Annotated in this window: 106 protein-coding genes and 1 pseudogene (2 of these 107 running past the window's edge); 49 read left to right on the forward strand and 58 right to left on the reverse strand. The window is 71.6% G+C overall.

Features of this window, described 5'->3' with window-relative positions; translation table 11 throughout:
- Positions 1–149, reverse strand: the beginning of a protein-coding gene (locus tag ACZ42A_RS08105) for an NAD(P)-dependent alcohol dehydrogenase (RefSeq protein ID WP_468526347.1). It extends 895 nt beyond the left edge of the window; only the first 149 of its 1044 coding nucleotides appear in the window; its start codon is at positions 147–149; its stop codon lies off the left edge, out of view.
- A gap of 191 nt (positions 150–340) precedes the next feature.
- Between ACZ42A_RS08105 and ACZ42A_RS08110 the strand changes: the two genes are divergently transcribed.
- Positions 341–1261 carry an MmyB family transcriptional regulator gene (locus tag ACZ42A_RS08110; RefSeq protein WP_468526348.1) on the forward strand — a complete coding sequence of 307 codons (921 nt, stop codon included), beginning with the start codon at positions 341–343 and terminating at the stop codon, positions 1259–1261.
- A 34-nt stretch (positions 1262–1295) separates the two neighbouring features.
- On the opposite strand, the gene ACZ42A_RS08115 is transcribed toward ACZ42A_RS08110, so the two are convergent.
- From ACZ42A_RS08115 to ACZ42A_RS08135, 5 genes are all read right to left on the reverse strand, one after another.
- Positions 1296–4598: a S8 family peptidase gene (locus ACZ42A_RS08115; protein WP_468526349.1), complete on the reverse strand. Its 3303-nt coding sequence runs from the start codon at positions 4596–4598 to the stop codon at positions 1296–1298.
- A gap of 210 nt (positions 4599–4808) precedes the next feature.
- Positions 4809–5489, reverse strand: a complete 681-nt coding sequence (locus ACZ42A_RS08120) for an ABC transporter ATP-binding protein (RefSeq protein WP_468526350.1) — start codon at positions 5487–5489, stop codon at positions 4809–4811.
- A gap of 53 nt (positions 5490–5542) precedes the next feature.
- The gene (locus ACZ42A_RS08125; protein ID WP_468526351.1) at positions 5543–7000 is read right to left on the reverse strand and encodes an ABC transporter permease; all 1458 of its coding nucleotides are present in this window, start codon (positions 6998–7000) and stop codon (positions 5543–5545) included.
- Between the two features lie 142 nt (positions 7001–7142).
- Positions 7143–8390 (reverse strand): L,D-transpeptidase, encoded by a 1248-nt coding sequence (locus tag ACZ42A_RS08130; RefSeq protein ID WP_468526352.1) that lies wholly within the window; start codon positions 8388–8390, stop codon positions 7143–7145.
- Between the two features lie 225 nt (positions 8391–8615).
- The gene (locus tag ACZ42A_RS08135; protein WP_468526353.1) at positions 8616–9026 is read right to left on the reverse strand and encodes a hypothetical protein; all 411 of its coding nucleotides are present in this window, start codon (positions 9024–9026) and stop codon (positions 8616–8618) included.
- 109 nt (positions 9027–9135) lie between these two features.
- Between ACZ42A_RS08135 and ACZ42A_RS08140 the strand changes: the two genes are divergently transcribed.
- Together ACZ42A_RS08140 and ACZ42A_RS08145 are read left to right on the forward strand one after the other, a co-directional pair.
- The gene (locus tag ACZ42A_RS08140) at positions 9136–9444 is read left to right on the forward strand and encodes a hypothetical protein (RefSeq protein WP_468526354.1); all 309 of its coding nucleotides are present in this window, start codon (positions 9136–9138) and stop codon (positions 9442–9444) included.
- 56 nt (positions 9445–9500) lie between these two features.
- Positions 9501–10301 carry a hypothetical protein gene (locus tag ACZ42A_RS08145; RefSeq protein WP_468526355.1) on the forward strand — a complete coding sequence of 267 codons (801 nt, stop codon included), beginning with the start codon at positions 9501–9503 and terminating at the stop codon, positions 10299–10301.
- 54 nt (positions 10302–10355) lie between these two features.
- Here the strand turns inward: ACZ42A_RS08145 and hutH are convergent, their stop codons facing one another.
- Complete coding sequence (gene hutH, locus ACZ42A_RS08150; RefSeq protein WP_468526762.1) at positions 10356–11894, reverse strand: histidine ammonia-lyase; 1539 nt, start codon at positions 11892–11894, stop codon at positions 10356–10358.
- A gap of 94 nt (positions 11895–11988) precedes the next feature.
- Positions 11989–13131 (reverse strand): GGDEF domain-containing protein, encoded by a 1143-nt coding sequence (locus ACZ42A_RS08155; protein WP_468526356.1) that lies wholly within the window; start codon positions 13129–13131, stop codon positions 11989–11991.
- Between the two features lie 413 nt (positions 13132–13544).
- Here ACZ42A_RS08155 and ACZ42A_RS08160 point away from each other — a divergent pair, with 413 nt between their 5' ends.
- On the forward strand, positions 13545–13706 hold the full coding sequence (locus ACZ42A_RS08160) for a hypothetical protein (RefSeq protein WP_468526357.1): 162 nt from the start codon (positions 13545–13547) through the stop codon (positions 13704–13706).
- On the opposite strand, the gene ACZ42A_RS08165 is transcribed toward ACZ42A_RS08160, so the two are convergent.
- Complete coding sequence (locus ACZ42A_RS08165) at positions 13669–14469, reverse strand: enoyl-CoA hydratase/isomerase family protein (RefSeq protein ID WP_468526763.1); 801 nt, start codon at positions 14467–14469, stop codon at positions 13669–13671. The two genes, ACZ42A_RS08160 and ACZ42A_RS08165, sit on opposite strands and share 38 nt — an antisense overlap.
- Before the next feature lie 262 nt (positions 14470–14731).
- Here ACZ42A_RS08165 and ACZ42A_RS08170 point away from each other — a divergent pair, with 262 nt between their 5' ends.
- Complete coding sequence (locus ACZ42A_RS08170) at positions 14732–15370, forward strand: hypothetical protein (RefSeq protein ID WP_468526358.1); 639 nt, start codon at positions 14732–14734, stop codon at positions 15368–15370.
- Between the two features lie 114 nt (positions 15371–15484).
- On the opposite strand, the gene ACZ42A_RS08175 is transcribed toward ACZ42A_RS08170, so the two are convergent.
- Both ACZ42A_RS08175 and ACZ42A_RS08180 read right to left on the reverse strand, forming a co-directional pair.
- Positions 15485–16603, reverse strand: coding sequence for an adenylate/guanylate cyclase domain-containing protein (locus ACZ42A_RS08175; protein WP_468526359.1), 1119 nt, complete (start codon positions 16601–16603; stop codon positions 15485–15487).
- Positions 16604–16945: 342 nt separating this feature from the next.
- On the reverse strand, positions 16946–17806 hold the full coding sequence (locus tag ACZ42A_RS08180) for a biotin--[acetyl-CoA-carboxylase] ligase (protein ID WP_468526360.1): 861 nt from the start codon (positions 17804–17806) through the stop codon (positions 16946–16948).
- Positions 17807–17916: 110 nt separating this feature from the next.
- Here ACZ42A_RS08180 and ACZ42A_RS08185 point away from each other — a divergent pair, with 110 nt between their 5' ends.
- The 4 genes from ACZ42A_RS08185 (at position 17917) to ACZ42A_RS08200 (ending at position 20667) form a co-directional block, all read left to right on the forward strand.
- The gene (locus ACZ42A_RS08185) at positions 17917–19500 is read left to right on the forward strand and encodes an acyl-CoA carboxylase subunit beta (protein ID WP_468526361.1); all 1584 of its coding nucleotides are present in this window, start codon (positions 17917–17919) and stop codon (positions 19498–19500) included.
- A gap of 23 nt (positions 19501–19523) precedes the next feature.
- A complete protein-coding gene (locus ACZ42A_RS08190) occupies positions 19524–19733 on the forward strand; it encodes an acyl-CoA carboxylase epsilon subunit (RefSeq protein ID WP_468526362.1) in 210 nt (69 codons plus the stop codon).
- A 136-nt stretch (positions 19734–19869) separates the two neighbouring features.
- Positions 19870–19998: a morphogenic membrane protein MmpB gene (gene mmpB / locus ACZ42A_RS08195; RefSeq protein WP_468526363.1), complete on the forward strand. Its 129-nt coding sequence runs from the start codon at positions 19870–19872 to the stop codon at positions 19996–19998.
- Between the two features lie 60 nt (positions 19999–20058).
- The gene (locus tag ACZ42A_RS08200) at positions 20059–20667 is read left to right on the forward strand and encodes a Maf family protein (RefSeq protein WP_468526364.1); all 609 of its coding nucleotides are present in this window, start codon (positions 20059–20061) and stop codon (positions 20665–20667) included.
- A gap of 36 nt (positions 20668–20703) precedes the next feature.
- Here the strand turns inward: ACZ42A_RS08200 and ACZ42A_RS08205 are convergent, their stop codons facing one another.
- Positions 20704–21165 (reverse strand): hypothetical protein, encoded by a 462-nt coding sequence (locus ACZ42A_RS08205; protein WP_468526365.1) that lies wholly within the window; start codon positions 21163–21165, stop codon positions 20704–20706.
- Between the two features lie 372 nt (positions 21166–21537).
- Here ACZ42A_RS08205 and ACZ42A_RS08210 point away from each other — a divergent pair, with 372 nt between their 5' ends.
- The gene (locus ACZ42A_RS08210; RefSeq protein WP_468526366.1) at positions 21538–23313 is read left to right on the forward strand and encodes an acetyl/propionyl/methylcrotonyl-CoA carboxylase subunit alpha; all 1776 of its coding nucleotides are present in this window, start codon (positions 21538–21540) and stop codon (positions 23311–23313) included.
- A 127-nt stretch (positions 23314–23440) separates the two neighbouring features.
- Here the strand turns inward: ACZ42A_RS08210 and ACZ42A_RS08215 are convergent, their stop codons facing one another.
- Both ACZ42A_RS08215 and ACZ42A_RS08220 read right to left on the reverse strand, forming a co-directional pair.
- The gene (locus tag ACZ42A_RS08215) at positions 23441–24427 is read right to left on the reverse strand and encodes a DeoR/GlpR family DNA-binding transcription regulator (protein WP_468526367.1); all 987 of its coding nucleotides are present in this window, start codon (positions 24425–24427) and stop codon (positions 23441–23443) included.
- Positions 24428–24594: 167 nt separating this feature from the next.
- A complete protein-coding gene (locus tag ACZ42A_RS08220; protein WP_468526368.1) occupies positions 24595–26043 on the reverse strand; it encodes an NAD(P)H-quinone dehydrogenase in 1449 nt (482 codons plus the stop codon).
- Between the two features lie 106 nt (positions 26044–26149).
- Between ACZ42A_RS08220 and ACZ42A_RS08225 the strand changes: the two genes are divergently transcribed.
- The 4 genes from ACZ42A_RS08225 to ACZ42A_RS08240 all read left to right on the forward strand — a co-directional run bounded on the left by ACZ42A_RS08225 (position 26150) and on the right by ACZ42A_RS08240 (position 29956).
- Complete coding sequence (locus tag ACZ42A_RS08225) at positions 26150–26587, forward strand: gamma-glutamylcyclotransferase family protein (RefSeq protein WP_468526369.1); 438 nt, start codon at positions 26150–26152, stop codon at positions 26585–26587.
- A gap of 48 nt (positions 26588–26635) precedes the next feature.
- Positions 26636–26914, forward strand: coding sequence for a type II toxin-antitoxin system RelE family toxin (locus ACZ42A_RS08230; RefSeq protein ID WP_468526370.1), 279 nt, complete (start codon positions 26636–26638; stop codon positions 26912–26914).
- Between the two features lie 103 nt (positions 26915–27017).
- Positions 27018–27842, forward strand: coding sequence for a purine-nucleoside phosphorylase (locus ACZ42A_RS08235; RefSeq protein WP_468526371.1), 825 nt, complete (start codon positions 27018–27020; stop codon positions 27840–27842).
- A gap of 479 nt (positions 27843–28321) precedes the next feature.
- Positions 28322–29956 carry a phospho-sugar mutase gene (locus tag ACZ42A_RS08240; RefSeq protein ID WP_468526372.1) on the forward strand — a complete coding sequence of 545 codons (1635 nt, stop codon included), beginning with the start codon at positions 28322–28324 and terminating at the stop codon, positions 29954–29956.
- Positions 29957–30166: 210 nt separating this feature from the next.
- Here the strand turns inward: ACZ42A_RS08240 and ACZ42A_RS08245 are convergent, their stop codons facing one another.
- On the reverse strand, positions 30167–30802 hold the full coding sequence (locus ACZ42A_RS08245) for a PH domain-containing protein (RefSeq protein WP_468526373.1): 636 nt from the start codon (positions 30800–30802) through the stop codon (positions 30167–30169).
- 123 nt (positions 30803–30925) lie between these two features.
- Here ACZ42A_RS08245 and deoC point away from each other — a divergent pair, with 123 nt between their 5' ends.
- Genes deoC through ACZ42A_RS08260 form a run of 3 tightly spaced genes read left to right on the forward strand, consistent with a single transcriptional unit; the run spans position 30926 to position 34231 of the window.
- Positions 30926–31882: a deoxyribose-phosphate aldolase gene (gene deoC, locus ACZ42A_RS08250; RefSeq protein WP_468526764.1), complete on the forward strand. Its 957-nt coding sequence runs from the start codon at positions 30926–30928 to the stop codon at positions 31880–31882.
- 5 nt (positions 31883–31887) lie between these two features.
- Entirely contained in the window at positions 31888–33324 is a 1437-nt protein-coding gene (locus ACZ42A_RS08255; protein ID WP_468526374.1) for an aldehyde dehydrogenase family protein, read from the forward strand.
- A complete protein-coding gene (locus ACZ42A_RS08260; protein WP_468526375.1) occupies positions 33317–34231 on the forward strand; it encodes an aldehyde dehydrogenase family protein in 915 nt (304 codons plus the stop codon). Before ACZ42A_RS08255 ends, ACZ42A_RS08260 begins: the two co-directional genes overlap by 8 nt.
- 78 nt (positions 34232–34309) lie before the next feature.
- Here the strand turns inward: ACZ42A_RS08260 and ACZ42A_RS08265 are convergent, their stop codons facing one another.
- On the reverse strand, positions 34310–34726 hold the full coding sequence (locus tag ACZ42A_RS08265; protein WP_468526376.1) for a hypothetical protein: 417 nt from the start codon (positions 34724–34726) through the stop codon (positions 34310–34312).
- A 59-nt stretch (positions 34727–34785) separates the two neighbouring features.
- On the opposite strand from ACZ42A_RS08265, the gene ACZ42A_RS08270 reads away from it, so the two are divergent.
- A complete protein-coding gene (locus ACZ42A_RS08270) occupies positions 34786–35490 on the forward strand; it encodes a uridine kinase (protein ID WP_468526377.1) in 705 nt (234 codons plus the stop codon).
- A 155-nt stretch (positions 35491–35645) separates the two neighbouring features.
- Here ACZ42A_RS08270 and ACZ42A_RS08275 read toward each other — a convergent pair whose 3' ends face one another.
- Complete coding sequence (locus ACZ42A_RS08275; protein ID WP_468526378.1) at positions 35646–36404, reverse strand: SigE family RNA polymerase sigma factor; 759 nt, start codon at positions 36402–36404, stop codon at positions 35646–35648.
- A 192-nt stretch (positions 36405–36596) separates the two neighbouring features.
- Here ACZ42A_RS08275 and afsQ1 point away from each other — a divergent pair, with 192 nt between their 5' ends.
- The 5 genes from afsQ1 (at position 36597) to ACZ42A_RS08300 (ending at position 40399) form a co-directional block, all read left to right on the forward strand.
- Complete coding sequence (gene afsQ1 / locus ACZ42A_RS08280; RefSeq protein WP_166001883.1) at positions 36597–37274, forward strand: two-component system response regulator AfsQ1; 678 nt, start codon at positions 36597–36599, stop codon at positions 37272–37274.
- Positions 37271–38842 (forward strand): ATP-binding protein, encoded by a 1572-nt coding sequence (locus ACZ42A_RS08285; protein ID WP_468526379.1) that lies wholly within the window; start codon positions 37271–37273, stop codon positions 38840–38842. The genes afsQ1 and ACZ42A_RS08285 overlap by 4 nt, the downstream gene beginning before the upstream one ends.
- Positions 38842–39456 carry a hypothetical protein gene (locus ACZ42A_RS08290; RefSeq protein ID WP_468526380.1) on the forward strand — a complete coding sequence of 205 codons (615 nt, stop codon included), beginning with the start codon at positions 38842–38844 and terminating at the stop codon, positions 39454–39456. Before ACZ42A_RS08285 ends, ACZ42A_RS08290 begins: the two co-directional genes overlap by 1 nt.
- Positions 39457–39548: 92 nt before the next feature.
- On the forward strand, positions 39549–40124 hold the full coding sequence (locus ACZ42A_RS08295) for a VanZ family protein (protein WP_468526381.1): 576 nt from the start codon (positions 39549–39551) through the stop codon (positions 40122–40124).
- A 71-nt stretch (positions 40125–40195) separates the two neighbouring features.
- Positions 40196–40399, forward strand: coding sequence for a PspC domain-containing protein (locus ACZ42A_RS08300; protein ID WP_468526382.1), 204 nt, complete (start codon positions 40196–40198; stop codon positions 40397–40399).
- Between the two features lie 77 nt (positions 40400–40476).
- On the opposite strand, the gene ACZ42A_RS08305 is transcribed toward ACZ42A_RS08300, so the two are convergent.
- Together ACZ42A_RS08305 and ACZ42A_RS08310 are read right to left on the reverse strand one after the other, a co-directional pair.
- Positions 40477–40833 (reverse strand): ATP-binding protein, encoded by a 357-nt coding sequence (locus ACZ42A_RS08305; RefSeq protein WP_468526383.1) that lies wholly within the window; start codon positions 40831–40833, stop codon positions 40477–40479.
- Between the two features lie 157 nt (positions 40834–40990).
- The gene (locus tag ACZ42A_RS08310) at positions 40991–42154 is read right to left on the reverse strand and encodes an adenosine deaminase (RefSeq protein WP_468526384.1); all 1164 of its coding nucleotides are present in this window, start codon (positions 42152–42154) and stop codon (positions 40991–40993) included.
- A 113-nt stretch (positions 42155–42267) separates the two neighbouring features.
- Between ACZ42A_RS08310 and ACZ42A_RS08315 the strand changes: the two genes are divergently transcribed.
- A complete protein-coding gene (locus tag ACZ42A_RS08315) occupies positions 42268–43029 on the forward strand; it encodes an alpha/beta hydrolase (protein WP_468526385.1) in 762 nt (253 codons plus the stop codon).
- 89 nt (positions 43030–43118) lie between these two features.
- Here the strand turns inward: ACZ42A_RS08315 and ACZ42A_RS08320 are convergent, their stop codons facing one another.
- A complete protein-coding gene (locus ACZ42A_RS08320; protein ID WP_468526386.1) occupies positions 43119–44069 on the reverse strand; it encodes a LysR family transcriptional regulator in 951 nt (316 codons plus the stop codon).
- A gap of 63 nt (positions 44070–44132) precedes the next feature.
- Here ACZ42A_RS08320 and ACZ42A_RS08325 point away from each other — a divergent pair, with 63 nt between their 5' ends.
- Together ACZ42A_RS08325 and ACZ42A_RS08330 are read left to right on the forward strand one after the other, a co-directional pair.
- Positions 44133–45428: an MFS transporter gene (locus ACZ42A_RS08325; protein ID WP_468526387.1), complete on the forward strand. Its 1296-nt coding sequence runs from the start codon at positions 44133–44135 to the stop codon at positions 45426–45428.
- A gap of 144 nt (positions 45429–45572) precedes the next feature.
- Complete coding sequence (locus ACZ42A_RS08330) at positions 45573–46586, forward strand: sigma-70 family RNA polymerase sigma factor (RefSeq protein ID WP_468526388.1); 1014 nt, start codon at positions 45573–45575, stop codon at positions 46584–46586.
- Here the strand turns inward: ACZ42A_RS08330 and ACZ42A_RS08335 are convergent.
- Complete coding sequence (locus ACZ42A_RS08335; RefSeq protein WP_468526389.1) at positions 46470–46856, reverse strand: STAS domain-containing protein; 387 nt, start codon at positions 46854–46856, stop codon at positions 46470–46472. The genes ACZ42A_RS08330 and ACZ42A_RS08335 overlap by 117 nt on opposite strands.
- 119 nt (positions 46857–46975) lie before the next feature.
- On the opposite strand from ACZ42A_RS08335, the gene ACZ42A_RS08340 reads away from it, so the two are divergent.
- On the forward strand, positions 46976–47896 hold the full coding sequence (locus ACZ42A_RS08340) for an AEC family transporter (protein ID WP_468526390.1): 921 nt from the start codon (positions 46976–46978) through the stop codon (positions 47894–47896).
- A gap of 78 nt (positions 47897–47974) precedes the next feature.
- Here the strand turns inward: ACZ42A_RS08340 and ACZ42A_RS08345 are convergent, their stop codons facing one another.
- The 12 genes from ACZ42A_RS08345 to ACZ42A_RS08400 all read right to left on the reverse strand — a co-directional run bounded on the left by ACZ42A_RS08345 (position 47975) and on the right by ACZ42A_RS08400 (position 63604).
- The gene (locus ACZ42A_RS08345) at positions 47975–49258 is read right to left on the reverse strand and encodes a thymidine phosphorylase (protein WP_468526391.1); all 1284 of its coding nucleotides are present in this window, start codon (positions 49256–49258) and stop codon (positions 47975–47977) included.
- 75 nt (positions 49259–49333) lie between these two features.
- Entirely contained in the window at positions 49334–49723 is a 390-nt protein-coding gene (locus ACZ42A_RS08350; RefSeq protein ID WP_468526392.1) for a cytidine deaminase, read from the reverse strand.
- Complete coding sequence (locus tag ACZ42A_RS08355; protein ID WP_468526393.1) at positions 49720–50985, reverse strand: ABC transporter permease; 1266 nt, start codon at positions 50983–50985, stop codon at positions 49720–49722. The genes ACZ42A_RS08350 and ACZ42A_RS08355 overlap by 4 nt, the downstream gene beginning before the upstream one ends.
- Positions 50982–52103 (reverse strand): ABC transporter permease, encoded by a 1122-nt coding sequence (locus ACZ42A_RS08360; protein WP_468526394.1) that lies wholly within the window; start codon positions 52101–52103, stop codon positions 50982–50984. The genes ACZ42A_RS08355 and ACZ42A_RS08360 overlap by 4 nt, the downstream gene beginning before the upstream one ends.
- Positions 52103–53734 carry an ABC transporter ATP-binding protein gene (locus tag ACZ42A_RS08365; protein ID WP_468526765.1) on the reverse strand — a complete coding sequence of 544 codons (1632 nt, stop codon included), beginning with the start codon at positions 53732–53734 and terminating at the stop codon, positions 52103–52105. The genes ACZ42A_RS08360 and ACZ42A_RS08365 overlap by 1 nt, the downstream gene beginning before the upstream one ends.
- 164 nt (positions 53735–53898) lie before the next feature.
- Positions 53899–54945 carry a BMP family lipoprotein gene (locus tag ACZ42A_RS08370; protein ID WP_468526395.1) on the reverse strand — a complete coding sequence of 349 codons (1047 nt, stop codon included), beginning with the start codon at positions 54943–54945 and terminating at the stop codon, positions 53899–53901.
- Positions 54946–55248: 303 nt separating this feature from the next.
- On the reverse strand, positions 55249–56301 hold the full coding sequence (locus tag ACZ42A_RS08375; RefSeq protein ID WP_468526396.1) for a BMP family lipoprotein: 1053 nt from the start codon (positions 56299–56301) through the stop codon (positions 55249–55251).
- Positions 56302–57371: 1070 nt separating this feature from the next.
- A complete protein-coding gene (locus ACZ42A_RS08380) occupies positions 57372–58607 on the reverse strand; it encodes an amidohydrolase (protein ID WP_468526766.1) in 1236 nt (411 codons plus the stop codon).
- 265 nt (positions 58608–58872) lie between these two features.
- Complete coding sequence (locus ACZ42A_RS08385; protein WP_468526397.1) at positions 58873–59958, reverse strand: hypothetical protein; 1086 nt, start codon at positions 59956–59958, stop codon at positions 58873–58875.
- Positions 59959–60007: 49 nt separating this feature from the next.
- Entirely contained in the window at positions 60008–60946 is a 939-nt protein-coding gene (locus tag ACZ42A_RS08390) for an N-acetylneuraminate synthase family protein (protein WP_468526398.1), read from the reverse strand.
- A 13-nt stretch (positions 60947–60959) separates the two neighbouring features.
- On the reverse strand, positions 60960–62204 hold the full coding sequence (locus ACZ42A_RS08395) for a cytidylyltransferase domain-containing protein (RefSeq protein ID WP_468526399.1): 1245 nt from the start codon (positions 62202–62204) through the stop codon (positions 60960–60962).
- Positions 62205–62260: 56 nt separating this feature from the next.
- Positions 62261–63604, reverse strand: coding sequence for a DUF6716 putative glycosyltransferase (locus ACZ42A_RS08400; protein ID WP_468526400.1), 1344 nt, complete (start codon positions 63602–63604; stop codon positions 62261–62263).
- Positions 63605–63802: 198 nt separating this feature from the next.
- On the opposite strand from ACZ42A_RS08400, the gene ACZ42A_RS08405 reads away from it, so the two are divergent.
- From ACZ42A_RS08405 to ACZ42A_RS08415, 3 genes are all read left to right on the forward strand, one after another.
- Positions 63803–64789, forward strand: a complete 987-nt coding sequence (locus tag ACZ42A_RS08405; RefSeq protein WP_468526401.1) for a glycosyltransferase family 2 protein — start codon at positions 63803–63805, stop codon at positions 64787–64789.
- The gene (locus ACZ42A_RS08410; protein ID WP_468526402.1) at positions 64789–66114 is read left to right on the forward strand and encodes an alpha-2,8-polysialyltransferase family protein; all 1326 of its coding nucleotides are present in this window, start codon (positions 64789–64791) and stop codon (positions 66112–66114) included. The genes ACZ42A_RS08405 and ACZ42A_RS08410 overlap by 1 nt, the downstream gene beginning before the upstream one ends.
- A 137-nt stretch (positions 66115–66251) precedes the next feature.
- A complete protein-coding gene (locus ACZ42A_RS08415) occupies positions 66252–67220 on the forward strand; it encodes an O-methyltransferase (RefSeq protein WP_468526403.1) in 969 nt (322 codons plus the stop codon).
- 36 nt (positions 67221–67256) lie between these two features.
- Here ACZ42A_RS08415 and ACZ42A_RS08420 read toward each other — a convergent pair whose 3' ends face one another.
- Positions 67257–69599: a glycosyltransferase gene (locus ACZ42A_RS08420; RefSeq protein WP_468526404.1), complete on the reverse strand. Its 2343-nt coding sequence runs from the start codon at positions 69597–69599 to the stop codon at positions 67257–67259.
- Positions 69596–71104 (reverse strand): tetratricopeptide repeat protein, encoded by a 1509-nt coding sequence (locus ACZ42A_RS08425; protein ID WP_468526405.1) that lies wholly within the window; start codon positions 71102–71104, stop codon positions 69596–69598. The genes ACZ42A_RS08420 and ACZ42A_RS08425 overlap by 4 nt, the downstream gene beginning before the upstream one ends.
- 167 nt (positions 71105–71271) lie before the next feature.
- On the opposite strand from ACZ42A_RS08425, the gene ACZ42A_RS08430 reads away from it, so the two are divergent.
- Entirely contained in the window at positions 71272–72384 is a 1113-nt protein-coding gene (locus ACZ42A_RS08430; protein ID WP_468526406.1) for an acyltransferase family protein, read from the forward strand.
- A gap of 41 nt (positions 72385–72425) precedes the next feature.
- Here the strand turns inward: ACZ42A_RS08430 and ACZ42A_RS08435 are convergent, their stop codons facing one another.
- Positions 72426–73082, reverse strand: coding sequence for a TetR/AcrR family transcriptional regulator C-terminal domain-containing protein (locus tag ACZ42A_RS08435; RefSeq protein WP_468526407.1), 657 nt, complete (start codon positions 73080–73082; stop codon positions 72426–72428).
- Positions 73083–73186: 104 nt separating this feature from the next.
- Here ACZ42A_RS08435 and ACZ42A_RS08440 point away from each other — a divergent pair, with 104 nt between their 5' ends.
- Positions 73187–74605, forward strand: a complete 1419-nt coding sequence (locus ACZ42A_RS08440; RefSeq protein WP_468526408.1) for an FAD-dependent oxidoreductase — start codon at positions 73187–73189, stop codon at positions 74603–74605.
- A gap of 21 nt (positions 74606–74626) precedes the next feature.
- Here ACZ42A_RS08440 and ACZ42A_RS08445 read toward each other — a convergent pair whose 3' ends face one another.
- Positions 74627–75208: a Uma2 family endonuclease gene (locus tag ACZ42A_RS08445; protein WP_468526409.1), complete on the reverse strand. Its 582-nt coding sequence runs from the start codon at positions 75206–75208 to the stop codon at positions 74627–74629.
- 90 nt (positions 75209–75298) lie between these two features.
- Positions 75299–76879 (reverse strand): acyl-CoA mutase large subunit family protein, encoded by a 1581-nt coding sequence (locus ACZ42A_RS08450; RefSeq protein WP_468526410.1) that lies wholly within the window; start codon positions 76877–76879, stop codon positions 75299–75301.
- Positions 76880–77122: 243 nt separating this feature from the next.
- On the opposite strand from ACZ42A_RS08450, the gene ACZ42A_RS08455 reads away from it, so the two are divergent.
- Complete coding sequence (locus tag ACZ42A_RS08455) at positions 77123–77989, forward strand: L,D-transpeptidase family protein (RefSeq protein WP_468526411.1); 867 nt, start codon at positions 77123–77125, stop codon at positions 77987–77989.
- Positions 77990–78230: 241 nt separating this feature from the next.
- Here ACZ42A_RS08455 and ACZ42A_RS08460 read toward each other — a convergent pair whose 3' ends face one another.
- The 5 genes from ACZ42A_RS08460 to ACZ42A_RS08480 all read right to left on the reverse strand — a co-directional run bounded on the left by ACZ42A_RS08460 (position 78231) and on the right by ACZ42A_RS08480 (position 82795).
- Complete coding sequence (locus ACZ42A_RS08460) at positions 78231–79331, reverse strand: hypothetical protein (RefSeq protein WP_468526412.1); 1101 nt, start codon at positions 79329–79331, stop codon at positions 78231–78233.
- A complete protein-coding gene (locus ACZ42A_RS08465) occupies positions 79331–80002 on the reverse strand; it encodes an RNA polymerase sigma factor (protein WP_468526413.1) in 672 nt (223 codons plus the stop codon). Before ACZ42A_RS08465 ends, ACZ42A_RS08460 begins: the two co-directional genes overlap by 1 nt.
- Before the next feature lie 393 nt (positions 80003–80395).
- Complete coding sequence (locus ACZ42A_RS08470; protein ID WP_468526414.1) at positions 80396–81484, reverse strand: DNA polymerase III subunit gamma/tau domain-containing protein; 1089 nt, start codon at positions 81482–81484, stop codon at positions 80396–80398.
- A gap of 124 nt (positions 81485–81608) precedes the next feature.
- A complete protein-coding gene (locus ACZ42A_RS08475) occupies positions 81609–82226 on the reverse strand; it encodes an RNA polymerase sigma factor (protein ID WP_468526415.1) in 618 nt (205 codons plus the stop codon).
- Between the two features lie 134 nt (positions 82227–82360).
- Positions 82361–82795, reverse strand: a complete 435-nt coding sequence (locus ACZ42A_RS08480) for a hypothetical protein (RefSeq protein WP_468526416.1) — start codon at positions 82793–82795, stop codon at positions 82361–82363.
- Positions 82796–83069: 274 nt separating this feature from the next.
- Between ACZ42A_RS08480 and ACZ42A_RS08485 the strand changes: the two genes are divergently transcribed.
- Positions 83070–85736, forward strand: coding sequence for an FG-GAP-like repeat-containing protein (locus ACZ42A_RS08485; RefSeq protein ID WP_468526417.1), 2667 nt, complete (start codon positions 83070–83072; stop codon positions 85734–85736).
- A gap of 69 nt (positions 85737–85805) precedes the next feature.
- On the opposite strand, the gene ACZ42A_RS08490 is transcribed toward ACZ42A_RS08485, so the two are convergent.
- From ACZ42A_RS08490 to ACZ42A_RS08505, 4 genes are all read right to left on the reverse strand, one after another.
- Positions 85806–86276, reverse strand: a complete 471-nt coding sequence (locus ACZ42A_RS08490) for a hypothetical protein (RefSeq protein WP_468526418.1) — start codon at positions 86274–86276, stop codon at positions 85806–85808.
- A gap of 42 nt (positions 86277–86318) precedes the next feature.
- A complete protein-coding gene (locus ACZ42A_RS08495; protein WP_468526419.1) occupies positions 86319–86885 on the reverse strand; it encodes a hypothetical protein in 567 nt (188 codons plus the stop codon).
- Positions 86886–86993: 108 nt separating this feature from the next.
- The gene (locus ACZ42A_RS08500) at positions 86994–87497 is read right to left on the reverse strand and encodes a hypothetical protein (RefSeq protein ID WP_468526420.1); all 504 of its coding nucleotides are present in this window, start codon (positions 87495–87497) and stop codon (positions 86994–86996) included.
- 23 nt (positions 87498–87520) lie between these two features.
- A complete protein-coding gene (locus ACZ42A_RS08505) occupies positions 87521–89134 on the reverse strand; it encodes a beta-N-acetylhexosaminidase (RefSeq protein ID WP_468526767.1) in 1614 nt (537 codons plus the stop codon).
- A 212-nt stretch (positions 89135–89346) separates the two neighbouring features.
- Between ACZ42A_RS08505 and ACZ42A_RS08510 the strand changes: the two genes are divergently transcribed.
- From ACZ42A_RS08510 to ACZ42A_RS08530, 5 genes are all read left to right on the forward strand, one after another.
- Positions 89347–89892, forward strand: a complete 546-nt coding sequence (locus ACZ42A_RS08510) for a 2-oxo-4-hydroxy-4-carboxy-5-ureidoimidazoline decarboxylase (RefSeq protein ID WP_468526768.1) — start codon at positions 89347–89349, stop codon at positions 89890–89892.
- A gap of 188 nt (positions 89893–90080) precedes the next feature.
- Positions 90081–90461 carry a succinate dehydrogenase, cytochrome b556 subunit gene (gene sdhC / locus ACZ42A_RS08515; RefSeq protein ID WP_468526421.1) on the forward strand — a complete coding sequence of 127 codons (381 nt, stop codon included), beginning with the start codon at positions 90081–90083 and terminating at the stop codon, positions 90459–90461.
- A 5-nt stretch (positions 90462–90466) separates the two neighbouring features.
- On the forward strand, positions 90467–90949 hold the full coding sequence (locus ACZ42A_RS08520; protein ID WP_468526422.1) for a succinate dehydrogenase hydrophobic membrane anchor subunit: 483 nt from the start codon (positions 90467–90469) through the stop codon (positions 90947–90949).
- 19 nt (positions 90950–90968) lie between these two features.
- A complete protein-coding gene (gene sdhA, locus ACZ42A_RS08525; protein ID WP_468526423.1) occupies positions 90969–92723 on the forward strand; it encodes a succinate dehydrogenase flavoprotein subunit in 1755 nt (584 codons plus the stop codon).
- Complete coding sequence (locus tag ACZ42A_RS08530) at positions 92723–93490, forward strand: succinate dehydrogenase iron-sulfur subunit (protein WP_468526424.1); 768 nt, start codon at positions 92723–92725, stop codon at positions 93488–93490. Before sdhA ends, ACZ42A_RS08530 begins: the two co-directional genes overlap by 1 nt.
- Positions 93491–93563: 73 nt before the next feature.
- Here the strand turns inward: ACZ42A_RS08530 and ACZ42A_RS08535 are convergent, their stop codons facing one another.
- Positions 93564–96044 carry a DUF4132 domain-containing protein gene (locus ACZ42A_RS08535; protein ID WP_468526425.1) on the reverse strand — a complete coding sequence of 827 codons (2481 nt, stop codon included), beginning with the start codon at positions 96042–96044 and terminating at the stop codon, positions 93564–93566.
- Positions 96044–96373, reverse strand: a complete 330-nt coding sequence (locus tag ACZ42A_RS08540; protein WP_468526426.1) for a hypothetical protein — start codon at positions 96371–96373, stop codon at positions 96044–96046. The genes ACZ42A_RS08535 and ACZ42A_RS08540 overlap by 1 nt, the downstream gene beginning before the upstream one ends.
- Before the next feature lie 68 nt (positions 96374–96441).
- Between ACZ42A_RS08540 and ACZ42A_RS08545 the strand changes: the two genes are divergently transcribed.
- The 4 genes from ACZ42A_RS08545 (at position 96442) to ACZ42A_RS08560 (ending at position 98665) form a co-directional block, all read left to right on the forward strand.
- The gene (locus tag ACZ42A_RS08545) at positions 96442–96852 is read left to right on the forward strand and encodes a VOC family protein (protein ID WP_468526427.1); all 411 of its coding nucleotides are present in this window, start codon (positions 96442–96444) and stop codon (positions 96850–96852) included.
- Between the two features lie 108 nt (positions 96853–96960).
- Positions 96961–97350 carry a hypothetical protein gene (locus ACZ42A_RS08550; protein ID WP_468526428.1) on the forward strand — a complete coding sequence of 130 codons (390 nt, stop codon included), beginning with the start codon at positions 96961–96963 and terminating at the stop codon, positions 97348–97350.
- Positions 97347–97910: a thiol-disulfide oxidoreductase DCC family protein gene (locus ACZ42A_RS08555; protein WP_468526429.1), complete on the forward strand. Its 564-nt coding sequence runs from the start codon at positions 97347–97349 to the stop codon at positions 97908–97910. The genes ACZ42A_RS08550 and ACZ42A_RS08555 overlap by 4 nt, the downstream gene beginning before the upstream one ends.
- An 11-nt stretch (positions 97911–97921) precedes the next feature.
- Positions 97922–98665, forward strand: coding sequence for a TetR/AcrR family transcriptional regulator (locus ACZ42A_RS08560; protein ID WP_468526430.1), 744 nt, complete (start codon positions 97922–97924; stop codon positions 98663–98665).
- Position 98666: 1 nt separating this feature from the next.
- On the opposite strand, the pseudogene ACZ42A_RS08565 reads toward ACZ42A_RS08560, so the two are convergent.
- From ACZ42A_RS08565 to ACZ42A_RS08575, 3 genes and pseudogenes are all read right to left on the reverse strand, one after another.
- Positions 98667–99069, reverse strand: a pseudogene (locus tag ACZ42A_RS08565) (ATP-binding protein).
- Positions 99070–99212: 143 nt separating this feature from the next.
- A complete protein-coding gene (locus ACZ42A_RS08570; RefSeq protein WP_468526431.1) occupies positions 99213–100535 on the reverse strand; it encodes a metallophosphoesterase in 1323 nt (440 codons plus the stop codon).
- Between the two features lie 73 nt (positions 100536–100608).
- Positions 100609–100848 carry an SCO4848 family membrane protein gene (locus ACZ42A_RS08575; RefSeq protein WP_059252216.1) on the reverse strand — a complete coding sequence of 80 codons (240 nt, stop codon included), beginning with the start codon at positions 100846–100848 and terminating at the stop codon, positions 100609–100611.
- Between the two features lie 91 nt (positions 100849–100939).
- Here ACZ42A_RS08575 and ACZ42A_RS08580 point away from each other — a divergent pair, with 91 nt between their 5' ends.
- Complete coding sequence (locus ACZ42A_RS08580; protein WP_468526432.1) at positions 100940–102253, forward strand: D-alanyl-D-alanine carboxypeptidase family protein; 1314 nt, start codon at positions 100940–100942, stop codon at positions 102251–102253.
- On the opposite strand, the gene ACZ42A_RS08585 is transcribed toward ACZ42A_RS08580, so the two are convergent.
- Genes ACZ42A_RS08585 through ACZ42A_RS08600 form a run of 4 tightly spaced genes read right to left on the reverse strand, consistent with a single transcriptional unit; the run spans position 102207 to position 105151 of the window.
- Positions 102207–103112 (reverse strand): YihY/virulence factor BrkB family protein, encoded by a 906-nt coding sequence (locus ACZ42A_RS08585; protein ID WP_468526433.1) that lies wholly within the window; start codon positions 103110–103112, stop codon positions 102207–102209. The genes ACZ42A_RS08580 and ACZ42A_RS08585 overlap by 47 nt on opposite strands.
- Entirely contained in the window at positions 103100–103555 is a 456-nt protein-coding gene (locus tag ACZ42A_RS08590) for a GtrA family protein (protein ID WP_468526434.1), read from the reverse strand. The genes ACZ42A_RS08585 and ACZ42A_RS08590 overlap by 13 nt, the downstream gene beginning before the upstream one ends.
- On the reverse strand, positions 103552–104607 hold the full coding sequence (locus tag ACZ42A_RS08595) for a decaprenyl-phosphate phosphoribosyltransferase (protein ID WP_468526435.1): 1056 nt from the start codon (positions 104605–104607) through the stop codon (positions 103552–103554). Before ACZ42A_RS08595 ends, ACZ42A_RS08590 begins: the two co-directional genes overlap by 4 nt.
- Entirely contained in the window at positions 104600–105151 is a 552-nt protein-coding gene (locus ACZ42A_RS08600) for a phosphatase PAP2 family protein (RefSeq protein ID WP_468526436.1), read from the reverse strand. Before ACZ42A_RS08600 ends, ACZ42A_RS08595 begins: the two co-directional genes overlap by 8 nt.
- Before the next feature lie 133 nt (positions 105152–105284).
- On the opposite strand from ACZ42A_RS08600, the gene ACZ42A_RS08605 reads away from it, so the two are divergent.
- A complete protein-coding gene (locus tag ACZ42A_RS08605; protein WP_468526437.1) occupies positions 105285–106640 on the forward strand; it encodes an FAD-binding oxidoreductase in 1356 nt (451 codons plus the stop codon).
- Positions 106641–106648: 8 nt separating this feature from the next.
- Positions 106649–107404, forward strand: coding sequence for a decaprenylphospho-beta-D-erythro-pentofuranosid-2-ulose 2-reductase (locus ACZ42A_RS08610; RefSeq protein ID WP_468526438.1), 756 nt, complete (start codon positions 106649–106651; stop codon positions 107402–107404).
- 53 nt (positions 107405–107457) lie between these two features.
- Here the strand turns inward: ACZ42A_RS08610 and ACZ42A_RS08615 are convergent, their stop codons facing one another.
- Both ACZ42A_RS08615 and trpS read right to left on the reverse strand, forming a co-directional pair.
- Positions 107458–108039, reverse strand: a complete 582-nt coding sequence (locus ACZ42A_RS08615) for a 2'-5' RNA ligase family protein (RefSeq protein ID WP_468526439.1) — start codon at positions 108037–108039, stop codon at positions 107458–107460.
- A 255-nt stretch (positions 108040–108294) separates the two neighbouring features.
- Positions 108295–109308, reverse strand: a complete 1014-nt coding sequence (gene trpS / locus ACZ42A_RS08620; RefSeq protein ID WP_468526440.1) for a tryptophan--tRNA ligase — start codon at positions 109306–109308, stop codon at positions 108295–108297.
- 131 nt (positions 109309–109439) lie between these two features.
- Here trpS and ACZ42A_RS08625 point away from each other — a divergent pair, with 131 nt between their 5' ends.
- From ACZ42A_RS08625 to ACZ42A_RS08635, 3 genes are all read left to right on the forward strand, one after another.
- The gene (locus ACZ42A_RS08625; protein WP_468526441.1) at positions 109440–110000 is read left to right on the forward strand and encodes an RNA polymerase sigma factor; all 561 of its coding nucleotides are present in this window, start codon (positions 109440–109442) and stop codon (positions 109998–110000) included.
- Positions 109993–110853: a hypothetical protein gene (locus ACZ42A_RS08630; RefSeq protein ID WP_468526442.1), complete on the forward strand. Its 861-nt coding sequence runs from the start codon at positions 109993–109995 to the stop codon at positions 110851–110853. Before ACZ42A_RS08625 ends, ACZ42A_RS08630 begins: the two co-directional genes overlap by 8 nt.
- A 130-nt stretch (positions 110854–110983) precedes the next feature.
- Positions 110984–111254 carry the 5' portion of a hypothetical protein gene (locus ACZ42A_RS08635; protein WP_468526443.1) on the forward strand. 470 nt of this gene lie beyond the right edge of the window, so the window shows 271 of its 741 coding nt (coding positions 1–271); the start codon lies at positions 110984–110986; its stop codon lies beyond the right edge, outside the window.

Genomic DNA, 111254 nt, shown 5'->3' on the forward strand with positions numbered 1-111254 from the left:
TCGCGGGCCTGGTGGATGTCGGAGTGACAGATGCCGGCGAACTTGATGTCGATCAGGACGTCGAACTCGCCGACCTCCCGCCGCTCGATGAGGGTGCGCTCCAGCGGAGCCTTGGCGGAGGGGGCGGCGTATGCGGCGACAGTGGTCATGCCGGTGGTTCTCCTCGGGGGTTGCCGTGCCCGGCTGCCTTCCGGCCGGCTTTCGTCCGGCTCTGTCCGGGCACGGCAACCAGCCTCTCCGATCGCGCGAGGCTCACCCAGACCACGCTTTTGCGTACGTTCGCCGTGCGTACCACTGGCGGGGTCAGGCTCACGGGCATACGACTGTGAATACTGGACGTATGGACGAACAGCTCGACACCGCCGTACCGGAGCCCGCCGACGACCTGGGGTCCGGCCTCGACCGACGGGCGGAGCTGAGCGAGTTTCTGCGCACCCGGCGGGCCCGGCTGAAGCCGGAGGACGTGGGACTGCCCGCCTTCGGACGGCACCGCAGGGTGCCGGGGCTGCGGCGCGAGGAGCTGGCACAGCTCGCCGGTGTCTCGGTGGCGTACTACACCCGGCTGGAACAGGGCAACGGGCGCAATGTCTCCGCGGAGATCCTGGACTCGATCGCGCGTGCGCTGCGGCTGACCGACGCCGAGCACGCCCATCTGACGGATCTGGCGAAGCCGAAGCAGAACAAGAAGCGGTCGGCCGCGCGCACCCAGCAGGTACGGGGGGCGCTGCGGCAGCTGCTGGACACGATGGACGGCATCCCGGCGTACGTCGTGGGGCGGCGCTCGGACGTCCTGGCGTGGAACCGGATGGCCGCGGCGGTGTTCGGCGACTGGTCGGAGCTGCCGGAGCGGGAGCGGAACTGGGCCCGGATGGTGTTCCTGAAGCCGGAGTACCGCGATCTGTTCCCGCACTGGGAGGAGAAGGCGTCGGACGTGGTCGGCTATCTGCGGCTGGACGCGGGCCGTCATCCGGACGATCCGCGGCTGTCCGCGCTGGTCGGGGAGCTGTCCGTGAAGAGCGAGGACTTCCGGCGGCTGTGGGCCCGGCACGATGTCAAGGAGAAGACGTACGGCGTGAAGCTGCTGCGGCATCCGCTGGTCGGCGAGCTGACGCTGTCCTTCGAGACGTTCCCTCTCGCCGACGACACCGAGCAGTCCCTGGTCACGTATCACGCCGAGCCGGGATCGCCGTCGGCGGACGCCCTGCGGCTGCTGGCCAGCTGGGGCGCGGACGCGACGACCTCGGCGCCGTCGTCGTTCTGACGACGGCGCCGAGGCCTAGAGGGTCACGTTCCGACTACTTGCCGTAGTAGGCGTTGTAGATCGAGATCGTGGACTTGTTGCCCTTCTTGTCCGTGATCTTGGCGTGGAAGGAGATGGCCTTCCCCTTCGCCGGGTTCTTCACGGTGATCTTGCCGTCCTTGACCGTGAGCTTCTTCCAGGTCTGGCCGTAGTCGTACGACACGTAGACGTACAGCGACTTGAGGTTGGAGCCCTTGGCGGCGCCCTCCACGGTGACCGGGAAGGTGACCGTCTTGCCGGCGGTGGCCTTGCCGTCCAGGCCGACGCTCGCGTTGAAGCGGGCGGTGGAGGCCGGGAGCTTGGCCAGGTCGGCGGGCTTCTGGGAGCGGAAGGTCCAGCTCGCGTCGATCCGCGTGGAAGCGGCGGCGACCTTGGTGGTCCGCTTGACCGAGGTGGTCAGCTTGTACGCGGCGTCACCGGACGGGACCTTGAAGGACTTCTCGCCGAACAGCGGGTCGTCGTGCGTGCCGACCTTGGTGCCGTTGCGGTACAGGGTCGTGTTCACCGAGGTGAACAGGGACGAGCCGGGGTTCTTCTTCGAGTCGGCGAACAGCGGCAGGTAGCCGTAGATCTCGTTGCCGTCCCGGTAGAGACCGAACTCGCTGTTCAGGGTCGGGCCGAACACGGCCTTCTGGACCGTCTTGGAGTAGTCCTGGCCGCCCTTGAAGGTCTGGCCCGAGCCGAGCGAGTAGAACGCCTCGGAGATCGGCCAGCCGTCGGCGTCGACCCCGCCCTGCTGCTCGAACTCCAGGTCCCACTTCACGCCGCTCTGCGTGGACAGGTGGAGCGTGCGGGTGCCGGGGAGCTTCTGCGGAATGGCGATGGAGGAGGCGACGGAGCTGCCGGGCAGCCACCCGACGGCGGAGATCGCGCCCTTCTTGCCCGGGGTCGAGGCGCCCATGGCGATCTTGACGTTCGCCAGGTCGGCGGGCTTGTAGTGCTTGGTGTAGCCGGTGGCGAGCTGCTTCACCTTGGCGCCGACGACGGTGTCGTACTGCTCGTCATTGCCCTTGGTCCAGTGCCCGGCCCACTGCTGGCTCAGCGAGCCGTCGGTGATCTGCGGGCCGAGGTGGGCGCTGCGGAAGTTGGTGTACGAGTCCATCCACCAGCCGAACGTGTACGAGCTGTTGCTCGTCTCGATCGTGTAGTCCGGGGAGGCGAACTCCGACTTCGCGCCGGCGGCCGGCACGGTGATGTCCACCGGCTTGGCCTTGCGCGCGTCGACCGTGACCGTGGTGTTCTTGGTGATGCTCAGCTTCGGCTGGGCCAGCCAGTCGGCGCCCTTGGTGAAGTCCTCCGGGTCCTGGAAGAGACCGGAGTCGAGCACGTAAGAGCCCTTGGGGACGCGGATCTTGACGGTGCCGGAGGCGTCGTAGATCGGGTACCACTTGTCCGCGGCGAGGCCGGAGAGGCCGGAGAGGCTGGTGCCGTAGTTCTTCGCCGCGTTGCCGTCACGGTCGATGTGCTTGACGGTGAGGTCGTACGACTCCACCTCACGCTGCACGGCCGCCGCGGTACGGACCGTCTGGCCGCCGCCGCTCGCCGTCACGTACGCCGAGTAGGCGCCGTCGACGGTGCCGCCCAGCTTGGTGTTGACGGTGAAGTCGACGGAGGCCTTGCCGCCGGCCGGGACCGTCACCTTGGTCGCGCCGAGCGTGAAGAAGCCCGCCGGGGCGGCCTGGCCCTTGGGGTTGGTGGCCTTGGCGGACAGGGTCAGGGTGACGTCCGTCTTGCCGACGTTGCGGTAGGTCAGCTGCTTGGTGACCGGCTTGTCGTCGGTGTGCGGCCACTGCTGCACACCGAAGCTCACCGACACCGGCTCGGCGAACACGGTCTGCTTGATCGCCTTGTCGACCTGGACACGGCCCGAGCCCTGCTCGAACGGCGTGTACGCGCCGCCCTTGGTGGAGGCGGTCAGCGCGGCCTTGATCTCGGCGCCGGTCCAGTCCGGGTGCTGCTGCTTGAGGATGGCGGCGGCGCCCGCGACGTGCGGGGTGGCCATCGACGTACCGGAGATGGTGAGGTAGCCGGCCGGCTTCTCGCCGACCTCCTGCTCGATGACGCTGCCCTTGGCCGAGGCCGCGGTGATGTCCACGCCGGGCGCGGTGACGTCCGGCTTGATGGCGCCGTCGCCGAGGCGCGGGCCGGTGCTGGAGAAGTCCGCCAGCTGGTCCTTGTCGTCGACGGCGCCGACGGTGAGGGCCGCGTCCGCGGTGCCGGGCGAACCGACCGTCTCCGGGCCGGAGTTGCCCGCCGCGATCGCGAACAGGACGCCCTTCTCGGCGGACAGCTTGTTGACCGCCGCCTCCAGCGGGTCGATCTCCGGGCTGTCCGGGCCGCCGAGGCTCATGTTGATGACGTCGGCGCCCTGCTCGGTCGCCCACTCCATGCCGGCGAGGATGCCGGAGTCGTCACCGGAGCCGGAGTCGTCGAGGACCTTGCCGTTGAGGATGTCGGCGCCGGGCGCGACACCCTTGTACTTGCCGCCCGACTTGGCGCCGGTGCCGGCCGCGATGGACGCGACGTGCGTGCCGTGGCCGAACTTGTCGGTGGCGTCGGGGGCCTTGGTGAAGTTCTTCTCCGCGACGACCTGGTCCTTCAGGTCCGCGTGCGTGGCGTCGACACCGGTGTCCAGGACGGCGATCTTGACGCCCTTGCCGTCGTAGCCGGCCTCCCAGGCCTTGGGGGCGCCGATCTGCGCGACGGACTTGTCGAGGGTGACCCGGCGGACGCCGTCGAGCCAGACGTGCGCGATGCCGGAGGCGGTGCGGTCGCCGTTGGTGACCGCGTCCCACAGCTCGTGCGTGTCCGCGTACGGGGTCTGCACGGCGTCCGCGTTCAGGGACTTCAGGGTCCGGCGGAGCGTGCCCGCGTCCCGGACGTCGGCCTTCGTGGCACCGGCGGCGCCCTGGTAGCCGACGATGACCTTCAGGCCCTTCTGCTGGGCCTTGCGGGTGGCGGACTTGTTCAGCTCGGTGATGTCGAACAGCCGCTGGTCGAGCTTGCCGGTGGCGACCAGACGGGCCGCGTCGGCGGGTATGACGAGCGTGTGCCCGTCGGCCTTGCGGATCTGTACGGGTATCTTCTCGCGTCCCTTCGCCGGCTCGATGCCGACGACGCGTCCCTTGGCGTCCACGGTGACCCGGTCACCGGTGATCAGGGTGATGTGCTGCTGGGACGTCAGTGCGGCGCTGTCGTGCGCCGGTTGGACGGGCTTCGCCGAAGCCGGGGTGGTCAGTCCCGCGGCGAGAGCCACGGCGGCCGCGGCGGCGACCGCGGCGGCGCCCGTTCTCTTCACTTGTCTGCGCAAAACTCCCCCTGGAGTTGAGGTACCGGGCGAATTCCCCGTTCACCCGGCCGGGGGTGGTCCCGCACATACGCTCGTGCACCCCCCGGAACTTGGAAGTATGCCGGGGGGTGATCAACCCGCTCAAGAGAGGTTCGTGTCACGAGTTCGCTATAGAAACGGTGCGCACGCGGGCCGTTTTGACGGCTTCGGCGGGGTTTCTCAGGAGTTGTTCTCCTTGACCGTGATGGCTCCCTTGCGGATCGTCGCCAGCCGCGGGGCCTTCTTCGCGAGCGCGGAGTCGTGGGTGACCATGACAAAGGTCAGCCCCAGCTCCTTCCACATGCGTTCGAGCACGTCCATGATCTCGTCGCGCGTCGACTCGTCCAGGTTTCCGGTGGGTTCGTCGGCAAGCAGCACCTTCGGCTGCTTCACCAGCGCCCGGGCGATCGCCACCCGCTGCTGCTGACCGCCGGACATCTCGCCGGGCAGATGCCCGAGCCGCTCCCCGAGACCGACCGAGGTCAGCGCCTCGGCGGCCCGCTCCCGCCGCTCCTTCGGCTTCAGCCCGAGCGGTACGAGGGCGGTCTCGACGTTCTCCTGGGCGGTGAGCGTGGGGATGAGGTTGAAGCTCTGGAAGACGAAGCCGATGTTCTCGCTGCGCACCTGGGTGAGCCTGGCCTCGGGCAGCCCGGCCAGGTCGGTCCCGTCGAGCACGACCTCTCCGGAGCTGGGCCGGTCGAGGCCGCCCAGCATCTGAAGGAGCGTCGACTTGCCGCCGCCGGTGGGTCCCTGGATGACCAGCCGGTCGCCGTCGGGGATGGTCAGATCGACACCGGCGAGGGCCTCGACGGTTTCCCTGCCGCGGGTGTAGCGCTTGGTGACGGCCTTGAGTTCGTACATGAGTCAGCTCCTGGAAGGGCGGGAGGGGATGGAGGGCGCGTGGCCGTCGTCCGCTACTCGACGCGCCGAAGCGCGTCGGCCGGCCGCAGGCGGGACGCGCGCCAGCCGCCGAACGCACCGGCGACCAGTCCCCCGGTCACCGCGAGGCCCACCGCGAGTGCGATGGTCGTCAGGCTGACCGGCGCGGTGAGGGCGACGTCGAGCGTGCGGGACGCCGCCTGCTGTCCGGGCCCGACGAGCATGCGGCCGCCGCCCGGCTCGCCGCCGCTGCTGCCGCCGCCGAGCTGCGCCTGGAGGGTCGGGCTCACCGCAGTGACCGCGTAGGCCCCGGCCAGGCCGAGCGCGATGCCGAGCGCGCCGCCGACCAGTCCGTTGACGATCGCCTCGCCGACCACCTGCCGGGTCACCCGGCCGGACCGCCAGCCCAGCGCCTTCAGCGTGCCGAACTCCCGCACCCGCCGGGACACCGCCGAGGAGGTGAGCAGCCCGGCCACCAGGAACGCGGCGACGAGCACCGTGAGGGACAGCCATGTGCCGACCTTGGTGGCGAGGTCGGAGGCCGTGGAGAGGGAGCCGGAGACGGTCTCCGCGAGATCGACGGAGGTGGTGACCGTCGTACCGGAGATGTTCTTCCGGATGGCCGACTTGACGGTGTCGATCCGCTGGGAGTCGGTCGCCTTGACGTAGATCGTCGTGACCTTGTCCGCCGAGTCGCCGAGGGTCTGGGCCTGCTTCAGCGGGATGTAGAGGTCGGCCGCGGCGTCCCCGCTCTCCGGGGTGGCGATGCCGATGACCTCGTACGTGACGCTCTTGACGGTGACGGTGTCGCCGACGGCGAGCTTCTTCTCCTTGGCGTAGGAGGCGTCGGCGACGGCGACCTTCGCATTGCTCTCGGAGTTCTTGAAGGTCCGCCCGCTGGTGATCTTCGAGGTGGTCAGCGGGCCGAGGGCGGGCTCGGTGACGTCGGTGCCGTAGACCGAGTAGCTGTTGACGTCGAAGTCGGCGCCGCCGCCCTGCACCCGGCCCTCCGGCTCGGCGGTGCCGCCGCCCGGTCCGCCCTGCCCGCCGCCGCTGCCCGGCTGCTGCTGGAACTGACCCCGCGTGAACTCGCCGCTCACCTTGACGACCTGGAGGCTCAGCCCGCCCACCGCGTCCGCGACCCCGTCCTGCGCGGCCACCTTCGCCACGGTGGAGCTCGACAGCGTCTGGAAGCCCTGCACCATCACCCGGTCGCTGCTCTGCTCCTCGCCGGACTCCTCGTCCTGGGCGTCGAACCGGAACCGCGGGCGCTCGCCCTGCCCCTCCGCGGCGGGGTCGGCCGCCTTGGTGACGGTCATGTCGGTGCCCAGCCCGTACAGCGACTGCAGGACCTTGTCCTGCGCCTTCCCCATGCCGGAGGAGACGGAGTCGACCACGATGACCAGCGCGATGCCCAGCGCGAGGCCGGAGGCGACGACGAGGGCCGCCTTTCTGCGGCGGCGCAGTTCGCGCCTCAGGTAGGTGAAGAACATGCGCCGCAAGCTAGGGACGGCGCGTGATGAAGGGATAAGGCCGGGATAAGAGGAGGATGAGAAGGCCCCGGACAAGGCGAATGCCGCCTCCCCGGGAAGGGGAAGCGGCATTCATACGGCCGTACCGTGTGGTGAGCCCGCGTCAGATCGCGGAGCCCGCCTTCCACTGCGCCCAGTCCATGTTCCAGCCGTTGAGGCCGTTGTCCGGGGCGATGGTCTTGTCGCCGGTGTTCTTCACGACGACGACGTCACCGACGATCGAGTTGTTGTAGAACCAGGCACCCGGGGTGTTCGGGTCGTTGGCGCCCTTGGTGTCGGACAGACCCACACAGCCGTGGCTGGTGTTCACGCTGCCGAAGATGGACTTCGCGCCCCAGTAGTTGCCGTGGATGAAGGTGCCGGACGTCGACAGACGCATGGCGTGCGGCACGTCCTTGATGTCGTACTCGCCCTTGCCGTCGTCGTCGGTGAAGCCGACCGTCGCGCCGTTCATCCGGGTCTCCTTGAACTTCTCGGAGATCACCATCTGGCCCTCGTACGTCTTGTTCTCGGGCGAGCCGGCGGAGATCGGGATGGTGCGGATGACCTTCCCGTCCTGCATGACCTTCATCTGCTTGGTCTGCGCGTCCACGACGGAGACCTGGTTGCGGCCGATGGTGAAGGAGACCGTCTTCTGCTGGACGCCGTAGACACCCTCGGCACCCTGGACGCCGTCGAGCGCCAGCTTCAGGGTGACCTTGGAGCCCTCCTGCCAGTAGTCCTCCGGGCGGCAGTCCATGCGGTTGGCGTTGAACCAGTGGCAGGCGACCTCCTGGCCGCTGCTGGAGGTGACGGTGATGCCCTTCTGGACGTCCGCCTTGTTGGTGATCGCCTTGTCGAAGTTGATCGACACCGGCATGCCCACGCCGACCGTGGAGCCGTCCTCCGGCGTGAAGGAGCCTATGAAGCTGTTGTCCGGGGAGACCGTGGTGAAGGAGGCGTTCTCGTGGGCCTCCCGGCCGTCGGCGTCGTTCGCGGTCACGGCGACCTTGTAGGTGGTCGCGCGCTCCAGCTGGGCGCTCGGCTTCCAGCTGGTCTTGTCGGCGGATATCTCACCGGCGACGGCGGTGCCGTCCGCGGTGGTCATCGTCACCTCGGTGAGCGTGCCCTTGCTCACGGTGACGGCCGCCGAGTTGTTGATGGAGGCGTTGTTCGAGCCGTCCCTGGGCGTGATCTTGATCTGGGCCTCGGAGGTCTTCTGCGCCGCCGCCTCGTCGACCTTGGCCTGCGAGGTGTCGTTGCCCTCGTTGCCCGAGGCCTCCTCGCCGCCGGAGCAGGCCGAGAGCACCAGCACACCGCCGAGCAGTGCGGACGCGACCGTCAGGCCCTTGCGCCGCTTACTGTTCGTCATCACACGCTTCTCCATCGTTGCCGATTCCCCAAAAACCCCGAGAGTCCCCGTTAAGAGGTTTCAACGCTACGACCGGTTCGTCCCGTTCCACATTCCTCGTATGTGTGGGGCACACCACGTCCGCCGCCGGGCGGAAGGGTGCGGGTGTCGGTCAGTGCGCCCCTTGAGACGAGAAAACCCCGGGGCGCGGTTGCCGCCCCGGGGCCACTATTTTCCCCGCCGCGCTCAGCCGCTCGACGCCCTGGCGCCGTCCTCGTCGTCGTACGCCTCGGTCTCGTCGTCCTCGTAGACCTCGTCGTCTTCGTCATCTTCGTCGTCCCCCGCGACATCATCCTCGTCGAGGTCCCAGTCCGGCGAATCCGGGTCGTACTCGACCTGCTCGCTGCTCCAGGAGGCCTGCTGGAGCTCGACCCCGGGCACCTCGCCGACCAGGTCGAACGGGTCCACGAGATAGGCCAGGGCCTCCGCGGTGTCCTCCGTCACAGCGCTCTCCGCGTGTACCCGCTCCTCGGCCGGCATATCCGACTCGCTCGCGATCCGGCGCAGCGCCGCCTTGGTGACCGCGTCGGCGTTCGCGACCTCGAGAACGAGTTCCACCCGAAGCCGTACAAAACGTGATGTCTCTGGAGTGCTCATGCCGGGAGCGTACGGCCCGGGGCGCCCGTGACTTTCCCGTGACCCGCGCCTTTCACTAACATCGCCCCACACGGCCAATTCGCCAGCGCCACAAGGGGATCGATATTCCGTGTCATCCGCTCGCCGTCCGTTGCTGACCGCCACCGCCGCGGGCACCCTGCTGGGCGCCCTGTGGTTCGTTCCCTCCGCGAACGCGACGGCGGACGATCCGGCCAGACAGCAGCCTTCGGCCCCGCAGGTCACGCAGACGACGCAGGCCAGGGCGGCATCGCTGACGACCACCTCCGAGGACGGGGCCCGGCTCGCCGACACCGGCAGCTTCGACAGCACGCCGTACGTCGTCGGCGGCACGCTCTGCCTGACGCTGGGCGCCGGATTCGTGGTGTATTCGGTGCGCAGGGAGCGTCTTGGGCTGTAAGTCCCGTTAATTAATGTGGCTTGACGTGCTCTTGACTGGACCCTCATAGTCCGCTCATGAAGAGATCATCGGGCGCGCGGCTGGGCGCCACGGCTGCTGTGAGCGTGCTGTCGCTCGCCCTCATCACGGGCTGCTCCGAGAGCGGATCGGGTTCCGACGACAAGAAGGGCTCCGGTTCGGGCTCGCAGGCCGAGGCCGCGAAGGCGCTCACCGCGGCGGAGTTGCAGAAGCTGATCATCGCCCAGGGCGATGTCGAGGGGTACAAGGTCGGGCCGCTGGAGAAGTCGGCCAAGGTCACGAAGAGCGACCTCGCGTCCACGGACGAGCAGTGCAAGCCGCTCGCCTACGCGATGAGCGGTCTCGCTCCGGGCGACGCGGCGGCCGAGACCAACCGTATGGCCACGGAAGAGAAGAAGCCGACGGACAACGCCTCGAAGTCCCTGGAGGACATGGGCGAGGGCGAGTTCGAGGACGCCTTCACCGACGCGCTGAGCATGAACGTGAGCGTCGTCTCGCTGTCCTCCTACGACGCCGACGGGGCCGAGACGACGTTCAAGTCGGTCTCCGACGCAGTCAAGGGGTGCGCGGGCGGCTTCACCACCGGGGCCGGCAGCGATCAGATGAAGATCACCAAGGTCGCCTCCGAGGACGCCTCGGGCACCGGTGACGAGTCGGTGGCCTTCGTGGCCACGGGCGACATGGAGGACGGCGAGACGGGCGACCTGCACGTCGAGGTGGTGCGGCACGGCAACACCATCGCCTCCTACTACACCGTGAACCTCGGCGCGATGATGTCGGGCGACAAGTACGACGTCCCCGCCGTCGTGATCGACGCCCAGGCGGCCAAGCTCAAGTAACCGCCGCTCGCCGAGTTCGGGGCCCTGTCGTGCGTACGACAGGGCCCTTCGTCGTCAGCGCAGCGGACCGGTGACCGTCTCCACCGCCGCGATCAGCCGCCCGTCACGCACGAAGGCGTCGGCCGCCGCGAGATCGGGGGCGAGGAAGCGGTCGGGGCCGGGGCCCTCGACGCCCGCCGCGCGGACCGCGTCCAGGACGGCCCGGGTCGCCGGGGCCGGGGTCAGGCCCTCGCGCAGCTCGACGGCGCGGGTGGCGGCGTACAGCTCGATGGCGATGACGCGGGTGAGGTTGTCCACGGCCGTGCGCAGCTTGCGCGCCGCCGACCAGCCCATGGAGACGTGGTCCTCCTGCATCGCGGAGGACGGGATGGAGTCCGCGGACGCCGGTACGGCCAGCCGCTTCAGCTCGCTGACCAGCGCGGCCTGGGTGTACTGGGCGATCATCAGGCCGCTGTCCACGCCCGCGTCGTCGGCGAGGAACGGGGGCAGGCCGTGGCTGCGGTTCTTGTCCAGCAGCCGGTCGGTGCGGCGCTCGGCGATGGAGGCGAGGTCGGCGGCGGCGATGGCCAGGAAGTCGAGGACGTAGGCCACCGGGGCGCCGTGGAAGTTGCCGTTGGACTCCACCCGGCCGTCGGGGAGGACGACGGGGTTGTCGACGGCGGACGCCAGCTCGCGCTCGGCGACCAGGCGGGCGTGGGCCATGGTGTCCCGCCCGGCGCCGGCGACCTGCGGGGCGCAGCGCACCGAGTAGGCGTCCTGGACGCGGGGCGCGTCGTCCTGGTGATGGCCGGTCAGGCCCGAGCCCTTCAGCACGGCCAGCATGTTGGCGGCGGCGTCACCCTGCCCCGGGTGCGGGCGGATGGCGTGCAGCTCGGGGGCGAGGACCTTGTCGGTGCCGAGCAGCGCCTCGAGGCTGAGGGCGGCGGTGACGTCGGCGGACTTGTAGAGGGTGTCCAGGTCGGCCAGGGCCATGATCAGCATGCCGAGCATGCCGTCGGTGCCGTTGAGGAGGGCGAGGCCCTCCTTCTCGCGCAGCTCGACCGGGGCGATGCCGTGCTCGGCGAGCAGCTCGCCGGCGGGCCGCACGGTGCCGTCGGGGCCTTCGGCCTCCCCTTCGCCCATGAGGGTGAGGGCGCAGTGGGAGAGCGGGGCGAGGTCGCCGGAGCAGCCGAGGGAGCCGTACTCGTGCACGACCGGGGTGATCCCGGCGTTGAGGACGTCCGCCATGGTCTGCGCGACCTCGGGCCGCACGCCGGTGTGCCCGGAGCAGACGGTCTTCAGCCGCAGGAACATCAGGGCCCGTACGACCTCCCGCTCGACGCGCGGGCCCATGCCGGCGGCGTGCGAGCGGACGATGTTGCGCTGGAGCTGGGTGCGCAGCTCCTGGCCGATGTGCCGGGTCGCGAGGGCGCCGAAGCCGGTGGAGACGCCGTAGACGGGGTCCGGCTTGGCCGCCAGGGCGTCCACGATCTCGCGGGCCGCGGTGAGGGCGGCCACCGCCTCGGCGGAGAGCTCGACACGGGCGCCGCCGCGGGCCACGGCGAGGACGTCGGACGCGGTGACGCCGGACGTCCCCACCACCACAGTGTGCATATCCATATTCAGGAGCGTACGCAGTGAATTCGAAAATGTCACCAGTGGGGGCGGGGTTCACTCCTTACTCACACCTCGCACGACGGCACCACACCTACGACCGCCCCCGGAAGCGGCGGCGCTCCGGGCTGGGCTCCCGGGAGGGCGCGTCGGCCAGGCGCACCACCGGGTCGTCCGGCCCTTCCCGGCCCGCGACCACCGGTCGGGCCGCGCGGACGGCCTTGGCCCGGTACTGGGCGGCGTCGGCCAGCCGGAACAGCCGGCGGGCGGAGCGGACGGTCCCGATCGGCTCCTCGGTGGAGGCCACCCCGCAGGCGACACCCTCGCCCAGCTCCAGCTCGGCCGCCCGGCGGCACAGTTCGTCGGCCACCTTCACCACGTCATCGACGGGCGGCCCGACCGCGAGCAGACAGAACTCGTCCCCGCCGAGCCGGGCGGCGAGCGTGCCCGGCAGCATCGCCCCGCACAGCGACAGCACCGAGCCGAACCGCTCCAGCAGCCGGTCGCCGACGGCGTGCCCGAGGGTGTCGTTGACCCGCTTGAGCCCATTGAGGTCGCAGACGACGAGACTGACGACCACACCCTCCCGGCGATGCCGCTCCACCGCCTCGTCCAGGCGCATGTCGACGGCGCGGCGGTTGGCGAGGCCGGTCAGGGAGTCGGTGAAGGCGAGCCTGCGGGCCTCCTCCAGCCGTTCCGTCTGCGCGATGCCCGCGGCCACCACGGCGGCCAGGACGGTCGCGAAGTCGGCGTCGTCCCGCCCGAACACCGGCGCCTCGGCCGGGCGGGCGACATACAGCTCGCCCCAGGCCCGCCCGTGCAGCACGATCGGTGCGACGACACACGAGCCGCGCCCGCGGCGGCGCAGGGCCGCGACCCGCTCGTGCACGAACCCCGCGCGCCCCTCGGTCGGCCCGTCGGCGGTCTCCACCCAGGCGTCCGGCTCGCCCCCGGCGGCCCACTGCTCGTGCAGGAACTCGGTGATCTCGGCGAACTGGTGCACCGGATAGGCCTCGTCCTCCGGGAACTCCACCTCGTCCGGCGCCCGGTCCCCGACGTTCACCAGCACCCGCAGCCGCCCCAGCTCCCGCTCCCACACCGAGAGCGCGGCAAAGCTCCCGTCCAGCGCCCGGCACGCCCCGACCGCCGCGGCCCGCCACGACTCCCGCGGGGTGCGTGCCGCGGCCATCCCCTGCGCCAGCGCGACGACGTCCGCGAGCCGGTTGTCCTCACCCATTGCTCCAGGCTAGGGAGGTTTCGGGGGATGTGGGACGTTGAGGGGGGCGCTTGGGGTGATCACATCGGCTCGGGGGGCTTCCGCCCTCGACGCCGCCGGGCGGATTCCGTCCGCTGACGCCGGGCGATTCCGGCCGCCGACGCCGACGAGCGGATTCGGTCCGCCGACGCCGCCGGGCAGATTCGGTCCGCCGACGCCGCCGGGCGGACTCCGTCCGCTGACGCCGCCGGGCGATTCCGGCCGCTGACGCCGACGAGCGGATTCCAGCCTCCGGGCCCGGCGGCCGACGCGCCCCGGCGAGGCGGCCCGGCTACGGGCCGCCTCGCACAGAGGAGCCGCACACACCCGCCGCGCAGGCTGCACCGCGCGGACAGCGCCACACGGCCTCGCGCAGGCCGCGCCGCGTCGGCCACATGGGCGACACCAGCGACACCGATTACACCGCGGACACCGACGACACCGGCGACATCGACGGCACGGGCGACACCGGCGACACCGGCGACACCGGCCGAACGACCCTCACCGCACCACCGCTCCTCACTCCCCCGGCCACTGCGGCTTCCGCTTCTCGTTGAACGCCGCCACCCCCTCCGCACGGTCGCCGGAGAACGCCACCGAGCGCCAGGCCGCGTCCTCGACCTCCAGGCCGGCGCGTAGGTCGAGACCGTGGCCCAGGCGCAGGGCGCGCTTGGCCGCGCGGAGACCGACCGGGGAATTCGCGGCGATACGGGAGGCCAGGGACAGGGCCTCCTCGCGGTCGCGGCCCTCGTCCACCAGGACGTCGACCAGCCCCAGGTCCCGCGCCTCGGGCGCCTCCACCCGGCGCGCCGTGAAGATCAGCTCAGCCGCGCGGGCCGCACCCACTCTGCGGGGCAGCAGCTGCGTCCCGCCGCCGCCGGGGATCACCCCGACCGAGACCTCCGGCAGGCCCACCACCGCCGTACGGTCCGCCACGATCACATCGCAGGACAGCGCCAGCTCGAAGCCACCGCCCAGGGCGAAGCCGTGCACCGCCGCGATCGTCGGCACCGGCAGCTCCAGCACGCCGGTGTACGCCCCGCGCGCGACCGGGCGCTGGCGGACGAGTTCGGCGTCGGTGAAGGAGTTCCGCTCTTTCAGGTCCGCGCCGACACAGAACGCCCGCTCGTGCGTCGACGTCAGCACGACCACCCGGACGTCCCGGTCGGCGCCCAGCGCCGCGCACGCCCCCGCCACGGACCGCGCCATCTCGGTCGACACCGCGTTCATGGCCTTGGGCCGGTCGAGCGCCAGCTCCGCGACATGCCCGTCCTCGTGCCGCCGTACCAGCACGAACTCCCCGAACCGCTCCTCGCTCACAACGCCCTCGCTCACGACACCCTCCGGTTAACGCGGGTTAACTGCACTGCCACGATCATCGCAGCCGCGCCCCGCCGGGAAAAGGCCCGTCCTCCCTGATCCGCCCCCGGCCCGCCCCTGACTCCCCCCTGACCCCTCCCTCACGCCGACACCCCGTTCGAGTGACATCCCGCCCGACTCCCGGCCTCGTGCCCCCGGGAGCGCATAGCGTGCTCCGCCACGGCGCACTGGGGGGCGCACGCATCGGGGAGGGATCGATCGCATGACGCGCGAACCGAAGACCGACACGACCGACACGGCCGGCAGCACGGTCGGCCGGGTCCGTCCGGTCCGCCCGGCCCGCGGCCGGCACCGGCGCCCCCGGCCCCGCAAACTGCTGCTCGCGGCGGGCGGGCTTGCCGTGGCCGCCGGGGTGCTGAGCCTCGTACGGCTCACACCGGACCCGGGCGTCGTCGGCGGTCTCGGCACCACGCGGACCGGCCCCAGCCCGGACCCGGCGACGACCGGCGGCAGCGGGGACCGGGCGACGACCACGGCGGCGACCCGCGCCGCCGCACCGGAGGGCAGTCCTTCCGCGCCGTCCGCGCTGGGCGGGGCGGCGACCCGGGCGACCACGGTGCCCGTCCCCACCGCGACCGCCTCCCCCACACACACCGGCATCGGCGTACCCGACACCACGACCATCCCGAGCGCCCCGAATCCCCCCTCGGCCCCAGGGACCACGGCCGCGCCACCGGCGCCTCCCGGCACGGCCCCGCAGCCGGACACCAGGCCGAAGCCGAAACCGACCCCCACGCCCGACCCGACCACCGGCAACCCGGCACCGGGACACCCGGATGACCCGAGGCTGTGCGTACCGGTCGTCGGCCTGTGCGTGGACCCGCTGGATGAGCGCCGCTGACCCGGCGAGGCGGATGACCCACCGCGCGGTCCCGTCACCGAGCGAGCGCCGGCGCCCCGCGGCGGTCCCCTGCCGCAAAGCCGAGGCCCATGCCTCTCCGGCGGTGTCCCCGCGCTACGCCGTCCCGTCCCGCCGGTTGAGCAGCCACGGCTCGACCACGCCCAGGCCGCGCACCGGCCGCTGCCACATCGGCTGGAGGGCGAAGCGGTACGTCGGCGGCTGCTCGCCCTCCTTCTCCGCGGCGGCCGCGGCCTCTGCCGCCTCCGCCTCGGAGGCCGGGGCCTCCCCCGTACGGATCAGCTCCTCGGCGAAGGCGCTGTCGACGAGCACGGCGTCCCGGGGCGCTATCGACGTCAGCCGGGAGGCGAGGTTCACCGTCGTACCGAAGACATCACCCATACGGGTCGTCACCGTGCCGAAGGCGATGCCGACGCGCAGCTCGGGCATGGTCTCGTCGTTCGCCATGGTCTCGATCAGCCGCAGCGCGATCTCCGCGGCGACGCCCGCGTCGTCGGCGCTGTAGAGCACCTCGTCACCGAGCGTCTTGATCAGCCGGCCGCCGCGCGCGGCGACCAGGTCGGCGGCGGTCGTCTCGAAGGCCTCGACCAGCTCGCCCAGCTCCTCCTCCTCCAGGCGGCGGGTCAGCCGGGTGAAGCCGACGAGGTCGGCGAAGCCCACGGCCAGCCGGCGGTCGACCATCTCCTCGTCGTCGGCGGCCTGCACGACACGGCCGGTCGCGGCGGCGAGCTGCCGCCGCCAGACGTAGACCAGGAACTCCTCCAGCTCCGGCAGCAGCAGCTCGACCAGGGGATACGTAACCTCTGTGCGGGTCATACCGGGCTCGGGCGGCTCCGTCAGACCCTCCAGGAAGGAATCGATCTGCCACTCGGCCAGACGGGCGGTGGTCTGACCCGTCGACCGGGCCACCTGCACCGCCATCGCCTCGCTCAGCAGCCCCGCCTCCACCAGACCGGCAAGGCGGCGCAGGGCGAGGACGTCCGCCTCGGTGAGCGCCTTGGCCTGCCCGATGTCGGCGAAGCCCATCGCCCGCCAGAAGCGGGACGCCAGCTCCATGGAGACACCGGCGCTGCGGGCCGCCTGAAAGGGGGTGTAGCGGCGTTCGGCGCCGAGGATGAGCTGTTCGAGGCGGAGTGCGAGGGGGTCCTCGCCCGGGTCGGTGCCGTCGGGCTCTGGGTTGCGACCCATGCCGGAGCCCGTGTCGTCGACGGTCACGCCTGTTGCCCTTCCGATCTGCCACGGTCAGGTATCGACCGGCCTCAACTCTACGGCAGATGTGCGCCAGCTCACTCCGTTGGGTTGACCGGGGCGGCGCAGCAGGTGGTGGGTTCCTCTCGTCTGCCGGGTGCGGGTCGTTTGTGGCTGGTCGCGCAGTTCCCGCGCCCCTTACGGGGCGCCGGCTGCCGGGTTCCCCCGTCTGCCGGGTGCGGGTCGTGCGTGGCTGGTCGCGCCCACGCGGCGGAGCCGCATATCGACACAGCCCCGCGCCCCTTACGGGGCGCTCCCCTCACGCTGGTTTCAAGTGCACGATGGCCGCGCCCCTCAGGTCACTCCCGCTCACGCCGGTCGCAAGTGGACGATGTCTCCCGCGCCCACCGGCTCCTGTACGCCCTCCTTCGTGGCGATCACCAGCCTGCCGTCGCCGTCCACGGCGACCGCCTCTCCCACCACCGACCGGTCGCCCGGCAGCTCCGCCCGGACCACCCGGCCCAGGGTCGCGCAGCCCGCCGCGTAGGTCTCCTGGAGGCCGCAGGCCGCCGGGTCGCCGGTGGCGGCGCGCCAGCGGCCGTACCAGTCCTCCAGGGACCGGAGGATCCCCCGCAGCAGCGGGTCCCGGTCCGTGCCGGCGGCTCCGGCCAGGGCCAGCGAACCCGCCTGGGGGACCGGCAGCTCGTCCGCGCGGAGGGTGACGTTGATGCCGACGCCGACGACGACCCCGTCCGCTCCGGCCCGCTCGGCGAGGATGCCGCCCGCCTTGCGCTCCTCGCCGCCCACGGTCACCAGCAGGTCGTTCGGCCACTTGAGGGCCGTGTCGACGCCCGCCGTGCGCGACAACCCGGTGGCCACGGCCACGCCGGTGAGCAGCGGGAGCCAGCCCCAGCGGGCCACCGGCACATCGCTCGGCCGCAGCAGTACGGAGAAGAAGAGGCCGGAGCGGGGTGGCGCCGTCCACTGGCGGTCCAGGCGGCCCCGGCCGGAGGTCTGCTCCTCGGCCACGAGGATCACGCCCTCGGGCGTGTCACCGGCGGCGGCGCGGGCCACCAGGTCGCTGTTGGTGGAGCCGGTGCGCTGTACGACCTCCACGTCCGACCACAGACCGCCCTCGCGGACCAGTGCCCGGCGCAGTGCGGCGGCGTTGAGGGGCGGCCGGTCGAGGTCCGACCAGCGGCTGTCTCCTGATGCATCTCGCGGCGTCATGCAAGCCACCCTAGGTGTGGGAAAGACCGCACTGCCGATGGGTAGGCCCCCCACTAGTCTACGGATGAGTAACCGTCCCCCCTTTTGAGCAGGCAGGGAGCCGCATCCCGATGTCCGAGCCGGAAGAGATCGACATTCACACCACCGCGGGCAAGCTCGCGGATCTCCAGCGCCGCATCGAGGAGGCGACGCACGCCGGCTCCGCCCGCGCCGTGGAAAAGCAGCACTCCAAGGGCAAGCTGACGGCCCGTGAGCGGATCGATCTGCTGCTGGACGAGGGCTCGTTCGTCGAGCTGGACGAGTTCGCCCGGCACCGCTCCACCAACTTCGGCCTCGACGCCAACCGCCCGTACGGGGACGGCGTCGTCACCGGCTACGGCACCGTGGACGGCCGTCCGGTCGCCGTGTTCTCGCAGGACTTCACCGTCTTCGGCGGCGCCCTCGGCGAGGTCTACGGCCAGAAGATCGTCAAGGTCATGGACTTCGCGCTGAAGACCGGCTGCCCGGTCATCGGCATCAACGACTCCGGCGGGGCCCGCATCCAGGAGGGCGTGGCCTCCCTGGGCGCCTACGGTGAGATCTTCCGCCGGAACACGCACGCCTCCGGCGTCATCCCGCAGATCAGCCTCGTCGTGGGCCCCTGCGCGGGCGGCGCGGTCTACTCGCCCGCCATCACCGACTTCACGGTCATGGTCGACCAGACCTCGCACATGTTCATCACCGGCCCGGACGTGATCAAGACCGTCACCGGCGAGGACGTCGGCTTCGAGGAGCTGGGCGGGGCCAGGACCCACAACACGGCCTCCGGAGTCGCCCACCACATGGCGGGCGACGAGAAGGACGCCATCGAGTACGTCAAGCAGCTGCTGAGCTACCTGCCGTCCAACAACCTCAGCGAGCCCCCGGCCTTCCCGGAGGAGGCGGACCTGTCCGTCACGGACGAGGACCGCGAGCTGGACACGATCGTCCCGGACAGCGCGAACCAGCCGTACGACATGCACACCGTCATCGAGCACGTCCTCGACGACGCCGAGTTCTTCGAGACCCAGCCGCTGTTCGCGCCGAACATCCTCACCGGCTTCGGGCGGGTCGAGGGCCGTCCGGTCGGCATCGTCGCCAACCAGCCGATGCAGTTCGCGGGCTGCCTGGACATCGACGCGTCCGAGAAGGCCGCGCGGTTCGTGCGGACGTGCGACGCCTTCAACGTGCCCGTGCTCACCTTCGTGGACGTCCCCGGCTTCCTGCCCGGCGTCGACCAGGAGCACACCGGCATCATCCGGCGCGGCGCCAAGCTGATCTACGCCTACGCCGAGGCGACCGTCCCGCTGATCACGGTCATCACCCGCAAGGCCTTCGGCGGCGCCTACGACGTCATGGGCTCCAAGCACCTGGGCGCCGACCTCAACCTGGCGTGGCCCACCGCCCAGATCGCCGTGATGGGCGCGCAGGGCGCGGTCAACATCCTGCACCGGCGCACCATCGCCGAGGCGGAGGACCCCGAGGCGACCCGGGCGCGGCTGATGCGGGAGTACGAGGACGCCCTGCTCAACCCGTACGTCGCGGCCGAGCGCGGTTACGTCGACGCGGTGATCATGCCGTCGGAGACCCGCCGGCACATCGTGCGCGGCCTGCGTCAGCTGCGCACGAAGCGGGAATCCCTGCCTCCGAAGAAGCACGGCAACATCCCCCTCTAGACCCGCGGACCCTGGGAGCGGTCATGAACATCAAGGTCGTACGGGGAAACCCGACCCCGGAGGAGCTGGCCGCCGCACTGGCGGTGGTCCGCGTCCGCGCCGCGGCGGCGGCCGTCGCCCCGCCCGGCGCGACCACCGCCCGCGACTCCTGGTCCGACCCGTCCCGCATCGCCGCCCGCCGGCTCCCCCAGCCGGGCCCGGCGACCTGGGAGCGCACGTACTGGCCCGGCTGAGCCGGCCCGGTACGCGCGCGACGGCTGTGTAGGCGGCGGTGCTCATCACGCCGCTTAACGGAACCGTCGATCCTTTTAGGGAAGTTGAGTACGCGTACTCAGGCGCGGCTCGGATCGCCGCCGGACGATGGCAGGCATGCTGTGGTCCGACCCGGAGAACGAGCCGCCCAAGGAACTGCGCGACATGCAGGCGATGCTGCGGCGGCTCGGCGTTCTCATGGCGCTGGCCATGGTGCTCGCGATGATCGTCATCGGGCTGGGATGAGCCCGGCGGGTACGCGGCCGACCTGGTGAGCCGAGGCGTGCACGCCGCTAACCTGACGGCATGACTGATCAGCCGCGCCGCCGCCTCGTGCTCGCCTCCCAGTCCCCCGCCCGGCTGGGCCTGCTCCGCCAGGCCGGGCTCGACCCCGAGGTGATCGTGAGCGGCGTCGACGAGGACGCCGTCACCGCCCCCACCCCCGCCGAGCTGGCCCTCGCCCTCGCCGAGGCCAAGGCCTCCGTCGTGGCCGCGAAGCCCGAGGTCATGGGCGCGATCGTGATCGGCTGCGACTCGGTCCTCGACCTGGACGGCCAGGCCCTGGGCAAGCCGGGCGACGCCGAGGAGGCCACGGCCCGCTGGAAGTCGATGCGCGGCCGCGCCGGCACCCTCCAGACCGGCCACTGCGTCTACGACACCGCGACCGGCCGCTACGCCTCCGCCACCGCCTCCACCGTCGTCCGTTTCGGCGACCCCAGCGACGAGGAGATCGCCGCCTACGTCGCCTCCGGCGAGCCCCTCCACGTCGCCGGCGCCTTCACCCTCGACGGCCGCTCGGCCCCCTTCATCGAGGGCATCGACGGCGACCACGGCAATGTGATCGGCATCAGCCTGCCGCTCATCCGGAAGCTGCTGGCCCAGCTGGGGATCAACATCACCGACCTGTGGACGTGACGGGCGCCTTCCCGCGGGCGGCGACGCGGGGCGGCCTCAGGCCGGCGCGGCCCCGCCCTCCGGCATCGCGTCCGTAGGGTCCTCGGGCGCGGCGGACCGGGCGGGCTCCGCGGGGCCGTACGTCATCAGCAGCAGCACGATCAGCCCGAGCACCAGCACCATGAACAGGAACGCGGGCCACCCCACCAGCCCCCACACGAACGCCCCCAGCAGCCCGTGCACCACCGCCGCGCTGATCAGCAGGATGCGTCCGAGGCCGGCCGCCGGGCGGTCGCGCAGGGCGACCAGCAGGGCCACCAGGCCGCACAGGGCGAAGTAGAGCCCGAAGACGACACCACCGATCTTCGAGGACGTCGCCATCATGTCCGGGTCGAGCCCCGCGAGGGACATGTCCTGACGGTCGACCACGACCCCGAGGAACCAGTTCAGCCCCGCGATGCCCAGCGCCTCGGCGAAGAGCACGACCGCCACGACCCATGCCACCGGCCTGCGCACCACGGTTCCACCCACCTTCGACCCTCGCCGGAGCAAGGCTGCTGTTACCCCAAGTACGTTCGAGACGTCACGCACGCTACTAACGGGTAAACCACGGGACAAGGGTCCTGCGAAGGGCAAAGAACCATTGGGCCATTCGTAGGGACTCCACAAAGAAACAGAGTGGCCCGCAGCACCTGATGACAGAGACCTTGACCACAGGAGGCGGCTAGGGTTTCCCGAAGGAATCCTGCGTATCAAGGTGGGACAAGGGATTTCGCGGGTCGAGCGAGCCTCGAATCACGCTCCGTGTGGGCAAGCTCACCATTGGGGACGGGTCGAAGTGCCGTGTCGGCAGTCCCTAAACTCGGCTTGTTTCAAGGAGGGAGCCTCATCGTGCGCAAGGTGCTCATCGCCAACCGTGGCGAAATCGCTGTCCGCGTTGCCCGGGCCTGCCGGGACGCCGGTATCGCGAGCGTGGCCGTCTACGCCGACCCGGACCGGGACGCTCTGCATGTCCGCGCCGCGGATGAGGCGTTCGCTCTGGGCGGTGACACCCCGGCCACCAGCTATCTCGACATCCAGAAGGTGCTGAAGGCCGCCAAGGAGTCCGGAGCCGACGCGATCCACCCCGGATACGGCTTTCTCTCGGAGAACGCGGAGTTCGCCCAGGCCGTCCTGGACGCGGGCCTGATCTGGATCGGCCCGCCCCCGCAGGCCATCCGCGACCTCGGCGACAAGGTCGCCGCCCGCCACATCGCCCAGCGCGCCGGCGCGCCGCTGGTCGCCGGTACGCCGGACCCGGTGAGCGGTGCCGAGGAGGTCGTGGAGTTCGCGAAGGAGCACGGCCTGCCCATCGCGATCAAGGCCGCCTTCGGCGGCGGCGGCCGCGGCCTGAAGGTCGCCCGCACCCTGGAAGAGGTCCCGGAGCTCTACGACTCCGCGGTCCGCGAGGCGGTCGCCGCCTTCGGCCGCGGCGAGTGCTTCGTCGAGCGCTACCTCGACAAGCCCCGCCACGTCGAGACCCAGTGCCTCGCCGACCAGCACGGCAACGTCGTCGTGGTCTCCACGCGTGACTGCTCGCTGCAGCGCCGCCACCAGAAGCTGGTCGAGGAGGCCCCCGCGCCGTTCCTGTCCGACGAGCAGGTCGCCGAGCTGTACTCGTCGTCCAAGGCCATCCTCAAGGAGGCCGGCTACGTCGGTGCCGGCACCGTCGAGTTCCTCGTCGGCAACGACGGCACGATCTCCTTCCTCGAGGTCAACACCCGCCTCCAGGTCGAGCACCCGGTCACCGAAGAGGTCGCCGGCATCGACCTGGTTCGCGAGATGTTCCGCATCGCCGACGGCGAGGAGCTGGGCTACGACGACCCGCCGCTGCGCGGCCACTCCTTCGAGTTCCGCATCAACGGCGAGGACCCGGGCCGCAACTTCCTCCCGGCCCCCGGCACGGTCACCACCTTCAACCCGCCGTCCGGCCCCGGCGTCCGCCTGGACGCGGGCGTGGAGTCCGGCTCGGTCATCGGCCCGGCGTGGGACTCGCTGCTGGCCAAGCTCATCGTCACCGGCGCCACCCGTGAGCAGGCCCTCCAGCGCGCCGCCCGCGCCCTGGAGGAGTTCCAGGTCGAAGGCATGGCCACCGCGATCCCGTTCCACCGCGCGGTCGTCAAGGACCCGGCCTTCGCGCCCGAACTCACCGGCTCCACCGACCCGTTCACGGTCCACACCCGCTGGATCGAGACCGAGTTCGTCAACGACATCAAGCCCTTCGCCGCCCCCACCGACACCACCGAAGCCGACGAGGAAGCCGGCCGCGAGACGGTCGTCGTCGAGGTCGGCGGCAAGCGCCTCGAGGTCTCCCTCCCCTCCTCGCTCGGCATGTCCCTGGCCCGCACCGGCCTCGCCGCCGGCGCCAAGCCCAAGCGACGCGCCGCGAAGAAGTCCGGCCCCGTCGCCTCCGGCGACACCCTCGCCTCCCCGATGCAGGGCACCATCGTCAAGATCGCCGTCGAGGAAGGCCAGGAAGTCCAGGAAGGCGACCTCGTCGTCGTCCTGGAGGCCATGAAGATGGAACAGCCCCTCAACGCCCACAAGTCCGGCACCATCAAGGGCCTGACCGCCGAAGTCGGCGCCTCCATCACCTCCGGCGCCGCCATCTGCGAGATCAAGGACTGACCCGGACGGCAACGAAGAGGTTCGTCTACGCGCCCGGCGGGGATCTTCTCCGCCGGGCGCGCGGCGTTGGCCGTCGTACGACCGTTCCCGCGAGGCCGGTGTACGGGCCGCCGCCGCGCCTTAGGCCCTAGCGGCGTCGAAGGTCGGCGACCCGTGCCCCTCGCTCCGCCCCGGGCGGCTGTTCCCCGCCCATGACCGCGGCGGCGCGCAGACCCTGGGCGCCGGGGACCTGGCCACGGCGCGGGCCCGGGAGAGGGACGTCCCGGCGCTGCTGGCGGGCCGGGCCGGAGTCACCCCCCGTGCTGCCGTGGCCCCCGGCGTTTCCCGAGGCACCGGTGCCCGCGACCGCGATCTGGACGCCCTGGTCGGCCAGGGCCTGGAGCTCGGTGGCCGCGCGGTCGTCGTGCGGCGGGGGCTCGTCGGTGACGAGGCGGGTGATGACGTCCGTCGGCACGGTCTGGAACATGGTGTCCGTGCCCAGCTTGGTGTGGTCGGCGAGGACCACGACCTCCGCGGCGGCCTGCACGAGGGCGCGGTCGACGGAGGCGGAGAGCATGTTGGACGTGGACAGCCCGCGCTCGGCGGTGAGCCCGCTCCCGGAGAGGAAGGCCCGGGAGACGCGCAGCCCCTGGAGGGACTGTTCGGCGCCGGAGCCGACGAGGGCGTAGTTGGACCCGCGCAGCGTACCGCCGGTCATCACGACCTCCACCCGGTTGGCGTGGGCCAGGGCCTGCGCGACCAGGAGGGAGTTGGTGACGACGGTCAGCCCGGGGATCCGGGCGAGCCGGCGGGCCAGCTCCTGGGTCGTGGTGCCCGCCCCGACGACGATGGCCTCGCCCTCTTCCACGAAGTTGGCGGCGAGGTCGGCGATGGCCGTCTTCTCGGCGGTCGCGAGATGAGACTTCTGCGGAAAGCCGGACTCTCGCGTGAACCCGCCCGGCAGTACCGCACCGCCGTGCCGGCGGTCGAGGAGTCCTTCTGCCTCCAGCGCGCGCACGTCCCGTCGTACGGTCACTTCGGAGGTCTGGACGACGCGGGCGAGCTCACGGAGCGACACGGCCCCGTTCGCTCGCACCATTTCGAGGATCAATTGGCGACGTTCTGCAGCGAACACGAAACTGACAGTAACCCCAACGACCGTCTGGTTTCAGCAGTTTGCGCCGAATAACAGAAGTTGTTCGCACAGCAGGGGCGGAAGTGGTATAGGAGCCCACTCCCGCCGCCTATGCCGTACGCACTCTCGACAACTCGCTGTGACCAGCGGGGAGTCGGTTTCGGCCGTCAGCCGCCGTCGCCGGCCTTGCGGGTGTGCAGCTGCCGGGCGACCTCGGCGATCGAGCCCGAAAGGGAGGGGTACACGGTGAAGGCGTTCGCGATCTGTTCGACCGTCAGATTGTTGTCGACGGCGATCGAGATGGGATGGATCAGTTCCGAAGCGCGCGGCGCCACGACGACACCACCGACCACGATCCCCGTCCCCGGTCGGCAGAAAATCTTGACGAAACCGTCCCGGATGCCCTGCATCTTCGCGCGCGGGTTGCGCAGCAGCGGCAGCTTCACGACCCGGGCGTCGATCTTCCCGGCGTCCACGTCGGCCTGGGTGTAGCCGACGGTCGCGATCTCCGGGTCCGTAAAGACGTTCGACGACACGGTCTTCAGGTTCAGCGGCGCCACCGCGTCACCGAGGAAGTGGTACATGGCGATCCGCCCCTGCATGGCGGCCACCGAGGCGAGCGCGAAGACACCCGTCACGTCACCGGCGGCGTACACGCCGGGCGCGGTGGTCCTCGACACCTTGTCGGTCCAGATGTGCCCGGAGTCCCGCAGCTTGACCCCGGCCTCCTCCAGGCCCATGCCGTCGGTGTTCGGAATGGCACCCACGGCCATCAGACAGTGCGTACCCGTGATGACCCGCCCGTCGGCGAGCGTGACCTCGACCCGGTCCCCCACCCGCTTGGCGGACTGCGCCCGCGACCGCGCCATGACGTTCATGCCACGCCGCCGGAAGACGTCCTCCAGCACAGCCGCCGCGTCCGGATCCTCGCCGGGCAGCACGCGATCCCGCGACGAAACCAGCGTGACCTTCGACCCGAGCGCCTGGTAGGCGCCGGCGAACTCGGCACCGGTGACACCGGACCCGACCACGATCAGCTCCTCGGGGAGCTCGGTCAGGTCGTACACCTGCGTCCAGTTCAGAATCCGCTCGCCGTCGGGCTTGGCGTCGGCCAGCTCACGAGGATGCCCACCGGTGGCGATGAGCACGGCATCGGCGACGAGCGTCTCCTCGCTCCCGTCAGCGGCCCGCACCACGACCTTCCGCGACCCGTCCAGGGCCTGCTGCCCCTCCAGCCGCCCGCGCCCGCGCACGACCCGGGCACCGGCACGCGTCACGGACGCGGTGATGTCGTGCGACTGGGCCAGGGCCAGCCGCTTCACCCGCCGGTTGACCTTGCCGAGATCGACGCCCACCACCCGGGCGGGCGTGTCGACGTACGGGGTGTCGTCCGCGACGATGATCCCCAGCTCCTCGTACGACGAGTCGAAGGTGGTCATCACCTCGGCCGTCGCGATGAGCGTCTTCGACGGCACGCAGTCGGTCAGGACCGACGCACCGCCCAGACCGTCGCAGTCGACGACGGTCACCTCCGCACCGAGCTGCGCGGCGACCAGCGCCGCTTCGTATCCGCCGGGTCCGCCACCGATGATCACGATCCGAGTCACGTACTCCATTGTCCCGCACGCTTCAAGGTGCGACTGCCCCGGGGGCCCGGCCGGGCGACCCCTGACACCCGTGCGACGAAAGTGACGGCGGAGCCGCCTGCCGTACCCTCTCCCCATGTCGCTCTACGCCGCGTACGCCGGCAATCTCGACGCGCGGCTGATGAACCGCCGCGCTCCCCACTCGCCGCTCCGCGCCACGGGCTGGCTGAACGGCTGGCGACTGACCTTCGGCGGCGAGCAGCTCGGCTGGGAGGGTGCCCTGGCCACGATCGTCGAGGAACCCGGCTCCCAGGTCTTCGTCGCCCTGTACGACATCGCCCCGATGGACGAGGAGTCCCTGGACCGCTGGGTCGGCGTGGGCCTCGACGTCTACCGCCGCCTCCGCGTCCGGGTCCACACCCTCGAGGGCGAGGAGCAGGCCTGGGCCTACGTCCTCAACGGCTACGAGGGCGGCCTGCCCTCCGCCCGCTACCTGGGCGAAATCGCCGACGCGGCGGAATCCGCCGGAGCCCCACACGATTACGTGATGGAACTACGCAAGCGCCCCTGCTGAGAGAAGCGAGTCCTACACTGGCCGGACCGACGCATCACGGGAGAACGCATGGCGCCGATGACGTATGACGTCTACTACACGGTGCAGGCCGCCGAGGCACGGGACCGGCTCGACGACCGCCAGCGCTCGGCGTTCGACAAGGGCATCGCCCTGCTGGCCCGCGACCCCTTTCTCCCCGTGTCGCGGCCCATAGGCTCCACGGGCGACGACCGTACGATCCGGCTCACCCAGAACATCCTGGTGGAATACACGGTGAGCCGGGGCCGTCTGCTGATCTTCATCGTCGAGGTCTTCAACGACAAGGACGTCCTCATCACGGACGAATGACCGTGCTCCGCGACCTTCTCGTCGGAAACGACAAGACAACGATCGCAATCCCGTGAGCTCTGTCATCTACGCGCGTAGGCGATGCTCGGCTACCCTCGACCACGTGAACGCATCTCTTCTTCCGGACGACATCCAGGGCGACCCCTACGCCGCCGCCGACGCCGCCGCCGCGCGCCTGCGCGAACTCACCGGCGCCGAGACCCACGACGTCGCCCTCGTGATGGGCTCCGGCTGGGCGCCGGCCGTGGACGCGCTGGGCGCTCCCGACGCCGAGTTCCCGGTCACCGAGCTGCCCGGCTTCCCGCCGCCGGCGGTCGAAGGGCACGGCGGCAAGATCCGCACGTACAAGATCGGTGACAAGCGCGCCCTGGTCTTCCTGGGCCGCACGCACTACTACGAGGGCCGCGGCGTCGCCGCCGTCGCGCACGGCGTACGCACCGCCGTCGCCGCCGGCGCCAAGACCATCGTGCTCACCAACGGCTGCGGCGGCCTGCGCGAGGGCATGCGCCCCGGCCAGCCGGTCCTGATCAGCGACCACATCAACCTCACCGCGACCTCCCCCATCGTCGGCGCCAACTTCGTCGACCTCACCGACCTCTACTCCCCGCGCCTGCGCGCCCTGTGCAAGGAGATCGACCCCACCCTCGAGGAGGGCGTCTACGCACAGTTCCCCGGCCCGCACTACGAGACCCCGGCCGAGATCCGCATGGCCCGCGTCATCGGCGCGGACCTCGTGGGCATGTCGACGGTCCTCGAGGCGATCGCCGCCCGCGAGGCCGGCGCGGAGGTCCTGGGCATCTCCCTGGTCACCAACCTCGCCGCGGGCATGACCGGCGAGCCCCTGAACCACGAAGAGGTCCTCCAGGCGGGCCGCGACTCGGCCGCCCGCATGGGCTCGCTGCTGGGGCAGGTGCTGGGTCGGCTGTAACGGCGCCCTCGGAGCGCGGGCCGGGCGTGAGCTGCGCAACGGGATGCCGCTTGGCGACGCCGGTCGTGCAGCTGACCGGCGTCGCGGGGCCGGGGGTGGGAGCCGCAGCCCGGCGGTACGGGGTGCCGCCCGCGCCCACCCGTGCCGCCCCAGGCGGCACGCATGCCCGCGGCTTGGGCGGACGAAGGCGCCCGCGGCTTGGGCGGACAAGGCTGCCCGCGGCCCCCACAGGGCTGCACCCGCCCACGGCGAGGAGGGGACGTGGCGGGGGTGTCCGCCCGCAGCGGCTGGCGCGTCCGGCACCGGGCACTGCCGTAGATACGGCAACCGCGCCAGACCGAGGACGGATACCCCCGGCGCGGCCCCGCCCCGAAACGCACCGTAGGCGCTACAACAACCCCCACCGGACCCGCGCAGGCTGCCGCAGGCACCCGGCAGCCCACGACGACGAAGCAACACGAACGAGAGGCTGACCCGACGTGACGACCGACGACCTCATCGCCCGGGCCAAGGCGTGGCTGGCCGAGGACCCCGACGCGGAAACCCGCGAAGAACTCGCCCAGCTCATCGACGCCCACAACGTCCAGGAGCTGACCGCCCGCTTCAGCGGCACCCTCCAGTTCGGCACCGCCGGCCTCCGAGGCGAACTCGGCGCCGGCCCCATGCGCATGAACCGCTCGGTCGTCATCCGCGCCGCCGCCGGCCTCGCCGCGTACCTGAAGAAGAACGGCCAGGAGAACGGCCTCGTCGTCATCGGCTACGACGCCCGCCACAAGTCGGAGGACTTCGCCCGCGACACCGCCGCCGTCATGACCGGCGCCGGCCTCCGCGCGGCGATCCTCCCCCGCCCCCTCCCCACCCCCGTCCTCGCCTTCGCCATAAGGCACCTCGGCGCGGCCGCCGGCGTGGAGGTCACCGCCAGCCACAACCCGCCCCGCGACAACGGCTACAAGGTCTACCTCGGCGACGGCTCCCAGATCGTCCCGCCCGCAGACGCCGACATCGCCGCGGAGATCGCCGCGATCCCCTCCCTCACCACGGTCTTCCGACCCACCGAGGGCTGGGAAATCCTCGACGACAGCGTCCTCGACGCCTACCTGGCCCGCACGGACGCGGTCCTCGCCGAGGACTCTCCCCGCACGGCCCGCACGGTCTACACCGCCATGCACGGCGTCGGCAAGGACACCCTCCTCGCCGCCTTCGCCCGCGCCGGCTTCCCCACCCCGGACCTCGTCACCGAACAGGCCGACCCGGACCCGGACTTCCCCACCGTCGCCTTCCCCAACCCGGAAGAGCCCGGCGCGATGGACCTGGCCTTCGCGAAGGCCCGCGAAACAAACCCGGACCTGGTGATCGCCAACGACCCGGACGCGGACCGCTGCGCCGTGGCCGTCAAGGACGACAACGACTGGCGCATGCTCCGCGGCGACGAGGTCGGCGCCCTCCTCGCCGCCCACCTGGTGAACCGCGGAGCGCGCGGCACCTTCGCGGAGTCGATCGTCTCCTCCTCCCTTCTCGGCCGCATCGCCGAGAAGGCGAACCTCCCCTACGAGGAGACCCTGACCGGCTTCAAGTGGATCGCCCGCGTCGACGGCCTGCGCTACGGCTACGAGGAGGCCCTCGGCTACTGCGTCGACCCGGAGGGCGTCCGCGACAAGGACGGCATCACGGCAGCGCTCCTGATCACGGAACTCGCGTCCGCTCTCAAGGCCGAGGGCCGCACGCTCCTCGACCTCCTCGACGACCTCGCCGTGGAGCACGGCCTGCACGCCACCGACCAGCTCTCGGTGCGCGTGAAGGACCTCTCCCTCATCGCGGACGCGATGCGCCGCCTGCGCGAGCAGCCCCCGACCCAGCTCGCGGGCCTGCCCATCACGAACGCCGAGGATCTGACGCGGGGCACGGACAAACTGCCGCCCACCGACGGCCTGCGCTACACCCTCGAGGGCGCCCGGGTCATCGTCCGCCCGAGCGGCACGGAGCCCAAGCTGAAGTGCTACCTGGAGGTCGTCGTCCCGGTGGCGACACACGCCGACCTCCCGGCCGCCCGGGCCAGGGCGACGAACCTGCTGACGGCGATCAAGCGGGACCTCTCCACGGCGGCGGGCATCTGACACCCGAGCGGGGTGCCCCTCCCCGAGGGGCACCCACCGGCGTGCACGCGGCGACAGAACCCCAGGACAACGCACCCACCGACGTGAGCGCGACGGCAAAACACCAGGACAACGCACCCACCGACGCGGGCACGGCAGCGGAACCCCAAGACAACGCACCCACCAGCGCGGGCACGACGGCAGAACCCCAGGCCGCCGCACCCACCAGCCTCACCCCACGCCGAGCAGCACCGCAAACAAAACGGCCCCGGCCACCGCAGGCCCGGCGATCTCGTACGCCCAGCGCACGCTGACCTCGCCCTGCGCCGTCTCGGCCTTCTCCCGGGACTCCAGCAGCTCCCGCAGCTCGTCCATGATCTGGTCGGACTGCGCCCGCACCGGCCCGTCCGGCACGGCCCCACCGCCGAAACCGCCCCCGAAACCGCCGCGGCCCCGGCCACCCGACGGCTCCCCCGCCCGCCGGGCCTCCCGCCGCGCCGCCTTCTTCCGGGCCCGCAGAGACACCGGTATCGCCCACAGCTGGTACTTCGCCCCCGACTTGGCGACCACCTCGTTCGAATACCCGGACCGCAGCGAGGCGACCTCGCCCCACGGCAGCACGATCACCCGGAACGGGTTGCGGATCCGCAGCCGGTCCTCGTCCGCGGAGACCGCGGGCCGCAGGGTGAAAGCGACGACGAGCGGCACCACCACCAACAACAACGCCAGCGCCAGCCACGGCGTACGCCCGTCGCCGGCGACGATCGCGTCGATGCCGAGCCACCCGGCGAGGCCGAGCAGCAGCACACCGCCGGCGATACCCGCGGGCGACCGGTAGATCCGATCCTTGGACTCGGTGGAGGTCATGGCCCCGATTCTGCCCGACGCCACCGACAACGCTCATCCGTGGTCCCAAGCCCCCGATCGAGCACCGATCAGCGGCGAGGGGTGTACAGCCGCTACGCGCGTAGATATGCTCGTCTGGTGACCATGCCCACCACTGCACCTGCCGCACACGCTCTCAGTGACGTCACCGCGTCCGACAGCACGCTGCGCCGTTTCCTCCACGGGCTGCCCGGCGTCGACGCGGTCGGCCTGGAGGCGCGCGCCGCGTCTCTCGGCACCCGTTCCATCAAGACGACCGCCAAGGCGTACGCCATCGACCTGGCCATCTCCATGGTCGACCTGACGACGCTGGAAGGCGCGGACACCCCGGGCAAGGTCCGGGCGCTCGGCGCCAAGGCGGTCCACCCGGACCCGACCGACCGCACGACCCCCGCGACCGCGGCCGTCTGCGTCTATCCCGACATGGTGGCCGCCGCGAAGGAGGCCGTCGCCGGCTCCCCGGTGAAGGTCGCCTCGGTCGCCACCGCCTTCCCGGCGGGCCGCGCCCCGATCGCCATCAAGCTGGCGGACGTGCGCGAGGCGGTCGCCGCGGGCGCCGACGAGATCGACATGGTCATCGACCGCGGGGCGTTCCTCGCGGGGCACTACCTGAAGGTGTACGACGAGATCGTCGCCGTGAAGGAGGCCTGCGGGGCTGCCCGCCTGAAGGTCATCTTCGAGACCGGCGAGCTGTCGACGTACGACAACATCCGCCGCGCCAGCTGGCTCGGCATGCTGGCGGGCGCGGACTTCATCAAGACGTCCACGGGCAAGGTCGCGGTGAACGCCACCCCCGCCAACACGCTCCTGATGCTGGAGGCGGTCCGGGACTTCCGCGCCCAGACCGGCGTCCAGGTCGGCGTGAAGCCGGCCGGCGGCATCCGCACCACCAAGGACGCCATCAAGTTCCTGGTCCTGGTCAACGAGACCGTCGGCGAGGACTGGCTGGACAACCACTGGTTCCGGTTCGGCGCCTCCTCGCTCCTGAACGACCTGCTGATGCAGCGTCAGAAGCTCGCCACCGGCCGCTACTCCGGCCCCGACTACGTGACGGTGGACTGATCACCATGGCATCGGCATTCGCATACGCACCGGCCCCCGAGTCCCGCTCGGTCGTCGACATCGCGCCCTCGTACGGCCTGTTCATCGACGGCGAGTTCACCGAGGCGGCCGACGGCAAGGTCTTCAAGACGATCAGCCCGTCGACCGAGGAGGTCCTCTCCGAGGTCGCCCAGGCCGACGAGGCGGACATCGACCGCGCGGTCAAGGCGGCCCGCAGGGCCTTCGAGAAGTGGTCGGCCCTGCCCGGCTCGGAGCGCGCCAAGTACCTCTTCCGCATCGCCCGCATCATCCAGGAACGCAGCCGTGAGCTGGCGGTCCTCGAAACCCTGGACAACGGCAAGCCCATCAAGGAGACGCGCGACGCCGACCTCCCCCTGGTCGCGGCGCACTTCTTCTACTACGCGGGCTGGGCGGACAAGCTCGACCACGCGGGCTTCGGCCCGAACCCGCGCCCGCTCGGCGTGGCAGGCCAGGTCATCCCCTGGAACTTCCCCCTCCTCATGCTGGCGTGGAAGATCGCCCCGGCGCTGGCGACCGGCAACACGGTCGTCCTCAAGCCCGCCGAGACGACCCCGCTCTCCGCCCTGTTCTTCGCGGACATCTGCCGCCAGGCGGGCCTGCCGAAGGGCGTCGTCAACATCGTGACCGGTGACGGCCGCACCGGCGCCGCGCTGGTCGCCCACCCGGACGTGAACAAGGTGGCCTTCACCGGCTCCACCGCGGTCGGCAAGGAGATCGCCCGCACGGTCGCGGGCACCCGCAAGAAGCTCACCCTGGAGCTGGGCGGCAAGGGCGCCAACATCGTCTTCGACGACGCCCCGATCGACCAGGCCGTCGAGGGCATCGTGAACGGCATCTTCTTCAACCAGGGCCAGGTCTGCTGCGCGGGCAGCCGCCTGCTGGTGCAGGAGTCGATCCAGGAGGAGCTCCTGGACTCCCTCAAGCGCCGCCTCTCCACCCTCCGCCTCGGCGACCCGCTCGACAAGAACACGGACATCGGCGCGATCAACTCCGCCGAGCAGCTGGCCCGGATCACCGCGCTCGCCGACCAGGGCGAGGCGGAGGGCGCCGAGCGCTGGTCGCCGTCCTGCGAGCTGCCGGAGAGCGGCTACTGGTTCGCCCCGACGCTGTTCACGAACGTCACCCAGGCCCACACCATCGCCCGAGACGAGATCTTCGGCCCGGTCCTTTCCGTCCTCACCTTCCGCACCCCGGACGAGGCGGTCGCCAAGGCCAACAACACCCAGTACGGCCTGTCGGCGGGCATCTGGACGGAGAAGGGCTCCCGCATCCTGGCCGTCGCGAACAAGCTCCGCGCGGGCGTGATCTGGTCCAACACGTTCAACAAGTTCGACCCGACCTCGCCGTTCGGCGGTTACAAGGAGTCGGGCTTCGGCCGCGAGGGCGGCCGCCACGGCCTGGAGGCGTACCTCGATGTCTGAGAAGACGGAAAAGACCGAACAGCGACTTTCGGTCCTCAAGACCTACAAGCTGTACGTGGGCGGGAAGTTCCCGCGTTCCGAGAGCGGCCGGGTGTACGAGGTGACGGACTCGAAGGGCAACTGGCTGGCCAACGCGCCGCAGTCGAGCCGTAAGGACGCCCGGGACGCGGTCGTCGCGGCCCGCAAGGCGTTCGGCGCCTGGTCCGGCGCGACGGCGTACAACCGGGGCCAGGTCCTCTACCGCGTCGCGGAGATGCTGGAGGGCCGCAAGGACCAGTTCACGCGCGAGGTCGCGGACGCGGAGGGCCTGTCGAAGTCGAAGGCCGCCCTCCAGGTGGACGCGACGATCGACCGCTGGGTCTGGTACGCGGGCTGGACCGACAAGATCGCCCAGGTGGTGGGCGGCGGCAACCCGGTCGCGGGGCCGTTCTTCAACCTGTCCTCCCCCGAGCCGACCGGCGTGGTGGCCGTGCTGGCCCCGCAGGAGTCGTCCTTCCTGGGCCTGGTCTCGGTGGTCGCCCCGGTGATCGCCACGGGCAACACGGCGGTCGTGATCGCGTCGGAGAAGTCCCCGCTGCCCGCCCTGTCCCTGGGCGAGGTCCTGGCCACGTCCGACGTCCCCGGCGGCGTGGTCAACGTCCTGTCCGGGCGTACGGCGGAGATCGCGGCACCGCTGGCCGCGCACCAGGACGTCAACGCGATCGACCTCGCGGGCGCCGACGACGTCCTGGCGAAGGAGCTGGAGATCGCGGCGGCGGACAACCTCAAGCGCGTCCTGCGTCCACAGCCTGTGGACGAGGTCGACTGGTTCGCCACACCGGGCATCGACCGCATGACGGCCTTCCTGGAGACCAAGACGGTCTGGCACCCGACGGGTTCGCTGGGCGCGTCCGGCTCGTCGTACTGACGCGGGAGCCTCACAGCCCAGAGGGCCGCGCCTCCCCTCCGTCCAGGGGAGCCGCGGCCCTCTGTTCCGTACGCGGGTTCAGCCCGCCTGGACGCCGCCCAGCAGCCGCGTCGCCTCCCCCAGCACCGGCACGCTCCCGAGAGACTGCGCCTGGGCGACCGGCTGGGTCAGCATCTGGGAGGTCAGCGGCTGGAAGTCGGCGAGCTGGGTGCCGACGCCGTTGTCGAGCGGGTCGACGCCGGTGCCGGCGAGCGGGTTGGGCTTGAGGCCCGCGACCGGGCCGGCGACGTAGCCAACCGTGCCGGTCAGCGCCTGGAGTCCGGCATGCGGGTCGATATTGCCGAGCGAGGTCGGCCGCGTGTGCAGCACACCGGCGACCGTCTCGGTGTCCGCGGAGGCCGTCCCCGCGCCGGCTCCCAGCGCCACGCCCGCGGTCGCGAGGGCGACCAGGGCACGGCGGCCGGTCGGAGTCTTGGAGGAGTCGTGTCGGACCATCGCTGCCGCCACCTTCTACTGCTCAGGGTAATCGATGAGACACGAAGCGTAGTTGAGATGTGACGCGCGCTTCAAAGCCGACCCGCGGGGTCGTACGCGGGCCGCTGGATGCCTCACACTGGTGTCCCGTGAGTTCCCATCCGCCCATACCGACCCGAGTCGTGCTGCTCTGCGGCCCTTCCGGCTCCGGCAAGTCCCTCCTCGCGGCCCGCTCCGGCCTCCCGGTGCTGCGGCTCGACGACTTCTACAAGGAGGGCACCGACCCCACGCTGCCGCTGGTGGCGGGGAGCTCCGACATCGACTGGGACCACCCCGGCTCGTGGGACGCGGACGCCGCGGTCGCGGCGATCGTGGACCTGTGCCGCACGGGCCGTACGCAGGTGCCCGTCTACGACATCGGGCTCAGCGCCCGCACCGGCGAGGACGCGATCGACATCGGGCGGACCCCGCTGTTCATCGCGGAGGGCATCTTCGCCGCCGAGATCGTCGCCCGCTGCCGGGAGCTGGGCGTGCTGGCCGACGCGCTCTGTCTGAGCCGCGGCGCGGTGACGACGTTCCGCCGGCGTTTCCTGCGGGACCTCAAGGAGGGCCGCAAGTCGGTGCCGTTCCTGCTGCGCCGCGGCTGGCGGCTGATGCGCGACGAGCGGTCCATCGTGGCCCGTCAGACGGCGCTGGGCGCCCACGCCTGCGACAAGGACGAGGCGATGGGCCGGCTGGCCGCCGCGGCGGCCGGGCGGTGCGCGACGGCCCGTACGGCGGCGTAACACCGGATCCGCCCCTCGCACAGCAGAACGGGACTGGACGGACCCCCCGGCCCTCCAGCCCCGCTCCTGTGCTCCCCCGTGGATCCCCCCGAGGGTCCCCCGTGATCCCCCGTGGTTCCCCTCCCGTTGTTGCTCCCCCGTGTCCCCCCGGACCTTCAGGCGACGAGCTCCCCGAAGGCGTCCTCCTCGTCACGGCCGAAGCTGAGGACCTCGTCCTCGCGCAGCCGGCGCAGCGAGCGCCAGATGCTGGACTTCACCGTGCCGACACTGATGTCGAGGATCTCCGCGATCTCCGGGTCCGTGCGGCCCTCGTAGTAGCGCAGGACCAGCATGGTGCGCTGGAGCTCGGGCAGCCGGGCCAGCGCCTGCCACAGGACCGCGCGCAGCTCGGTGCCGCGCATCGCGTCCGTGTCGCCGGGCGTCTCCGGCAGTTCCTCGGTCGGGTACTCGTTGAGCTTGCGGCGCCGCCAGGCGCTGATGTGCAGGTTGGTCATGGTGCGGCGGAGGTATCCGCCGACCGCGGCCTTGTCGCTGATCCGGTCCCACGCCCGGTACGTCGAGAACAGCGCGCTCTGCAGCAGGTCCTCGGCCTCGAAGCGATCGCCGGTGAGGTGGTAGGCGGTGGCGTACAGGGAGGCGCGGCGTTCCTGGACGTAGGCCGTAAACGCCGCTTCGGCATCCACAGTCTCCGACAGCGAGCGGCGCTCCCCCGATTCCTCCCTGTACGCGGTTCCCCCGTGCGTCTCCCCCGTGTAACCGTCAACCACCGTCATGTAGGCGGTGTGCTGACGCCCGGCGCCGCGAGCGCACCCCCGCCCGCTCACGGCACCGGACTTCTCGGAACCCCGGTGGGTGTTCACGTCGTGCAGACGCGTGATCACTGCGCTGGTGCTGGTGCCGTGCAGCGTGTTCATCTCGCGCCCCCCGTCGTGGACTTCCGGTGTTCTGTCTTGCTTCCGTGCTTGTGTCGAAAAGCTTGCCCGGGCGACTTCATGGCCGTGTCCGCCGACTGTCACAGAGCTGTCACAGGGCTCCGCCGGAGAGTGGCACGGCCCCGCGGCCGCCCGAGTGTCGAATCCGGCACTGCCATGGGCCAGAATGAGCCCGTGCCTTCCCTGTTGCTGATCGAGGACGACGACGCCATCCGTACGGCCCTGGAGCTCTCACTGACGCGCCAGGGACACCGCGTGGCGACCGCTGCCAGCGGTGAGGACGGTCTGAAGCTGCTGCGCGAGCAGCGGCCGGATCTGATCGTGCTGGACGTGATGCTGCCCGGCATCGACGGGTTCGAGGTGTGCCGGCGCATCCGGCGCACGGACCAGTTGCCGATCATTCTGCTGACCGCGCGCAGCGATGACATCGATGTGGTGGTGGGCCTGGAGTCCGGCGCCGACGACTACGTGGTGAAACCGGTGCAGGGCAGGGTGCTCGACGCCCGGATCCGGGCGGTGCTGCGGCGCGGGGAGCGGGAGTCGAACGACTCGGCGACCTTCGGCAGCCTGGTGATCGACCGTGCCGCGATGACGGTGACGAAGAACGGGGAGGATCTTCAGCTCACGCCGACCGAGCTGAGGCTGCTCCTGGAGCTGAGCCGCCGCCCCGGTCAGGCGCTGTCCCGCCAGCAGCTGCTGCGGCTGGTGTGGGAACACGACTACCTCGGTGACTCGCGGCTGGTGGACGCGTGCGTCCAGCGGCTGCGCGCGAAGGTCGAGGACGTCCCGTCGTCCCCGACGCTGATCCGTACCGTCCGTGGGGTGGGCTACCGACTGGATCCGCCTCAGTGACACACAGGCAACGAGGTTTCCGCGGCTGGGCCGCGGCGCGCAAGGGAGTTCTGTCCGGGCTGCGCTTCACGAGTCTGCGGCTGCGGCTGGTGGTGGTGTTCGGCCTGGTGGCGCTGACGGCCGCGGTGTCGGCGTCGGCGATCGCGTACTGGCTCAACCGGGAGGCGGTGCTCACCCGGACCCAGGACGCGGTGCTGCGGGACTTCGAGCAGGAGATGCAGAACCGCGCGGGGGCGCTGCCCGAGCATCCGGGGCAGGACGAGCTGCAGCACACCGCGGGCCAGATGGCGGCGGGCGGCCAGCAGTTCACCGTGCTGCTCGTCGCCGAGGACCAGGACGGCCGGACGGTGTACGGCAGTTCGGGCGGGCTGAACGGCTTCTCGATCGAGGACGTGCCCGTCTCGCTGCGCGAGGCGGTGAACAAGAGGCAGCCGCTGACCTCGAACAACAAGTCGCCGTACCACCTGTACTGGCAGCGGACCGTCGATGACGGCACCCCGTATCTGGTGGCCGGCACCCGGGTGATCGGCGGGGGGCCGACCGGGTACATGCTCAAGTCGCTGGAGCCGGAGGCCAAGGACCTCAACTCGCTGGCCTGGTCGCTGGGGATCGCCACCGGCCTGGCGCTGATCGGCTCGGCGCTGCTGGCGCAGGCCGCCGCCACGACCGTGCTGAAGCCGGTGCACCGGCTCGGGGTCGCCGCCCGGCGGCTCGGCGAGGGCAAGCTGGACACCCGGCTCAGGGTGTCGGGGACCGACGAACTGGCCGATCTGTCGCGGACGTTCAACAACGCGGCCGAGGCGCTGGAGAAGCGGGTCGCCGACATGGCGGCGCGGGACGAGGCGTCCCGGCGGTTCGTCGCGGACATGAGCCATGAGCTGCGCACGCCGCTGACCGCGATCACCGCCGTGACGGAGGTGCTGGAGGAGGAGCTGGACTCCGAGAGCGGTGGCCTCGACCCGATGATCGAGCCCGCCGTACGGCTGGTGGTCAGCGAGACGCGGCGGCTGAACGACCTGGTCGAGAACCTGATGGAGGTCACCCGGTTCGACGCGGGCACCGCCCGCCTCGTCCTCGACGACGTCGACATCGCCGACCAGATCACCGCCTGTATCGACGCCCGCGCCTGGCTGGACGCGGTGGAGCTGGACGCCGAGCGCGGCATCCACGCCCGCCTCGACCCGCGCCGCCTGGACGTGATCCTCGCCAACCTGATCGGCAACGCGCTCAAGCACGGCGGGTCGCCGGTGCGGGTGTCGGTCCGGGAGGCGGACGACGCGGTCGTGATCGCCGTCCGCGACCACGGGCCCGGCATCCCCGAGGACGTGCTGCCGCATGTCTTCGACCGGTTCTACAAGGCCAGCGCGTCCCGGCCGCGCTCCGACGGCAGCGGTCTCGGCCTGTCCATCGCGCTGGAGAACGCGCACATCCACGGCGGTGAGATCACCGCCGCCAACTCCCCGGAGGGCGGCGCGGTGTTCACGCTGCGGCTGCCGAAGGACGCCTCGGAGGCCGCCCGGCGGGACGCCGAGGAGAAGGCGGGCGAGCAGAACGGGGAGGGTTCCTGATGAACGTACGCCGGCTGCTGTCGGTTCCCCTGCTCGCGGGCGTGCTCGGCGGGCTGCTCACCGGGTGCGGGATCCGGCCCACCGAGGTGCCGACCGACTTCGGCCCCGCGCCCTCGCGCGCGCACTGCTCGCTCACCGCGCCGGACGTGACCACGCAGACCTCGCGCGGGATGCCGGTCCAGGTGTTCCTGCTGTGCGGGTCGTCGCTGGTGACCGTCGACCGGACGGTCAGGGTCGCGGAGGGCGCGACGGACGCCGAGCGGCGGGTGCTGGTGGCGCAGGGGCTGCTGGACGAACTGTCCGGGCGGCCGTCGCCGGCCGAGACGGAGGCCGGGTACAAGACGGAGGTGCCCGGCGGTACGACGGTCGCCGGGCCGCGCCCCGGCGACCCCGAGGACACGCTCCGGCTCAGCACGCCGCCGTCCTCCCTCCCCGGCTCCGCCCTGGCCCAGATCGTCTGTACGTTCTCCGACTCGGCGGCGGCCGAGGGCGACGGCTCGGTGATCCTGGGCGGCCCGGACGACCAGGCGCCCCGCCGCTACGAGTGCACGGACGAGGTCCGCGCCCACCCGGGAGCGGTGAAGCCTCCGTCGTCGGGCGTCTCGGGCGACTGACGCCCGCCCGCGCGGGGGTGTGGCGGACGCCTCACCCGTACGCGCGGCGGCAACCCGGAACCGATCCTGCCGCAGGCCGCGTCTAGGGGGGCGTGCAGCGTCAAGGCTCCAGGGGCGGCAGCGCCGCGATCCGCATCCGGGTGACGGGGGGTGTCCTCCTCGTCGCGCACCTCGCGTTCGTCGCCTGGCTGACGCTGCGTCCGCTGGACGTGCCCTGGGTGATGCCCGCCAATCTGCGTCCGCTGGACGGCATCCGTGCCGATCTGGCGCTGGGCTGGCAGGAGGCGGCCCGGGAGATCGGGCAAGGGCTGGCGCTGCTGGCGCCGCTCGGGGTACTGCTGCCGATGGCGGGCGGGCGGCTGTGTGTCTCGCCGCTGGTCTCCTTCGTCCGGACGACCGCCGCCGGGGTGCTGATCTCGCTGGCCATCGAGCTGTTGCAGAGCGGGGTGCCGGGGCGGGTGGTGGACGTCGACTCGCTGCTGCTGAACACCGCCGGGGTGGCCCTCGCGCATCTCCTGGTCGTCCCGGCCGGGCGGGTGTGGCTGCGCCGCCGGACGGAGCACCGGCCGAAGGCCCCTCAGGAGGAGCCGTCTCAGGGTCGGACCCCGACGATTCCCAGGGTCGGGATCGCCCCGTGGAGCGACGCTTTGCCCCCTTCGTCTCCGTAACGTGGAGGGCAGATGAGGCGGCCGGCCGGGCCGCCCCGCCCGAAGCTCACGCGAGCTGAGAAGGAGTCGCCATGTCCCGCCTTGCCCGCCCCACCAGTGGCCGGATGATCGGCGGAGTGTGCGCAGCGCTGGCACGGCGCTTCGGCATCTCCGCGACGACGATGCGGGTGATCTTCCTGGTCTCCTGCCTGCTGCCGGGGCCGCAGTTCCTGCTCTACCTGGCGCTGTGGATCCTGCTGCCGTCGGAGGACAAGGCGCCGAGCGCGGCCTGGTGACCTTCCGGCACACGCGCCGATGGGGCGCGCCCCTGGTCCGGGGTGCGCCCCATCGGGCGGTGGTCAGCCCGCGGCGGTCAGCCCAGCGGGACGCCGTTCACCGGCAGGCCGTGCGTGGGCAGGCCCTGCACCGGCAGACCGCCGAGCAGGTGGGCGGCCGGTCCGGTCGGGCCCTCGGCGAGCACCTGCTCGGCGGCGGGCTGCGCGGCCCTCAGGCCCGCCACCAGCGCGGTCTCCCCCTGGGCCACCGCCTCGCTCGCGCCCGGCATCGTCTGGTTGAGGTTCTCCGCCGGGAGGGTGCGGTTCACGGTGTCCAGGACCTGGCCGGTGGTGTCCGCGAGGTCCGGGGCGGCGTTCGCGGCACCCGCACCGGCGGCGGCGAAGGCGGCGCCGAGGGCGGCGACGCCGAGGGTCTTGGCAGCAGACTGCTTCATAGTGAATTGCGTCCTTGACTGATACTCGAAATGGGATGACGGTGGGATGGGAGAGGCGTCCAAGAACGTAAACACGCCGGACCGTCCGCCGCAAACATCGAAATGCGGACGGATGGTGAACACTCCTTCACGACCCCGGTCCGCCGGCCATCCCGACTCAGCCCTCAGGAGGTGTAAAACCCCTGGTGGAGGCGGTCTGCTGAAACAGCCATTCGGATTTCAGCTCGGCATATCCGGGTTTGATGACGTCATTGATCATGGCCAGTCGTTCATCGAAAGGAATGAACGCTGATTTCATCGCATTGACGGAGAACCACTGCATGTCGTCGAGCGTGTAACCGAATGCCTCGACAAGGTGCTCGAATTCCCGGCTCATACTTGTTCCCGACATCAGCCGGTTGTCGGTGTTGACCGTGACCCGGAAGTGGAGGCGGCGCAGCAGGCCGATGGGGTGCTCGGAGTACGAGCGGGCGGCGCCGGTCTGCAGATTGGAGCTGGGGCACAGCTCCAGCGGGATGCGCTTGTCGCGGACGTAGGAGGCGAGCCGGCCGAGGCGGACGGTGCCGTCGTCGGCGACCTCGATGTCGTCGACGATCCGCACCCCGTGCCCGAGCCGGTCGGCGCCGCACCACTGCAGGGCCTGCCAGATGGACGGCAGCCCGAAGGCTTCACCGGCGTGGATGGTGAAGTGGTTGTTCTCCCGCTTCAGGAACTCGAAGGCGTCGAGGTGCCGGGTGGGCGGGTGTCCGGCCTCGGCGCCCGCGATGTCGAAGCCGACGACGCCCTGGTCGCGGTAGCGGTTGGCCAGCTCGGCGATCTCCAGGGAGCGGGCGGCGTGCCGCATGGCGGTGAGCAGCGCGCCGACGCGGATGCGGTGCCCGGCCTCCCGGGCCCGCCGCTCGCCCTGTCTGAAGCCGTCGTTGACGGCCTCGACGACCTCTTCCAGGGTGAGCCCGCCGTCGAGGTGCTGTTCGGGGGCGTAGCGGACCTCGGCGTAGACGACTCCGTCCTCGGCGAGGTCCTCGACGCACTCGGCGGCGACCCGGACCAGCGCGTCGCGGGTCTGCATGACGCCGACGGTGTGCGAGAAGGTCTCCAGATACCGCTCCAGGGATCCGGAGTCGGCGGCCTCGCGGAACCAGAGGCCGAGCTTGTCGGGGTCGGACTGGGGAAGATGGGTGTAGCCCGTCTGGCGGGCCAGGTCGACGATCGTGCCCGGGCGCAGGCCGCCGTCGAGGTGGTCATGGAGCAGAACCTTGGGCGCCCGGCGGATCTGGTCCGAGCTCGGGGTGGTCCCCATCCGGTCAGTCTGGCTCGTCATTTTCGCACCATAACGCCTACGCGCGTAGAGCACGTTCTGTACACCGCCGTCGATATGTAACGGTGACCGCACGGACGGATGGCGTACACCGCGTCTTCTGACACTGTTCTGTCATGGCACAGCAAGCGACGGCGGTTCGCAGGGCCCGGCTGGGGCGGGCGTTCGGTCCGGAGCCGACGGCGGTGAGCGGTGTGGTACTGCTGCTCCCCGGCGGCGAGGAGACCTCCGACCGCAGGCCGTCCCCCCTCCTGGCGGCCGCGTCCGTACGGGCGTTGGGGCGACGGCTGACGCGGGCGGGCGGCGCGGACGGTCTCGCCGTCCATGTCGTGCACTACCGCTACCGCGGCTGGAACGGCGGCGAGGCACGGCTCGCGAGCGACGCGACGTGGGCCGCGGACGAGATCGTACGGCGGTACGGGGACGTGCCCGTCTGCCTCGCCGGGGTCGACATGGGCGGGCGGGCGGCGCTGCACGCGGGCGGGCACGAGGCCGTCAACTCGGTGGTGGCGATCGCCCCCTGGCTGCCGGAGGAGGACGTCGCGGCGCCACCCGAACCGGTGAAGCAGCTGGCGGGGCGGCGGGTGCTGATCGTGCACGGCACCAATGACGAGCGGACCGATCCAGAGTTGTCGTTCCGGCTGGCGGCGCGGGCGAAGAAGGTGAACCGGGAGGTGTGCCGGTTCGAAGTGCACTCCGACCGGCATCGGTTGCGGCAGCACCGCGAGGAAGTCTGGTCGCTCGTCGAGGACTTCGTGATGGGGGCGATGTTCGGGCGGCCGCTGTCGCGGCCGGTGGAGGACGCGCTTGCGGCTCCGCCGCCCCTGGGGTTGCGGATGCCGTTGGCTTCCGGGTTCGGGAAGTCGTTGCGGCGGTAGCGCCGTTGGGGTGCGTGTCCGTCGCCGGGTGCGGGTCGTATGTGGCTGGTCGCGCAGTTCCCCGCGCCCCTAAGGGAGGACAGCGGCCCTCAGTTCAAGAGGTTGCCCTTTCTTGAGAGGAGGAACTTCTTGAAGGCCGCGACCGGGGGTGTGTCCACCCCACCCGCCATCCAGGCCACGCCGATCTCTCGTACGGCCCTCGGGGCCGTGACCGTCAGTTCCGCGACTCCGGGGCGGGGGACGGCGGGTGGGGGCAGGAGGGCTACGCCCAGGCCCGCGGCCACCAGGCCCCTCAGGGTCTCGGCCTCCTCTCCCTCGAAGGCGACCTTCGGGCGGAAGCCCGCCTCCTCGCAGAGCGCGTCCGTGATGCGGCGCAGGCCGTAACCCGGCTCCAGGGTGACGAAGGACTCGTCGGCGGCCTCGGCGAGGCGGATGCGTTTGCGGGTGGCCAGGCGGTGGTCGGCGGGGACGACCAGGCGGAGCTTCTGTTCGTCCAGGCGGCGGGCGACCAGGTCGGGGGCGTCGGGGACGGGGGAGGTCAGGCAGAGGTCGAGTTCGCCGGCGCGCATGCGTTCGATCATGGCCTCGCCGTAGTTCTGGACGAGGGTGAAGCGGACGCGCGGGTGGTCGGCGCGGAAGGCGCGGATGAGGCCGGGGACGGTCTCCGTGCCCATGGTGTGCAGGAAGCCGAAGGCGACCTTGCCGGTGGTCGGGTCGGCGTCGGCGCGGACCTCCTCGGCGGCGCGCTCGATCTCCGCGAGGGCGCGTTCGACGGAGGTGAGGAAGGTGCGGCCGGCGGGGGTGAGGGCGACGGTCCGGCCGCGGCGGGCGAACAGTTCGACGCCCAGGTCCGCTTCGAGGCGGACCATCGCCCGGGAGAGCGTCGACTGCGGGACGTTCATCTCCTGGGCGGCGCGGGTGACGTGCTCGGTGCGGGCGACGCCCGCGAAGTACGCGAGACGGGGAGCAAGCGTCATCGCCATGTCTTCTGTGTCACCGGACTGTGACAGGTGGGGCTGTGACCTCTGTTGATGCAGCATGGGAACGATTATGGCGAATCCATGCATTGGACGGATGAGTGTCGGGGTCCGTACGTTCGAGGCATGTCTCCCGCCAGTACCGGGGCGTCCACCACCGTGGGCGCCGTACCGACCGTTTCCGCCTCCGACGTCTCCACCACCGACTCGCGCATGGCCCCGGGCGGGCCCGGCTACCGCCGGATGAGCCTCGCCCTCTTCCTCGCGGGCGTCGCGACCTTCGCGCTGCTCTACTCCACGCAGGCCCTGCTGCCGCTGATCTCGGGTGACTTCGGGGTGACGGCGAGCGAGGCCAGCTGGACCGTGGCGGCCTCCACCGGCGGGCTGGCCCTGTTCGTCATCCCGATGAGCGCGCTGTCCGAGCGGTTCGGACGGCGTACGGTCATGACGGCGTCCCTCGCGGTGGCGGTGACCGTCGCGCTGCTGGTGCCCTTCGCGCCCTCGCTGACCGCGCTGGTCGTGCTGCGGGCGGTGCAGGGCGCGGCGCTGGCCGGGGTGCCGGCGTCGGCGACGGCGTATCTGGCGGAGGAGGTCAGGCCCAAGGCGCTGATCACCGCGATCGGCCTGTTCGTCGCGGGCAACAGCGTCGGCGGGATGAGCGGCCGGGTCATCACCGGCTGGGTGGCGCAGGAATGGGGCTGGCGGGTCGCGCTGGGCGTGCTCGGACTGGTCGCGGTGGGCTGCGCGGTCGCCTTCCGGCTGCTGCTGCCGGCGCCGAGGCACTTCACGCCGGGCTCGCTGCGGCCGCGGGTGCTCGCCCGTACGGTCCGCGGCCACCTCGCCAACCCGCTGCTGCGCCGGCTGTACGCGATCGGCGCGCTGTTCATGACCGTCTTCGGCGGGGTCTACACGGTGATCGGCTACCGCCTGACGGACGCGCCGTTCTCGCTCCCGCAGGGCGTCGTCGGCTCGGTCTTCCTGGTGTACCTGGTCGGCACAGTGTCCGCGTCGGCGGCGGGGCGGCTGGTCGGCCGGCTGGGCCGCCGGGGCGCGCTCTACCTGGGCGGCGGCACCACCACAGCGGGGCTGCTGCTGTCGCTGGCGGAATCGCTGCCGCTGGTGCTGCTGGGCCTGGTGCTCATCACGGCGGGCTTCTTCGCCGGGCATGCGGTGGCCTCCTCGGCGGTCAGCAAGACGGCGACCCACGGGCGGGCGCAGGCCGCGGCGCTGTACCAGTCGGCGTACTACGTCGGCTCCAGCGTGGGCAGCACGGCGGGCGCCGTGGCCTTCCACGCGGGCGGCTGGGCCGGGACGGTCGGGGTCGGGCTGCTGGCGGTGGCCGGGGTCGTCGGCATCACGGTGCTCGGGACGCTGGCGGCGGCGCGGGGCCGGTCCCGGACGGTCACGCCGCGGACCGCCTGAGCGTCGACCCTGAGCGCGCGCTCGTCCACGTCCCTCATCTGCGGGTTCTCCCACTCCGGGGGCCATTGTCAGTGGGCTGCGGTAGCTTCCGAAGTGCTGGGGCGCACAAGCGCGGCACGGGACGGCCACAGGGGTGGGTGGACGATGGGCAACACCACGGCGACGGCGGACCTCGACGTCGAACTGGAGAAATACCGGGTCGAACTGACCGGCTACTGCTACCGCATGCTCGGCTCCTCCTTCGAGGCCGAGGACGCGGTGCAGGACACCATGGTCCGCGCCTGGCGGAGCTACGAGAAGTTCGAAGGCCGCTCCAGCCTCCGCTCCTGGCTCTACCGGATCGCGACCAACGTCTGCCTGGACATGCTGACGGCCGGCAACAAGCGGGCGCGGCCGATGGACCTCTCCGAGGCGACTCCGCTCGCCCAGGCGGCCCTCGCCCCCCGCCCGGACCACACCTGGCTGGAGCCGATGCCGGACTCCCGGGTGCTGCCGACCACCGACGACCCGGCGGAGGCCGCGGTCGCCAAGGAGTCGGTGCGGCTGGCCTTCATGGCGGCGCTGCAGCAGCTGCCGGCCAAGCAGCGGGCGGTGCTGATCCTGCGGGAGGTGCTGGCCTGGAAGGCGAGCGAGGTCGCCGAACTGCTCGACACCTCGGTCGCCTCCGTCAACAGCGCCCTCCAGCGGGCCCGCGCGACCCTCGCCGAGCGGGCCGACTCGGGCGCCGAGGCGGCGGTGTCCGACCCGCTGGACGAGGAGCAGCAGAAGCTCCTGGAGCGCTATGTGGCGGCCTTCGAGGGGTACGACATGACGGCGCTGACGGCGTTGCTGCACGAGGACGCCATCATGACGATGCCGCCGTTCGACCTGTGGCTGCGCGGCCCGGCCGACATCACCGGCTTCATGACCACCCTCGGCTCCGCGTGCGCGGGCTCGAAGCTGCGGCCCGTCGAGGTCAACGGCCTGCCCGGCTTCGCGCACTACAAGCCGGATCCGGAGGCCGGCGGCTTCGCCCCGTGGGCGGTGCAGGTGCTGGAGATCTCAGACGGCCGGATCACCGGGTTCCACTGCTTCCTGGACACCAAGCGGTGGTTCCCGCTGTTCGGGCTGCCCCTCCACCTCGAAGCGGAGACCGACCAGGTCGAGAAGGGCGTGTAGCGCGGGGTCGGGGTCCCGCAGCCGGATCCGCCCCCCGGCGCGCCGGGCCGCCAGCTGAAGCCGCGCGAGCAGATCGACGACGGCGAGCCCCGGTGGCCCGAGCGCACCGACGTCACACACCACGACGGACGCCCCGCCGCCCTCCAGCAGCACACGCACGTCCTCGCACAGCCCCCTCACCTCGTCCCGGGTGACGGGGCCGGCCAGCACGAGTTCCGCGGGTGTCATGGCGTCCACGTGCGGTAGACCGGGCGGACCGGCGGAACTCATCGCGAGGCCGAGGTCACCGGCGTCACATTGACCGGGACGGGGCCTGTGATGAGGGTTGCTTGCATGCCACATCGATCATCGCAGCCCGGGTCCCGGTTCCGCCTCGCCGAGGAGGCGCCGTGCAGGGGGTGCTGAGCGGCTTCGCGGTGATCGCGGTGGTGATCGGCGTGGGCTACGCGATCGGCCGACGCGGCTACCTCGGGGACCAGGGCCGGGACGTCCTGACCAAGCTCGCCTTCCACGTCGCCTCGCCCGCCCTGCTGTTCACGACACTCGCGCAGGCCGACCTGTCGGTGATCTTCTCGACACGGCTGCTGGTCACCGCGCTGAGCACGGCGGCGGTGGCGGGGGCGTTCGTGGCGGTGGGAGTCGTACGCCGGTGGGGAGTGGGCCGTACGACGATCGGCGCGCTGTGCGCCGGATACGTCAACTCCGGCAACCTCGGCATCCCGATCGCGGTGTACGTGCTGGGGGACGCCTCGCTGGTGGCGCCCGTGCTGCTCTTCCAGCTGGTCGGGGTGACACCGATCGCGCTGACGGTGCTGGACCTGACGACGGGCGGAGCGAAACGCCCGCTGTGGCAGCGGCTGCTGACGCCGTTGCGGAACCCGATCGCGTTGGGCTCGCTGGCGGGCGTGGCGGTCTCGGCGGCGGGGATCTCGGTGCCCGGCCCGGTCATGGACCCGCTGACTCTGATCGGCAACATGTCCGTCCCGGCGGTGCTGCTCGCCTTCGGTATCTCCCTGCGGGGCAGCACGTTGCCGCTGCGGGGCGCGGAGAAGGGGCCGGTGCTGCTGGCGGTGGGGCTCAAGACCGTCGCCCAGCCGCTGATCGCCTGGGTGCTGGCCGCGGGGGTCTTCGGCCTGCGGGGTGCGGCGCTGCTCGACGTGGTGGTGACGTCGGCGCTGCCCGCCGCGCAGAACCTGTTCACGTACGCGAGCAGCTACCGGGTGGGCGAGGTGCTGGCGCGGGAGGCGATTCTGCTGTCGACGGTGGTGTCGGTGCCGGGGCTTGTGGTGGTGGCGGCGTTGCTGGGCTGAGGGAAGCCGCCGCCGTGAAGCCGAACGGGACCGGTGGTGGTCCACCGGTCCCGTTCACGCGGAAGAAGAAACCCCAGGTCAGGCGATACGTTCCAGCACCACCGGCGACGGCGTGAAGTCCGTCCCCGGCGCGGCGATGTCGTAGGAACCCTCCACCGCCTGGAGCGCGTACTCGAAGCGTTCCGGGGTGTCCGTGTGGAGGGTCAGCAGGGGCTGGCCCTCGGTCACGGTGTCGCCGGGCTTGGCGTGCATCTCGATGCCCGCCGCCGCCTGCACCGGGTCCTCCTTGCGGGCGCGGCCCGCGCCGAGGCGCCAGGCGGCGATGCCGATGTCGTAGGCGTCGAGGCGAGTCAGGACACCCGACGAGGACGCCTTGATCACGTGCTGCTCACGGGAGGTCGGGAGCGGAGCGTCGGGGTCGCCGCCCTGGGCCGCGATCATGCGGCGCCACACGTCCATCGCCGAGCCGTCGGCCAGCGCCTTCGCCGGGTCGGCGTCCTTCACGCCCGCCGCGTCGAGCATTTCGCGGGCGAGGGCGACGGTCAGTTCCACGACGTCCGCGGGGCCGCCGCCGGCCAGGACCTCGACCGACTCGCGGACCTCCAGGGCGTTGCCCGCCGTCAGGCCCAGCGGAGTCGACATGTCCGTCAGGAGGGCCACCGTCTTCACGCCGTGGTCCGTGCCCAGGCCGACCATCGTCGTCGCCAGCTCGCGCGCGTCCTCGATCGTCTTCATGAAGGCGCCCGACCCGACCTTCACGTCCAGGACCAGGGAGCCCGTGCCCTCCGCGATCTTCTTCGACATGATCGACGAGGCGATCAGGGGGATCGCCTCCACCGTGCCGGTCACGTCCCGCAGCGCGTACAGCTTCTTGTCCGCCGGGGCCAGGCCGTCGCCCGCCGCGCAGATCACCGCGCCGACGCCGTCCAGGACGGAGAGCATCTCCTCGTTGGAGAGCAGGGCGCGCCAGCCGGGGATCGACTCGAGCTTGTCCAGCGTGCCGCCGGTGTGGCCGAGGCCGCGGCCCGAGAGCTGGGGCACCGCCGCGCCGCAGGCGGCGACCAGGGGGGCGAGCGGGAGGGTGATCTTGTCGCCCACGCCGCCCGTCGAGTGCTTGTCCGCCGTCGGGCGGGACAGGGACGAGAAGTCCATGCGCTCGCCGGACGCGATCATCGCGGCCGTCCAGCGGGCGATCTCGCGGCGGTTCATGCCGTTGAGCAGGATCGCCATGGCGAGCGCGGACATCTGCTCGTCGGCGACCTCCCCGCGGGTGTACGCGTCGATGACCCAGTCGATCTGCTCATCGCTGAGTTCACCACGGTCCCGCTTGGTACGGATGACGGAGATGGCGTCCATGGCCATGGCTTTCCTTCCGAGGTTCCGGGAAGTGCGCGGCCCCTCTGATCAGTGTCGGGTCAGAGGGGCCGCGGCGGGGAGTTACTTGGTGAGATGGCCCGGGCCGAAGGCCTGGGGCAGCATCTCCGAGAGCGGGAGGATCCCCGCGGGGGTCTCCAGGAGGAGCTCCGGGCCGCCGAACTCGTACAGCAGCTGCCGGCACCGGCCGCACGGGACGAGGATGTCGCCGTTGCCGTCGACGCAGGTGAAGTGCGTCAGCCGGCCGCCGCCGGTGCGCTGGAGCTCGGAGACCAGGCCGCACTCGGCGCACAGGCCGAGGCCGTAGGAGGCGTTCTCCACATTGCAGCCGGAGATCGTGCGGCCGTCGTCGACCAGGGCGGCGACGCCGACGGGGTAGCCCGAGTAGGGGGCGTAGGCGTGGGACATGGCGTCCCGCGCCACCGCCCGCAGGGCCTCCCAGTCGACGGTCACTTGCCCTGTCCCTTCCGGTACGGCAGACCGTCCGCCTTCGGCATCCGCAGGCGCTGCGCCGAGAGGGCGAGGACGACCAGCGTGATGACGTACGGCGTGGCGGAGACGACCTGGTTGGGGACCTCGCTGGTGCCGGCGTACCAGGCGAAGACGAGGGCGCCGACGACCAGGGTGATCACGGCGTTCACGTACTTCTTGCGGATCGCCAGCCAGATGGCCCCGACGACCAGCAGGATCGCGCCGAGCAGCAGCAGGGCGTGGACGTTCTCGGAGCCGCCGCGCAGGTTGAGGCTGTCGGTGTAGCCGAACAGCCCGGCGCCGATGGCGAGGCCGCCCGGCATCCAGTTGCCGAAGATCATCGCCGCGAGGCCGATGAAGCCGCGGCCGGAGACCTGGCCCTCCAGGTAGAAGGGGTTGGCCACGATGGACAGGAAGGCGCCGCCGAGGCCGGCCATGCCGCCGGAGATGATCACGGCCAGGTACTTGTACTTGTAGACGTTGACGCCGAGGGACTCGGCGGCGACCGGGTTCTCACCGCAGGAGCGCAGGCGCAGACCGAACGCGGTGCGCCACAGGATCCACCAGGTGGCGGGGATCAGGGCGACGGCGATCAGGGTCAGCCACGAGACGTTGGTGACCAGGCCGCCGAGCAGGCCGGCGACGTCGGAGATCAGGAACCAGCCCTTGTCGTTGAGGTCCCGCAGGCCGTCGGAGAGGCCCGGCACGGTGAAGTGGCCGAGGGGCTCGACCGCCGGGGACTGCTTGGCGGAGCCGCCCGGGTGGCCCTCGAAGGCGAGGGGGGCCAGGTAGCGGGTGGCGCCGAGGGCGAGGATGTTGATCGCCACACCGGAGACGATGTGGTTGACGTTGAAGGTGACGGTGACGAAGGCGTGCAGCAGGCCGCCGAGGCAGCCGCCGATGATGCCGACGAGGACACCGCTCCACGGGCCCCACTGGAAGCCGGCCCAGGCGCCGAACCAGGTGCCGAGGATCATCATGCCTTCGAGGCCGATGTTGACGACGCCCGCGCGCTCGGCCCACAGGCCGCCGAGACCGGCGAGGCCGATCGGCACGGCGAGCTGGAGCGCGGTGGACATCTGGCTGACGTTGGTGATGCCGTCGGCGCCAGTGATGATGCGGACGAGCGAGGTCAGCGCCAGGGCTCCGGCGATGACCAGCAGCAGCACGGGCCACGACATCCGGCGGCCGGTCGGCGCCGTGGGCTGGAGGGTGGGCTGGTTGACGTCGGTCGCGGTGGTCATCGGCCTGCCGCCTCCTTCGTGTTGTTGTCGGCGCCGAGGACGTGACCGGCGGCCAGTTCCGCGCCGACCCGGCGCTGCTGGCGGCGCAGGCCCCACTCGCGGACGGCCTCGTAGGAGACGACGACCGAGAGCACGATCAGGCCCTGCATGATGACCGCGATCTCCTTGTCGTAGCCGTGGAAGTCCAGCTCGGGCGAGGCCTTGTCGAGCCAGGCCCACAGCAGGGCGGCGAAGGCGATGCCGACCGGGCTGTTGCGGCCGAGCAGGGCGATGCCGATGCCGAGGAAGCCGATGCCGGTGGGGAAGTTCAGGCTGTAGGTGTGGGTGTCGCCCATCAGGATGGGCAGGCCCGCCAGGCCCGCGATGGCGCCGGAGATCAGCATCGCGGTGAGGACCATGCGCTTGGGGTCGACGCCGCTGGCCGCGGCCGCGGTCTCGGAGGCGCCGGAGGCGCGCAGGTCGAAGCCGAAGCGGGTGCGGTTGAGGACGACCCAGTAGCCGATGCCGAGCAGTACGGCGAGGACGACCAGGCCGTAGATCTCACCGGCCGCGCCCAGGTCGATGCCCGGGATCCAGCCGGAGGAGTGCATCTCGCCGGTGGTGTTGTTGTTGCCGACCTTGACGCCGAAGACGTCCGGCAGCCACAGGTAGGCGATCACGGAGGTGGCGATCGCGTTGAGCATGATCGTCGCGACGACCTCGCTGACGCCCCGGGTGACCTTGAGGACACCGGCGATGCCGGACCAGAAGGCGCCGACGAACATCGCGGTGAGCAGCAGCAGCGGGACCTGGAGGAAGGCCGGCAGGTTGGCGTGGGCGCCGACGATGGCGGCCAGCATGGCGCCGAGCTGGTACTGGCCGTCGACGCCGATGTTGAACAGGTTCATCCGGAAGCCGATGGCCACCGCGAGGGCCGCGATGTAGTACAGCGTGGCCTGGTTGATGATCCGGACCTGGATGTCGGAGAAGGAGGCCTGCTCGAACATCACGGCGAACGGCTCGACCGGGTTCTTGCCGGAGGCGATCAGCACGATGGCGCTGAGCGCGAAGGCCACGGCGAGCGCGATGACCGGCCCGGCCACCGCGAGGAGCACGCGCTCCTTGTCGAACTTCTTCATCAGCGGGCCTCGTCTTCCGGAGACTCAGGAGACTTGCGGATCTCGGGAGACGTACCGGTCTCGGGGGTCTCTTCGTGTTCCAGGTGGCCGGTGGCGGCACCCGTCATGGCGGAGCCCAGCTCCTCGGGGGTGATGGTGGCCGGGTCGGCGTCCGCGACCAGCTTGCCGTTGTAGATCACCCGCAGGGTGTCGGACAGGCCGATCAGCTCGTCCAGGTCGGCGGAGATCAGCAGCACGGCCAGGCCCTCGCGGCGGGCCTCGCGGATGTGGTCCCAGATGGCGGCCTGCGCGCCGACGTCCACACCGCGGGTGGGGTGGGCGGCGATCAGGAACTTCGGGTTGTGGCTCATCTCGCGGCCGACGATCAGCTTCTGCTGGTTGCCGCCGGAGAGGGAGGCCGCGGTGACGTCGATGCCGGGGGTGCGGACGTCGTAGTCCGTGACGATCCGGCGGGTGTCCTCCTGGGCCGCCTTCGGGTCCAGCCAGACGCCCTTGGCGTTGGGCTTCTCGGTGACATGGCCGAGGATGCGGTTCTCCCAGAGGGGGGACTCCAGGAGCAGGCCGTGGCGGTGGCGGTCCTCGGGGATGTAGCCGATGCCCTGCTCGCGGCGCTTGCGGGTGGCCCAGGCGGTGATCTCCTCGCCCTCCAGGGCGATGGTGCCGGAGTCGGCGTGGCGCAGGCCGATCAGCGCGTCGACCAGCTCGGTCTGGCCGTTGCCCTCGACGCCGGCGATGCCCAGGACCTCGCCCGCGTGGATGGTGAAGCTGATGTCGTCGAGGATCGCCTTGCCGCCGGGCGCCTCCAGGCGCAGCTTGTCGACGGTGAGCACCGGGCGGTCGGTGACCGTGGACTCGGCGGTCTCGGGGGTGGGCAGCTCGCTGCCGACCATCATCTCGGCGAGCTGGCGCGGGGTGATCTCGGAGGGGACGGCCGTGCCGACCGTCGTACCGCGCCGGATGACGGTGATGTCGTCGGCGACGGACAGGACCTCGCCCAGCTTGTGGGAGATGAAGATGACCGACAGGCCCTCGGCCTTCAGTTCGCGCAGGTTGTCGAAGAGCGCGTCGACCTCCTGCGGCACGAGCACGGCGGTCGGCTCGTCCAGGATCAGGGTGCGGGCGCCGCGGTAGAGGACCTTGAGGATCTCCACGCGCTGGCGGGCGGCGACGCCGAGCTCCTCGACCAGGAGGTCGGGGCGTACGTCGAGGCCGTACCGCTCGGAGATCTCCTTGATCTTGCGGCGGGCCTTGCCGCCGATGCCGTACAGCTTCTCGCTGCCCAGCACCACGTTCTCCAGCACGGTCAGGTTGTCGGCCAGCATGAAGTGCTGGTGGACCATGCCGATGCCGCGGGCGATGGCGTCGGCCGGGCTGTGCAGGGTGACCTGCTCGCCGTCGATGGTGATGGTGCCCTCGTCCGGCTTCTGCATGCCGTAGAGGATCTTCATCAGCGTCGACTTGCCGGCGCCGTTCTCGCCGACGAGGGCGTGGACGGTGCCCTTGCGGACGGTGAGGTGGATGTCGTGGTTGGCCACGACTCCGGGGAATCGCTTGGTGATCCCGGCGAGTTCGACGGCGGTCGCCTGACCGTTGACCGCCGCTCCGGCCGGAGGGCTGCTGGACGCGTTGATGGCGCACTCTCCTGGGGACGGGGGTCGTCTACGCGCGTAGCGCCCCTACGGCATACAAAGGGGCCGACGCACCGCGACAACGGGGTACGGGGAGACAGCCTCCCCGTACCCCGTTGAGCGGACGTAACCCCGTGGTTACACGCTGCTCAGGGTGTTGCGGATGATCAGCTGCTCTTGACCTTGATCTCGCCGCTGATGATCTTCTCCTTGGCGGTCTCGACGGCTTCCTGGACCTCGGCGTCGTCCGCGAACTTGGGGTTGGAGTTCGACAGGCTCACCTCGCCGGACTTCAGATCGCCACGAACGATACCGGTCTGGGGCTTGCCGTCCTCGACCGACTTCGCCAGGTTGTAGACCGCCTTGGCGACGTCCTTCATCGCCGAGGTGAGGATCCAGTCCTTGTACTTGGCGAGGGCTTCCTGCTTGTACTGGTCGGAGTCGACGCCGATCGCCCACACCTTGTTGGCGGCGGCGGCCTCGATCACGCCCTGGCCGGACAGACCGGCGGCCGCGTAGACGACGTCGGCCTTCTTCTCGATCTGGCCCTCTGCGGCCGTCTTGCCCTTGTCCGGGCTGGAGAAGCCACCCTCCTCGGCCGTCTGGGTGAGGTACTGGGAGAGCACCTTGGCCTTGGGGTTGGTGTCCTTGACGCCCTGCTCGAAGCCCGCCTGGAACTTGTGGATCAGCGGGATGTCCACACCGCCGACGAAGCCGACGACGTTGCTCTTGGTGCTCTTGGCGGCGGCGACGCCGGCCAGGTACGAGGCCTCCTCCTCGGAGAAGACCAGGTCGGCGACGTTCTTCGCCTGGACCGTGGAGTCGTCCACGATGCCGAAGGTGGTGTTCGGGTACTTCTCGGCGGCGCCCTTGACGGCGGCGGCGTACGCGTAGCCGACACCGACGACCGGGTTGTAGCCCTGCTTGGCCAGCGACTCCAGGCGCTGCTGCTTGTCGGCGTCGGTCTCGCCCTCGGTGGGCTCGATGTCGGCCGTCTCGTAGCCGAACTCCTTCTTCGCCTGCTCCAGGCCCGCGTACGCGGCGTCGTTGAAGGACTGGTCACCCTTGCCGCCGACGTCGTACGCGATGGCGAGGCCCTTGTCGCTGTCGGTGGACGAGCCGCTCTCGGTCGAGGTGCCGCCGCAGGCGGACAGAGCGAGGGCGAGGGAGGCGGTCGCTGCGCCTGCGACCGCGATGCGGGAAACCCGGCGCATGTGTGGTGCTCCTGTCGTACAACGCGCCGCACGGTTCAGCATCGGCGCTGGCTTCGCCGCAGATTAACGCGCGTAGACCTGCCTGAAAACCCCTTCTGTCCACCTTGTTATCCGCCCGTGGCCAACGCCACCCGGGGGCCCGGGTGAAGGCTTGCCGACCGCAAACAAGGGGTGGCGGTGGGTGACCTGGATGGAAAAGCAGAAGCGGGCGGGGCCCGTGGGGCGCCCGCCCGCTTCGAGTTGCTACGACCGGGTTCGCCCGTTCAGGGGGGCGGTGCGGTCGCGAGGTGCGCCGTCACCCGGTCACTCGGTGTTGACCTTGATCTCGCCGCTGATGATGCCTTCCTTGGCCTTCTCCACGGCGTCCTTCAGGCCCGCGATCTTCCCGTACTCGGGGTTGCTCTCGGACAGGCCCACGCCGTTCACCTTCAGGTCGAAGGTCTGGGTGCCGGTCAGCGGCTTTCCGTCCTCGACGGACTTGGCGAGGGCGTAGACCGCGCCGCCGACGTCCTTCAGGGCGGAGGTGAGGATGTACTGCTTGTACGCCGCGAGGGCTTCCTGCTGGTACTGGTCGGAGTCGACACCGATGGCCCAGACCTTGGCCTTGGCAGCGGCCTCGATGACACCCTGCCCGGAGAGGCCGGCCGCCTGGTAGACGACGTCCGCCTTCTTCTCGATCTGGCCCTCGGCGGCGGCCTTGCCCTTGTCCGGGCTGGAGAAGCCGCCCTCCTCGGCGGTCTGGGTCAGGTACTGGGAGAGGACCTTGACCTTGCCGCCGCTGGTGTCCTCGACGCCCTGCTTGTAGCCGGCCTCGAACTTGTGGATCAGCGGGATGTCCACACCGCCGATGAAGCCGACCGTGTTCGACTTGGTGGCCTTGGCGGCGGCGACACCGGCGAGGTAGGAGGCCTGCTCCTCGGCGAAGACGAGGGAGGCGACGTTGTCGCCCTCGACGACGGAGTCGACGATGCCGAAGGTGGTGTCGGGGTAGTCCTTGGCGACGGCCTCCATCGCGGGGCCGTACGCGAAGCCGACGCCGATCACGGGGTTGTAGCCCTGCTTGGCGAGCGACGCCAGGCGCTGCTCCTTGTCGGCGTCGGTCTCGCCCTCGGTGGGCTCGATGTCGGCGGTCTTGTACCCGAACTCGTCCTTGGCCTTGGTCAGGCCGGCGTAGGCGGCGTCGTTGAACGACTGGTCGCCCTTGCCGCCGATGTCGTAGGCGATGGCGAGGCCGAGGTTCTCCTTCTCGCCGTCGCCGCCAGCGCTCTCACCGCTGGTGCCACCACAGGCCGAGGCGGCGAGCGCGAGCGACGCGACCCCCACCGCGACGCGGGTCAGTTTGGATATCCGACGCATCTGAAGTTCCCCATTCTCCAAAGCCCCGCAGTGGGTGCTCGGTTCGGCGCACATTAACGCGCGTAGACACTCCAGGGAACGGGGTTCCGCGTGGCTGTTATCCATTCGTGCCGGTGGCTGGTTACGCGTGGGTGAACCACCGGATCGAAAGGTGTGCTTGGGACATATCAAGGCTGCAACGGCGCTGCGCTGGGCACAAGCGGGGCGGGTGCGGTGGGGTGAGGTGGTTGCTCGACGGCTCGGCTTCGCCATCGCCCGGTCGGGTTCCCACCCGCACCACCCGTGCGGCAATCGCGGTCGGGTGCGGGTGGCCCCCGTGGGGCTCGTTCGCCGTCGGCGGCCGCGGCGAATCCGCACGGGCTGGGCGGTGGGGGCAGAGCGATGGCGCGGCCGAGACCGGCGGGCCGGGCACGGCGGGCCGGGCACGGCGGCTGGGTGCGGAGGGGAAGCCGCCGACGGCGGCACGCCGCGCGGGGGCCACCCGGGCCTGGCGACGATTGCCGCGTGGGCGGTGCGGGTGGGGAACCACCGCGCGCGGGCGGAAAGCCGCCGACGGCGAGGACCGCCCGCGGGGGCTACCCGCACCCGACCACGATGGCCGCACGGGCGGTGCGGGTGGGAAACCACCGCGCACGGGCGGAAAGCCGCCGACGGCGAGGACCGCCCGTGGGGGCCACCCGCACCCGGCCACGATGGCCGCACGGGCGATGCGGGCGGGAAACCACCGCGCACGGGCGGAAAGCCGCCGACGGCGAGGACCGCCCGCGGGGGCTACCCGCACCCGACCACGATGGCCGCACGGGCGATGCGGGTGGGAAACCACCGCGCACGGGCGGAAAGCCGCCGACGGCGAGGACCGCCCGCGGGGGCTACCCGCACCCGACCACGATGGCCGCACGGGCGGTGCGGGTGGGAAACCACCGCGCACGGGCGGAAAGCCGCCGACGGCGAGGACCGCCCGTGGGGGCCACCCGCACCGGGCCACGATTGCCGCACGGGTGGTGCGGTTGGGAGACGAATGCGGCCGACGGCGAAGCCGAGGCCGTTGAGCCGCACCGCCCCCGGAGGGCTCAGTGGCCGCCGTCGAGCAGCGCCGCCGCCGTGAAGAGTTCCACGCCTACCGTGATCGCGTGTTCGTCGACGTCGAAGTCGCCCTGGTGGAGGTCGCGGACGGTGCGTTCGCCGGGGGTGCGGACGCCGAGGCGGGCCATGGCGCCGGGAACGTGCTCCAGGTACCAGGAGAAGTCCTCGCCGCCGAGGCTCTGCTCGGTGCCCTCGACGGAGTCGAGACCGCGGCGGATGGTCATGGCGTCGCGGAGCAGCTCCGTGACCCCCGGGTCGTTGACGACCGGCGGGACGCCCCGGACGTAGTTGATCTCGGACTTCGCCCGGTGCAGCCCCGCGACCTCGTCGATCGCGGCGTGCACCAGGTCCGGCGCCTGCCGCCAGGCCTCCAGGTCGAGGCAGCGGACCGTACCGGACAGCTCGGCGTGCTGCGGGATGACGTTCGGGGCGTGGCCCGATTCGATACGGCCCCAGGTGACCGACAGGCCGCTGCGGGCGTCGACCCGGCGTGCGACGATCGCCGGCACGTCGGTGACCACCCGGGCCGCCGCCGTGACCAGGTCGGTCGTCAGATGCGGCCGGGCGGTGTGCCCGCCGGGGCCGTCGAGGGTGACCTCGAGCCGGTCGCAGGCCGAGGTGACCGCGCCGTGCCGCAGCCCGATGCGCCCGGCGTCGACGCGCGGATCGCAGTGGACGGCGATGATCCGGGCCACCCCGTCCAGCACCCCGCCGTGCTCGATGGCGTCGGCGGCGCCGCCGGGCAGGACCTCCTCGGCGGGCTGGAAGAGCAGCCGGACCGGGTGCGGCAGGAGACCCTGCCGGTGCAGGTCGGCGAGGACCAGTCCGGCGCCGAGGACCACCGTGGTGTGGACGTCGTGGCCGCAGGCGTGGCAGCGGTCGGGCACGGTGGAGCGGTAGGCGCACTCCGTCTTGGCGTCCGGGATGGGCAGCGCGTCGATGTCGGCGCGCATCGCCAGCATCTCGGGGCCGCCGCTCCACTGGCCGCCGTCGGCGCCGATGTCACAGACGAGTCCGGTGCCGCCCGGGAGCACCCGCGGCTTGAGCCCGGCCTGCTCCAGCCGGGCCTTGATCGCCTTGGTGGTGCGGAACTCCTGGTTGCCCAGCTCGGGGTGCATGTGCAAGTCACGTCGGAACGCGACGAGTTCCGCACGCAGCGACTCCGGCAGGGTGCCGGGCAGCATCGCTTCCCCGGAGAGATCGGCCTCGGACTCCAGTGACATCAATTGCTTCACCCTCTGAAGGGTAGGACGCCCGGATGGCCAACTGTCCCGAGATCAACAAAAGTTCAGCCCGTTAGGGGAAGAAAACCTGGCCGCCGAGCGCATAGGCGTCGGGTGGGGTGGGTAAACTCGCGCGACTCGGCCGACCGCGACGCCGTCCGGGCCGGTACAAGACCCACCCACTTCTCCACGGATACCACGCCCTGCCCCACCCACGCTCAACTGTTCACCCACCGGAACGGGCCCCGGCGCCCGCGCCCGACGCCTACACCGCCTGTACCGCCTGTACCGCCGAGAGCCGGTGCACGTCGCGGGCCGTTCCCGTCACGCCGTCCAGGAAGCCCTGGGCCCGCGGGGAGGCGGTGCGGGTGAGCCAGGCGGGGTCGATGTCGCAGACGGCGACCCGGACCTCGGTGCCGGCGAGGGCGAGCGGCAGGGTGTGGACGACCGTCGAGGGGAAGCTGAGGATCGTACGGCCGATCGGGCCCCGGCGGGCGATCAGCTCCAGCGGGAGGTCGGGGCGGACGACCTCCAGGCCGGTCTCCACGGCCAGCCGGTGGAGTTTCTCGGCGCTCTCCCGGCGGTGGGCGAAGTAGCGCAGGGCGCCATGGGTGTGCGCCAGGGAGCGTACGGCGGTCAGGTAGCGGTCGCCGTCCACCACCCCGGTCTCCACCAGCGACGTACCGACCATGTCGGCGCCCTTGGTGATGCGGGGCGGGCCGAAGCGGGCCCGGGTCCAGGAGAAGTCGTTGGCCCGGACGGTCACCCCGCCCGGGGTCTCCTCGATGGGCATCGAGGAGAAGACCTCGACCCGGCGGTCCTCGGCCGGGGTGAGGCGGCGCCGGGCGGAGGAGGAAACGGGGGCGAAGGCCAGGTCGCGCGGGCCGGGGCGGGTGCCCTTGCGGTGCCAGCGGACCAGGCGTTCGCCGCGGGCCAGCTGGGTGACGAACTCCATCGTGGCCGTGCCGTCGTCCACGACGACCAGGTCACGCGCCCGGGTGATGGTCAGCAGCAGCTGGACGTAGCGGGAGAAGGGGTCCCCCATGACGATCCGCCGGGCGCGGCGCAGCGGTCCGGTCAGCCCGCCGACCGTCTGGAAGGGTGCCAGCGCGCCGCCGCGCGCCTCCTCCCAGCGGACCTCGTGGCCCTCCTGCCGGGCCAGCTCGGCCATCCGGCGCAGCTGACCGCGGGTCATCGGGTCGATGGGCGACAGGACCACCAGGGTGAGCCCCGCGCCGGGCGCGTGGGCGTGCGCCCACTCCAGCACGTTCAGCAGCTGTACCGGACTCTCGACGAAGGCGAGGGTGTCAGGTCCGGCGTTCTGGCCGGCTTTCCCGGCGCGGGGGCTCATCGGCGTACGACCGTCCCGTCGTATGGGGGGTTGTAGGGGTTCGGCTGGTTCAGACGGTGACCGGCTCGCCCGCCGCCGCGGCGATCTCCGCCTCGGCGACCACGCCGGCGACGCGGCGCAGCTTCTTCATCGGGCCCAGCTCGGACTCGTAGACCTTCTTCACGCCGTCGCCGAGGGAGGCCTCGATGGTGCGGATGTCGCGGACGAGGCGCGTGAGGCCCTGCGGCTCGACGGAGGCGGCCTGGTCGGAGCCCCACATGGCGCGGTCGAGGGTGATGTGGCGCTCGACGAAGACGGCGCCCAGCGCGACCGCGGCGAGCGTGGTCTGGAGCCCGGTCTCGTGGCCGGAGTAGCCGATCGGGACGTTCGGGTACTCCTTCTCCAGCGTGTTGATCACGCGGAGGTTCAGCTCCTCGGCCTTCGCCGGGTAGGTCGAGGTGGCGTGGCACATGAGGATGTTGTCGGAGCCGAGGACCTCAACCGCGTGGCGGATCTGCTTCGGGGTCGACATGCCGGTGGAGAGGATGACCGTACGGCCCGTCGCGCGCAGGGCGCGCAGCAGCTCGTCGTCCGTCAGGGAGGCCGAGGCGACCTTGTGCGCCGGGAGGTCGAACTTCTCCAGGAAGGCGACGGCCTCGGTGTCCCACGGGGACGCGAACCAGTCGATCCCCTTCTCCTTGCAGTACTCGTCGATCTGGCGGTACTCGTCCTCACCGAACTCCACGCGGTGGCGGTAGTCGATGTAGGTCATCCGGCCCCAGGGGGTGTCGCGCTCGATGTCCCACTGGTCGCGCGGGGTGCAGATCTCCGGCGTGCGCTTCTGGAACTTCACGGCGTCACAGCCGGCCTCGGCGGCCACGTCGATGAGCTTGAAGGCGTTCTCCAGCTCACCGTTGTGGTTGATGCCGATCTCGCCGCAGATGTAGACGGGGCGGCCCGGGCCGACCTCGCGCGAACCGAAGCTGCGGATGCGGGAGTTGGTGCTCATGGCAGAGATGTCCTTACTTGGTGAGGGAATCGAGAGAGGGTCCGAGAATCCAGCCGGCGATCTCTCGGATCGCGCCGTCGCCACCGGGCACGGTGGTGACCGCGCGTGCGGCGCCGCGCACGACGTCGTGGGCGCTCGCGACCGCCACGGGCCAGCCGACGAGGGCGAAGCACGGGAGGTCGTTGACGTCGTTGCCGACGTAGAGCACGCGCTCAGGCGCGATGCCCTGCTCCTCGCACCACTGCTTCAGCGCGAGGTCCTTACGGTCGATGCCGTGCAGCACGGGAATCTGCAGCTTCCGTGCGCGGGCGGCGACGACCGGGTTCTGCTCCGTGGACAGGATCAGCATCTTCAGGCCCGACTTGCGCAGGGCCGCGATGCCGAGTCCGTCGCCGCGGTGCACGGAGACGAACTCCCGTCCATCGGCATCGATCAGCACCCGGTCGTCGGTCTGGGTGCCGTCGAAGTCCAGTACGACCGCGTCGATGTCGTCCGTGGTCGGGAGGGCGCCGGGCCGGTCCGCGTCGAACAGCGGGGCCAGGGCGCGGGCGCGGGCGAGGTCGTGCGGGTCGTCGATCTCCAGCACGCGCGCGGGGTCGGTGCGCACCAGTTCCGTACGGCCGAAGAAGCGGTGCTGGTGCTTGCGGAAGCCGGGCGCGTCCATGGCGTAGGCGGCGCCGGTCTCCAGCAGGTCCTGGGGGCGGTCCTGGCGGCGGGGGCGGAACGCCTTGTCGTGGTTGACGCCGTAGCCGCCCTCGTCGTCGGCCGCGTCTGCGGCGTCCTCGGCGTCTCGCCAGATGAAGCCGTGGAACGGCGCGACCGTGACGGCGGTGTCGGCGCCGTTCTCCACGACGGCCGCCGCGACCCCGTCGACGTCCTCGCGGGTCAGGAACGGGCTGGTGCACTGGACCAGCAGCACCACGTCGACCGGGGAGCCGTGCAGCGCCTCGTGGGCGTCCATGGCGTGCAGGACGGCCGCCTCGGAGGTGGCCGTGTCACCGGCGATGGCGGCGGGTCGCAGCACGACCTCGGCGCCGCCCGCGCGGGCGGCCTCGGCGATGGCCTGGTCGTCCGTGGACACCACGACGTCCGTCACCAGCCGGCTCGCCCGGCACTCGCGGACCGCGCGGGCGACCAGAGGTATCCCGCCGACCGGGGCGAGGTTCTTCGCGGGCACGCCCTTGGAGCCGCCGCGCGCGGGGATCACCGCGAGCACCCGGCGCATGGTGGCGCCTTCGCCCGCTTGCGGGTGGGACATGGGCTCTACTCCTTGGGGTGCGGGCGCCGGTGCGGGTGCCGCCACGGGTGCGGGGCTCACAGCTCGCCCATCCGCCGGATCACGGGAGCCACCCGCTGCACGCCGTGCCGGTAGGCGCCGCGCGCCGCTCGGCGGACGATCTGGCGGACCGGGCCGGGCTCCTTGTCGTGGGCGGGGGCGCCGGGCAGCGGGGTGCCGTCGGGGCCGAGGTGGTGGCGGGCGAGGATGCCGGGCAGATAGCCGGGGGCGGTCGCCGGTGTGTAGTACGGGGTGAGCGGCGGCAGCGCCTCCGAGGCCAGCAGCTTGGCGATGCGTTCGCGGGCCGCGTCGAAGGCGGTCGCGTACGAGCCGTCGGCGGCGACCCCCTGCCGGGCCACCCAGTCGGGGTCCGGCGTGGGCCGGTGGCCGGCGTCGAGCTGGTCCCAGGAGGCGAGGCAGCCGGAGCCGACGAAGTGGTGGTTGCCCAGCACCTCGCGGACGCCGAGGTCGGTGAGGACGACGGTGGGGATCCGGCGGTGCAGGGATTCCAGGGCGGCGGTGGAGCTGACCGTGACCAGCAGGTCGGTGCGGTCCAGGACCTCGCCCATGTTGCCGTAGACCAGCCGGAAGTTGGGCGGCAGATCGAGCTTCTGCGCCAGCTTCTGGTACGGCAGCTCCTCGATGTGCGTGGTGTGCTCGCCGGGCTTGGAGCGCAGCTTGAGCAGCACCTCGCGCTCGGGGTGCAGCCGGGCGTGCTGGACCAGCCGGTTGAGCAGGTAGGTGCGGTCCTTGCGGCTGTCCGGGACGGACGGCTGGGCGGCGAACACGACCGTGTACGGGTCGTGTTCACCCGCGTAGGGCGCGCCGCCGAGGAACGGGAGTGCCACCTCGGTCACGGCGGAGGAGTCCGCGCCGACACCGTCGTAGACGGCCCGGAACCGCTCGGCGTCCTGGCGGGAGTTGGCGAGGACGAGGTCCGCGCCGTGCCGCAGCAGCAGGCCGTCGGCGAGCTTCTCGTAGACGACGCCGACGTAGCCGGTGACGACGACGGGCCGGGTGGCCCGGTCCTCCCACACACGCTTCAGCCCGTGCAGCATCGCCTGGACGCCGCCGCCGACCAGGGCGAGGACGAGCACGTCGTACGACTCCTGCGCCATGGTGCGCAGGAACTCGACGGCGGTGACCTCGCGCAGGGAGTCGGCGCGGACGCCCACCTCGGCGAGCTGGCGCGGGGTCGGAGTGGCCCGGCCGCGCAGCAGGTATCCGTCCAGGACCGGAGCGACTTGCGCCCCTTCCGCGGGGGCGGTTTCCATGGACGGGCCCGGAACGATGCGGTCCGCGGTCAGCGCACCCCATTTCCAGCGGGTGTCGGAGTCCGCGAGTACTGCGATGCGTGGGGGCTTCGTTGTACTTGGTGGCACGTCCAAGACGCTAGGAAGCAATTCCGAGTTGCGGCCCAACCACGACTCAACAAAAAGTTAACAGCGCCCCACCGAAAACCGAACTGGCCTGTCGCGGGCCGGAAAGTACACGGCATGCACCGTTCCGACACATGGAGTTCACCCCCTGTACCGCCACCGGAAAGTTGCGCAGCCGGGCCGCCCCCTAGCCTTTCTGGCGTGCCAAAGCTTTCCGTGATCGTGCCGTTCTACAACGTGCAGCAATACGCCCCGGACAACCTCAGAAGCCTTCGCGCGAATGCCCGGCCCGACTTCGAGTTCATCCTGGTCGACGACAAATCGAAGGATGAAACACCGGCCATTCTCGAACGCGCGGCCGAGGAGCTTTCCGAGGTCGCACAGGTGCGCTGTATCCACCGCGAGGAAAACGGAGGTCTCGCCACCGCGCGCAACACCGGACTCGATGTGGCGACCGGCGAGTACCTGGTCTTCCTGGACGGTGACGACTGGATCGCCCCCGGCTATCTGAGCGAGCTGGTCGCGGCCATCGAGGACCTGGGCTGCGACTTCGTGCGCACCGACCACGTCCAGGCCACCGCGCGGGCCCGCTCCGTGCACCGGGTGCCGGTCGGGCTGCGGGGCGAGGTGCTGAACCCGCGCGAGGCGATCCTGCCCGCCGACCGCACCACCTCGGTGGACTACGCCTACGCCTGGGCCGGCGCCTTCCACCGGCGGCTGCTCGACAAGGGCCTGCTGCACTTCACCGACGGGCTGCGCACCGCCGAGGACCGGCCCTGGATCTGGAAGCTGCACCGCGAGGCGGAGTCCTTCGCCGTGGTCAGCCTGCTCGGAGTGTTCTACCGGCGCGGGGTCGCCGGGTCGCTCACCCAGATCGGTGACGTCCGCCAGCTGGACTTCATCCGCGCCTTCGACCAGGTCGTCGGGGAGACCGCCGCGGACCGCGACGCGGACCGGCTGCTTCCGAAGGCGGTGCGCACCTACTGCGCGATCATCGCCCACCATCTGTCGGAGATCGACAAGTTCGAGCCCTCGGTGGCCAAGCAGCTGCGCGCGATGAGCGCGGCGGCGATAAAGCGGATGCCACAGGACGCGCTCGGCGACGTGCTCGACACCATGGACCTGCGCCGCGCCTCGACGCTGCGGCGGCTGCGGCGCCGGGTCACCACAGCGAAGGCGGCCGCCTGATGTCCCGTACCACCCAGATCTTCTGCGTCTCCACGCTGTACGGCGCCGCCACCCTGGCCGCCGCGATCGAGTCGGACTGCTTCGAGGCGGCGGACCGGCGGATCCTGCTGGTGTTCAACAACGCCATGACGCCGGAGACCACGTCGGCGGTCGACGAGATGCCGGGCTTCGGGCCGCTGCGCGAGCACTTCGACGACGTGATCTCCTTCAACGAGGCGATCCACCCCTTCCACCCGGGCGCCTGGCAGCCCCGCGCCGACGACCTGCCGCTGTTCGAGCGCTATCTGCGGCTGCTGTGGGGCCTGGGCGAGGACCGGGTCGAGCTGGTCGTGGAGTCCATCCAGGTCAGCCCCGCGCTCACGGTGGCGCAGATCTTCACCGGCGCGCCGGTCCACGTCTACGCCGACGGCCTGATGAGCTACGGCCCCACCCGCAACAAGCTCGACCCGCTGGTCGGCACCCGGGTGCGGCGGCTGCTCCACCTGGACCTGGTGCCGGGCCTCGTGCCGCTGCTGCTGACCGAGTTCGACGTGCCGCCGCAGGTGGTGCCGACCCAGGCGTTCCTGAAGGTGCTGAGCCGCCTCACCGGCGCCGTCCCGGAGCTGCCCGAGGTGCCGTCGGGTGCGGCGCTGCTGCTCGGCCAGTATCTGTCCGCGCTGAAGATCCTCTCCCCGAGCGAGGAGGAGGACCTGCATGTGCGGATGATGCGGGGCGCGGTGGCGCGCGGACATCGCACCATCGTCTTCAAGCCGCACCCGACCGCCCCGGCGAGCTACAGCCGCGCGCTGGAGACCGAGGCCGAGAAGCTGGGCGTGGCGCTGACCGTGCTGGACACGCCGGTCCTCGCGGAGGTGCTGTTCGAGAAGGCCGCGCCCGCGCTGGTGGTCGGCTGCTTCTCGACCGCGCTGTTCACGGCGGCCGCGTTCTACGGCCTGCCGGTCGCCCGGATCGGCACCGAGCCGCTGCTGGACCGGCTCACGCCGTACCAGAACAGCAACCGGGTGCCGGTGACGCTGGCCGACGCGCTGCTCCCGCCGCTGGAGGGCGAGGCGGCCACGCTCGACGAGGGTCTGCCGGCCGGGCTGGTCACCGCCGTCGGCTTCACCATGCAGCCGCAGATCCAGGCGGGCCTGCGTCCGGCGGCCGAGCGGTTCCTCGCCGCGCACTACGGCCCGGGCATCCAGCGCTACTTCAAGCGCAAGCGGCTCACCTCGCTGGGCCTGCCGGGCGGCATTCCCGAGCGGCTGTCGTTCCTGCCGAACAACGCGACCGCGCGCCGGGTGGTGCGCCGGGCGCGGGCGCTGAAGAAGGTGGTTCGCCGATAGGTTGAATCAGAGGTGAACAGCGGGACAAGGACAGAGAAACGACGGTGAGCAACCGGTTTACTCCCTTGATTCCATGGTGAGACGGCGTGGCGGTCCCTAGGATCGGGACGCCGTCCCACCGACCCCGTGAGGCACTCATGACGAAGCTCGGCCGGCTCTATCCGATGCTCGACAGCGTCAAGCTGCCGGACAACCTGCCCTACACCCAGGTGAGCACCTGGGAGCTGCAGTTCCTGTACCTGGTCGGCCGGCACGTCCTCACGGGTGACGACCGGATCGTCGAGCTGGGCTCCGGCGGCGGCGGATCGACGTACGCGCTCGCCCTGGGCCTGCACGAGTCGCCGGTGTTCGACGAGAAGACGGGACGGCTGCACGCCTACGACTTCTTCCGCGTCGGCAAGGGCACCTTCGCCACCGAGAAGTTCTTCACCGGCGGAGCCGCGCCCGAGGGAGACAACTCCTTCCTCAACGACTTCAAGAGCAGGCTGGAGCCGTTCCTGCCGTTCCTGGAGATCCACGCCGGGGACCTGTGGCAGACCTCCGACCCGGAGGACCACTCCCCCGTCGAGTTCCTGCACATCGACATAGCCAAGACGGCCCGCGTCTTCCGCTGTGTCTCCGAGCGGTTCCTGACCCGGCTGCGGCCGGGTTCCGTCGTCCTGCACCAGGACTTCGCGGGCCCGCGGCTGCCGTGGCTGCACTACAGCACCGGCGCCCTGCTGCCGTACATCGAGATCGCCGGGCCGCCCATCCGCTCCACCCTCGCCTTCGAGGTCACCAAGCCGATCCCCGAGCAGGTGCTGACCGCCATCAGCGAGGACTCGTTCCCGTACGAGAGGAAGCTGGAGCTGATCTCGGCCGTGCAGGAGCGGATCGACCGCGACCACACCGGCGGGATCCCGTTCCGTTCGGTGCTGGAGCTGGCCAAGGCGTACGTCGCCCACTACGACGGCCGGCACCGGCAGGCCTGGTCGATCGCGCGGCGGCTGACCGGCGACGAGTACCTCGGCCGCACCCGCGCCGACCACTTCAAGCAGCTCAGGACGGCGTACGACAAGGAGGGCTCGCGCCTGGCCAAGCTGGTGCGCAAGGCCGTCGGACGGTGAGACGAGCCCCCACCGCGGTGGGGGCTCATCCCTTTGTCAGCTCCCCAGGATGGTCCGCAGCTCCGCCGCGTTCGCCTGCGTGATCTTCCACAGCTCCTGCTGCCGGCCGTGCACGTCGGCCACCGTCCTGTCGTGGTCGGCGAGCAGGTCGCGCGACCGCTCCACGAGGATCGCCGCGAGGTTGCGGTCGTGGACGGAGACGCCCCACTCGGGCCGCTCGATGTCGCGCAGGAAGTACGCCATCTTCGGGTGCGAGATCAGGCTGATGATGGGCGTGCCGCAGCCGAACGGGATCATGCCCGCGTGGCCGCGCATGCCGATGACCAGCTTCGTGCGCGCGTACAGGTCGCGGATCTCGTCGTTCTCGAAGTCGTACATCGGGATGACCGGCAGCGAGATGCCGTGTTCGCGCCGCAGGTCGAAGGCGATCCGCTCGTCGTCGAGGGAGTGCGCGACGCACTGGACCTCGCCGAGGTCGCCGAGTTCGCGTACGGCCTTGGCCATCTGCGCCAGGAAGTAGCCGTAGTCGTGGCCGAAGCGCAGGCCCGCGCGGTCGTAGGCGGCGTTGATCAGAATGGTGTCGTCGCGGGTCGCCGGGTCCCGCCAGTTCGCGACCAGCTGCCGGGTGACCGTGGTCGGGCAGGGCTGGAAGCGCACCTTGTCGTGCAGGTGGGCCGGGAGCATCGCGCGGACCTTCTCGATCGAGCCGTGGTTGCGCAGCCCGAAGAAGGCGGACTTCTCCACCAGCTTGCGCAGCGACTCGCGGAACCGGTTGGCCCGGTAGGACTGGCCGTCGAAGGCGTTGAAGCCGACGGCGTACACCGCGATCGGCACGTCGATGCGCTCCAGCAGCTCGTCCGGGACGTTCCACTGCCAGGCGCTGTTGCCGTTGGGCATGGTGTCCGGGATGAACAGACCGCCGCCGCCGATGACCAGGCCGCGCCGGGCGTTGACCCGCTCCAGGGCGGCCTCGTCGAACAGCCGGTGGGCGTGGACGGAGTGCCAGCGGCGGCCGGTGGTGTCCGGGTCGAAGGCGAGCCGCACGGACTCCGGGAGCAGCTTGTCGCCCGCGTTGCCCTGCCGGTCCATGTAGAAGGCGACGTGCGCCAGCTGCTCGGCGGGGCTGCCCTGCTGCTGGCTGGGCACGCCGATCGCGCGCTGGTGCCAGATGCGGCTGGCCCGGTGGGTGGGGTCGACAGTGAGGCCCTGGAGGGCGTACTTCTGCGCGGTCGCGTCGTCGCCGTGCACCCAGGCGATCTGGGCGAGCCGGGCGAAGGCGGTGGCGGCGCGGTTGGGCGCGGAGGTGGCGAGCAGCAGCTGGGCGCGGGCCTCCTCGTAGCGCGAGACGCTCATCAGGGCGTGCCCGTACACCTCGTGCGGCCAGGCCTCGTCGACGGGGATGTGGACGCGCTCCATGATGTCGACGGCGGCCTGGTAGTCGCCGGCGCCGATGTGCGCGAGGGCCACCTTGCGGGCGGTGTCGACGTCGCCGGTGCGCTCCACGTGCGGGGTGCCGAAGTGGACCAGCAGGTCGCGGTGCGGGGAGCCGCCGCGGGACAGGAAGGCGGCGTGCAGCTCGGCGTCGCTCATCTGGTACTCGCGCCAGCGCTCCTGCGCCTGCTCGTAGCCGGACTCGCCGCCCTGCCAGGGCTTGTGGCGGCCGGTGAAGTGCAGGATCGCGGTGTCGTCGGGGACCGGGAGGTCGCCGGAGAGGCGGCGCTTGACGAAGTTGTACCTCGCGTCGAGGCGGACGAAGTCGCCGTCGAGGAGGGCGTTGAGGATGCCCTGGTCGTGCTTGTCGAGCTCGTAGGCGCCGGAGCGGCCGATCTCGTCGACGCGGGCGCAGAACTCGTCGGTCAGGAACTCCTTCTGGATGACGAGCAGGCCGCTGTTGAGCTTGTGCTGGCCGTAGAAGAACTGCGGTACGGCGGCCAGTCCCTCGCGCAGGGAGAGCAGTTCGGCGATCGAGCCGAGGACCACCATGTCGGTGTCCAGGGTGATGACCGTGTCGTAGTCGCGGATCCTGAACACGTCGAGGATGAAGTACGCCTTGCGGACCAGGTAGTTGTCCTGGTCGCCCTTGACGTAGGAGTCGTAGTGGTCGGCGTCGACGCGGCGGAAGGTCACCCGCGGGTGCAGTGCGCGGATCTTCGCGACGGAGGCGGGGCGCAGGTCGTCGTGGAGGACGATGAAGTCCTCGCAGACGCCCGGGTTGGTGAGGGCGAGGGAGCGCAGCAGGACGAGGAAGCCGGGCAGGTAGTTCTCGTCGACGAAGCTGGCGAAGGCGATACGGCGCTTGCCGGTGAGGGCGCGGGCGTCGGTGGCCGGAGCGGCGGTGGCGGGCCCGGCGGACGGTATGGCGGCGGATACAGGGGTCATCTCAGGGAAATCCTCATGCCGGAGACGCTCTGGGCCCGTTCCATGACCCACGCCTTCTCGCTGGTGTACTCGTGCACGGATGTGATGGGCATCTTCATCGCCTCGGCGATGCGGTAGGCGCCGCTCTCGTAGAAGTCGAAGCCGATCAGGTCGAGGACCGGGCTGACGTCCAGGAAGTCGAGCAGGAAGAGCATGTTGAAGCCGGAGGTGGGGATGGCCGGCCAGCGGTCGGTGCCCCACTTGCCGATGTTGCGCACCGGCCAGCGCAGCGACTCGTCGCCGAGGTACTTCTGCGCGCCCGGCACCAGGCGGTTGCGCAGGGAGTACTTCCAGTCGCCGGAGATGCCGCCGAAGACCAGGCGGGTGTCCACGGGCTGGTCCCAGTTGAAGCCGTGCTTGTGGATGGTGACGTGGATGTCGGTCCGCTTGCCGGTGTGCGCCGGGTCGATCTTGTACGAGTTGAAGCGGACGACCAGGTCGTAGCCGTCGATCTCGGCGCCCATGCCGCTCTCGCCGACCTTGCCGGAGTTGGCGATCAGGCAGATCGACTTGCCGGCGATCCGGTTGCGGAACTCGCCCAGGCTGATCCACTGCACCCCGCCGAAGAGCGGGTCGGGCAGCGGGCCGCGCATCCGGTTGCGGCGCTGCTCGGCGAAGAGGGCGATGGCCTCGGTCAGTTCGGGGGTGGGGCGGGGCTGGGCTCCGGTGCACAGGTCCAGGTAGTGGCTGAGCGCCTCCTGGAACTCCTGCTCCGGGGCCTCGGCGCGGTCGAGCGCGACCAGGGCGCCGACCAGCAGGGCCTGGGCCCGCTCCCAGTCGCCGTCGGCGTGTGCGGCGAGGCCGTCGGCCCAGACGTCGGTCGCGGGGCCGTCGGCGTGACGGGCGGCGTCCGGGACGGTGCGCTGGAGCAGGGCGAGCAGGTCGGCGCGGTGCTGCGTCGCGGTGCGCAGTCCGGCGACCTTGGCGCGGACGCCGAAGCCGTCCTCCTGGGTCAGGGCGAGGTAGCGCTCGAAGGCCTCGACGGCGGCGGCCGGGCGGCCCATCGCCTCCAGCAGCCGGCCGCGCAGCCGCCAGCCGGCGCGGGAGTTCTTGCGCTGGGTCAGCACGGTGTCGCTGATGAGCAGGGCGAGGTTCAGTTCGTCGTCGTAGCCGCAGTCGAGGGACTTGTTGCCGACCGCGAGGAGGGCGTCGAGCAGGTCGTTGCTCAGTCCGCCGCCGGCGACCGCCTTGGCGCCGCGGCGGATCAGGCCGGTCGCGCCGCCGGTGGCGGCGGGCTGCGGCTGCTCCTGCGCCCACAGGGCGAGCAGCTTGCGGAGCTGTTCGGCCAGCGCGATCCGGCGGTTGTCGAGGCTGCCGACGAGCTTGCCGCTGTGCACGGCGCAGGCCCGCAGGCAGTCCTCCAGCTCGGCCGGGGTGACCTGGGCGGTGGGCGGTCCCCCGTCGGTGGGCGCGGATGCCAGGTCCCCCGATCGGGGACGTGACCATCTGCTGCGAACCCTCGTCATGGTGCTCCTGCTGGAAAAGGAAAGGGCAAGAATCTGCCAAGGAAAGTGGGGAAGGTTTGAGAACGTTAAGAAACCAAGGCGAAGTCCAGGTGAACCGATCGGGACGCATGGGCAAATCGTGTTTCCGTCGAACGGAATTGCTAGGAAGCGCCGCCTAGGGTGGCGCTGTGCTCGAAACGGTCGTCAGCCCATCGCAGCCCGCCCCCACGGCTCTTGAGAAACCGCGCGTCGCCGGGGCGGGCCGGTTGCGCGCGCTGGACGGGCTGCGGCTGGTGGCCGCGCTGATGGTGGCGCTGTATCACTACGGCGGCCGGGGTGGCGAGATCACCGAGGCGTGGGGTTCCTCGCCGAAACAGCAATTCCCCACCCTGCACGAGTGGTTCGCCTACGGCTGTCTCGGCGTCCAGATCTTCTTCGTGATCAGCGGATTCGTCATCTGCATGAGCGGCTGGGGACGTCCGCTGCGCTCCTTCTTCGCCTCCCGCGCGGCCCGGCTGATGCCCTCGTACTGGGTGGCCGTGGTGCTGGTGACGGCGGTGTTCGCGCTGCCGGGCGTGGCGTTCGCGGCGGTCTCGCCGAGCGACGCGCTGCTGAACCTGACGCTGCTTCAGCAGCCGCTGGGCGCCGACCGGGTGCTCGGGGTGTGCTGGACGCTGTGGGTGGAGATCCGCTTCTACGCGCTGTTCGCCCTGTGTGTCGTGCTGCCTGGCGCGAGCCGGCGGCGGGTGGTGCTGTTCTGCGCGGTGTGGACACTGGCGGCGGCGATCGCCGAGGCCGCCGACGAGCCGCTGCTCGACCTGGTGCTGATGCCCGAGTACGCGCCGTTCTTCATCGGCGGCATCGGCCTGTACCTGCTGCACCGCGACCGGCGGGACGCGCTCGCGTGGGGCATCGTCGCGGTGAGCTGGCTGACCGGGCAGCACTACGCGGTGGCGAGCCTGTGGCACAGCCCCGGCCCCGGCCACTTCTCCTACCGCTCGGCCTCCGTCATCATCCTGATCGTCACCCTCGGCTTCCTCGCCGTGCTGGCGGTCGCGCTGGGCTGGCTGCGCCGGGCGGACTGGCCGTGGCTGACCACCGCGGGCGCGCTGACGTACCCCTTCTACCTCGTCCACGAGCATCTGGGCTGGGTGGCCGTCGAGGTCTTCCACCAGGAGCTGGCGCTGCCGTCCTGGCTGACGCTGGGAGCCACGCTGGTCGCGATGCTGGCGCTGGCGCGGCTGTTCAACCGGTACGTGGAGGACTGGGCGACACCACGGCTGCGACGGGCGCTGGGCTGACGGCGGGGGCCTGACCGGTTCTGACGGCGGGCGGGATCCGGTCAGCGCAGGGTCGCCGCCACGCCCTCGATGATCGCGCGCAGGCCGGTCTCGAAGCCCTGGTCGCGGTGCTGGAAGAACTCGCGGCCGCCGGCGGCGGCGAGCGGGTAGGCGGCGAGGCGTTCGTCGCGGGCGTCGAGGTCGTAGCCCTCGCCGCCGGCGGCCGGGTCGGGGCCCATCGCCTGTTCCTCGATGACGTAGCCGAGGGTGTAGCTGTACGCGGTGAACCAGGCGCGGGCGGCGGCCGCCGGGGTGAAGCCCGCCTCCGTGAGCATCCGCAGGTTGGCCTCCATCGGCTCGGCGTACGACAGGTCGGTGAAGCGCGTGCCCGCGTAGACCTTGGCGCCGTCGCGGTAGCGCAGGAGGTGGGCGCGCAGTCCGCTCATCCGGCGCAGGAAGGTCTCCCGCCAGTCGCCGCCGTCGGACGGTTCGGGTCCGGCGGTCAGCTCGGCGGTCATCCGGCGCATCATCTCCGTCGCCATCTCGTCGAGCAGCGCCTGCTTGTCCTTGAAGTGCCAGTAGAGCGCGGGGGCCTTGACGTCCAGTTCCCTGGCGATGGCGCGCAGGGTCAGGCCCTCCAGGCCGACCTCGTCGAGCAGCCTGAGGGCGGCGTCCGCCACGCGGCGGCGGTCGAGGGGGGCTCGTCGTTCCGTGCTCACGGGAGCCAACTTATCGCGCCGCGCGGGGCTCCCCGCTTGACAACTTAACGACGTTAAGGAGACGCTCTCCGGCGACGGCACTTAACATCGTTAAGGATAGGCCCATGACCACTGCGCACACGGACGTCCTGATCGTCGGCGCCGGACCCACCGGGCTCACCCTGGGCATCGACCTGGCCCGGCGCGGCACCGACGCGCTCCTCGTCGAGCGGGCGGACGGGCTGTTCCCCGGCTCCCGGGGCAAGGGCATCCAGCCCCGCACCCTGGAGGTCTTCGACGACCTCGGCGTCCTCGACGCGATCCTCGCGGCGGGCGGGAGCTACCCCGTCGGGGCGATCTGGCAGGACGGCGCCAAGGTGGGCGAGCACCGGATGTTCGACCCGGCGGAGGCGACGGAGGACTCGCCCCACGCCGAGCCGTGGATGGTCCCGCAGTGGCGGACCCAGGAGATCCTGCGGGACCGGCTCGCCGCGCTGGGCGGGCGGGTGGCGTTCGGCCGGGAGGTGGTGGGGATCGCCCAGGACGGGGAGGGGGTCACCGCCCGCTTCGCCGACGGGTCCGCCGTACGCGCCCGGTACGTCGTCGCCGCCGACGGCGGGCGGTCCGCCGTGCGCGCGGCGCTCGGCATCGGCATGACCGGCGAGACCGTCGACCCGCAGCCCCTGCTGGTCGCCGACCTGCGCATCCGCGGACTGGACCGCGAGAACTGGCACATCTTCCCGCCGCGCGACGAGGACGGCGGCTTCCTCGCGCTCTGCCCGCTCGCCGGCACCGACGACTTCCAGCTGGTCGCGCAGTTCCCGGAGGGCACCGACGTGGACCTCTCCCCCGACGCCGTCCGCAAGGTCGTCGCCGACCGCTCCCACCTCGCCGCCGAGGACGTCACCGAGGTGCGCTGGGCGTCCGGCTTCCGGGCCCGGGCCGCCCTCGCCGACCGGTTCCGGGCCGGGCGGGTCTTCCTCGCCGGGGACGCGGCGCACGTCCACTCGCCGGCCGGCGGACAGGGCCTCAACACCAGCGTCCAGGACGCCTACAACCTGGGCTGGAAGCTCGCCGCGGTGCTGGACGGGCAGGCACCGGAGGCACTGCTCGACTCCTACGAGGAGGAGCGGCGGGCGGTCGCCGCCGACATGCTCGGCCTGTCGACCGGCGTCCACCGCGGCGAGGTGCGGCGCGGCGCGGCGACCCGCCAGCTCGGCCTCGGCTACCGCGACGGCTCGCTCAGCGTGGAGCGCCGGAGCGGCCTCGCCGAGAGGGCACTGCGCGCCGGGGACCGCGCGCCCGACGGCACCGTGGGCGGCGTACGGCTGTTCGACGCCTTCCGGGGGCCGCACTGGACGCTGCTCACCGTGGGCACAGACGCCGAGGTGCCCTCCCTCGGGGTGCCCGCCGTACGGATCCCCGCGTACGAGCCGTACGGCACCGGTGTGTTCCTGGTGCGGCCCGACGGTTACGTCGGCTGGGCGGGGGACACCGCGGCCGGGTTGAGGGAGTACGCGGCGCGGGTGGGCGCGGCCCGGTAGCGGGGTGCCGGAGTGGGACGGTCAGTCGTCGCCGTCGAGGAGGGTGTCGACGGAGAGGTCGAGGGTGACGCCGACGGATTCGGGGACGGGGACGGTCTCGCCGGGCTTGTAGCGGAGAGGGTCGGGGTATTTGCCGTCGGCCGGGTTCTGGTAGAGGAGGACCTCGTTGTGTCGACGGTCAGCTACGAGGTAGACGGGAATGCCAGCCTCCGCGTAGAGCTCGACCTTCATGGCTGTGTCGTCCGCCCAGTTGGAGGAGGTCACTTCGAGCACCATGCGGAAGACATGCGGGGCGTAGCAGTTCTTCCTGACGAGCGCGTGCGAAATATCGGCCTCGACGACGGACAAGTCCGGAATCGCGTAATCCGCTGGCCCCGTCGGCAGCCACAGGCCGATACCGGGGCGAACCTTGACACCTGCCTCCTTCGCCCCGGCCTGCCGGATCTCACAACCGATTTCGAACACCGCTCCCTGGTGCGGTTCATCCGGCGGCGGCGACACGATGATGCTCCCTCGAAGGATCTCCACGCGGTGTCCGGGCAGCCAGTTGGAGACACGGTCGGCAGCTTCGGCGATCGTCATCTCGCGCTCTATCACAGCCACGGCAACCTCCTTTCAGGAGCACTCTTCACGAGAGTAGCGGGGAACGGGGCGTCTCCGCCGCTGATCACTCATACGGAGTAAGCGACCAGCTCAGAAGGCATCGCTCGGCACGTAAGTCCCCCAAACCTCACGCAGCGCGTTGCACACCTCACCCACAGTCGCCCGAGCCTTCAGCGCGTCCTTCATCGGATACAGGACGTTGTCCTCACCCTCGGCCGCCTTCTTCAGAGCCGCCAGCGCCGAGTCCACCGCCGCCTGGTCGCGCTCGGCCCGCAGCTTCGCGAGCCGTTCCGCCTGCTGAGCCTCGATGGCCGGGTCCACGCGCAGCGGCTCGTACGGCTCCTCCTCGTCGAGCTGGAAGCGGTTGACGCCGACCACGACCCGCTCGCCGGCGTCGGTCTCCTGGGCGATCCGGTAGGCGTTGCGCTCGATCTCGTTCTTCTGGAAGCCGCGCTCGATGGCCGACACCGCGCCGCCGAGGTCCTCGACCTTGCTCATCAGCTCGACCGCCGCCGCCTCGACGTCGTCGGTCATCTTCTCGATGACGTACGAGCCCGCGAAGGGGTCCACGGTCGCCGTGACGTCCGTCTCGTAGGCCAGCACCTGCTGGGTGCGCAGGGCGAGCCGCGCCGACTTGTCCGTCGGCAGGGCGATGGCCTCGTCGAAGGAGTTGGTGTGCAGGGACTGGGTGCCGCCGAGCACCGCCGCGAGGCCCTGGACGGCGACGCGGACCAGGTTGACCTCGGGCTGCTGGGCCGTCAGCTGCACGCCGGCCGTCTGGGTGTGGAAGCGCAGCATCAGGGACTTGGGGTTCTTCGCGCCGAACTCCTCCTTCATCACCCGGGCCCAGATGCGGCGCGCGGCGCGGAACTTGGCGACCTCCTCCAGGATCGTCGTACGGGCGACGAAGAAGAAGGACAGGCGGGGGGCGAAGTCGTCGACGTCCATGCCGGCCGCGACCGCCGTGCGGACGTACTCGATGCCGTCGGCGAGGGTGAAGGCGATCTCCTGCGCGGGGGACGCGCCCGCCTCCGCCATGTGGTAGCCGGAGATCGAGATCGTGTTCCACTTCGGGATCTCGGCCTTGCAGTACTTGAAGATGTCGGCGATCAGGCGCAGGGAGGGCTTCGGCGGGAAGATGTACGTCCCGCGCGCGATGTACTCCTTCAGCACGTCGTTCTGGATCGTGCCGGTGAGCTTGTCCGCGCTGACGCCCTGCTCCTCGGCGACCAGTTGGTAGAGGAGCAGGAGGAGGGCCGCCGGGGCGTTGATCGTCATCGACGTCGACACCTTGTCCAGCGGGATCCCGCCGAACAGCACCCGCATGTCGTCGACCGAGTCGATGGCGACACCCACCTTGCCGACCTCGCCGTGCGCGATCGGCGCGTCGGAGTCGTGGCCCATCTGCGTCGGCAGGTCGAAGGCGACCGACAGGCCCATGGTGCCGTTGGCGATCAGCTGCTTGTAGCGGGCGTTGGACTCCGTGGCCGTGCCGAAACCGGCGTACTGGCGCATGGTCCAGGGACGGCCGGTGTACATGGTCGGGTAGACGCCGCGGGTGAACGGGTACGCGCCGGGCTCGCCCAGCTTCTCGGCGGGGTCCCAGCCTTCCAGGGCGTCCGGTCCGTAGACCGGCTCGATGGGCAGTCCGGACTCCGACTCGCGCGCCATGGTGTTGCCTCCCGCCGAGCGCTTCCGCGCTCTGATCGCCAGTTGCTCGATTGCCAGTTACTCGCCAGTACGTATCGACCCTCGCGACGGACTGTAGCGGCGGCCGGTGCGCCGGGTGGAGGGCCCCACGCTGGGACCTTCCTCACAACGATGCCGCGCCGTTCGCAACCCGTCACGTGCGGGGAACATCTCAGGTGACGGAGGCGCCGTGTCAGCGGCGCGGGCGGGAGACGGGGGGCTGTCATGCGGACGACGGGCGGGGGACGGGCGATCGCCGCGCTGGCGGCGCTGCTGACGGTCTGCGGCTGCACGGCACAGGCGGTGGACGCGGACGGCGAGCCGCGCGGGCCGGTGCGCATCGAGGTCACGAGCACGGCGCCGGCCACGGCCCCGGCCGCTCCGAAGCCCTCCGCCACAGAGGACGACACCGCGGCGGACGGCGTCACGGCGGACGACAAGCCGAGTCCGCCCCCTCCTCCCCCGGTCCTGTGGTCCCGCGGCGACACCGGCCGTGACGTCCGCGAACTCCAGGCCCGGCTGCGGCAGGTCGCCTGGCTGTTCGACGGGCCCACCGGGACGTACGACGACCTGACCGAGCAGGCCGTCAAGGGCTTCCAGGGCAAGCGCGGACTGCCCCGGACCGGCGAGACGGACACCGTCACCTGGCAGCGGCTGCTGGGGATGACCCGGGAGCCCGGGCAGTGGGAGCTGTATCTGATGGGCGGCCAGCCCGCCGACGCGCCCGATCCGCGCTGTCTGACCGGCCGGGTGCTCTGCATAAGCAAGTCGAGCCGGACCCTGCGCTGGATGATCGACGGACGGACGGTGACCACACTGCCGGTCCGCTTCGGCTCGGAGTACACCCCGACCCGCGAGGGCGAGTTCCAGGTCTACTGGAAGTCCCGCCACCACCACTCCACGCTGTACGACTCGCCGATGCCGTACGCGATGTTCTTCAGCGGCGGTCAGGCGGTGCACTACTCGGCGGACTTTGCCGCGCGCGGTTACGCGGGCGCCTCGCACGGCTGTGTCAACGTCCGGGACGAGGCGGCGATCGCGGAGCTGTTCCCTCAGGTGCGGACCGGCGACAGGGTCGTCGTCCACTGGTGAGAACGGGGAGAGCCGGGAGAGCGGTGATTGCGGGGCGCGGGCGGGACCGGGGGAACGTGTCCCGCCCGCGCCGTGTGCACGAGCCGTGGGTACGGGGGGAACCCCGGCTCCGTGCGACGGCCGATGACCAGTCGGCTCACTCTGTACTGCGCCACGGCGGCCGAAAACGTCACACCCTCGCGAAAAAAAGTTGAGCCGGAGACAAAAGCGCAGGTCAGCGGGGTCTTTTACGGCGGGCGGGTCAGCGGGTGGTGTACGGCGGGGTGAGCGAGGGCTGCGGCTCCGGGGACAGGCGGCCCTGGCGGTCCGAACCGACGGGGCCGGCTATGCCGTGGCCGTCGTGGTCGCTCCTGCCGCCGTTGCCCTTGCCCTCATCGCCCTTGCCTGCGTCGCCCTGGCCGTCGTCGTCGTTGCCCTTGCCGTCGGCGTCGTTGCCGCCGCCGTTGGCGTTGTCGCCCTTGCCCTGGCTCTGTTCGGAGCCGGTGGACCCGGCGAGCGAACCGCCGGTGGATCCGGCGAGGGACCCGCCGCTGGATCCGCTGTTGGAGCCGCCGGTGGCGCCCCGCAGCACGCTCTCGCAGTACCGGCTCACCCGGGAGGAGCCACCCGCCACGCCCTCCAGGGCGCGTCGGCGGTCGGCGTCCAGGCTGCGGCCGTCGCGTACGGCCCGGCAGGACGAGGCGATCTCGTTCCACGAGCGGCCCGTACCGGTGGACGGAGTGGTCCGGTCCCCGGGGTCCCGGCCGGCCTCGGTGCCCCGCTCGGCCGTCTCCCGCGACGGCGTGCCGGCGCCGGGCGCGGCGGGGCCGCCGGCGCCGCCGTGGGTGCCGTCCGGGGACGGCGTGATGAGCGGGCGGTCCGGGGTCGCGGCGGCGGACACCGAGGCGGCGGGGCCCGGTTCGGTGTCGTCGAACGGCGTCGGCAGCACTCCGGTTCCGGCGGCGAAGGCGACCCCGCCGACCATGCCGACGGCCAGCGCGGCGGCCAGTCCGAGGCGCAGCGGGCGGTGCCGGCGCGGGCGGCGGGCGTCCGTCGCGCCGGCGCCCGCGCGGGCGCCGATGCGGAACAGCCCGGCGTCGGCCGGGCGGGTGCGGAGGGGGTCGGCGAGTGCCGCGCGGGTCTCGTCCCGCTCCGCGCGCGCCTTGCGGAAGGCGGCCAGCGCGGCGGCCTCGCCGGGGAGTTCCTCGCTGGTCAGCGGCGGTGTCTCGGAGAGCGCGCCGAGCGCTTCGGCGAGCCGTTCGGCCTGGCCGCGAGCGGCGGCGCCGACAGCGTCCGGTGACTCCCCGCGCAGCAAACGCTCCGCCGTCTCACGGTCCAGCCACCTGTACTGCTCGTCGGCCATCACATGTCCTTCTGCGTCCGCGGGCGCGTATGCGTCACACTCGCGGACGTCACCGCGCGGCGGCGCGGTTCTCGCGGGGGCGGCACGGCGTCGAGCACCCCGGCGGATTCCGGATCGCCGCCCGGCTCGCCGAGCAGTTCGGCCAGCCGCTTCAGGCCGCGGTGCGCCGCCGTGCGGACCGCGCCGGCCCGCTTGCCGAGCGTCTCGGCGGCGGTCTTGGCGTCCAGCCCGACGACCACGCGGAGCACGACGGCCTCGGCCTGGTCCTGCGGCAGCCGGGCTATCAGGGACAGGGTGCGGTCGGTGGCCAGCGCCTCGATGGCCTCGCCCGCGGTGTCGGACTCGGCGGCCTTGCCCGTCAGTTCGGTCTCGTCGCCGCCGATGGCGGGGCGGCGGCCGCGCATGCGTATGTGGTCCAGGGCGCGGTTGCGGGCGATCCGGGCGGCCCAGCCGCGGAAGCGGTCCGCGTCGCCGCTGAACCGGTCGAGATCCCGGGCTATCTGGAGCCAGGCCTCGGACGCCACGTCCTCGGCGTCGGGCTCGCCGACCAGCGTCCGTATGTATCCGAGCAGCCGCGGGTGCACCGCGCGGTACACAGTACGGAACGCGGTCTCGTCCCCGTCCTGTGCCGCCAGCACCGCTGCCGTCAACTCGGCGTCGTCCCCCAGCACCGCACTCCCTCTGCGCCTCACCGGCGCCGCTCTCGCGCGGGCGTCTGCCACATTCGCTCTGTCTTCCACCTGTCCGCGGTCCGGTGCGAATGGCACGTTACGACCTGAAACCGCTCCCCGTCCATGTCCATAGAAGATGCAACTAACTCGTGACGCGACGGGTGTGCGCGGGCGTGGACGCGGGGGTGTGACACAAAACGCATCCGCGGCGCTGTAGGAAGTACGGGTCGCCGCGCGGCCCGTGCCGCGCGACGGCCGGGGCCTCTCCTGTGGGGGGTGGCGGCCCCGGCCGTTGCCTTGGCAGCGTCTGCGGGGCCGGCGGATGTGACGAGACACACGCCGCGAACGGTCCGGTTCACGTGCTCCTCGGTCCGGCTTCTCGCTTCCGGTTCCTCAGTCCCTGTTCTTCCCGGGCGCCTTGTCCGGCCTGCGCTCCTGGCCCTGGCTGCCGGGATCCGTCGGCCGGGCCGCGGGGGTGGTGGCCGCAGCGCCCGGTCCGGCCGGGTCCGGCAGGTTCGTCCGACCGCTGGTCTGCTGCCGCGCGCAGTACTCGGCGACCTTCTCCGCACCGCCCGCCGCCGCGATCAGCCGCTCCCAGGCCGTCGCCGCCATGGCGTTGCCGCGGCCCTGCACCTGCTCGTAGGCGCGGCAGTGGGCCTCGGTGTCCGCCGCGGTGAACGGGCGGTCCGGGCGCGCCTCGCCAGTGCCGGGCGCCGGGGCGGTGGGCCGCTCGGTCGGCTGGGCGGGCGCGCCGTCGGCCGGGGCGGCACTGCGGCGGTCGCCGGGGGAGTCCTCCGGGGCGGGTCCTGCCGAGCCGATCGCCGCGACCGCGACACCACCCAGCGCGAGGCTCACCGTGAACAGGGAGAGCGCGGCCTTCACCGACCGCGCGAGTCCGCGCTGCCCGCGGGGCCGCCAGTCGTCCCGACGCCGGGTGCGCGCCTGATGCGCCCCCGCGTCCCGAGCCGCCCGGAAGGCGGCCACGGCCCGCGACTCACCCTCGCCGCCGACCCGCTCCTCCCGCATCGCGGCGACGAGCAGCGCCTGAACCCCGGCTTCGTCGATCGCCCCCGGCGGGAGGGAAGTTGCGGTCGCGTCGGGGCGGGCGAAGCCCGCGGGGCGCGGCCGGCCGGAGGCGGGCGCGGCGGGGCGGCCAGAAGCAAGCGCGTCCGGGCGGGCGGAGGCAGGCGCGTCCGGGTGGCCGGAAGCGGGCGCGTCCGGGCGGCTGGAAGCGGGCGCGTCGGGCCGGCCGGAGGCAGGCGTGCCGAGGCGGCCAGAAGCAAGCGCGTCCGAGCGGCCGGAAGCGGGCGCGTCCGGGCGGGCGGAGGCAGGCGGGGCAGAGCCGGCGGGGGCGGTGGAGCCGACGGAGGCGTTCGCGTCGGAACCGGTGGAAGCCGCGGTGTCGGACCCTCCCGCGGTCCTCGGGGCAGGGTGGGCATGCCGGGGGTCGGGCGGGCCGTCGTTGCTCAGCCGTTCCGCCATGTCCGCTTCCTGTTCTGTCCGACCACTGCCGTCCGCCCGGCCGGGTCTGTCGCCCTCGCCGTCGTCGTCACTGTTCATTTCGGTGTTCGTTTCCGGCGTTCTCGTCGACGTCCTCCGTCGACGTTCATGTCGACTCCCCCAGCGTCCCGGGGCCGCCATCCGTCACACCCCGGTCGCCCAGCTGCCGGGCCAGCCGTCTGAGTCCGCGGTACGCGGCGGTGCGCACGGCGCCGGGGCGCTTGCCGAGGACGCGGGCGGCGGCGGGGCCGTCGAGTCCGACGACGACCCGCAGCAGCACCGCCTCGGCCTGGTCCCGGGGCAGTGCGCGGACCAGGGCCAGGGCCTGCCCGGTGGAGATGGACTCCAGGGCCTGGTCGTGGGTGGTGTGCGGGCCGGGCAGGTCCAGGACGTCCTGCTCCAGGGCCGACGACCGGGGCCGTACCTTCTGCCGGCGCAGATGGTCCAGCGCCCGGTGGCGGGCGATGGTGGCCGTCCAGCCCCGGAAGCCCGCCCCGTCCCCCTTGAACCGTCCCAGGTCCCGGGCGATCTCCAGCCAGGCGTCGGAGGCCACGTCCTCGGCGTCGTCGCCGACCAGTCCCCGCAGATAGCCGAGCAGCCCCGGCTGCACCAGCCGGTAGGCGACCGCGAAGGCGGCCTCGTCACCGTCCTGGGCCCGCGAGACGGCCGCACCCAGTTCCCCGTCGTACGCCTGCGCGCGGCGGGGTTCCCCTCCCTGGCCCAAGAACTGTCCTCGCCCTTAACCGGTCTGTGGCGGATCCGCAGCGGGGGGACACGACCGCCCTTGCCCACCTCCCCCATGGTCATCTGCGCCGGGGCTCACAGAAATGTCACAGCGGGTCAGCGGCCCCTGCCTTCTCACGCCACCGCCCTGCGCGCGCGTCCGTGGAGTGTCAGATAGAAGGTCTGCAGGGACTCCTCGGGGCTCCCGGAGTCGAAGCGGTTGTGGACCTTGCCGAGCGGGTTCCAGATCCGGCCGTCCGGCATGCGGACGCCGACCGGCTGCCCGAAGTAGGTGCACTGGTGGGCGTCGAAGTCCACCCACACCGCGCCCGCGCGGCGCACCAGCACCTCGCCGACGTACGCGCCGAGCCCGAACAGCGTCTCGCCCACCCGCTCCCGTTCGGCTCCGCCCTTGCGCAGCCCGTCGATGAGGAAGTCGACCACCCGCAGGCTGGCCACGGAGAAGTCCAGCGGCAGCCGGTTGCGGGCGGTGACGTGTGCCACGAAGGCGGTGGTGTACGGGCGCATCTCTCTCGCGCACGGCCTTCTGCTGGTGTCCGCCCCGTCCATGAGCCCGTCCCTTCGCTCAAGTGGGAGAGGCCCCTCCGGCTCTCCGGATGACCAAGCGGACAGCCCCTCACGAACATCACTGCTCACGGACGTGTCCATTCGCACACAGGCAAATCACAGATCCCGTACAACCTTCTGGCCACTTGAGCGTCGTTGGTGACATGTGCGAAGACCCGGTGACGTTTCGCGGGCTCCGAGCGCTGAGTGAGTGTTGCCTGTGTGACAGGTGTGACAGGCGTGATACGACCGTGTCCCTTTTCCAGAGGTGGGGAAGTTGAGTCCTCGCAAGGCCCATGCGTACAAACCGCTCAGTCTGAAAAGACGGGCGTGGCTGACGGTCGGAGCCGTCGTGCTGAGCGGCGCCGGCATCGTCACGTACGCGATGGCCGAACCGTCCGAGCCGTCCGACGACAAGGCCCAGGTCCGCGAACCGGCCATCCACACACTGAAGTTGAAGGACCGCGGCGCCGGCCGCAAGGGCCTGGACCGGCGCGGCACCGAGCAGTTCAGCGCGGTGGTGCTGACCTGGAACGACCCCGAGGCGCAGGCCAAGGGCACGCCCCAGGTGCGGACCCGGGACGCGGAGACCGGCACGTGGTCCGCCTGGCAGAAGGTGCTCGTCGAGCCGCCGCAGGCCGACGGCGCCGAGGGTGAGCGCGCAGCGCTGCGCGGCGGCACCGAGTCGGTGTGGACCGGCGCCTCCGACGGCGTCGAGGTGCGCATCGTGAACGCCGACGGCACCGAGGCGACCGGCCAGCCCGCCGGCATGGACATCAAGCTGCTCGACCCGGGCACCGACCCGGAGGGCGGCCTGGAGCCGGCCGCGTTCGCCGCGGAGACGACCACGCCGACGCCTTCCCCGACGCCCACCGAGACGGTGACCGGTTCGCCGACCCCGAGCGCCACCGAGACGGCGACCGGCTCCCCGACGCCGACCGGTTCCCCCAGCACGTCCGCTTCCCCGACGGCGTCCCCCTCCCCCACCCCCACCTCCACGGTCCCGGCGCCCCGACCCTCCACGGTCGTCAAGCCGCCGATCATCACGCAGGCCGAGTGGGGCGCGTCCACGGACTACGACGGCACGCCGAGCTACGGCACCGAGATCAAGGCCGCCGTCATCCACCACACCGGCATCGACGCCGACAACACCATCTCGTGCGCCGAGTCCGCGGCCCGGCTGCGCTCCATCCAGCAGGCGCACTTCAGCCAGGGCTACTTCGACATCGGCTACAACTTCGTCGTCGACAAGTGCGGCCAGATCTTCGAGGGCCGCAGCGGCGGCATGGACCTGCCGGTGGTCGGCGCGCACGACGCCGGGTTCAACACCAACACGGTCGGCATCTCGTACATCGGCAACTTCGAGAAGGCCAAGCCCAGCCGGGCCGGGATGGACGCGATCGCGCGGGTCGTCGCCTGGAAGTTCGGCATGTACGGCATCGACCCGGCCGGCAAGGTCACGCTGACCTCCGGCGCGCCGCTGAACTACAGCGGCAACAAGGTCCCGCAGGGGGAGCAGATCACCCTGCCGCGGGTCTTCGGGCACCTGGACACCAACGCGACCGCCTGCCCCGGCGTCTCCCTCTACGGCAAGCTCGGCTTCATCCGCACGCTCGCCAAGACCCCGGGCATCTCGCACGCCCTGGCCACCTCCGACTACAACCGGGACGGCATCTCCGACCTGGTCACCGGCGTGCCCAAGGCGAACACCGTGAAGGTGGTCCCGGGCGGCCTCAACGGCCCCGACACCGCCGCCAAGCTGACGCTCACCCAGAACAGCCCCGGCGTCCCCGGCTCCTCCGAGACCGGTGACGGCTTCGGCGCCGCCACCGCCTGGGGCGACGTCAACGGCGACGGTCACGCCGACCTCGCGATCGGCTCCCCCGGCGAGGACGACACCAGCGGCAACGCCGACCGCGGCCAGGTCACGGTGATGTACGGCCCGGCGCTCACCACCGGCTTCGGCTACACCACGTCCGGAGTCACCGCGGCCGGCGCCAAGCTCGGCTCCACGGTCACCGTCGGCGACTTCAACGGTGACGGCAAGGCGGACGTGTTCTCGGCCGGCACCGGCAAGGGCGGCCACTACAACGTCCGGCACACCGGCGGCGCCACGAAGACCGGCGCCCTCACCACCGCCACCGGCGCGCTCTCCTACCTGGACGCCGCGACCGGAGACTTCAACCTCGACGGCTACGCGGACGTCGCCCTGAACTACCGCGACACCGGCGGCATCGGCCGGGTCGTCCGGTTCGCGGGCTCCGCCTCCGGCCTCACCAAGGTCGGCGTCATCTCCGTCAAGGGCGGCCGGTCCATCGCGGCCGGTGACGTGAACGGCAACGGCTACGACGACATCGTCATCGGCCAGCCCGTCGCCGCCGAGTCCGGCGCCATCTCCGGCGGCCAGATCACCATGGTCCCCGGCACCTCGACCGGCTTCACCACCACCGGCATGACCGTCATCCACCAGGACTCCGCCTCCGTCCCCGGCGGCAACGAGTCCGGCGACGCGTTCGGCACCTGGGTCTCGGTCGGCGACTTCAACGCCGACGGCTACCTGGACGCCCTCGCCGGCGCCCCCGGCGAGGACCTGGCCCGCAGCGGCGTCAACTACGCCAACGCGGGCAACGCGATCCTGGTGAGGGGCAGCGCCTCCGGCCTGACCGGCTCCGGCTCCATCGCCGTCTCGCAGGACACCACCGACATCCCCGGCTCCGCCGAGAAGGACGACCGCTTCGGCTCGTCCGTCACCCTGACGGACCTGTCCGGCTACGGCCGCGCCGACCTCACCTTCGGCGCCGACGGCGAGGACGGCACGGACGGCATCCTGCTCCACCTGCCGAGCAACAGCACCGGCCTCGGCTACGCGGACTCGGTCATCTACAGCAAGACCACCCTGGGCACGCCCACCGACGCCCGCCTGGGCCAGACGCTGACGCCGTAACACCGCACGTCGGACGTCGTACGACGGCCGGGGTCCCGTCCGCGGGGCCCCGGCCGTTCCGCGTGGACGCTAACGGCAGGGCGCTGTCGCGTCCCGGCACAGCAGGCGCAGCGAGCCGTCGCCCGCGAAGCAGCGGCGGGCCTCGTCGATGGGGTCCCACAGCCGGCCGTCCGGGGTGCGCACCCAGTGGTCGCCGCCGCTCGCCCACCACTCCGCGCCGGTCTGCCGGACGATCACCTCACCGGCGTACGCCCCGAAACCGCGCAGCACCGACTCCACGGCGGGGTACGGGGTGTCCTCGCGGCGCAGTTCGTCGATGAACCGGTCGACGCGCCACAGGCTCTGCGCCGAGTAGTCGAGGCGCATCCGCGCCCCCTCCCGCATCGCCGCGACCGCGTCCGCCGCCCACCGCGCCGGCTTGGTCGCGGCGGAGGGCCTGATCTCCTGCTGTGTCGTCGTCACATGGGGAAGAGCGCGCCGGGCCGGAGATCCGTCACGCGCATGCGGCGGCTTCTCGCAACCGGCGCAGGACCGCCCCATCCGACCGCAGGACGGTCACAGGATTCTCGCTCCGACGTGGGTTTACGCGTGCCGCGCCCGGCGCGACACCACCGCTCGCAGCACCCGGCGTCCCTCGGTGGAGACGTCCAGCGCGCGGCGCAGGCCGCCGGTGCCGTGTTCGGCGAGGAGTTCGAGAACGGTGACCTGGCGGCGCAGTTCGGCGGCGACGAGCGGGGACATGCCGTCCGTACGGCCGGTGCGCCGGGACTCGACCGAGTCCGCGTCCTCGGCGGGGTCGAGCAGCCGGTGGACCTGGAGGGCGGCGACGGAGCAGGCGTCGGCCCACACCCGCGCCTCGGGAGCCGACCGGATGGCCGGGGCGGCGGCCAGCATCCGCCGGACGAGCAGGGCGGCCTCGTCCTCGACGTCCTCGGCGTCCATGACGTCCGCGACGCCCAGCTCGGCGCGCACCCGCTCCAGCAGTCCGCCCCACGCGCCGGCGTCGCCGCCGTCCACGAGGTTCGCCCACAGCGGGCGCAGCACCTCGTCGTCACCGCCGAGCAGCGGCACGCACCGATCCAAACAAGCCAGTCCGCTGACGGCCAGTCCGCGTTCGTCGGCCTGTGCGATCAGTTCCACCAGGCTCATCCACGTTCTCCCTGTCCGGGCCTGTACCGAGGCCTGCTGAGGCCTGCCTGGGCGCCGACCTTAACGGAGCCCGCACTTCCCCTTACTGCGTGCGACCGCCGAGTTCTGTCACAGGGGGACGACGCCGAGCCGGTCGAGGAGGAGGAAGAGAAGCTTTTCGGCCACAGGGTCGGGATCGGCGGTGAGGACGTCGTACAGCGGCTCCGCGGGGACCGTGTGCCCGGCCTCCGCCGCCCAGGCGACGGCCCGTTCGGCGGCGTCGCGGGGTGGCAGGAAGTAGTCCTCCAGGGTCAGCCCCTCGTTGGCGGCGCCGAGATACCGGGCCGTGGCCGCCCGCGCCAGACAGGTCGTCCACACCCCGCTCTCCTCGCCCGCCGCCTCCACGACCACGCATGCGCTGTCCATCACGTACCCGAAGAGCGCGGGCGCCCCGGTCTCGCGGGCCAGCGCGCTCATCCCGGTGATCTCGCCGTCCGCGCTCGGCCACTCCCACACCTGCCAGCCGCCCGGCGCCGTACGGTGCGGCCGCAGCCCCTCCATCCCCGCCAGCGCCGTCAGCCCGTCCAGCGGCCGCTCCGCGCGGCCCACGACGAAGTACCCCCAGTAGCCCATCTCCAGCCGCCCCCCGTCCCGTGTCAGCCGAGCTTGTCCGCCAGTGTCCTGAACTCGGCCCAGGAAAGCGAGGGTCCACCCGGGTTCCAGAGCTTCTGCACGGTGGCCCGCAGCGGCATCCGGATGCCCGCCGCGACCTGGTCCTGGGTCTGGGCGCCGGCGAGGTCGCACCAGACCGCGAACGTCCCGCCGAGGATCTGCCCGTCGTACCGCTCGGGCACGGCCTCCGTCCCGCGCAGCACCCGAGGTGTCCACTGCTCGTAGATCCGCTCCCCCGTCGGATAGACGAAGGTCTGCGGCTGCCCGAGGACGTAGTACAGGAACTCGTCGTTGTAGTTGATCACCTGGCGCCCGGCGCTCAGGTACTCCGCCGGCGGCCGGGCCCCGATCTCCTTGCCCGTCCAGTACGCGACCTGGATCCGCTCGTCGGCCCGCACGGACGTGCCCCGGTAGAAGCCGTCGTTCCACGCGCGCGGGGTCTTGCCCTGGACCCGGACGGTCTCCGCGCGGTCGTTGAGCCAGCCGGTGGCGAGGTCCGCGACGGTGCCGCCGGCGCCGTAGGCCTCCCGCGCGGCGGCGGCCAGCTGCGGATACGCCGTCTCGGGGTCGGCCGCGGTGAGCGCCCGGTACTCGTCGCCGCCCAGATGCCAGGGCGTGCCGGGGAACAGCTCGGCGTACTCGTTCAGCAGGTCGTCGACGATCTCGGCGGCGTCCGGGTTCGAGATGTCGACCGCGCCCCTCGCCACGATGCCCTGCGCGTTCCGCAGTTGCAGACCGGGGTGGGCGGTGATGACGGCCCCGAGGTGTCCGGGCGAGTCGATCTCCGGCACCACGGTGATGTGCCGGCTCTCCGCCAGCTCGACGATCCGCCGCACCTGCGCCTTCGTCAGGTGGTCCTTCGAGACGACCTCCGGATGCGTGTCGGAGGCGATCCGGAAGCCCTGGTCGTCGGAGAAGTGCAGGCCCAGCTCGTTGAACTTCAGATCCCCCAGCTCCCGCACCCGGTCCTCGATCCACCCGGCGTCGAAGTGCTTGCGGGCGATGTCCAGCATGAACCCGCGCTGCGGCTTGGCCGGGTCGTCGCGCACCACGCCCTCCGGCGCCGTGCCGCCGCCGCGCACGGCCTGCTTCAGCGTGCGGGTGCCGTAGAAGACGCCCGCGTCGTCGGACGCGCTGATCGTCACCCGGCCGCCGCGCACGGTCATGGTGTACGACTCCGGATCCGCCCCCTCGTCGTCGTTCAGCGCCAGCCGTACGTCCCCGGCCCGCACGTCCCCCTTCGCCCCGCCGTACGTCATCCCCAGCTCACCGGCGATCAGCCGCCCCTCGTCGGCGAGGTCGGCGTCGCTCACCACCACCCGGTGCGCGCCCTCCGGCCGCCAGCCGGGCCCCCGCGCCGGCGTGTGCGCCCGTACGGCGGGAATGGTGCGCGGCGCGGAGGAGAGCGGGTAGCTCCGGCTCGGACTCGGCTGGCGCCCCTGCTCCGGCAGGGTGGGCGCGCGCCCGGCGGGTTCCTCGACCGAGGTCCGCCGAGCCGACCCCACCGGCTCCCCACCGCCGCCCCCGTCACCCCCGCCGGCCCACAGTCCCAGCCCCACCCCGGCCGCGACGACCACGGCGGCGGCCCCGGCCGCCATCGCGGCCGTCCGCCGCCGCCTCGCCTTCGTCGCCGGCAGTCGGCGCCTGTGCTGGCTCACGCCGACAACGTAAGCCCGAAGCTGACGGCAGACGTCGACCACAGGTCCCTAAACTCTCCCGTGCGGGTGAAATTCAGGCATCCGTCGGACACACCGTGACCACTCTCGATAACGTGGTGGCACAACTTTCACACCTTCCTCGAGGACCCACGCTGCCCGCGCACCGTCTCCCCGACCTGCCCAGCCGGCTCGCCATACCCCCGCTGGACGTCTTCAACGCCGCACCCGCCGAATCCGCCCGGCGCACCCTCCTCACCTGCCTGCACAGCCTCCGCTGGGCAGCCCGCGTGGCCACCCACCGCCCCTACCCCGACCTGGACTCCCTCCTGGCCGCCGCCGACGAGGCGGCGTACGACCTGACGCCGGGAGATATGGCGGAGGCGCTTGCGGCGGAGTCCCTGCCGGACCTTCCGGATGGAACGTACGAGGCGGCACATACCGCATTGAGCGCGGCATATGCCGCCTACGAGGCTCGATTCGGACACGTGTTCGTCATCAGCGTGAACAGCGCATCGCCGAACGAAGCCCTCAACCACGTCCTGACATCCATCCGGTCACGATTGACGAACGATCCGGAAGAGGAGCGGGTCATCGCGGTGGACGAACTCCGGCGCCTCGCAAAGGGACGGCTGGTGAGGATGCTTGGGGGCGCGGGGAACTGCGCGACCAGCCCAAACGGCGCCGCACCCGGCATATAGCAGGACCTCCCACCCCAAAAGCCGCAGGCCTCACCCATCCGCGTGCCAGTTTGATCACACCGACAGGCCCCGCGTAAGCGCCGCAGGCAACCGTCGCTACGATGCTGGGGGCCGGTGGACCGTACCCGGCCGGGCCCGTCCGACACCGAAGCCGGCAGGCCCCAATCCCGCTCCCGGAGGGTTCTTCCGTGCCGGCTGGAACGCTGTACCGCGGACGGGAAGGAATGTGGTCCTGGGTGGCTCACCGAGTCACCGGCGTCCTCATTTTCTTCTTCCTGTTCGTGCACGTGCTGGACACCGCACTCGTCCGTGTCTCCCCCGAGGCCTACGACGAGGTCGTGGCCACCTACAAGACGCCGATCGTCGCCGTGCTGGAGTACGGCCTCGTCGCCGCCATCCTCTTCCACGCGCTCAACGGCCTCCGCGTCATCGCCGTCGACTTCTGGTCGAAGGGCCCGCGCTACCAGAAGCAGATGCTCTGGACCGTCGTAGGCATCTGGGTCGTGCTGATGCTCGGGGCGATCTACCCCGTCCTCGGCCACGCCGCTCGTGAACTCTTCGGGAGCTGACGCCCATGTCCACCACTGAGACCCCCGCTTCCGGCATCGGCCCGGTCGAGGACGCCGTCGGCTACAGCGTCGACAACCCGGCGCCCTACATCGAGGCCCCCCGCAAGCGCACGAAGAAGACCCCGAAGTCGACCCGGGGCAACTTCGAGATGGCGGCCTGGCTCTTCATGCGCCTGTCCGGCGTGGTGCTGGTCGTCCTGGTCATCGGCCACCTGCTGATCCAGCTCGTGCTCGACGGCGGCGTCTCCAAGATCGGCTTCGCCTTCGTGGCCGGCCGCTGGGCCTCCCCGTTCTGGCAGGTCTGGGACCTGCTGATGCTGTGGCTGGCGATGCTGCACGGCGCCAACGGCCTGCGCACGGTCATCAACGACTACGCGGAACGCGCGAACACCCGGCTGTGGCTCAAGGGCCTGCTCTACACCGCCACGGTGTTCACCATCCTGCTGGGCACGCTGGTGATCTTCACCTTCGACCCGAACATCCGCTAGGCACGGGGCTGCGAGAATCATGAAGATCCACAAGTACGACACCGTCATCGTCGGCGCCGGTGGCGCCGGTATGCGCGCGGCCATCGAGTCGACGAAGCGCAGCCGCACCGCGGTCCTGACCAAGCTCTACCCCACCCGCTCCCACACGGGCGCCGCGCAGGGCGGCATGGCCGCCGCGCTGGCCAACGTGGAGGAGGACAACTGGGAGTGGCACACCTTCGACACGGTCAAGGGCGGTGACTACCTGGTCGACCAGGACGCCGCGGAGATCCTGGCGAAGGAGGCCATCGACTCGGTCCTCGACCTGGAGAAGATGGGCCTGCCGTTCAACCGGACCCCGAACGGCACGATCGACCAGCGCCGCTTCGGCGGTCACAGCCGCAACCACGGCGAGGCCCCGGTCCGCCGGTCCTGCTACGCGGCCGACCGCACCGGCCACATGATCCTCCAGACGCTGTACCAGAACTGCGTCAAGCACGGCGTGGAGTTCTTCAACGAGTTCTACGTCCTGGACCAGCTGATCACCGAGGAGAACGGCGTCAAGAAGTCCGCCGGTGTCGTCGCCTACGAGCTGGCGACCGGTGAGATCCACGTCTTCCAGGCGAAGGCCGTGATCTACGCCTCCGGCGGCTGCGGCAAGTTCTTCAAGGTGACGTCCAACGCGCACACGCTGACCGGTGACGGCCAGGCGGCCGTGTACCGGCGGGGCATCCCGCTGGAGGACATGGAGTTCTTCCAGTTCCACCCGACCGGCATCTGGCGCATGGGCATCCTGCTGACGGAGGGCGCCCGCGGTGAGGGCGGCATCCTCCGCAACAAGGACGGCGAGCGCTTCATGGAGAAGTACGCGCCGGTCATGAAGGACCTGGCGTCCCGTGACGTCGTGTCCCGCTCCATCTACACCGAGATCCGGGAGGGCCGCGGCTGCGGTCCCGAGGGCGACCACGTCTACCTGGACCTCACCCACCTGCCGCCGGAGCAGCTGGACGCCAAGCTCCCGGACATCACCGAGTTCGCCCGTACGTACCTCGGCATCGAGCCGTACACGGACCCGATCCCGATCCAGCCGACCGCGCACTACGCCATGGGCGGTATCCCGACCAACGTCGAGGGTGAGGTCCTGGCGGACAACACCACCGTCGTGCCGGGTCTGTACGCCGCCGGCGAGGTCGCCTGCGTGTCGGTGCACGGCGCCAACCGCCTCGGCACCAACTCGCTGCTGGACATCAACGTGTTCGGCAAGCGGGCCGGTATCGCGGCGGCGGAGTACTCGCAGAAGGCGGACTTCGTCGAGCTGCCGGAGAACCCGGAGTCGTTCGTCGTCGAGCAGATCGAGCGGCTGCGCAACTCCACCGGCAACGAGCGGGTCGCCCAGCTCCGCAAGGAGCTGCAGGAGACCATGGACGCCAACGTCATGGTGTTCCGCACCGAGCAGACGATCAAGACGGCCGTCGAGAAGATCGCCGAGCTGCGCGAGCGCTACAAGAACGTGGCGATCCAGGACAAGGGCAAGCGGTTCAACACGGACCTGCTGGAGGCCATCGAGCTGGGCAACCTGCTCGACCTCGCCGAGGTCATGGCGGTCTCCGCGCTGGCCCGCAAGGAGTCCCGCGGCGGTCACTACCGCGAGGACTACCCGAACCGCGACGACGTCAACTTCATGCGCCACACCATGGCGTACCGCGAGGTCGGCGCCGACGGGTCCGAAACCGTCCGTCTCGACTACAAGCCGGTCGTGCAGACCCGCTACCAGCCGATGGAGCGTAAGTACTGATGGCTACCCCTGTTCTGGACAAGGCGGAGGCGGACGCCCAGGCTGCCGCGTCCCCGTACATCACCGTCACCTTCCGGGTCCGCCGGTTCAACCCGGAGGTCTCGGCGGAGGCGACCTGGGAAGACTTCCAGCTGGAGATCGACCCCAAGGAGCGCGTCCTCGACGGTCTGCACAAGATCAAGTGGGACCTGGACGGCACGCTGACCTTCCGCCGCTCCTGCGCCCACGGCATCTGCGGCTCGGACGCCATGCGGATCAACGGCAAGAACCGTCTGGCCTGCAAGACGCTGATCAAGGACATCAACCCCGAGAAGCCGATCACGATCGAGCCCATCAAGGGCCTGACGGTCCTGAAGGACCTGGTCGTGGACATGGAGCCGTTCTTCCAGGCGTACCGGGACGTGATGCCCTTCCTGATCACGAAGGACACCAACGAGCCGACCCGTGAGCGGCTGCAGTCGGCCGAGGACCGCGAGCGCTTCGACGACACCACGAAGTGCATCCTGTGCGCCGCCTGCACCTCCTCGTGCCCGGTGTTCTGGAACGACGGGCAGTACTTCGGCCCGGCCGCCATCGTCAACGCGCACCGCTTCATCTTCGACAGCCGTGACGAGGCGGGCGAGCAGCGCCTGGAGATCCTGAACGACAAGGACGGCGTCTGGCGCTGCCGTACGACCTTCAACTGCACGGACGCCTGCCCGCGTGGTATCGAGGTCACGAAGGCGATCGCCGAGGTGAAGAAGGCGCTGATCACGCGCCGCTACTGATACGCCGGCACGCGTGCCCCGGTGGGCCCCGTCTCCCCTTCGGGAGCGGGGCCCACGGTCGTTGTCCGGCCGGTCAGAGCTGGCTGAGGATCGTGGGGTCCGTGATGGCCGTGTCGTTCGCCAGCAGCATCGCCTTGCTGAGGATCACCGCCAGCATCCGGTCGCCCTCGAAGGGCAGGTAACCGGATTGCGGGGCGGCCGGGCCGGTCTTCGGGACGATGCACACGTACTGGTCGTTCGGCGTGCGCAGGACGTTGCCGGAGCCGAGATGGATCCGGTACGTGTGGCGGTCGCCCTCGACGTGCAGGAAGCGGCCGTCGACCGTGCAGCGGTCGGCCAGAGCGAGCCTCGGTATGAGCCGCTCCAGCAGGCCGCGCCGGGTCTCGGCGCTCTGGCTCAGCGCGCCGAAGCCGTACGACGTCCAGTACTCGCGGAAGCGGCCCGCGGGGCCGCCGTCCTGCCAGGTCGGGTCGTTGCCGACACTGGTCACGCCGACGAACAGGTCGACGTCGCGCAGGGCTTCGGAGAGGACGAGGGGCGGGATGTCGGCGAGCGGGATCGGGTCCACCGGGTCCGCGCCGTCGCGCAGCCACATGCGGTACTCGCCGCCGCAGCAGTGCGCGGAGTTCTCCGGGGCGTCGATCGGGTAGAAGCGGACCTGGTCGGTGCGCAGCCGCAGGAAACTGCCGGAGTCGGTGGTGTCGTGGTGGTCGCCGTCGCCCTCGATCCAGTACTCGGCGCGCAAACCCCACCGGGGCAGGTCGCGGGTGGCCGGCGGGACCTCGTCGTCGACGTACAGGCGGAGCTTGTTGCGCCAGCCCCGGACCGCGGCCAGGGCATGGAACTGGTGCTGGCGCAGGATGTGGCCCGCGAACCGGTTGGAGTAGGTGCCGGTGGCGCGTTCGGCGTCCGTGAGGACGTACACCTCGCGGTGGGCCTGCTTGAACGGCTGGGTGATGCCGAGCTCCTCCAGCCGGTCGCGCCAGGCGGCGATCTCGTCGGGCTCGCGGCCGACCGGGTGCCAGAGCTCCACCTCGCGGCCGTCGGTGACCGGGGTGCCGGTGAGGGTGCGCGGGGCGCCGTCCGTATACGCGACCGGGGTGCCGTCGACCGTCCACAGCAGGCGGCGGGCGAGGGTGCCGACGAGGGGGTGGTCGAGATACCGCTCGCGCCAGGCGGCGTACGGCCAGGTGCGGCGGGCGAGGAACAGGCGGTCCAGGCGCTCGCTCTGCGCGGAGAGCATCTTCTCGATGTCCTTGACGGCCGCCTTCAGCTCCTTGAGCTCGTCGGCGTGGTCGCGGCGCACCGGGGCGGGCACGGTCCTGACGGTCTTTCCGTCGGCGTTGGTCCAGGTGAGGACCGCCTTGGTGCCGTGCACCTCGAGGAGGGCCGTGGCCCCGCCGAGCCGGTGTTCCGCGCGGCCGACCTCGGTCAGGCCGTACACCGGCACGGCCAGCTCCTCGATCTCCTCGCGGCCGAGGCCGAGTTCACGCGCGCGTGTGTCCAGTGCCTTGTCGAGGAGCTTGAGGGTGCCCTTGTAGGTGACGCGGGCGGCGAGGCGCGCCAGTTCGGCGAGGGCGGGCTCGGCGTCGATGCGGGCGAGGGCGTTGACGGCCGCGTTGGCGACCTTGGGGTTCACCGGCCCGTGCCCGGGAACCCTGCGCAGGGCCGTCTCGACCAGGGCGCCCAGGGCGCGGGCGGTGCCGGCGTGCGGGGGCAGGAAGGACAGCAGCCAGGCCAGGCCGCGCACGGCGTTGGCGTTGAACGCGTCGAAGACGTCGTTGACGGGCGAACCCTCGTAGGCCACCAGCAGCGGGCGGGTGCGCGGCCGGCCCACGAGTCCCAGCCAGGAGAGCAGCCGCTCGCGCACGGCGTCGGCGCCGACGGCGTCGATCAGCGCGCGGCCGGTGTGCTCCCATGCGGCGGAGGGGCGCGGGGCCGTGGCGGTGGCCGCGTGGGCGAGCAGCCGCTGCCAGTCCGGGCCGAGCCCGGCCAGGTCGGTCAGCGCCTGGTCGGCCCAGGCCTCCCCCGGGTTGACCACGGGAGCGGCGATCCGCTGGAGGAAGTCGCCCAGTTCGTCCGCGCCGCCCCACTGCAGCAGCTGCGAGCGGCGCATCACCGCGACCAACTCGCCCGGCACGTCACGGCCGTCGGCGATCTCCTGCTCGGCGAGACGGATCAGCTGCCGGGTCTCGTACTCCGTCTCCCGCCGGGCGTGCAGGTCGATCAGCGCGGCCCGCTCCTCGCGGACCGGGCTCTCGGCCAGTTTCCGGCTCCTGAGGTTGTGGAGCAGGGCGGCGAGCTGGCCGCGGGTGGCCGGGGCCGTTTCCGGCGCGAGACAGCGGTCGAGGAAGACGCGCAGGAGTGCGGCCTGAATGCGGGTGTCCGCGGCGTGCAGCGCCTCGACGGCCTTGTGGCCCTCAGTGCCCCAGTGGCCGTCGATCATCTCGCCGAGGGCGATCAGCTCCGGCACCAGCCGCTCGGTGTCCTCGGCGGTGACCAGCGCCACCACCGCGCGCATCTGACGGGCGTACTCGGACGGTGATGTGATCATCAGCCACCCACCAGCGGAACGAGCTTCAGGAAGGTGACCTCGGTGCCGGGTGCGAGGGTGATCTCCTCGTCCGGGTCGGTGACCTGACGGTCTCCCACCAGCACGAGCAGGCCGTTCCCGGCGAAGGCCCGCAGGGCCTGTTCGCTCTGCCGCTCGGGATCTCGGCGGTCCTCCGGGCGGGTCGTGCGCGCGTTGTACGCGGCCGTCTCCGCGGCCACCCGGCGCCCGATCAGCGCGCGCACGGTCAGCCGCTCCTCGGCGATGTCGAGCGCCCGGACGGCGCTCCGCTCCCCCGTTGTCGTCTCGTCGACGAACGTCACCACTGCCATGCCGACGACAGTACGGGCCACCACTGACAATGCCGGGATCCAGGCCTTCCTCGACCTATTCTGACGGTATGTCAGACGACCAGTCGTACGAACTGCTCGGGTTCGACAACGTGCTGTTGCCGGTCGGCGACCTCGGCGAGGCGGTGGCGTTCTACGAGCGCGCCGGGTTCGCGACCGCCTTCCGGCTGGACGAGGCCGGGATCGCGCTGCTGAAGGTCGGGGGCGAGACGCCCGGCCTGCTGCTGCGGCGGGAGGAGGAGTTCGGGCACCGGCCGCCGCCCTGGCCGTCGCCGCGGGTGTGGCTGGAGGTGCCGGACGCCCGCGCGGCGGCCCAGGCGCTGGCCGGCGCGGGCATCGCACTGCTCGACGAGCCCTCCCCCGTGGCCACCGGATGGGCGGTCGAGATCGCCGATCCCTGGGGGAACGTCCTGGGGTTCACGGACTACAGCAAGCGGCCGGAGCTGGGGCGCAGGCCCTGAGTCGGGGGTCACACCGGCAGGCCGACCCACTCGGTTGAACGCGTTCAAAAACAGGTCTACAGTCTCCCCTGTCAGCGTTTTGAACGCGTTCAAGAAAGGGTGGGGGACATGGACCGTACGGTCGTCGCCTACGTCATCTACCTGCTGGTGAGCATCGCCCTGACCGTCTGGGTGGCCCGCACGCTGAGCCGCAACGGACGGGTCTTCCTCGCCGACGTGCTGCACGGCAACGAGAAGCTCGCCGACGCCGTCAACCACCTGCTCGTGGTCGGCTTCTACCTGGTCAACCTGGGCTTCGTGGCGCTCTATCTGGGCGACGACGAGACGGTCACCGACACGCGCGGCATCTTCGAGAACCTGTCGACCAAGCTGGGCGTGGTGCTGCTGGTGCTGGGCGTCATGCACCTGGGCAACGTGTACGTGCTCAACCGGATCCGGCGGCGCGGGGTGATGGAGCGCGAGCAGTTCCCGCCGGTCGCGCCGCAGGGCACGTGGTGACTGCCGCCGCCCAGGGCCGGGACGCCGCGCGCGTCCCGGTCCGCCGGCTCACCGTTCTGTACGACGCCGAGTGCGGCCTGTGTGCCTTTCTGCACGACTGGCTGGTCCGGCAGCCGCAGCTGGTCCCGCTGGAGCTGGTACCCGCGGGGTCCGCCGAGGCCCGGCGGCGCTTCCCCGGCCTGGACCACGGCACCACCCTTGACGAGATCACCGTCGTCGGGGACGCCGGGCAGGTGTATCAGGGGACGGCCGCGTGGATCGTGACGTTGTGGGCGCTGCGCGAGCACAGGGGACTCGCGCATCGCCTCAGCACCCCGTCGGGGGCGCTGCTGGCCCGGGGGGCGGTGCTGGCGGCGGCGAAGTGGCGGGGCGCGCAGTGGGGCGGGCGGGGCTACCGCCGGGCGGCAATCGAAAGGGGCGGCGCGCAGCGCCTCGTTGAGGGGCGGTGGCCGGGCGACGGGTGGGCCTACGACCCCGGCTCCGGCTGGCGGTACGACCCGCCCGGCTGCGTCGGCGGGGCATGCCCCACCGGTCCGCAGGCGGCTCCGCCCACTGGCTAGGCTCTCCTACCGTGCCTGCGAAGAACGACACCCCCGGTGCGGGCGACGCGCCCAGCAAGTCCGAGCAGACCCGTGCGCTGATCCTGGAGACGGCCATGCGGCTGTTCCAGGAGCGCGGCTACGACAAGACCACGATGCGGGCCATCGCCACGGAGGCCGGGGTCTCCGTCGGCAACGCCTACTACTACTTCGCCGGCAAGGAGCACCTGATCCAGGGCTTCTACGACCGGATCGCCGCCGAGCACCAGGCGGCGGTCCGCGAGGTCCTGGCCCGGGAGACCGAGCTGGAGGCACGGCTGGCGGGCGTGCTGAAGGCCTGGCTGGACGTGGCCACGCCCTACCACGAGTTCGCGGTGCAGTTCTTCAAGAACGCCGCCGATCCGGACAGCCCGCTCAGCCCGTTCTCCCCGGAGTCGGAGCACGCGCGCGTGGAGGCCATCAGCGTCCACCGGGAGGTGCTGGCCGGGGCGACGAAGACCAAGGTGCCCGAGGAGCTGCGGGACATCCTGCCCGAGCTGATGTGGCTGTCCCAGATGGGACTCTGCCTGTACTGGATCTTCGACCGCACCGAGGGCCGACAGCGCAGCTACCGGCTCGCCGAACGCGGCGCCCGGCTCACCGCGCGGGGCGTGTCGCTGGCCCGGTTCCGGGTGCTGCGGCCGCTGGTCCGGGAGGTGCACGAGCTGTTCACGGACTTCCTGCCGGGGATGACGCGGGCGCTTCCCGATCCCGGCAAGACGTCCGGGGGCGCCTGAGTCAGGAGCGTGCGGCGACGAGCGCCCAGACCGTCTTCCCGTGGCTGCCCCGGCTCCACACCCCCCCACGCGGCGGCCACCTGCTCCACCAGGTGCAGGCCCCGGCCGCTCTCCTCCCACGGCTCCGGTGTGCCCGTCCGGGGGACCTGGCGGGCCTCGTCGGAGACCTCGACGAGACAGGAGCCGTCGGCCAGCGCGGTGACCGCGACCTCGAACTCACCCTCCGCGCGGGGGCCGTGGCGTACGGCGTTGGTGGCCAGTTCGGACACCAGCAGGACGGCGTCCGCGAGCGCCGGATCGTCCGGGCCGTGCCCCCAGGCGGCCAGATGCTCCCGTACCCGGCGCCGGGCGAGACCGACGGACGCCGGGTGCCGGGGCAGCCGGAACGCGGAGCGCCTCACCACGGTTGCTCCTCACCCCCCACACACCTCTGACACATGGTGCTGTGCGGAGCGGTCGCCTGGTGCCGGTTGGACGGATGCGGCGGTTTTGCTGCCCTGGGGGACCGCGAAATCAGGCCATGGACCGGCGGAGGGCCGCGGGCCGGTCACGCCTGCCGCGAGGCCAGCTCCACCACGGTGATGTCCGACGGTGCCCCCACCCGGGTCGGCGGCCCCCACGCGCCCGCGCCCCGGCTGACGTACAGCTGGGTGTCGCCGTACCGCTCCAGGCCCGCCACCGTCGGGTTCGCGGCGGCGGCGAGCAGGTTGCCGGGCCAGAGCTGGCCGCCGTGGGTGTGGCCGGAGAGCTGGAGGTCGACGCCGTGCTCGACGGCGTCGTGGATCTGCACCGGCTGGTGGGCGAGCAGCACGCACGCGCGTGCGGTGTCCCGGTCGCCGAGCGCCTTGGCGAAGTCCGGGCCCTGGCCCTCGTCCTCGCCCGCCACGTCGTTGACGCCCGCGAGATCGAAGTGCGGCAGCTCCGTACGATCGTTCTCCAGCGGGCGCAGGCCCAGCCGCCGTACCTCCTCGACCCACTGCTCGGCGCCGGAGAAGTACTCGTGGTTGCCGGTGACGAAGTACGCCCCGTGCCGGGCCCGGAGCTGGGCCAGCGGCGCCGCCGCCGGGCCGAGGTCCTTCACGCTGCCGTCGACGAGGTCGCCGACGACCGCGATGAGGTCGGGCTGGGTCGCGTTGATCGTGTCGACGACCTTCTGCGCGAAGCCCCGGCCGAGCACCGGGCCCAGATGGACGTCGCTGACCACCGCGATCCGGAAACCGTGCGCCCCGCGCGGGAGCTTGGCCAGCGGCACGGTGACCCGCTTCACCTTCGGGCCGCGCAGCACGCCGTAGGAGCCGTAGCCGACCGTGCCGACGGCCGCCGCGGCAGCGGCGCCGGCGACCACGCGGGAGACGAAGAGACGGCGGGAGGGGCCGGACAGCTCGGGTTCCGGGGAGTCCTCGACAGGTCCACGGGGCGCGTCGCCGGGATCGGTGACCGAGGGCCGCGCGGGGTCCTCGTCCGGCGCGTCGGCCTGGTCCGCCTCCTTGGGCGGCACGCCCGCCGGTATCGGCTCCGGCTGCCGCACCTCCATCGCCACGGGCGTCCGCGCGCGGTCGCGGCGCTCCAGGTACCGGCGCAGCAGCGGCCGTACGGCCTCGCCCACCAGCAGGGCGAGCAGCAGGTAGATCGACAGCGCCAGCCAGAGGAAACCCGGCCAGGCCAGGGTGCGCTGGAGCCAGAACGGCGCGCCGGTGCGTTCGGCGACCAGCGCGGCGACCGCGAGCGCCCAGCCGCCCGCGATCAGCACCGCGCCCGCGCGGCGGACCGCTCCCGGGGCGCGGGTGGTGTCGCGGAACAGGCGACGCCACAGGTACCAGTTGGCCGCCACGAGGACGCTCACCGTGACGAGCAGGAAGACGATCACCATGCCGTGGCTCTCCTGGAGGCCGGGGGGGGGAGGTTGTGTGACCGGGCGCGGCGGCCCTTATGGCCTACGGCCCTTATGACTTACGGCGCAGTGCGCGCAGTCCGCGCAACCCGATGACCCCGATGACCGTCCCCAATACGAAGGAGACGACGGCGAGCAGCAGGTGCACCCAGAAGTACGCCGTCGGGTGACCGTCGTCGAACGCGAGCCCGCTGCTGTCCTTGATCAGGTTTTTGACGAAAGTGACCCAGATGACCCAGCTCCACACCCCGAAGGCGAGCAGGAACCAGGAGATCGGGCGGCTCAGTTTCATGAGTTCAGTATCGCCGCCCGCTGTCCGGTTCCTCCGCCGGGGTGAGGAGGGAGACGGGACTTCGGCGCGCCTGCCCTGTACGTTCTCGCTCGTGCCCGCACCCAAGAAGATCGCCAGGCGACCGCTGCTGGTCGCTTCCGCGACCCTGTTGTCCCTTTCGCTGACCGCTCCCGCCGCCCTCGCGGCGCCGACGCCCACTCCGTCCACGAGCGCCAGTGCCAGTGCCAGTCCGTCGGCCACTCCCCCGGCGAACATGTCGACCGTCGGCGGCGAACGGCTCGGGCGCCCGGGCACCCAGGTGAATCTCGCGGCCGGGGTGCCGGTGCTCCCGAAGGACGTCACCGCGCGGTCGTGGATCGTCGCCGACGCCGAGTCCGGCGAGGTGCTGGCCGCGCACAACGCGCACTGGCGGCTCGCCCCGGCCAGCACACTGAAGATGCTGTTCGCCGACACCCTGCTGCCGAAGTTCCCCAAGAACATGAAGTACAAGGTCACGCCCGAGGACCTGGCGGACGTCGGCGCCGGCTCCAGCATGGTCGGCATAAAGGAGAAGGAGACCTACACGGTCCACGACCTGTGGCTCGGTGTCTTCCTGCGCTCCGGCAACGACGCCGTGCACGTGCTGTCCGCGATGAACGACGGCGTCGCCCAGACCGTCAAGGAGATGAACGAGCACGCCGAGGAGCTGCAGGCCCTCGACACGCACGTGGTCAGCCCCGACGGCTACGACGCTCCCGGCCAGGTCTCCTCCGCGTACGACCTGACGCTGATCGCCCGCTCCGGGCTGCAGAAGAAGGACTTCCGCGAGTACTGCTCGACGCTGAGCGCGAAGTTCCCCGGCGAGACGAAGAAGAACAAGAAGGGCAAGACGGTCCGCGAGACCTTCGAGATCCAGAACACCAACCGGCTGCTGACCGGCGACTACGACATCTCCCAGTACCAGGGCATCGCCGGCGTCAAGAACGGCAACACCACCAACGCCGGCGCCACCTTCACCGGAGTCGCCGAGCGCGGCGGCAAGGTGCTGCTCGTCACGGTCATGAACCCGCAGAAGAACGACCACAACGAGGTCTACAAGGAGACCGCGCGGCTCTTCGACTGGGGCTTCCAGGCGGCCGGCAAGGTGGAGCCGGTGGGCGAGCTGGTGCCGCCCAAGGGCGCCGCCCAGCCCGGCGCCCAGCCGGGAGCCACGGCCTCCGCCTCGGTGGACGCGGGCGAGGCCGGGGGTGCCGCGGGCGGCGGCAGCTCCAAGAAGCCGGTGGCGAGCGCCACGGCCGGGAGCGGCTCCAGCGGCATGGGCGTCGCCCTGGGGATCGCGGGCGGCCTGCTGGTCCTGCTCGGCGGCGCGGCGTTCCTGGTCAACCGTCGCTGGCCGCTGCCGGAGCTGGTCCGTCGCCGGCGGTGACCTCGTCCGCCTCCTTGCCGGGCGTCGCCGTCCAGGCGGCGCAGAACAGCACCAGCTTCGAGGTGAAGTTGATCCACAGCAGCAGGGCGACCGGCACGCCGAAGGCGCCGTACATGCTCTTCGCGGCCACGCCCTGCATATAGCCGCTCAGCAGCAGCTTCAGCAGCTCGAACCCGATCGCGCCGACCAGCGCGCCGACCACCAGCCGGCGCCGGGTCGGCTCGACGCCGGGCAGCAGCGTCAGGACGTACAGCAGGACCAGGAAGTCGGCGAGGACGGCGACGGCGAAGGCGGCGATCCTCAGCAGCAGGCTGCCCCAGCCCTGTTCGGCGAGGCCCAGCTGACGGGAGATCCAGCCGACGGCCGCGGAGGCGACCGTGGACGCGGCGAGCGTGATCAGGATGGCGCCGCCGAGGCCGATCAGCACACCGCCGTCCTTGGCCTTGCGCAGGACCGGGTTCTCCTCGTCGTCCGGCAGCTCCCACACCGCGCGCAGACAGTCCCGCATCGAGCCGACCCAGCCGATGCCGGTGAACAGCAGCAGGGCACCGGCGATGATCCCGACGGTGCCCGCGTTGTCGACCAGCCCGCCGATGTTCAGCTGGTCCGAGATGCCGGGGATCTGCTCGGCGACCTTGTCCTCCAGCTCCTGCTGCCGGTCGGCGCTGAGCGTGGCGGCGCCGATCGCGGCGGCCACGGTCAGCAGCGGGAACAGCGCGACGAAGCTGGTGAACGTCATCGCCGCGGCCAGCCGGGTCCAGTGCACGCGGTCCAGACGCTCGTACGAGCGCCACGCGTGCGTGGCCATCAGCCGAGTGGCCCACGGCCCGACGAGGGGAAGCCTTTTCAGCCAGTCCATGATCCCAACCTGCCCTCCGCGCGGAAGACCCATGTCCGAGTGCCCCAGAAGCGCAGGACCGTGGCCAGCGCCATGCCGATTCCCGCGCCGGAGACGGTGTCCGCGCGCTGCGAGGTGTAGCCGAGGCCGTAGTGGCTGACGGCGAGGCAGAGCAGCTGGACGAGGGCGCCCGCGACGTTCACCGCGAAGAACACCGCGTACCGGCGCCAGGGGGCGTCCGACGGGCGGTCCCGGTAGGTGCCGAGCGCGTTGCCCGCGTAGGCCACCGTGCAGCCCGCCACGAAGGACAGTGCCTTCGCAGTCAGGGGATCCAGGGCGACGGGGCCGCGGAGCCAGGTGAACAGGGCCAGGTCGGTGGCGTAGGCGAGCAGGCCCACGGCGGCGAAGGAGAGGAGTTCGCGGGAGCGGGGCCGGTGGCCGGGGTGGCGGGTCGCCTGGGTCACCAATCGGCCACCGCCAGGCCGTACATGGCGATCCACACCAGGCCGATGAGCGCGAGCGCGCGGTCGCGCAGCACCACCTCCTCGGGCTCGCCCGCCGTGCCCCGGTCGGCGAACACGGCGTACCGCAGGACCGCCAGGATGAAGGCGACCATCGACAGCTGCCGCCAGGGCAGCAGCCCGGTGTGCGGGTCGCCGCCCTCCTCCAGCGCCCACAGGCAGTAGCCGAGCACGGCAACGCCGGCCGCCAGCTGCCACACGAAGCGGAGGTAGCCGGTGGTGTACTCGGTGAGCAACGCGCGCGTGGCGCCCGCTTTTCCGGCCATCTGAACGGCCTCGGAGTAGCGCTTCGCCGACACCATGAACAGCGCCCCGAAGCCGGTCGTGATCAGGAACCAGCGCGACAGCGGAATGCCGAGCGCGAGTCCGCCGACCATCGCGCGCATCAGGAACCCCGTGGTGACGACGACGAGGTCGACGACCAGGACGTGCTTGAGGCTGACGCAGTACGCCAGTTGCATGCCGACGTACGCCGTCAGCAGCGCGGCGACGGACGGGGACGTCAGCCAGGCCGCGGCGGTCGGCGCGAGGACCGCGAGAGCGCCGCCCACCGCGTAGGCGACGGGCACGGGGACCTGGCCGGCGGCGACCGGGCGGTGCCGCTTGGTCGGATGCGCGCGGTCGGCCTCGGCGTCGCGCGCGTCGTTGATCAGGTAGACGGCGGCGGCGCACGCGGTGAACAGGGTGAAGACCAGCGCCAGTTGCACGAGAGCGTGGCGGGAGAAGAGCTGTCCTGCGGCGGCCGGGGCGGCGACGACCAGGACGTTCTTGATCCACTGCTTGGGGCGCGCGGTCTTGAGCAGGCCCCCCAGGAGGCTGCCTTCGTGCGGCTGTGCGGGTGGGCGGGGACGGGGTGGGCGCTGCTCCAGGAGGGCGGCCTCCTGGGAGCGTGCGTTGCCGGTGATGGGCGCGGCCTCATGGGGGCGTGCGTTGCCGGCGATGGGCGCGGCCTCATGGGGGCGTGCGCCGCTGGTCGTGGGCGCGGCCTCAGTCATGGGCGGCCTCCGTCACGTCGTACGCGCTGTCGCGCACACCCTGCCGGACCCAGCGCGCCCCGATGCGCGCCGTGAGCGCCCCCAGCGCCGCGCCGGCCGCCACGTCGGAGGGGTAGTGGACGCCCACGACCAGGCGCGAGAGGCACATCGCGGCGGCGAGCGGCGGGACCACCTGCGCACCGAGGGTGCCGAGCGTGCCGTAGGCGACGGCCGCGGCGGCGGCGGAGGTGGCGTGGGAGCTCGGAAAGGAGTGCCGTCCGGCGGTGCGCACCAGGGGTTCGACATGCGCGGGGCGCGGACGGCGCACGATCCGTTTCACTCCCATGCTGGCGAGGTGCGCGCCCGCGATGAGCGCGGTTCCCCGCAACCAGGCGCCGCGCCGGGGGCCGTCCACGGCGGCTCCCGCGAGACCCGCCGCGAGCCACAGCGCCCCGTGCTCACCGGCCCAGGACAGGGAGCGCGCGGCGGCCGCGACGCGCGGGTCGGCGCCGTAGGCCCGGAGCGCCGAAAGGATTCGGTGGTCCATGTCGTGGAGGTCGTCCATGTGGACTCACTGTTCACGCCGACGCCCCTGGAACTCCGGCAATATTGAGCGACATCCCATTAATCACCCATTTCGGGGAGGGAGTGAATGTTTCAAAACCAATCGCCTCTATAGGGGCGATACGGTCACCGACATGCCTGCCGAGACCGTCTCCGTCACGGGATGGGGCCGCACCGCCCCCACCGCCGCCCGTCTGATCCGCCCCCGGACCTACGAGGAGGCCGTGGCCGCCGTCCGGGACTGCGGGGCCCGCGGGGGCATCCCCAGGGGCCTGGGGCGGGCGTACGGGGACGCGGCGCAGAACGCCGGCGGAGCGGTCCTCGACATGACCGGCCTGGACCGCGTCCACGCGATCGACGCCGACAACGGCACCGTGCTGTGCGACGCGGGCGTCTCCCTGCACCGGCTGATGCAACTCCTGCTGCCGCTCGGCTGGTTCGTGCCGGTGACCCCCGGCACCCGCTATGTGACGGTCGGCGGGGCGATCGGCGCCGACATCCACGGTAAGAACCACCACGTCTCCGGGTCCTTCTCCCGGCATGTGCTGTCCCTGGAACTCCTCACGGCCGACGGCGGCGTCCACAGCGTGAGCCCCGGCACCCCGCTGTTCGACGCGACCACCGGCGGCATGGGCCTGACCGGCGTCATCCTGACCGCGACGATCCAGCTCCAGCCGGTCGAGACCTCCCTGATGTCGGTCGACACCGAACGCGCCCGCGACCTCGACGACCTGATGGCCCGGCTGACCGCCGGCGACCACCGCTACCGCTACTCCGTCGCCTGGATCGACCTGCTGGCGCGCGGCGCCGCGACCGGCCGCGCGGTGCTCACCCGCGGCGACCACGCGCCCCTGGACGCGCTGCCGAAGGGCACGCGCGCGCGTAAGGACCCGCTCGCCTTCCGCCCCTCCCAGCTGCCGGCCGCCCCCGCCTTCCTCCCCGAGGGCCTGCTCACCCGGCGGACCGTGGGCCTGTTCAACGAACTCTGGTACCGCAGGGCCCCCCGCGCGCGTGCCGGGGAACTGCAGAAGATCTCCACCTTCTTCCACCCCCTGGACGGCGTGCCGCACTGGAACCGGATCTACGGCCGCGGCGGCTTCGTGCAGTACCAGTTCGTCGTCGGATACGGCCAGGAAGAGGCCCTGCGCCGGATCGTGCGCCGGATCTCCGAGCGCCGCTGCCCGTCCTTCCTGGCCGTCCTCAAGCGCTTCGGGGACGCCGACCCGGGCTGGCTCTCCTTCCCGGCTCCCGGCTGGACCCTGGCCCTCGACATCCCGGCCACGCTGCCCGGCCTCGACGCCTTCCTCGACGAACTGGACGAGGAGGTCGCGGCGGCGGGCGGACGCGTCTACCTCGCCAAGGACGCCCGGCTGCGGCCGGACCTGCTCGCCGCGATGTACCCGCGCCTGGACGACTTCCGCGCCCTGCGCGCCGAACTCGACCCGCGCGGGGTGTTCGTCTCCGATCTCGCCCGCCGACTCACCCTCTAGGAGCCGCCGTGAAGGACGCCTTCGGCCTTCCCCAGTCCCTGCTCGTCCTCGGCGGTACGTCCGAGATCGCCCTGGCCACCGCGCGCCGCCTGATCACCCGCCGCACCCGCGCGGTGTGGCTCGCGGGCCGCCCCTCACCCGGCCTGGAGCAGGCCGCCGAGAGCCTGCGCGCCCTGGGCGCCGACGTGCGCACCGTCGCCTTCGACGCGCTCGACCCCGAGTCGCACGAGACGGTCCTCGGCAAGGTCTTCGCCGAGGGCGACATCGACATGGTGCTGCTCGCCTTCGGCATCCTCGGCGACCAGGCGCGCGACGAGCGGGAGCCGGTGAGCGCGGTGCGCGTCGCGCAGACCAACTACACCGGCGCGGTGTCGGCGGGCCTGGTCACCGCCCGCGCGCTGCAGACCCAGGGCCACGGCTCGCTGGTCGTCCTCTCCTCGGTCGCCGCCGAGCGCGCCCGCCGCTCGAACTTCATCTACGGCTCCAGCAAGGCGGGCCTCGACGCCTTCGCCCAGGGGCTGGGCGACGCGCTGCACGGGACGGGCGTGCACGTCATGGTCGTACGCCCGGGCTTCGTGCGTTCGAGGATGACGGCGGGCCTGGACGAGCCCCCGCTCGCGACCACCCCCGACGCGGTCGCCACGGCCATCGAGCTGGGCCTGCGACGGCGCACGGAGACGGTGTGGGTGCCGGGAGCGCTCCGCGTGGCCATGTCGGCCCTGCGCCACGCGCCCCGCGCGGTGTTCCGCCGACTGCCGATCTAGCGCCCCGCGCGGACCAGGCGTACGGCTATCGGCTACCGGCTACCGGCTACCGGCTACCGGCTGGGAATCGTGCCGTGCTCCACCGGCGTCGCCTGCGGCGGCACCACCGGGCCGCCGCCGAAGGTGAACTCGCGGAGCTTGCGCCAGACGCCGTCGGCGCCCTGCTCGTAGAGCGCGAAGCCGGTGCAGGACCACTCGGCCTCGTAGTCGGCGAGTTCCGCGTACGCGCGGTCCATCGCCTCCTCGGCGATGCCGTGCGCCACCGTGACATGCGGGTGGTACGGGAACTGCAGTTCGCGTGCCACCGGACCCGACGCGTCACGGACCTGCATCTGCAGCCAGCTGCAGGCCTCCGCGCCCGCGACGACCTGGACGAACACGACCGGGGACAGCGGCCGGAAGGTGCCGGTGCCGGACAGTCGCATCCGGAACGAGCGCCCGGCCGCGGCGACCGCGGTGAGATGTGCCTCGATGGCCGGCAGCGCGCCGTCGTCGACCTCGGTCGGCGGCAGCAGGGTGACATGCGTGGGGATGCCGTGAGCCGCGGCGTCGCCGAAGCCCGCGCGCCGCTCCTGGAGCAGGCTGCCGTGCGGCTCCGGGACCGCGATCGACACACCGATCGTTACGGTCCCCACGTCGTCTCCTGTCGTCGTGTCGGTACGTCTGATCGTGTCGCTACGTCTGTGTGTGCGCGGACGGCCGCGCGTGCGGCCGTCCGGCTATCGACTGTAAGGCCACGGCCGGGCCGTGGGCAGGCGCAGCCGTAGTGATGTGCAGCGCTGTGCGTGGTGCGGACCGAACCGGATCTTCCGCGCACGACCCGCACGCGGCTCGGCGCCCCGCCGCGTACGCGGCGCACTACACGCCTCGTACCCGGCCCGGTGCCCGGCTCAGTGCTTGGCCGGCAGGAAACCCACCCGGTCGTAGGCCTGCGCCAGCGTCTCCGCGGCGACGGCGCGGGCCTTCTCCGCGCCCTTGGCCAGGATCGAGTCCAGCGTCTCCGGGTCGTCCAGGTACTGCTGGGTGCGCTCCCGGAAGGGCGTCACGAACTCGACCATGACCTCGGCGAGGTCGGTCTTCAGCGCACCGTAGCCCTTGCCGGCGTACTGCTGCTCCAGTTCCGCGATTCCCGTGCCGGTGAGGGTCGAGTAGATGGTGAGGAGGTTGCTGACGCCCGGCTTGGCCTCCGGGTCGAAGCGGATCACGGTGTCCGTGTCGGTGACCGCGCTCTTGACCTTCTTGGCGGTGGTCTTCGGCTCGTCGAGCAGGTTGATGAGGCCCTTCGGCGTCGACGCCGACTTGCTCATCTTGATCGCCGGGTCCTGGAGGTCGTAGATCTTCGCCGTCTCCTTGAGGATGTACGGCTTCGGGACCGTGAACGTCTGGCCGAAGCGGCCGTTGAAGCGCTCGGCGAGGTCGCGGGTCAGCTCGATGTGCTGGCGCTGGTCCTCGCCGACCGGGACCTCGTTGGCCTGGTACAGGAGGATGTCCGCGACCTGCAGGATCGGGTACGTGAACAGGCCGACGGAGGCCCGGTCGGCGCCCTGCTTGGCGGACTTGTCCTTGAACTGGGTCATCCGGGACGCCTCGCCGAAGCCGGTGAGGCAGTTCATGACCCAGCCGAGCTGCGCGTGCTCGGGGACGTGGCTCTGGACGAACAGGGTGCAGCGCTCCGGGTCGAGCCCGGCCGCGAGCAGCTGCGCGGCGGCGAGCCGGGTGTTGGCACGCAGCTCCTTCGGGTCCTGCGGGACCGTGATCGCGTGCAGGTCGACGACCATGTAGAAGGCGTCGTGGGACTCCTGCAGGGCCACCCACTGACGGACGGCGCCGAGGTAGTTGCCGAGGTGGAACGAGCCGGCGGTGGGCTGGATACCGGAGAGCACGCGGGGTCGATCAGAGGCCATGCCCACCATTCTCGCAGAGCGCGGGGGCCGCTCCGGAACTGGTCGGGAACAGGTGGGAACCGATCCGTCTCCTGCGGTGTAACAAAGGTGTGAGGACGCGGGAGGGGGGCCGCATCGTCGATGAGGCCGCGGTGATCGCACGCGTACGGGCCGGAGATCCGGAGGCGTACGCGGAGCTGGTGCGTGCCCACACGGGCATCGCCCTGCGGGCGGCCGCCGCGCTCGGTGCCGGTGCGGACGCGGAGGACGTGGTGCAGCAGGCCTTCGTCAAGGCGTACTGCGCGCTGGGCCGTTTCAAGGACGGCTCGGCGTTCAAGCCGTGGCTGCTGTCGATCGTCGCCAATGAGACGAGGAACACAGTGCGGACGGCGGCGCGCCAGCGCACGCTCGCCAGCCGGGAGGCGGCGTTCGCGGAGGCGGAGCCGTTGATACCGGAATCGGCGGACCCGGCGGTGGCGACGCTGGAGAGCGAGCGCCGCGCGGCCCTGCTGGCCGCGCTGGAGAAGCTGAGCGAGGAGCATCGCCTGGTCGTCACGTACCGCTATCTGCTGGAGATGGACGAGTCCGAGACCGCGCAGGCGCTGGGCTGGCCCCGGGGGACGGTGAAGTCCCGGCTCAATCGGGCGCTGCGCAAGCTGGGCCGGTTGCTGCCCGATTTTCAGCCTCGGGAAGGGGGTGACGAGTGTGAGTGAGGGACGCGAGCCGTCCGAGGGCACGGGCGCCGGCCGGCTGCCCGAGGAGCTGCGGGCGCTGGGGCGGTCGCTGGACGCGCCCGGTGCGGCGGACGGCGCCGAGACGATGGTCGAGCGGGTGCTGGGACAGATACTGGCCGAGCGTGTGCCGGTTCCGGTGCCCGAGCCGCCGGGTGCCGCCGAGCGGCTGCGGGCGGTGCGGCGCTGGGCCCGGGAGCGGTGGCGTGCGCTGACGGCGACGCTGTGCGGGCTGCTGGCGCTGCTCGCGCTCACGCCTCCGGTGCGGGCCGCGGTCGTCGACTGGTTCGGCTTCGGCGGGGTGGAGGTGCGGTACGACCCGTCGGCGACCCCCTCGGCCGGAGCCGAGGTGCCCGGCTGCGGCCGCCACCCGGTGTCGCTCGCGCAGGCCGAGCGGCGGGCGGGCTTCGAACCGCTGGTCCCTCCGGCGCTGGGCAGCCCGGACGCGGTGACGGTGACCGCCGAGCCTCAGGGCCGCTTCCTGGTGACCCTGTGCTGGCGCGACGGCGGCCGCACGATACGGCTGGACGAGCATCCGGCCCGCCTGGACGTCGGCTTCGTGAAGACCGTGCCGGAGCAGCCGGAGTGGGTGCCGCTGGGCGGCGCCGCCGGTCAGGACGTGGGGCCGGATCCGGCGCTGTGGTTCCCGAAGCCGCACCTGCTGGATCTGTGGCTGGTGGACGCGGACGGCGGCCGCTTCACCCGGGAGCAGCGCACGGCCGGCCCGACCCTGCTGTGGACCCACGGCACGGGCCGGAGCACGGTGACGCTCCGGCTGGAAGGCGTGGCGGAGAAGGGGCGGGCTGTGGGAATCGCACGGTCGCTGGGGCGGTGACCGCGAGGGCCCCCGGCATCTCGAGAAAACTCCGCGGAAGGTGGGAACCCCGGCGGGCCGGGCGGTGTACCAGAAGTGACACGCGGCTCGCGGCCGGGCCGCACAGGGATCATCTGGTTGGGGGATTCGGATGCGCAGGCTGAGGGAGCAGGGCAAACGCGGCTGTCGGGCAGGGGCGGCGTCGGCGGCGCTGGGGACGGCCATGGCGGTGACGCTGGTGGTGTGGGGCGCGCCGTCCGCCTCGGCCGGCGGGCCGACCAGCGTGCTGGTGGTCTCGCCGGAGAGCTCGGAGGCCACCGGGCTGGTCTATTCCGATCGGAAGTACGGGCAGCTGGACCGACTCCTGGGGCAGCCGGGGGTGGGCAGTCGCACCAAGGCGCCGGAGGCCGATCTGGTCGGCG

It is taken from the genome of Streptomyces sp. NPDC030838 (genome assembly GCF_055572035.1).

Bases quoted from the DNA above. Each gene is read 5' to 3' on its own strand.
- ACZ42A_RS08360 (WP_468526394.1), bottom strand. From the start codon at position 52,103: ATGAAGAAGTTCGACAAGGAGCGCGTGCTCCTCGCGGTGGCCGGGCCG.
- mmpB (WP_468526363.1), top strand. From the start codon at position 19,870: ATGCTGTGGTCCGACCCGGAGAACGAGCCGCCCAAGGAACTGCGCGAC.
- ACZ42A_RS08170 (WP_468526358.1), top strand. From the start codon at position 14,732: ATGACGCGCGAACCGAAGACCGACACGACCGACACGGCCGGCAGCACG.
- ACZ42A_RS08440 (WP_468526408.1), top strand. From the start codon at position 73,187: ATGACCACTGCGCACACGGACGTCCTGATCGTCGGCGCCGGACCCACC.
- ACZ42A_RS08330 (WP_468526388.1), top strand. From the start codon at position 45,573: ATGGGCAACACCACGGCGACGGCGGACCTCGACGTCGAACTGGAGAAA.
- ACZ42A_RS08535 (WP_468526425.1), bottom strand. From the start codon at position 96,044: ATGATCACATCACCGTCCGAGTACGCCCGTCAGATGCGCGCGGTGGTG.
- ACZ42A_RS08265 (WP_468526376.1), bottom strand. From the start codon at position 34,726: ATGGTCCGACACGACTCCTCCAAGACTCCGACCGGCCGCCGTGCCCTG.
- ACZ42A_RS08305 (WP_468526383.1), bottom strand. From the start codon at position 40,833: ATGAAGCAGTCTGCTGCCAAGACCCTCGGCGTCGCCGCCCTCGGCGCC.
- ACZ42A_RS08570 (WP_468526431.1), bottom strand. From the start codon at position 100,535: ATGGTGATCGTCTTCCTGCTCGTCACGGTGAGCGTCCTCGTGGCGGCC.
- ACZ42A_RS08455 (WP_468526411.1), top strand. From the start codon at position 77,123: ATGCGGACGACGGGCGGGGGACGGGCGATCGCCGCGCTGGCGGCGCTG.
- ACZ42A_RS08595 (WP_468526435.1), bottom strand. From the start codon at position 104,607: ATGACTGAGGCCGCGCCCACGACCAGCGGCGCACGCCCCCATGAGGCC.
- ACZ42A_RS08355 (WP_468526393.1), bottom strand. From the start codon at position 50,985: ATGACCACCGCGACCGACGTCAACCAGCCCACCCTCCAGCCCACGGCG.
- deoC (WP_468526764.1), top strand. From the start codon at position 30,926: ATGCCCACCACTGCACCTGCCGCACACGCTCTCAGTGACGTCACCGCG.
- ACZ42A_RS08530 (WP_468526424.1), top strand. From the start codon at position 92,723: ATGGCTACCCCTGTTCTGGACAAGGCGGAGGCGGACGCCCAGGCTGCC.
- ACZ42A_RS08385 (WP_468526397.1), bottom strand. From the start codon at position 59,958: ATGAGCCCCCGCGCCGGGAAAGCCGGCCAGAACGCCGGACCTGACACC.
- ACZ42A_RS08470 (WP_468526414.1), bottom strand. From the start codon at position 81,484: ATGGCGGAACGGCTGAGCAACGACGGCCCGCCCGACCCCCGGCATGCC.
- ACZ42A_RS08380 (WP_468526766.1), bottom strand. From the start codon at position 58,607: ATGTCACTGGAGTCCGAGGCCGATCTCTCCGGGGAAGCGATGCTGCCC.
- ACZ42A_RS08120 (WP_468526350.1), bottom strand. From the start codon at position 5,489: ATGTACGAACTCAAGGCCGTCACCAAGCGCTACACCCGCGGCAGGGAA.
- ACZ42A_RS08185 (WP_468526361.1), top strand. From the start codon at position 17,917: ATGTCCGAGCCGGAAGAGATCGACATTCACACCACCGCGGGCAAGCTC.
- ACZ42A_RS08200 (WP_468526364.1), top strand. From the start codon at position 20,059: ATGACTGATCAGCCGCGCCGCCGCCTCGTGCTCGCCTCCCAGTCCCCC.
- ACZ42A_RS08505 (WP_468526767.1), bottom strand. From the start codon at position 89,134: ATGGCGGCCGGGGCCGCCGCCGTGGTCGTCGCGGCCGGGGTGGGGCTG.
- ACZ42A_RS08500 (WP_468526420.1), bottom strand. From the start codon at position 87,497: ATGGGCTACTGGGGGTACTTCGTCGTGGGCCGCGCGGAGCGGCCGCTG.
- ACZ42A_RS08410 (WP_468526402.1), top strand. From the start codon at position 64,789: ATGTCCCGTACCACCCAGATCTTCTGCGTCTCCACGCTGTACGGCGCC.
- ACZ42A_RS08390 (WP_468526398.1), bottom strand. From the start codon at position 60,946: ATGAGCACCAACTCCCGCATCCGCAGCTTCGGTTCGCGCGAGGTCGGC.
- ACZ42A_RS08335 (WP_468526389.1), bottom strand. From the start codon at position 46,856: ATGAGTTCCGCCGGTCCGCCCGGTCTACCGCACGTGGACGCCATGACA.
- ACZ42A_RS08345 (WP_468526391.1), bottom strand. From the start codon at position 49,258: ATGGCCATGGACGCCATCTCCGTCATCCGTACCAAGCGGGACCGTGGT.
- ACZ42A_RS08110 (WP_468526348.1), top strand. From the start codon at position 341: ATGGACGAACAGCTCGACACCGCCGTACCGGAGCCCGCCGACGACCTG.
- ACZ42A_RS08190 (WP_468526362.1), top strand. From the start codon at position 19,524: ATGAACATCAAGGTCGTACGGGGAAACCCGACCCCGGAGGAGCTGGCC.
- ACZ42A_RS08135 (WP_468526353.1), bottom strand. From the start codon at position 9,026: ATGAGCACTCCAGAGACATCACGTTTTGTACGGCTTCGGGTGGAACTC.
- ACZ42A_RS08255 (WP_468526374.1), top strand. From the start codon at position 31,888: ATGGCATCGGCATTCGCATACGCACCGGCCCCCGAGTCCCGCTCGGTC.
- ACZ42A_RS08450 (WP_468526410.1), bottom strand. From the start codon at position 76,879: ATGGCGCGCGAGTCGGAGTCCGGACTGCCCATCGAGCCGGTCTACGGA.
- ACZ42A_RS08160 (WP_468526357.1), top strand. From the start codon at position 13,545: ATGGGCGACACCAGCGACACCGATTACACCGCGGACACCGACGACACC.
- ACZ42A_RS08125 (WP_468526351.1), bottom strand. From the start codon at position 7,000: ATGTTCTTCACCTACCTGAGGCGCGAACTGCGCCGCCGCAGAAAGGCG.
- ACZ42A_RS08395 (WP_468526399.1), bottom strand. From the start codon at position 62,204: ATGTCCCACCCGCAAGCGGGCGAAGGCGCCACCATGCGCCGGGTGCTC.
- ACZ42A_RS08600 (WP_468526436.1), bottom strand. From the start codon at position 105,151: ATGGACGACCTCCACGACATGGACCACCGAATCCTTTCGGCGCTCCGG.
- ACZ42A_RS08520 (WP_468526422.1), top strand. From the start codon at position 90,467: ATGTCCACCACTGAGACCCCCGCTTCCGGCATCGGCCCGGTCGAGGAC.
- ACZ42A_RS08460 (WP_468526412.1), bottom strand. From the start codon at position 79,331: ATGGCCGACGAGCAGTACAGGTGGCTGGACCGTGAGACGGCGGAGCGT.
- ACZ42A_RS08605 (WP_468526437.1), top strand. From the start codon at position 105,285: ATGCCTGCCGAGACCGTCTCCGTCACGGGATGGGGCCGCACCGCCCCC.
- sdhA (WP_468526423.1), top strand. From the start codon at position 90,969: ATGAAGATCCACAAGTACGACACCGTCATCGTCGGCGCCGGTGGCGCC.
- hutH (WP_468526762.1), bottom strand. From the start codon at position 11,894: ATGCACACTGTGGTGGTGGGGACGTCCGGCGTCACCGCGTCCGACGTC.
- ACZ42A_RS08320 (WP_468526386.1), bottom strand. From the start codon at position 44,069: ATGCTGCATCAACAGAGGTCACAGCCCCACCTGTCACAGTCCGGTGAC.
- ACZ42A_RS08425 (WP_468526405.1), bottom strand. From the start codon at position 71,104: ATGACGAGGGTTCGCAGCAGATGGTCACGTCCCCGATCGGGGGACCTG.
- ACZ42A_RS08145 (WP_468526355.1), top strand. From the start codon at position 9,501: ATGAAGAGATCATCGGGCGCGCGGCTGGGCGCCACGGCTGCTGTGAGC.
- ACZ42A_RS08315 (WP_468526385.1), top strand. From the start codon at position 42,268: ATGGCACAGCAAGCGACGGCGGTTCGCAGGGCCCGGCTGGGGCGGGCG.
- ACZ42A_RS08415 (WP_468526403.1), top strand. From the start codon at position 66,252: ATGACGAAGCTCGGCCGGCTCTATCCGATGCTCGACAGCGTCAAGCTG.
- ACZ42A_RS08540 (WP_468526426.1), bottom strand. From the start codon at position 96,373: ATGGCAGTGGTGACGTTCGTCGACGAGACGACAACGGGGGAGCGGAGC.
- ACZ42A_RS08370 (WP_468526395.1), bottom strand. From the start codon at position 54,945: ATGCGCCGGGTTTCCCGCATCGCGGTCGCAGGCGCAGCGACCGCCTCC.
- ACZ42A_RS08575 (WP_059252216.1), bottom strand. From the start codon at position 100,848: ATGAAACTGAGCCGCCCGATCTCCTGGTTCCTGCTCGCCTTCGGGGTG.
- ACZ42A_RS08245 (WP_468526373.1), bottom strand. From the start codon at position 30,802: ATGACCTCCACCGAGTCCAAGGATCGGATCTACCGGTCGCCCGCGGGT.
- ACZ42A_RS08290 (WP_468526380.1), top strand. From the start codon at position 38,842: ATGAACGTACGCCGGCTGCTGTCGGTTCCCCTGCTCGCGGGCGTGCTC.
- ACZ42A_RS08310 (WP_468526384.1), bottom strand. From the start codon at position 42,154: ATGACGAGCCAGACTGACCGGATGGGGACCACCCCGAGCTCGGACCAG.
- ACZ42A_RS08155 (WP_468526356.1), bottom strand. From the start codon at position 13,131: ATGGGTGAGGACAACCGGCTCGCGGACGTCGTCGCGCTGGCGCAGGGG.
- ACZ42A_RS08375 (WP_468526396.1), bottom strand. From the start codon at position 56,301: ATGCGTCGGATATCCAAACTGACCCGCGTCGCGGTGGGGGTCGCGTCG.
- ACZ42A_RS08230 (WP_468526370.1), top strand. From the start codon at position 26,636: ATGGCGCCGATGACGTATGACGTCTACTACACGGTGCAGGCCGCCGAG.
- ACZ42A_RS08220 (WP_468526368.1), bottom strand. From the start codon at position 26,043: ATGGAGTACGTGACTCGGATCGTGATCATCGGTGGCGGACCCGGCGGA.
- ACZ42A_RS08180 (WP_468526360.1), bottom strand. From the start codon at position 17,806: ATGACGCCGCGAGATGCATCAGGAGACAGCCGCTGGTCGGACCTCGAC.
- ACZ42A_RS08480 (WP_468526416.1), bottom strand. From the start codon at position 82,795: ATGGACGGGGCGGACACCAGCAGAAGGCCGTGCGCGAGAGAGATGCGC.
- trpS (WP_468526440.1), bottom strand. From the start codon at position 109,308: ATGGCCTCTGATCGACCCCGCGTGCTCTCCGGTATCCAGCCCACCGCC.
- ACZ42A_RS08225 (WP_468526369.1), top strand. From the start codon at position 26,150: ATGTCGCTCTACGCCGCGTACGCCGGCAATCTCGACGCGCGGCTGATG.
- ACZ42A_RS08300 (WP_468526382.1), top strand. From the start codon at position 40,196: ATGTCCCGCCTTGCCCGCCCCACCAGTGGCCGGATGATCGGCGGAGTG.
- ACZ42A_RS08490 (WP_468526418.1), bottom strand. From the start codon at position 86,276: ATGGGGCGGTCCTGCGCCGGTTGCGAGAAGCCGCCGCATGCGCGTGAC.
- ACZ42A_RS08325 (WP_468526387.1), top strand. From the start codon at position 44,133: ATGTCTCCCGCCAGTACCGGGGCGTCCACCACCGTGGGCGCCGTACCG.
- ACZ42A_RS08550 (WP_468526428.1), top strand. From the start codon at position 96,961: ATGGACCGTACGGTCGTCGCCTACGTCATCTACCTGCTGGTGAGCATC.
- ACZ42A_RS08420 (WP_468526404.1), bottom strand. From the start codon at position 69,599: ATGACCCCTGTATCCGCCGCCATACCGTCCGCCGGGCCCGCCACCGCC.
- ACZ42A_RS08275 (WP_468526378.1), bottom strand. From the start codon at position 36,404: ATGAACACGCTGCACGGCACCAGCACCAGCGCAGTGATCACGCGTCTG.
- ACZ42A_RS08585 (WP_468526433.1), bottom strand. From the start codon at position 103,112: ATGGACTGGCTGAAAAGGCTTCCCCTCGTCGGGCCGTGGGCCACTCGG.
- ACZ42A_RS08130 (WP_468526352.1), bottom strand. From the start codon at position 8,390: ATGACGAACAGTAAGCGGCGCAAGGGCCTGACGGTCGCGTCCGCACTG.
- ACZ42A_RS08260 (WP_468526375.1), top strand. From the start codon at position 33,317: ATGTCTGAGAAGACGGAAAAGACCGAACAGCGACTTTCGGTCCTCAAG.
- ACZ42A_RS08545 (WP_468526427.1), top strand. From the start codon at position 96,442: ATGTCAGACGACCAGTCGTACGAACTGCTCGGGTTCGACAACGTGCTG.
- ACZ42A_RS08495 (WP_468526419.1), bottom strand. From the start codon at position 86,885: ATGAGCCTGGTGGAACTGATCGCACAGGCCGACGAACGCGGACTGGCC.